Origin of the sequence: Clostridium moutaii, from assembly GCF_041205085.1 — a bacterium.
GTDB lineage: Bacteria > Bacillota > Clostridia > Clostridiales > Clostridiaceae > Clostridium_B > Clostridium_B moutaii.
The window spans coordinates 173015-288357 of sequence record NZ_JBGEWD010000002.1; the positions used below are offsets into that span (position 1 = coordinate 173015).

Consider the following 115343-nt stretch of genomic DNA (forward strand, 5'->3'; position numbering starts at 1 on the left):
TTTGAATCTGCGATATTTGAGTTTGAACTGCCGTTTGCTCAGCTGACTTTTTCTCTTCTGGACTTTTGAGCTCGTATACTTTGTTCTCAATAACTCCAGAAACTATTGTCTTGATATTGTCATCCACTTCTATGCCCAGCTTATTCAATACATTATACACATAATCCTCTGCACTCTTTTTTCTTTGACCTGCCGGAAGTTGTAAAGATGCACTGAGCTGTGCTGCTTGTCCCACTCCTATTCCTCCAAAGTGCTCTATGATACTTAATACATTCAAAAATTTATTTCCAGGCACCAGTGTCTTTGCTGCATCCGTATATTTCTTAGCCTCTTTTATGCCATCGTCTACTTTCTGTAAAACAGCCTCAGTGTCAACACCCTTTTTCTTCAAATAAGGCAAAATAACTAATACTGTCACTCCTACTCCTACAGCCAGTCCTATAATTACAAATAATATATTTAACTCTGACATTTTTATCTTACCTCCTTCAATTGTTTAGCTTTAAGAGAGAATTTCTCTCTAAACAATATATATGCACTTTATATGCATTTTATCAAATACAAGTTTACCCCTATTGTAAAAAATCTTATATTAAATGACTTTGTTTCCTTTAATTAATTATTGCTCTAGGGTTTTATCTCTGACTTTTTCTTTTATTATAAGTTGCAACTTAAAAATTACAACTATAAAAATATGATAGACTTTATAACAGTTTATGGTATAATAAACATATATAGTTAACTTCTTACAATATAAGTTGCCTTCTTGTTTTTAATACGGTAATGTTAAAATAAAGCCCTACCAATCCTAGGGCTTTATTTAATGTCTTAAATTAAAATAGATGCTTAATGAATTCGTATAAAATATAAGTAATCTTATATTTCTTTGATCTTTTACAATTTTCTTATTAGCTCCCATATAAACATCATAATCTCATGTGGAATAAATTTGGCTACTATTCGATGAATAAAACATATTGGCCCCGGAGTGGATACTGGAAGTCCTATTCTGCTGTCATTAAGCGCAATACTCACTACATTTTTTGCTTTACTCGCAAATATAAAATTCTTTATTTCTTTTCCATCTCCATTATGTTTTGCCTTGGAAATAAATTCAGTATCCTTAATCCAGTAAGGACAAACTGCTGTTACGTGTATACCTTTTGGTAGCAATTCTATCCTAAGAGCTCTACTATACCTATAAAGGAATGCCTTTGTAGCCGCATATACATTCAGGTATTGAAAAGGCTGAAAAGCAGACGTTGAACAAATTTGAAGAATACGACTTTTCTTTTTCATATATGGCAATACAGCTATAGTCATGTCCACAGCGGCACGACAATTTAAATCTATCATATTATCACTGTCCAAGCGGCTTATATCATTATAACTTCCTATTTTACCGAATCCCGCTGCATTTACCAAAATATTTATTAAAGGTTTTCGCGTTTTCAAATATTCTATAAAGTCATCAATATTTTCTTTTCTAGCAAGATCAAAAGGAAAAACTACAATTGGAACGTTAATCTTGCTAACCAATTCTTCAAGACGTTCTTTTCGCCTTGCAATCACCCAGATTTCACTAACATCATTCTCTTTAGAGGCAATTTGCCGAACAAACTCCCTGCCTAATCCACTTGAAGCTCCAGTTATTATAGCAATACCCATTTTCCCCTCCTTATAGTTTTAGCATACTTTTACAATCTTAAAATTTGTAATATACCCATGTTAAAATTATATAGGAATTAAATCACTTTTAAAAGTCCTGGATTTCTCGCCAGAGCCTATTCGTTTTGCTTTTGATGAAATAAGTCTTTATTCATCTATATATTCTTTTACAAATACTCATTAATTCCACTTCTGCTTTATATACTTTATAACCCAATAAATTTAATGTTGGATTCATATAGAACATTAAATTGTTTATAATCAGGTTCATAAATTAATTCATAAAAATCTTAGTATCATACTTTACTATATTGTAAATAATATTAATTAAATAGATGTCAAAGGAGGAATTGATAAATGAATTCACAAGCAAGGGACAGTATTCATAAGGTAAAAGAATCATTAAAAAGTGCTCAGCAAGGTTTGCGAATATCTGCAGGTGAAGTAGAAAATTCTAATATTAAAAAGCAAATAAATACTCAGTTAACTCAAGTTACTACTTGTCTTGGGGAATGTGAGAAAATAGCTTCTGGATTAAGCCAGCACAAAAATCACTAAATATAAAAATCATTGGATATACAAAATATTAAAGCCGCCAATTTATTAATAATTGGTGGTGCTTATATATTTTTCAATAAAAGTTAGAATTATTAGACTAAATCGTTACAAAAAAGCTTGAACCATTACAGAATAAGCAATAGCTTTAGCCAATGCTTGTCTTTGTTTTGCAATATATGGTATTGATTTTATTTATAGTTTCCTGCATTGGTGGCTGCACTTTTTATTAACATGTCCTGCAACCACAGACACAAAGTTAGAGAAAATTCAATTGCCACTATCTGAATCATAACCACTATATACAGTATATAATGATTCAGCCTATCTTTTGTCCTAAATTTGCCCTATTTTTGTCTCAAACTTGTCTCACGATTTTTTACAATTAAAAAGGCAATAGCATCCTTTTTCAGCTATTACCATACATACTTTCCCATTTAACAATATCATCAAGTATCTCCTCACGCCGCCTGTAAGCAGTGCTTCTCACACTATCTGCTGTCCAGTTGACACTCTTATTCAGCTGCCTTATCCTGTCCCTGTTCCTTCGGAGCTTTTGTTCCATCTCTTTTAACCTTTTATCCATAATCATCTTATCCTTTTAAAATCTTCATTATGCTTCTTCTAAGGTGCCAAAATATTTATTATATAGCTCAACTTCATCCAAACTTTTAAGCAATTTTTTCACTGTATCATCAGTTTCTTTATATGCTATTTTCTTGTCAAAATTTTTAGTAGCCATTGAAAACCAATTACCTTTTTTTGTCCTATATAAAATAGTATCGCGTCTAGGATATATTATTAAACCTAAAGGACCTTCTAATGGATATTGCTTTGTATATTTTATAATCTTTTCAGATTTTTCAGTATCATATACCTTGTTATCTATTATAAATTTCATTACTCTTCCCTCCATACAGCTAAGAATACACGCTATTTCAAATATTCCAACTAATATATATTTTAACATACTTGATGTCTTTTAAATTATGTGTTTTCTTATTTTACTAATAGAATTCAATAAAATTATATCTGTTATTATCACTTATTTATTATATTTATCTCATGCCATAAATGAAACTAAATATATAATTCTGCAACTTATATAATCACTCCTCAAATATACTAATCTGTCCTTTTAACACTAATTTTTTCTTTATGCTTTCTCTTTTGTTCTCTCTTAACCTTATTTATTCGGGACAGGTATAATACTAGACCTATCCCTATAGCTTTACTTTCTTTAGATTTTAGCTTTCTGCCACGTACAAGGCATTATTTAACTTCCCCTTCATATTTCTCTTTAAGTCTCAAATATTTTTTATATTCATTTTCCTCTTGTTCTTTTTTATACTTCTCAAAAGTTCTTTCTCTCTCTTTTTTCTGTTCTTCTTCATATACTTTAATTTCTTGTTCCGTTATAATCTCTTTTCTTTTCAATACGTTAACAAGATACTTATTATTCATTATATAACAACACGTCCGTGATGACCTTAGCACATAATAATTATCTTCATCACATTCAAACTCAATAATTCCACCGTCTTTCGTAGCAATTGTAATTCCTTCTCCAAATCTATTCAAATCAATAAAAGTAATTTCTTTTCCAATTAAATCTTCTTCATCTTTTATAAAATACATTTATTCAACCTCCATATCCATATTTACATTTCCTTTTATTTTCTATAGGGTATGGGATACTATATTCTTTAAGTATTCTAAATGTCTCACAATTCTTATTATTTTTATTACAATTTCTGCAACTTCTATCAATCAAAATTTCTATAATACTTCTAAAATCTTCATCAGCCATTACTTTGTATACAGCTTTGTCCCGATTCGGACTTCTTTGTCTCGGTATGTATACACTGTCACCACCTGCCTATTCGTTTTGTCTTAGGCTGAAAAAATAACTTTGCTAGGAATCAATGGACTTACAAAATGTCTTTAAATCGTTATAATACAACAAGAAGATATAGAACTTATCGTTCTATACCTTCACCAAATGTTAATTCCAAATATTTATCTAGTATATCGCTACTAAAATTTCCATATTTTTTGCTTTTACAAATATATTTATTTGCATTGTCATTATATTGTATACTTTCTTCTAAACTTATTATATCAAAAGGATTCTCCTGAGAATTAGAAATAATAATATTAATTTTATCACTCAATCTCACAAATGAAATTGAGTGAATTTTATTATTTAAATCAGCTATACTTAATTGAACTATTATATACCCTTCATCATCATATTCAAATTTTATTTTTCCTTCTGACAGCTTAATCTCTCTAGTTAATTTTTTTTCCATTGTTTTAAAAAAATTTTTAATTATATTTCGCACAATTTCCAAGGCATCCTCTTGTGTAATTTGGTCTTTATATTTTTCTTTAATTTTCTCTATTAATTCGTCTGAATAACTCATATATAACATCTCCCTGACTTCCTAAATATTGTATTTATTTATAATATTTAAGTAATTTCTCTGAGACATTCTAACTTTTTAATTATTTCATAATTACTTTATGATTCTTTTGACTTCATGGTTCCAAATTCAAGATATTAATATAAAAATAAGTATTTGAAGAACTTTCTCCAAAATCTTTTCATCTAAAATATTTGAAACTAGCTTATAAAAAGCATATCTGGTACGTATCTATTTCAAAATTTACCTTTAATGAATATTATCAACAGTTTTGGATATACTAAATATTATAGAAGCATAAAGGAGAAAAATAAATGAAGAAGTTTCTTTTTAAAATTTTTAAAAAGAGCTTAGTCATTCTATCTTGTTTATTAAAATTTATTATAAATAAGACACAATCGAAAAATATAAAATAAGAAAATATTATTACTATAATAATTTTAAATAGCAAGAGTTAAATACTAGGCTCCCAATAGAAAAGTAAAATTTTCTATTGGGAGCCTTATAGATAACTAATAAAAATAGTAAAAATTTAGCATATATATATAAACACTCAGATTGAATTCAGATGCTTTCTCCACGCAAAATAAGCACCCCGCCATTTAGGATGCCTACTTTACAATATATCTTTTAAGGAGTTCAATTTATATAGTACCTGTTGGTGGTTGCATTTAAGTTTAACGTGCCCTGCAACCACAGACACTAATAGAGTAATTAATACTATTATTATTTAAGAAGTATCGCCATTATGATTATATTATATTTATATTATTAAAATTACCTTAAAATCTTATAAAAAATTTACCTGCCAGTTTCGCATTGTTAAGAGGCTCGGCGGGTATATCAATGGAGGGTATTGTTATGTCTAATCTTCTTACAATACCTATTATATTGCATTTTGGCAATATTTTAATTCCACCTTAATTCATAAATAATTCCTAATATCTTTGCTATCTATACTTTGCACTAAAAAAATAATCACCATTATTCATTTATCTAATATCATATATTATAAGAATTCTGTGATAACTTACTAAATTAACCTGTTCTTAAAAAATTTATAGTGCTACTAAGTTGTATTATTAAAATTTTCAATATGGTAGGAGGAAATAATATATGAATTCAATATCAGAAGCTATTTTAAATAATGATCATAAACAAGGTCGTAAGAGCAGCGAACCACCCCTAGTTGTTTCAAAATGTGGAGAATCTAGTCAAATAGTACTACCTGATGCCACGCTAGGTGGAACTACTGTTACCACCGCTGTTATAACTATAGACACTTCTAAATTTTGCAACCCATGTACAAAACTTGAATTTACAAGTAATATAATTGGAACAGCTTTTGCTGGAGCTTTAAACTTCCAAGTATTTAAATCCTGCAACAATCAACAACCACTCCCTATTGGTGGACAATTTTCTTTTGTAGTACCAGTAGCATCTCTTTTTGCTAATATGTTCACATTTTTTGTATGCGATTGTAATCAATGCTTAAATGAATGCTGTACTTATACTGTAATGGTGACAGTTGGCGGAGTTAATATTACGGGTAATGTTGGTATTTTCGCCGCAAGGTTAATGGCAACCACCGCAGATAATCCAGATCTATGCTGTTAAATAATTTTCAAGAAGATGCTATAACTAAATTAACCATACAATCTCTCCTCAGTTGATACACAGTTTTTTCAATTTATGCATTAATCAACTATACCAATTAATTATATTTTCAATCAGCCTATGCCTTCTTTTAGTAACTGCACCCTGCGACATATTAAACTTCATCCCCACCTGCTAGTCTGCCTTTTTATATTTGTATTTCTCTTTAAGAAATTCCTGGTCCTTTATATTGACCTCAATAACCACATTGTTGGCTCCCATATTTCTAAGTGTTTCCTCTTATAAATGTATTAAAGTTATAAAGGCGGGATTTTTAAGTTCAAAATAAACGTGGCAGCCCTTAAAAGACTGCCACAGCGCACTGTTAAGTGCAATGTCAAACTAGTTGACCTGGTCTTTGACCCCACACTCGCCTGCTGGAATTTTCACTACCCGGAATTATCCTCTCATTACTAACCCTCTCGTATTTTTACGGCAGGACTTACTTCTAAGCCGCACCATGCTCATTAAACATTTTATTTAACTTACGTGGATCGTTTCGCCTGCGACTGGCATCGACTTTCAACCACAAACCTAGCTTGACTATTAAAATTATACCCTACTTTTTGCTCCAGTCAATATATTAATTTTTTTTGCTCCATTTTTCAAGAGCTCGTCGCTACAGCAAAAAGCCGTAGCACCAGTAGTTATAACATCATCTATCAATAAAATATCTTTATTTTTAATATAATAATTATCATGAACTTTAAAGCTTCCCTGTATATTGTTCCATCTATCTTACCTGCTCAATCCTATTTGATCTTTAGTATCCTTCGTTTTGGTCAAACAGCATATAACAGGTTTACCAACATATTTTCCCAGGGTTCTTGCCAGGTATTCACTTTGATTGTATCCCCTTTTTTTAAGAGATTTCTTTGTCATAGGAACATAAGTTAAAACATCAAAATCTATATTGCTATTGTATATAGTATCTTTCATATATGAAGCTATAATATCTCCAGATCTAAAAGAATTTTTATATTTCAATTTTATTATAAGTTCCATCATAGCACCTGAATAATATGCACTGCTGTAGCAGCTGAATTCATGATCATAATTTCCAATTTGAAAGCTGTCCCTGCAAATTTTTATATTGTCTTTACACATTTTACATATATTTTCATCATCATATATGTCTTTTTTACACAATACGCATTTTTCATCACCACAATATACCAATCCCAATACACAGTCCAACAAAAACTCTAACTTCTCAATAAACCCATATCCCATGCTTCTCTGTTAAAGTTTCTAGTTATACTTCTGGCCTTTTCCATATCTTCCGTTTCCAAATTGGCCACCAGTATAACCTCTCCCTTTAAATTTTTTTCACCTCTTCTCATATTTCCACATAAATAAACAAACTTTTTATAGTTGAGATTTGTATTATCAGCAAAATACACCATTATATCTGAATTCTTTCCATTAGATAAGATTTGTCGAAAGCTGTCAGTTATTAATATTGAATCCTTTACCTGTAAAAATTTATTTATAGATTTCTTATCGGATTCTTCCTCTGCAAAATATATAATACTTTTACAAAAATTTTTACAATAGTTATGAATATAAGAATAGACATTTTCCACTTTAAATCCGTCTGGCACATATATTATGGCCTTTCTTCCCTCATTTAAGGACCACTTTAAGTAATCATATACTACAAATGGTATGTCTTTATTCATATCAAATCTAGTAAGTATAGTTCTAGGTTCTACTATAGGGCCTTCCTTTGCAATAGGGAAAAACATTTCTCTTCTATTCTTAAGCATATTTTCTATTGAATATACAATTACCCTGCTCTGTTTATGGATTAATTTATCAATTACATGAATTATTTCATACCTGTTATACATGGAAAAACTGTTTATATCATCGTATATAAGCAGATGAAACTTTTCTTTTAATTTTAAAGCATTTTGGAAACTGCATATTTTAAATATACAATTCACATTATTTTCTACATTTCTTATGTAAGCATAATTTCTAAAACCTGTATATTTTTTTATGTTTTTAATTATATCAATGTTATCAGGATTTTCATCTGTAATATAAATTACATTCCTATTTTGTTTAATATATGTGATAATAATATCCATAAAAACTTTAGAGGAATTGTATGGAACGGAAATAACATTTAAAAATCTCTCTCCAGTGCTATCCCATCTAACTATTTCTTTTTCTATTTCCTTCATCTTATGAATAAAATTCATCTTATTCCACAATAGCATCTGTTTCACTCTCCATTATATCCATTATCCTGTGTTTTAATAATGAATATCTTTCAAAGCTTTTATTATTATTTATCATAAAATTCAAGGCTTTCAAATCTCCTACCAGTACTACCATCTGCTTTGCTCTGGTTATAGCTGTATACAATAAATTCCTGTTCATAAGCAAAGGTGGTCCCATAAATATAGGTAAAATAATTACTGGAAATTCACTGCCTTGACTTTTATGTATGGTTATTGCATAAGACAAATCCAGTTCATCTAAATGCATGTTATCATAAACAACCCTTCTGCCTTCATCAAATACAACAGTTACTGTATTTTTTTCTTCATCTATATGGTCAATGCATCCAAAATCACCATTAAAAATTCCCATGCCTTCTCCCGAATTTTCTTCTGAAACTTCAGTCCATTTTAGAGTATAATCATTTTTAATCTGCATCACCTTGTCACCTAATCTAAAAATAGTATTTCCAATCTTCTTCTCATTTTTTTCAAGGGTTTTAGGATTCAAAACCTCCTGAAGTTCTGCATTTAAATTAGACACTCCTAAAATACCCTTTCTCATTGGAGATAGTATTTGAATATGCTGCATTTTGTTCCAGCTTTTATTGAAGTTTGGCAATCTTCTGTTAATCAGACCTATCACTGTATCCAATATATCTGACGGTTCTTTACATCTTATAAAATAGAAATCTTTGAGTTTTCTATTTAAGATAGGCATTTCTCCTGAATTTATCTTATGGGCATTTACTATAATCATACTTTCCTTTGACTGTCTAAATATTTCCTTCAACCTAACTACCTTAATACACTTACTGTCTATAAAATCCCTGAGCACATTTCCCGGCCCTACTGAAGGAAGCTGCTGTGCATCTCCTACTATTATAAGTCTGGTCCCAATTGAAATAGCCCTTAATAAATTATTCATAAGCATTATATCTATCATGGAAGCTTCATCTATAATTACCACATCACATTGAAGGGGTGATTCCTCTCCTCTGGAGAAAAACATGGCTTCTTTATCATTTTCTACCCCCATCTCCAGTAACCTATGTATGGTTTTTGCTTCTCTTTCAGTAGCCTCTGACATTCTTTTCGCCGCCCTACCGGTAGGCGCCCCCATAAGTACCTTATAATTTGCCTTTTCAAATAATTGAATTATACAATTGATTATGGTAGTCTTGCCTGTGCCAGGCCCCCCTGTTATTATTTCTACACCATTTTTTACTGCTCCCCTAATAGCATCTTTCTGAGAAGGTGCAAATTCAATATGATTTTTATCCTCAAATTTTTTAATTTCTTCATTTACATCAAGACCTATATCCTTGTAATCACTGAAAGCAAGAGTTAAAATTTTTTTGGTTACACTTAATTCACAATAATAATATGTCATTGGAAATACACAGAGTTTATCACCATATTGCTCCAATTTTACCTTTCCATTTATAGAGTTTTCATATATATTTTCCTCTAGCTCCGCTTTAGTTACTCCAAGTATGCCTTCTCCTTCTTTAATAAGTTTATCTATGGGCATATAAGTATTCCCTAAACTGCAGAACTGATTTACTACATATCTTATTCCACTTTGTATTCTAAAGGGGGAGTTTCTTTCTATTCCAAGACTCCTTGCTATTCTGTCAGCTGTTTTGAATCCTATACCCCCTATTTCTTCCGTAAGGATATATGGGTTTTCTTTTACTTTGCGTATGGAATCAGATCCAAATTTTTTGTGTATTTTTACACATTGGTTTGGAGTTACCCCATAAGTTTGTAAAAATATCATTATATTTCTTATTTCATTTTGTCTGGAATAAGATTCTGCTATTAAAGCTATTTTTTTTTCTCCTATACCTTCTATTTCCCTCAATCTGTTTATGTTGTCATCCAGTACATGAAGAGTATTTTCTCCAAACTTTTTAACTATCTTCCTGGCAGTAACAGGTCCTATGCCGGATATAATTCCCGAAGATAAATACCTCTCTATACCAATAACAGTATTGGGTACTATTTCTTCACAAACCTGGACCTTAAACTGACGCCCAAACTGAGGATGTAATACCCATTCCCCCAAAACCTTCAAATTTTGTCCTTCCGTTATATAAGGTATGCATCCCACTATAGTTACTGTATCCTCTTTTTCCTTCAACTTAGCAACTACATATCCATTGTCTTTATTTTGAAATATTATATCTTCTATAATTCCCTGCAAATCCTGCATAAGATCTCTCCCACTTTAATAAACATGTAAAAACCTATATCTTTGAATATAATTATAACACATAAGTTTAATTTTAAAAAAGCTCTGTAAATTTGCATACAGAGCTTTTAAAATTCTAGATATATTTTTTTATATCATCAACTTTATTTAATTTTTCCCAAGGTAAATCTATATCGGTTCTTCCAAAATGCCCATAAGCTGCAACCTGTCTGTATATAGGTCTTCTCAAATCCAAATCCCTTATTATAACAGCTGGCCTTAGATCAAATACCTTCTCTACTATGCCCACTATTTCCTCTTCTGATATTTTCCCAGTGTTGAAAGTATCAACAGTTATAGATACAGGTTTTGCTACACCTATAGCATATGCAAGTTGTATTTCCAGCTTATCGGCAACACCAGCAGCTACCAAATTTTTTGCCACCCATCTTGCAGCATAAGCAGCGGATCTATCCACCTTGGTTGGATCCTTTCCTGAAAACGCTCCACCACCATGTCTTCCATATCCACCATAGGTGTCCACTATTATTTTTCTTCCTGTAAGACCAGAGTCTCCCTGAGGTCCACCAACCACAAACCTTCCTGTTGGATTTATGAAGTACTTAGTATTTTTATCCAAAAATTCCGGTGACACAACAGGCTTTATAACATGTTCAATTATATCACTTTCAATTTGTTCTTTAGTTACCAGTTCATCATGCTGGGCGGATACCACTATAGTATCAACTCTAATAGGTTTATTGTCATCATATTCTATAGTCACCTGGGTTTTTCCATCTGGCCTCAAATAACTTAAAGTCCCATCCTTTCTAACCTGTGCCAATCTTTTTGCCAGCTTATGAGCCAGACTTATAGGCATAGGCATATATTCTGGAGTCTCATTAGTGGCAAATCCAAACATCATACCTTGATCTCCTGCTCCTATGGCATCTGTTCCCTCCATCTGTCCTTTTTTAGCTTCCAGGGACTGGTTGACCCCCATAGCTATATCTGATGATTGTTCATCAATTGAGCTCATCACTGAGCAGGTATCACAGTCAAATCCATATTTAGCTCTGGTATATCCTATTTCCCTTACAGTCTTTCTAACTATTTTAGATATATCAACATAACATTTAGTTGATATTTCTCCCATAACCAAAATCATACCTGTAGTAGTAGCAGTTTCACATGCTACTCTTCCGTAAGGATCTTGTTTTAATATAGCGTCCAGAATTGCATCTGAAATTTGATCGCACATTTTATCTGGATGACCTTCTGTAACTGACTCAGACGTAAATAATTTTCTCATTTTCAATACCTCCATACTGTATAAAAAAATAAAAACCTCTTCAAATAAGAAGAGGTTAAATAATTAACTGCTCTCTTATCTTGCAAAATTAACTTGCAGGAATTGGCACCTTGGCAAAATTTCTACTGGTTGCCGGGTTTCATCGGGCCTTTTTCCCTCCGCCTCTCTGGATAAGAGTTTATATTATAGATTTACAATAATTATAAAGATTCTAATAAAACAAAAAACACCCTAACAGTGCTTTTTTATGGTGGAGGAAGATGGATTCGAACCATCGAAGTCACTGACAACAGATTTACAGTCTGCCCCCTTTGGCCGCTCGGGAATTCCTCCGCATTTGGTGCTGGCAGTAGGCTTCGAACCCACGACCTACTGATTACAAGTCAGTTGCTCTACCTGCTGAGCTATGCCAGCTTATTTTGTTATAATGTGGTGGGCACAACAGGGCTCGAACCTGTGACCCTCTGCTTGTAAGGCAGATGCTCTCCCAGCTGAGCTATGCGCCCATAATATTTGGTGGAGGAAGATGGATTCGAACCATCGAAGTCACTGACAACAGATTTACAGTCTGCCCCCTTTGGCCGCTCGGGAATTCCTCCACATTTGGTGCTGGCAGTAGGCTTCGAACCCACGACCTACTGATTACAAGTCAGTTGCTCTACCTGCTGAGCTATGCCAGCCTATTTATTTCATACAATTACGCCCACATAAAACATAAAGGCGTTTAACGTAGTTTAGTATACATTTTTGTGCAATTATTTTCAAATTTCATATTACATTAAAATCTAATGTTAAATGTTTATTCCTTCATGTATCTCATTATTCCTTTAGAAATCATATACCTGTGATTTAGACATAATATTTTACATAATTCCATCATATAAATTATATATAGTATTCTCTTTGGATATTATCCATAGATAGGTATTGCATACATAAAAGAAGGTGAATATATTGAATAAAGTAAAATCTAACTATAAAAATCCATTGGCATATTACGATTTAGCCTATTTTTTAAAGGATCACATCAACAAGGATACCATTATTGTATGTATCGGTACAGATAGATATATAGGGGACTGTCTTGGCCCCTTAGTAGGTACTCTGCTAAAGTGCAAGCACTTTCCTCTGCCAGTTTATGGCACAATTTCAGAACCCATACATGCTTTGAACATTGAGAGTAGACTAAATGAAATAAAGTTACTTCATCCTCATAACAACATTATAGGGATCGATGCCTGTTTAGGAGATTCCAAAACCATTGGAGAAATACAGGTAAGGGACTTTCCCGTTCATCCCGGCAAGGGAGTAGGAAAATCCCTTCCCAATGTAGGGGATTCCTCAATAATAGGCATAGTTGATTCAAATGGCAATGAAGATATATTTAATAATACCAGCAATATACGTTTGAATCTAATTTTAAATATGGCCGAAGTAATACTTTATTCATTAATTCATTCATATTATCTCTATTATAATAATATCTTATTGTAAATATATAGACAAATTTTTTAACACCAATAAAATATCCTCAATCTATTAAGGTTATATCATCACCGGTAAAAATAACTTCCATTTTGTCCAAATACTCAAGAACCTTTCCTGTGCCTAAAGCTACACAGGATATTGGATCTTCAGCTACATAAACAGGCACATGAGTTACTTCCTGTATTAAATCACTTAATCCATTTAGCAAGGCTCCTCCTCCAGTCATAACAATACCTTTCTCAGCTATATCAGCGGATAACTCTGGAGGAGTTTTTTCCAATACCGCCCTAGCTGTATCTGCTATAGAATTTACAGTTTCCTTCAAAGCTATTCTCATTTCTTTAGATGATACTTCCATATTTTTGGGGAGCCCTGTAATTAAATCTCTTCCCCTTATTTCCATACTTATCTCTTCATCTTTGTTAAATGCAGAACCTATATTTATCTTTAAGTCTTCTGAAGTCCTTTCTCCAATCATCAATTTATGTTCTTTTCTAATATATTTCATTATGGATTCATCAAACCTGTCTCCTGCTACCTTAATTGAAGATCTTACTACTATTCCCCCCAGCGAAATTATTGCCACATCGGTAGTTCCACCGCCTATATCTATTACCATACTTCCACTTGCCTTAGTTATATCGATTCCAGCTCCTATAGCTGCAGCTAAGGGTTCCTCAATTAAAAACACTTTCTTTGCCCCTGCATTTTTAGCCGCATCAATTACAGCTCTTTTTTCAACCTCAGTAGCCTCGCAGGGAATACAAATAACTATCCGCGGTGCTGACATTCTTTTTTTTCCACAAGCCTTTTCTATAAAATACTTTAACATCTTTTCTGTTACATCGTAGTCAGATATAACTCCATCTTTTAATGGACGAATGGCAACAATATTTCCTGGCGTTCTGCCTATCATTTGCCATGCCTCTTCTCCCACGGCTAGCACTCTATTTTTACTTTTATCTATGGCAACAACTGAAGGTTCTTTTAATATTACTCCTTTGCCCTTAATGTACACAAGCACTGTAGCCGTACCTAAATCTATTCCCATATCAGTTCCTATATTAAAAAACATCCCTTTTTTCACTCCTAATCTAACTTGCTTTTCATAATAAAACGTAAATTTATTTACTATTTATTATCATATCATATTCTAATTATAATGGGAATGTTTTTAACCTTCAATAGCTTTATATTTCATTTTAGTGGCCTTTCCACCTCTTATGTGTCTTTCTGCTTTATTATAATTCAATATACTCTTAGCCTCTTGTGCAACCTGTGGATTTATTTTAGGTAATCTTTCCGTCATATCTTTGTGTATGGTACTTTTGCTCACTCCAAAAACTTTGGCAGTTTTCCTTATTGTAGCTTTAGAACCTATTATATATTTGGCAACCTCTAAAACTCTCTCTTCAATATAATCTTTCAAATTCATTCAACTCCTTTATACAAATAACAGTTAATAATCAAAACTCTATATACGTAAATACTTACAAGTATTCTTCTATTTAATTTAGAAAATTTTTTAATGTCTAACTTGTCCCTCCATATATAAATATGCCCTTTTATATTTTTAAATTCATTATATATGAGCCATTTCTCTATATTATCCAGAGAAATGGCTAAATATTAGTATTTTATATATTTACCTGGATCAACAAATTCTTTTCCCTTCAAAACAGCAAAATGCAAATGATTCCCATATTTTTCATAGGCTGATCTCAAGGTACTCTTGCCAACTATTCCTATAACTGCTCCCTTTTTCACCATTTGGCCTACACTGACCTTAACATTTGGATCTAAATTAGAATAAACAGTTTTTAATCCATTTTGATGATCTAAAATAATCTCTACTCCATCTTGTGTTGCAGTATTTACTTCTTCTACCTTTCCATCCATTGCCGCAAATACTGGTTTTCCCAAATCAGTTTGTATATCATAACCTAAGTTTGGTCTATAAGTTGCCGTAGAATCCCAATATACCGGATCCTCTGAAAACCCTCTTGCAATAACCCCTTCTACTGGCTTTTGAAATGAAGTACTTACTGAACTTGATACTTCTTTTGAAGTTTTCTGTTGGGCATTTGTATTTGTATTACTGCTCTTTTTAACTTGAAGGGCATTATCATAACTTGAAGAAGACTTATTATCTGCTTTTGCAGTTTGTTTAACTTGTTTTTGTTCTGTAGCTTTACTGTTTTGTAATTCAGCACTTTGGTTCTTGTTATTTCTTGCAGTCAACAGTGCAACTGTTGCCACTATACATAAACAGATAAATAATATTATGTAGAAGCCCTCCTTTTTAAAAAAGTTAACTGCTTTATTTGAAAATTTTTTGTCCATATGAACACCTCCTTTTTGTAGTTTGTCCAGACAATAACAAAAAATACATATTTTATAAATTTTTTTCTAAAATTTTCATAAAAAAATAAGATGAAATTTTTTATCTCATCTTCGTCATATATTGATATATTTTGTTTACTTTAAAAATGAAGTTACATTCTTTAAACTTATACCACTATAATAATGGCTTAATATCTGTATGTAGGTTTTTCCATCCTTAGCCATGGCATTGGCCCCCCACTGACTCATTCCCACTCTATGACCATATCCTAAACATTGAATATAAATTTTGTCTTTAAAGTATATGGTAAAATCTGTAGAATTTAATCCCATAATAGATCTAAATCTGGTTCCGGATACAGTAACCGATCCCAGTTTAATTTCTCTGACGGCCCCCCCTTCTGTTCTTCCTTCTATAGTTACTTCTTTAGACAGATCTTCTGCATTCAATTTTGAACTAGGATAATAAATATTTACTTTATCTATAAAGTTCTTATAGGACATTTCCACGGAAGTTTTATATTTGCGTGCATCTTCTTCTCCTGGGCTTTCTACACTCTTTAAATACCCTTCTCCTTCTTTAAATACATCTTCTGCATTTTCCGTTCTTCCTCCACTTATAGCAAAATAATAAGGCTCCATAACTAATTTACCCTTATAGGCCAATACCTCCCCCGAAGTGGCTTGTACGGCCTGTTCCATCTTATTCCAGTATCCTTCTGCCTTTGCCTTGGGCCATGCATTCATTCTATCCTCTTTACTTTGAAAAACCTGACATGCAACAGTATCACATACATCTGCACCTGTAGTGCTTTTATATTTTTTTCCACCATATGCCTCCATATGGGCAACTCCAAAGGTTCTTGCCGCCACGGCTTGGGCTTTAAGTGCCTCTTCTGAAAATTCCGCCGGCATTTCCCCTGCAACTACTCCCAATACGTATTCCTCTAAATTCATTTCTTTTATTTTATGTTCCTTGGTTATATAGACCTTTATTTTTTCTGCATCACCATTACTGTTTTTAAATATTATATTTTTTGATTTAATTATAAATTTGGGCAAACTATCCTGACCAATTCCTTTTCCCGCCATGAATAGGGAAAGTACAATTATAAAAGCCATACCCATAAATACTAATATAACAAATTTTTTTAAAAAGTTCATAATATACCCCTCTGTTGTTCTCCTTCCATTTACCATCTTATAATATTTTTATTATTAATATGCTGCAAATATTCCATCCCTATTATGAACTGTAAAAAATATGTTTTAATATTATATAAAAAAAGAAGATCTCCTTCAATCTTCTCTTTTTATATAATATTAAATTATCAATTTATTCTCTCAATATCAGCACCCAAGCCCTTAAGTTTTTTTTCAATATCTACATATCCTCTGTCTACATGGTATATATCCATAACTTCTGTTTCCCCTTCTGCTGCCAGACCGCAAAGTATGAGAGCCGCACCAGCTCTAAGATCTGTTGCTCTTACTTCCGCTCCTGTGAGCTTATCAACACCCTCTATAACGGCACTTCTTCCATCTATCTTTATGTTTGCTCCCATTCTTTTCATCTCCACTGCGTGCATAAATCTATTTTCAAAAATAGTTTCAGTTATTATACTTGTTCCCTTAACTGTACATAAAAGTCCTGCCATCTGCGATTGCATATCAGTGGGGAATCCAGGATAGGGCATGGTTTTAATATCTATAGGGTTTAGATCTCTATCACCGTCTACAATTAAACCATTTCCCTCTGGTTTTATATATACTCCGGCTTCAGTTAATTTAGCAACTATAGGTTTTAAATGTTCCTCATTTATACCATTTATTTTAATCTTGCTTCTAGTTATTGAAGCAGCTACCATAAAAGTACCAGCTTCTATTCTATCGCATATGGGTTTATGAGTACTTCCCTTTAGATTTTTGACTCCTATTATATGAATAGTTCCAGAACCTGCCCCAACAATACTCGCACCCATGCTGTTTAAAAACTTTGCCAAATCTTTTATTTCCGGTTCTTCTGCTGCATTTTCTATTATGGTTTCTCCTTCAGCCATTACTGCTGCCATCATTATATTTTCTGTAGCTCCCACAGATGGAAAATCTAAATATATCTTATTGCCTATTAGCTTTTTAGCCCGGGCCTCTACATATCCATGCCCTATATTTACTTCTGCTCCAAGAGCACTAAATCCCTTCAGATGCAAGTCTATAGGTCTAGTTCCAATATTACAACCTCCCGGAAGAGATAATTTAAATCTGCCAAATCTAGATATCATAGGACCCATTATTAAAAATGAAGCCCTCATTTTTTTTACAAGCTCACTACAGGAATTACAATCCTTTATATTGGAAGTGTCTATTATAATTTTATTTGTACTTTTATCTATATTTATATCTGCAAATATACTCCTCAGTATATCACTTATTACAAAAACATCCTCAAGCATTGGAACTTCTTCTATTATGCATTTATCGCCGCTCAAAATACAAGCTGCTATAATAGGCAGCACAGAATTTTTAGCAGTACTGATATTCACTTCCCCATGTAGTTTATTTCCTCCCCTAACTACTATTTTGCTCATAATGTTCCTCCATTCTATAATTGTTGATATGTTAATTATTTTGTACTACTCTATTAGTATGTTGTCATTATTTCCGGAGTTCCCATAATTATATAGGTTCCTGTGGAATATTTTACAACAGAATAATTAAAATCTATAAAATCCCCGTCACTCTGCATTGGATCAAACATATGAGTATTTGCAGTAGAACTGTATCCTCCATTTAAGGGTATGGTTTTAATATTAGATGTACCTATGTTTTTCAAGATATTTTCTAATTTTTTGTTTACAGTCGCAACGTTTCCCTTTTGTGTTTTAGCCTTTACATATTGATAGTATTGGCACTTTTCTCCTATATTAGACAGGCTCTCTTCTATCATGCTTTTTAAATAAGGTAATTTATAATCACTATGTTTTTCTACAACATTAACAGTTATAATATTATGATTTTCATATTTAATACTTTCTATGTAGCCATTTATACAATTACCATCAAATTCTATGGAATAAACGTCATTATTTTTTAAAATATTGTTATTTAATTTTTTGTATTTAAGTAATTTGTCAAATATCTTATTTACAACTTTTTCCCCTGATTCATCAGTATTAAAAATTGCCATTACACCACATTCCTCAGCAGTACTATGAGTATCATCCAGTATATATTTAAATAAATCCATTTTTCTTTCATCTGAAATGGTTTCTTTTTGGGAACTTAAGTTATTCATAGTACTTCCATAAGCTTTCACATAATATTGAAAAGAAAATATACATAATAACAAGCAGAACAATACTTTTATGTTTTTCATATAAACCAGCTCTGTAAAAATGTTTCTCAGAGCCTCCCTCCCCTTTTTTTATTCCTTAAACATTATGGACAGCTTTTATATTAATATTCAAAAAAATAAAAATTCCGTAAGGAGGACTTTATAATAATATATAAATTTACGCAATAAAAGGTGCATATTTTTACACAAAAAAGGCACTGTCAAATTTCATTTATCCAATGATTTTGACAGTGCCTTTTTTTATGTTTCACAAAAGTATTCCGAATTTTATTGTTTCAGGTTAATTCTGGCCAATGCTCTAGCCAATGCCAATTCTGCCCTTTGTACATCAATTCCATCTTTATTACTGGCCAGTCTTTTTTCCGCCCTATTTTTAGCTTCTTCTGCTCTTCCTATATCTATTTCCTCTGGCCATTCACAAACATCACATAAAATCCTTAATTCATTTTCTTTTACTTCCAATATTCCAACAGATGTAAATGCCTTTAGTTTTTTATTATCTTTTTGAACAATTACTGTATCAGCAGGTTTTAAAGTAGTTATCAAAGGCATATGATCCGGAAGAATTGTTATGCCTCCTAAAGTACTTTCCGTTATCACTTCTATGACTTCTCCCTTGTAAAATTCTCTGTCGGGAGTAAGGATAGTTAATTTTAACACTTCTGACATATTAATCTCCTCTTAATCCTGTGCCATATTTTTAGCAGCTTCAACAACTGAGTCAATGGTTCCTTTAAACAGAAAAGCTGCCTCGGGCAAATCATCATATTTACCTTCAAGTATTTCCTTAAATCCTCTTATAGTTTCCTTTATAGGCACATATTCTCCCTTATAACCTGTAAATTGTTCTGCAACAGTAAATGGCTGGGATAAAAATCTCTGTATTCTTCTAGCTCTTATAACTACCAATCTGTCTTCTTCCGACAACTCATCTACACCAAGTATAGCTATGATATCTTGAAGTTCACTGTATCTTTCAAGTATATTTTTAACCTGTGAAGCTATCTTATAATGCTCTTCCCCCACAATTCTAGGATCCAGGATTCTAGATGTAGATCCCAGTGGATCAACTGCCGGGTAAATTCCAAGTTCCGATATGGATCTTGAAAGCACCGTAGTAGCATCAAGATGGGTAAATGTGGTTGCAGGTGCAGGATCGGTTAAATCATCTGCTGGAACATATACAGCCTGAACAGATGTAATAGACCCTTGTTTTGTAGATGTTATTCTTTCTTGAAGAGCACCCATCTCTGTGGCAAGTGTTGGCTGATATCCAACAGCACTAGGTATTCTTCCAAGCAATGCGGAAACTTCCGAACCTGCTTGGGTAAATCTAAATATATTGTCTATAAATAAGAGCACATCCTGGCCTTGATCTCTAAAGTACTCTGCCATGGTAAGTCCTGTAAGTGCAACTCTCATTCTTGCACCAGGCGGTTCATTCATTTGGCCAAATACCAATGCAGTCTTTTTTATAACTCCAGATTCCTGCATTTCATAATATAGATCATTTCCCTCTCTTGTTCTTTCTCCAACACCTGTAAAAACAGACAATCCACCATGCTCTTTAGCTATATTATTTATAAGTTCCTGAATAATTACTGTCTTACCAACACCAGCTCCACCAAATAGTCCTATCTTTCCACCTCTTTGATATGGTGCAATAAGATCTATAACCTTAATACCAGTCTCAAACATCTCAGGTTTGACAGATTGATCTTCAAAACTCGGAGCTTGCCTGTGAATAGGATAATACTTATCTGCTTTTACTTCTCCCTTTTCATCAATAGGCTGTCCTAACATATTAAAAAGTCTTCCTAAAACTGGCTGCCCTACAGGTACGGATATAGGTGAACCCGTATCCATGGCATCCATTCCTCTAACAAGCCCATCTGTACTTTCCATAGATATAGTTCTTACTATATCGTCTCCCAAATGCTGGGCAACTTCTGTAACAATTTTTTTATTTTCTGACTGTATATCTATGGCATTGTATATATTAGGGAGGCTTTCTGTATTAAATTTTATATCTACTACAGGTCCTATGACCTGAACAACTTTGCCTATATTTGGCATCAACGTCCCTCCTTACTTCAGAGCTTCCGCCCCTCCAACTATTTCAGTTATTTCTTGCGTTATGGCAGTTTGCCTTGCCCTATTGTATTTAAGATTCAAATTACTCAATAGATCATTTGCATTTTTAGTAGCCCCATCCATTGCTGTCATCCTAGAAGCTTGTTCACTGACTTTTGAATTTACCATACAATTAAGTATTTTTTGCTTTAAATGCAAAACCACCACATCATCTATCATCTCATCTACAGATGGTTCGAATTTTACAAGAAAATTTCTTTTTTCAGCTTTATTGCTCTCCAATGGGAGTAATTTTTCAACAATTACATTTTGTCTAACCGTGGAAATGAACCTGGTATACACTATGTTGACTTCTCCAACCTTACCGCTTCTGTAAAGATCCAAAGCTTTATATACTATGGTGTCTGCCTCTTTTATTGTAGGAACATCTGGAATATCCACATATTCTGCCTCTGTACTGTAATTGAGTCTTTTAAAATACATTCTGCCCTTTTGGCCTACAGCTATTAAAAGAGATTTTTCCTTGTCTTTTGACATTATGGCATCTGATTCATTAACCACATTGGCATTAAATCCTCCACACAACCCTGTATCTGAATTTAAAGTTATGTAAAGCTTATTCTTGGATCTATTACCATTTATATAAATATTATTTACTTCAGCTTCTAAAACAAATTCATTTACAATAGAACTAAAAAGTTCACAATATTTATTATTTACCTCAAGTTTTTTTCTAACTTTTCTAAGTTTAGAGGTGGCAATAAGTCCCATGGCCTTTGTTATCTTTTGGGTACTAGTTATTGATTTAATTCTTCTTTTAATTGTAACAAGTCCTGCCCCTGCCATACTTCACCTCCCGCAGAGAAAATTATTACTCTGCTAAAAATATTTTTTTGAATTCTTCTATAGCATCATGAAGTCTATCGCTCAATTCATCTGATAAGATTTTCTTTTCAAGAATTTCCTTTCCGATTTCACTATGGTGAGTATCCATATAGTCAAGAAATTCTTCTTCAAATTGAGAAATTTTTTCGACAGGTATATCCATTATATAATTTCTGGAAGCAGAAAATAATATCATTACCTGTTTTTCTACAGGCATTGGCTTATACTGCGGTTGTTTTAATATTTCCGTTAACCTTTTACCCTTTTCAAGTCTTCTCTTTGATTCTTTATCCAAATCAGATCCGAATTGAGCAAATGAAGCAAGCTCTCTGTATTGGGCTAAATCTATTCTAAGTGTTCCTGCAACCTGTTTCATAGCTTTAATCTGTGCATTACCACCAACTCTGGATACCGATATTCCTGCATTTATTGCCGGTCTCTGTCCTGCATAAAAAAGCTCTGATTCAAGAAATATCTGACCATCTGTTATTGAAATAACATTGGTTGGTATATATGCAGTAACATCACCTGCCATAGTTTCTATTATAGGAAGCGCGGTAAGTGAACCTCCCCCCAATTTATCAGAAAGTTTTGCAGCCCTTTCAAGTAATCTCGAATGCAAATAAAATACATCTCCAGGATAAGCTTCCCTTCCTGGCGGTCTGCGGAGTAATAACGACATTTCTCTATAAGCAACAGCATGTTTAGACAAATCATCATATATTATAAGTACATCTTTTCCCTTATTCATAAAATACTCACCCATAGAGCATCCTGCATAAGGAGCTATATATTGAAGCGGTGCCGATTCTGACGCAGATGCAGATACAACTATGGTATAATCCATGGCACCAGTTTCCACTAAATCATTCACTATATGAGCTACTGTAGATTGTTTTTGTCCTACAGCCACATAAATACATATTACATCTTTTCCCTTTTGGTTTATTATAGTATCCATGGCAATTGCAGTTTTTCCTGTTTGCCTGTCTCCTATTATTAATTCTCTCTGTCCTTTTCCAATTGGTATTATGGAATCTATTGCCTTTATTCCAGTCTGAAGTGGTTCTTTAACAGATTGCCTGGTTATAACTCCTGGTGCCACCAAATCTACAGGTCTGGTCTCATTTGTTTTAACGGGACCTTTTCCGTCAATAGGCTGACCAAGAGAGTTTACTACCCTTCCCATAAGCTCTTCACCCACAGGCACCTCTACAACTCTGCCAGTTCTTTTAACTGTATCTCCTTCTTTTATTCCCTCTTCAGAGCCTAAAAGAACACAACCTACATTGTCTTGTTCAAGATTTAAAGCCATACCATAAACATCCTTTGGAAACTCTAAAAGCTCTCCAGACATACACTGATTAAGACCATAAACCCTGGCAATACCATCACCAATTTGAATTATTGTACCTGAATCAACTGTCTCTATTTTCTTTTCATATTTTTGTATTTCATCTTTTATGATTGAAGTTATCTCTTCAGGTTTTACGTTCATAGGCTCACCTCTGTTCTCCCTTAAGCATTATTTTTTTCATTTCAGAAAGTTTTGATTTTACAGTACCGTCAATGACTTCATTGTCTACATCCACATAAACTCCACCTATTATACTTGGATCTATCTCTTCTTCAATCAAAACCTTTTTATTAAACTTTTTTTCCAATTTCTGTATAAGAGTTTTTCTCTCATTATCTTCTAGCGGAATAACTGTTTTCACTTTTGCGACAACAGTATTATGCTTTTCAAGATATATATTTTTCATCTCTTTAAGCTTTCCATCCAGTTGATTAATTCTTCCCTTTTCTATAATAACTAACAGGAATGAAAGTATGTCTTCACTTACCCTGTCCTTAAATATTTCTGTAAACATCCTTTTCTTTTCAGATGTACTGACTTCAGGATGTCGCATAATTTCTAAAAATTTAGTATCTTTATCAATAATATCTACAACCTGTTGTAATTCTTCCAGATACTCTTTTACTTTTCCCTTTCCCTCTGCTATTTCATAAAGTGCAAGGGCATATCTCCTATCTAAATATTCATACATAGTTAGATACCTACCTTAGCTATAAAGTCCTCAATAAGTTTCCTATGCTGTTTTTCATCAATAGAACCTTCTAAAGCTTTTGTAGACACCAATAGGGCTAAATCCACCACCTGATTTTTTATATCAGCCTGTGCTTTTTCTCTTTGCCTATCCACTTCAATTTTTGCTCTATTTAATATAAGCTGTGCCTCCTTACGGGCGTCACCTAATACATCTTCAGAAACTCTTTCAGCCTTATTTTTATAATCTTCAACAATAGATTTGCCCTCTTTTTTTGAATTTTTTAGCAATTCATTATGCTGAGCCACTAATTGTTTTGATTTTTTCTCATTTTCAGCAGCATTTCTGATCTTAGAATCAATTTCCTCCTGCCTGGTGGTAAGGGTATCGTTAACAGGTTTAAAAAAGAAATGCCTCAAAATAAAGTATAATATAACAAAGTTTATTATTGTTATAACAACCGTAATCCAATCAATTTGCATACCAGACTTCAATCCTCCCCTCTAAAATTATATGTAAACTGGTGAGGTATAGATATAATCAAACTTTAAATACTAAAATAAGAGCTATTAACAAGGAATAGATAGCTGTTACCTCTGACAAAGCAGCACTTACAAAGAATGTACTCAATATCTTACCACTTGCCTCTGGTTGCCTTGATACACCTTCAACTGCTTTTCCTGCAGCAGTACCAACTCCAATACCTCCTCCTAAACATCCTATAGCAGCTAAACCTGCGCCTATTGCTGCCATACCTGATATGAATGTATTTGCATCTAAATTCATAATAAAAAATCCTCCTTAAATAAATATTAAACATAAGCTATTAATCTTCAGCTATAACCTTTATATTCATTATTGTAAGCATAACGAACACTATCATCTGTATTGAACCGTCGAATAAATCAAAGAAAGCATGTAGGGGAATTGGTATCAACAATTGAGAGAACCATGCCATATGCCCTAATCCCTTGTATACCATTCCAATAATTACAGCACCTGCTGTTAAATTACCAAACAGTCGGAGACTTAGTGAAACCGGAAGAACTATTCTTTCTACAATATTAAGAGGCAACAATGGTATTGCCGGTTTAGCATAAGCACCGAAATAACGCCCAAGTCCATTTTTTTTAATAGCATTGTATTGGACTAAGACAAAAGTTATAAGTGCAAGCCCTACTGCCACACTCAAGTCTTCTGTTGGAGCTCTTACCCCTATAATAACAGGAGCAATATTCATTACTAGAATATATATTGCAAGGGTTCCCACATAAGGTATAAATGATACATACTCTTTTCCCATATTATCCGTTACAAGGTTTTGTACTGACTCTACAATAATTTCAATAACAGTTTGTCTTTTATCAGGTATCTTTTTCATACCCCTAGTAAAAATTTTTGCCAAGATGGCTAGAACTACAATAATAACCCACTGCACTATGACACTGGAGGTTATCGGAATCTTTAGCGACCCCAAGTGTATTAGAAACAATGGTGAAAAACTTTCCACTTCATCACATCCCTTCTTTATCTCATATTATTATCGATTACTTTCTATAACTGAATATATATATACTCCCAACAAGTGAGCAGTATAACCAAATAAATATGGAATAGTATTATTTTTATTGTGAATAAAAATAACATATCCTATTCCTGCCGCAATAACAATTCTTATGATAAAGCTTATAATATACAATGATCCAGATGAATTGGGGAGCTTTTGAAATACCAGCCCTCCTACTATGCTGTTCACAAAAAAATTAAAAATTGCTATCAACATTCCTATTAATATAAACAACCCATAACTTTTAAAAATCAATTGCACTAGACAAGCTATTGTGATACCAAATACTAAATTGATGACAGATACCTTTTTCACCATATCTAAAATATGTTTATCCATTAAGTTCCCCCGTGTAGAAATAAACTAATAAAATTATATACCTTAAAAATATAATCTAAAAGTTCTATTTTTTCGCTTAATTAACTGTTTTTACGCAATTTAAGTCAATCTGCATGATTTTAGCCCATGATTACTTATTAAATCTACACATCTTTCAATTTATAATTCAGCTATAATAAATACGCAATTATTATAAAAAAACACAAGGTTTGTGTCCTTTTACAAATCGATTTCTAAAAACACATCCCTTATGTCATCCAATTTTCCAAATAAATTATCTCTCCACTATTATGGCAGTTCCCATTCCACCACCTATGCATAATGTAGCGAGACCCTTTTTAACATCTCTTCTTTTCATCTCATAAAGCAGTGTAGTAAGTATTCTTGCACCTGAGCATCCGACTGGATGTCCAAGAGCCAGTGCTCCACCGTTTACATTTACTTTGCTCATATCAAATTTTAAATCTTTAGCTACAGCTAAACTTTGAGCTGCAAATGCTTCATTTGCTTCTATTAAATCCAAATCTTCAACCTTTAACTTAGCTTTTTCCAATGCCAATTTAGTTGCATAAAATGGCCCATATCCCATTATCTTAGGATCCAATCCTCTAGTACCATAGGAAACAATTTTTGCAAGTGGTTCTATTCCCATTTCCTTTGCCTTATCTGCACTCATTACAACTAATGCCGCTGCTGCATCATTTATTCCTGAAGCATTTCCGGCTGTAACAGTTCCATCCTTTTTAAATGCGGGTTTCAACTTTGATAAGGATTGAGCAGTTGTGCCAAATCTAGGGAATTCATCTGTATCAAAAACTATTTCTCCCTTTTTTCTGTCTTTTATAACAATTGGCACTATTTCATCTTTAAATTTTCCACCCTTTATAGCTGCTTCTGCTTTTTGTTGAGATGATGCCGCAAATTCATCCTGCATTTCTCTGGTTAAGTTCCATTTTTCTGCTATATTTTCAGCTGTAACTCCCATATGATAATTATTGAAGGCTTCCCACAAACCATCCTTTATCATGGAATCCACCAATTTTCCGTCTCCCATTCTCTGTCCCCATCTGGCATTTGGAAGCAAATATGGAGCAGCAGACATATTCTCCATTCCTCCAGTTACAATTATATCCTCATCCCCGGATTTTATAATTTGAGCTGCCAGGCTGACTGCCCTAAGTCCTGAGCCGCAGACTTTATTCAAGGTAAATGCTGGAATTTCCACAGGAATACCTGCTTTTACAGCAGCTTGTCTTGCTGGGCTTTGCCCAAGACCTGCTTGTATTACATTTCCCATTATGACCTCGTCTATAAGCTCCGATTTAATATTGGATCTTTTCACTGCTTCTTTTATAACTGCAGCACCTAAATCCACCGCAGGAATATTTTTTAACGTTCCCCCAAATTTTCCTATAGCAGTTCTTGCAGCACTTACAATAACTACATCCCTCATAACTAATCCTCCTTAATTAAATTATCTATTTTTAATTTACAAAGTTTTCTGTCATCCTCTTTATTATACTAGCTAATTAAATTTTTATCAATGTTTTTTGTTAAAAAAAACACAAAGTTTTTAATATAAATCAGTGCTGAATTTTTAGCTAATTTTCAATTCCACATAAAGAAATTTTATTGAAACTCTTTATACTCATTATTTTGTATATGAAAATACTGCAAAATAGCTGCTGTTATCCTTCTAGATGCCTTGCCGTCCCCATAGGGATTTATGGCTCTACTCATTATATTATATTCATTTGAATTCAATATAAGTTCATTTGCAAGTTTAACTATATTACTCTCATCAGTGCCAACCAATTTTACCGTCCCTGCTTCTACAGCTTCCGGTCTTTCAGTTACATTTCTCAGTACCAATACAGGTTTTCCAAGATGAGGTGCTTCTTCTTGAAGTCCTCCTGAATCAGTCATTACCATATAACATTTATTCATCAAATTGTGGGTTTCCTTGGTATCAAGAGGAGGCAGCAAATGTATTCTTGGAACTTCGCCCAATATTTTATATACCATGTCTTTTACTATAGGGTTCAAGTGTACAAGATAAATAACTTCTACTTCCTCATTATCCCTTGCAATCTTTTTAAGAGCATTACAAATGTTTTGAATTCCCTTTCCCCAATTTTCTCTTCTATGGGCAGTTACCATTATAACTTTCTTGTTATTATAATCTATCTGATTTAGTTCACTATTGTTAAATACATAACCATTTTCTACGGTAAAATTCATGGCATCTATAACCGTGTTTCCTGTAACAAATATTTTATTTTCAAGAACTCCCTCTCTGAGGAGGTTATTTTTAGAACCTGAAGTTGGGGCAAAGTGCAAGTCAGCTATAGCTCCAGTAAGTTTTCTGTTCATTTCTTCAGGAAAAGGAAAGTATTTATCATAAGTTCTAAGACCTGCCTCTACATGGCCTACTGTTATTTTTTTATAGAAGGCTGCCAGAGCTCCTGCAAAAGTAGTAGTTGTATCTCCGTGTACAATAACTAAATCCGGCTTTTCTTCTTCAAATATATTTTCAAGTCCTTGGAGAACCCTAGTGGTTATTCCCGTTAAAGTCTGCTTGCTTTTCATTATATTCAAATCAAAATCTGGATGAATTTTAAAAAGCTCCAAAACTTGATCAAGCATTTGCCTGTGCTGAGCCGTGACACAAACCTTATTTTCTATATTTTCTATCTTTTCAAATTCCTTAATTAAGGGAGCCATCTTTATTGCTTCAGGCCTTGTACCAAATATTGTAATACTTTTGATTTTCTTCATATAAAATCCTCCATTTTACTCTTTATGTTTAAAAAATCCAGCTTTCCAGGCTATCAAAACTAAAATAATCATAACCATAATCAATAGCAAATAAGACCTTTGTGCATTTATCTCCATAGCTATTATGGAAAAGCTGCCAAGAACTGCACTTATAACATACATTATTGCAACAGCCTGTTTCTGTGTAAGTCCCATATCAAGGAGCCTGTGATGTAGATGCCCTCTATCCGCTTGCATAATTGGTCTGCCGTTTATCTTTCTCCTTATCATGGCAAATAAGGTATCATATATAGGTATCCCAAGTGCAAGAATAGGCACTGCTATAGAAAAAGCCGCTGCTGATTTTACAGCTCCTTCAATGGATATGGCTGCCAGTAAAAATCCCAGCAATTGTGCTCCTGTGTCCCCCATAAATATAGATGCCGGATTAAAATTATAGGGCAGGAATCCAATTATGGCTCCTGACAATATAATTGTAAGTATAGCAGCCTCATTTCTGCCATTTAACAATGCTATAATAAAAATAGTTATAGAGGATATGAAAGCAATGCCTGCGGCCAATCCATCTAATCCATCTATTAAGTTCAGTGCATTGGTAATTCCAACTACCCAAATTAAAGTCAGTGGAATTGACATCATCCCTAAATTCACAAATTGATATAGTCCACTGAACGGATTAGTAATCAATACTATCTTAACCCCATAAATTATCAGAATCAAAGTTGCCGCCAACTGAAACAATAATTTACACCAAGGTTTTATATTGAATTTATCATCTAAAAACCCCCCTATTACTATTATAGTCGAACCTAATATAAGACCAGTTTCAGAATTTGTAAGTTTGCCTACCTTTAAAACCAAAGTGACTACAAAAGAAATATATATGGCAATTCCACCTAAAAGCGGTACAGGCTTAGTATGTACTCTTCTATTATCTTTAGGCACATCCATAATCCGTAATTTTATAGCGTATTTTCTAACAAGTGGTGTAATCACAGCTGAAAGTACTGCTGAAACTAATACAAATAGATATAAATTATTCATAACAACCTTCCTTAATCACATCTTTTGTTCTATCAGATATTATGTTATTCTGCTCTTTTTACACATATTAATTCAATTTGTGGTGCTTTTTCAAACCAATTAATTTCAGGTTTATAATCTTCAGAATATACCACTCTTTTAATGCCGCAGGTAATTATCAACTTTTGACACTCAGGACAGGGCATATGGGTGACATATAATGTAGATTCTTCTCTGTCCTCTGGCGGTACTTCAAGCAAACAATTTACTTCTGCATGAATTGTTCTTATACAATGATTGCTTTTAAGGTAACATCCAACATCATCGCAATGTTCTAATCCCTTGGGACTTCCATTATAACCGGTACCTTTTATTCTTCTGTTTTTAACAAGAACTGCACCTACATGCAATCTAGGGCACGTACTTCTTTCTGCAACCTTAAATGCTATATCTATAAAATAACTATCCCAGTCTTTTCTCATTTACAAATATCTCCTTGCTTTATAAGAATATACTATATATTATAAACTATTGAATCATATTTTAAAACAATCGCTATTACTTTTTAACATAATTCTCCTTCATTCACCTTATGGGAAATCCTAATTTGACCACTCTTTTTAACAAACAAAAGCCCACCTTACAGTGGGCCTTGCATGTAATAATTATCCAATAAGCCAAGGAGATTATTTATTTTGTTCCATATAACCTGTCTCCGGCATCTCCAAGGCCTGGTACTATATATCCATTTTCGTTCAATTTTTCATCTATAGCTGCTGTGTACACATCTACATCAGGATGAGCTTTGATAACGGCTTCTACTCCTTCTCTTGCAGTTATCAAACACATAAGTCTTATATTTTTAGCACCCTTTCGCTTTAACATAGTTATTGCATCTATAGCGGATCCGCCTGTTGCAAGCATAGGATCGGTGACAATTACTTCTCTTTCCCCTATATCCTGAGGTAATTTGCAAAAATACTCTACAGGTTTCAATGTGCTTTCATCTCTATAGAGTCCTATATGACCTACCTTTGCTGCAGGTATAAGTTTTAATATTCCACCTACCATACCAAGTCCTGCTCTCAATATAGGTATTATGGCAACTTTTTTTCCAGAAAGCATTTTGCAGGTGGTTTTAGCTATGGGTGTTTCTATTTCCACATCCTCTATTTGAAGATTTCTGGTTACTTCATAAGCCATAAGCATAGCTACTTCTTCTACAAGTTCTCTAAAATCCTTAGAACCTGTATTTTTATCCCTTATCAAAGCCAATTTATGCAATACAAGTGGATGATCTATTTGTGTTACTTTACTCATTATGATTCCTCCAATTTAATCAGTGAACAGTTGCAGTTCACAGTTATAATCTACTGTTATTTATTATATTTTTTTTCTATTCCAGTAATTTTATCTATTCTTTTTTGATGTCTATCTCCTTGAAATTTAGCTGATAAAAAAGTATCAACTATGTCAAGTGCAAGTCCCACACCTACTACTCTCTGACCCATTGCCAATATATTTGCATCATTATGTTCCCTACATGCATGAGCACTGAAAGTATCTCCACAAAGTGCCGCCCTTATTCCCGGTACTTTATTTGCAGCAATACTTATTCCAATTCCAGTGCCACATATCAGTATGCCAAAGTCATAATTTTTTTTTGAAACTTCTTCTGCAACTTTTAGTGCATAATCAGGGTAATCACAAGAATCTTCCGAGAAAGTACCAAAATCTTGAATTTTCATTCCTTTTTCCTGTAAATATTTGATCACTTCCTTTTTCAAGGGAAATCCTGCATGGTCACTGCCTAAAGCAATTTTCATAAAAACACCTCCAAAAATATATTATTATTTTATCCCAGTACCACCTGAGCATATGCCCGCAAAAAAGGAAGATAATAACATCTAATTAATGCCCGTATCTTCCTTTAATTTGTTTAATAACAACAAAATACTATTTTTCAGCTGACTATAAGTATGTTCATATTCGGCTATACTCTTTCCAAAAGGATCTTTTATGTCTTCCCCTAAAGAAACAAATTCACTTAAAGTATATATTTTATTTCTAAATTTAGGGAAACTCTTTTGCAGTCCATTTCTTATATATGAAGTCATTGTCAAAATAATCGTTGAATTTTCTACCATATATTCATTTACCTGGACAGCCCTTCTATTGCTTATGTCTACATTTATATTTTTCTTTATAACCAATGCAGAATTTTTAGAAGTTATACTGTTATCCAATACCGCCATACCGGCAGAAGAAGCTCTTATATGTATTATATCACACATAGAATTAAATATGGCCTCTGCCATGCAACTTCTACAGGTGTTACCCGTACAAACAAACAGTATATTTTTCATAAATCAATCCCCCCAAAGCTCAAGTGTCCAAATAAACTAATGTCTGCTAAATGATGAAATATTTTTTATACTCTTGTAATATCAAAACCAGCAGATTTATTTAACCTATTCATTACAGCCACTCCTATACCCTTTTCTTCAAATGCTTCGGCTAATATAACATCCACATTTTTGTCATCAAAACTTCTAAGAGTTTCAAATAGATTCCTAGATATGCTCAACATATTATTCCTACTGCCCAAAGATATTACCAATCCTTTGTTATAAAAATCCTTTGTTTCATCTGTAGCAATTATTCCAACTACCTTATTTTCATCTATATAATTTTGCACCATTTCGTTGATTTTTGCAATAGTTTTTTTCAAATCTCCATTAACTATTTTTACCGGTGCCTTTGGAGCATAGTGCCTGTATTTCATTCCAGGTGCTTTAGGTTTTATATTTTTATTTGGTTTTTTCATCACTGCCGGATCGATATAAACTTCTTTATCTATTTTTCTTAACATCTCAAGGGTTATACCCCCTGGCCTTAATACACAAGCTGGTGTCACTGTACAATCTATTACCGTAGATTCTACTCCTACCTGGCACATTTCTCCTCCCAATATAAAGTCCACCTTTCCATTTAGATCTTCTATACATCTTTCCATATCCGTGGGACTTGGACGCCCGGATATATTTGCAGAAGGTGCTGCTATTGGAACTTTTGATTTCTTAATAAGTTCTCTAGCTATTATATTGGATGGCATTCTGATTCCTACACTGGGAAGGGATGCACTGGTAACATCCGGAATAATAGATGATTTAGGAAGAATTAAAGTCATAGGCCCAGGCCAAAATTTTTCCATAAATTTATAGGCTATATCAGGTATATCGTGCACTAGGGTTTCTATCTGTTTCATATCCCATATATGTACGATTAAAGGATTATCCTGAGGCCTTCCCTTGGCCTCAAATATCTTCTTTACTGCTTTTGGGTCAAGAGCATTTGCTCCAAGTCCATAGACAGTTTCTGTTGGAAAGGCTACAAGTCCACCATCTCTTATCATTTTTCCAGCCTCTTCAATAATGCCTTCATCCAAATTTTTTTCATCTATCATCTTTATTTTTGTATTCATCTTACAAACCACCTTTTATATTTAAAACTATAAGTTTATTGTATCTTAAAATCGCTTAAATTTTATAATACCCGTATTATTACAAGCCCTAAAATAATACCGCAAAGGGTACCAAGTGTACTTGTTGCACCTTCCCACAATTTTGAAGATTCCGGTATCATCTCTCCACATACAACATACAGCATTATTCCTGATGCAACGGAAAGACATGCACCTAATACGTTTTGAGATATATTTGCTATGTATGTACCGGCAAAAGTTCCTAAAGCTGTTGGAAAAGCTGTAATAAATGCATAAAAAAGTATTTTGGGAACCCTTACCCTAGATGCCATAAGTGGTGCTGATACAGCAATTCCCTCTGGTATATCATGAATTGCAATTATAATGCTCATCTTTAAACCAAGAGTACTGCCTGCTGCAAATCCACATCCCATTATTATTCCCTCCGGGAAATTGTGAATCATAAGACCCAGTGAAGCCATAAATGCCATTTTCATATGCTTATTGTTACTGTTTATATTTACCTTCTCATCAATTATTGCAATGATTGCAATTCCCAAAACTGCAAATGCTATAGTTAAACCAAAACTCCATTTTTCAATAGACTGAGGAATCAAGTCAAACACTACTACCGATAACATTATACCCCCGGCAAATCCTATTATAAACCCCAGTAACTTATTAGACGGCTCTTTCACTGCAACTCCCAAAGAGGCTCCTATCATAGTGCCTGTAAGGGATACCAAACTCCCTATTGCCACTATGTCAATCAAATTTGCACTCAAAAAATCACCTTATATTTATTACTTATATTTCATGTTTATTTTAAAATTCTATAATATATGAATTATATTTTTATTTTTTACTCCTTATGATATAATTTTCTGAGTTCTGTCTATAACATTTTATCTTTTCTATAGTTGCTTGGGTAAACCAGGCATAAACACAGCTTTTATAAACTGTATCCAAAAATGGGTATTTACTCAGTTCACCTCTTTTTATTATAGTGTAGTAAAACTTGTCCTCAGGACGTAAAACTTTAAGTTTATTATATTCATGGGCAATATAAGCATGCTTTTTAAGAAATCCTCTATGTATGGGTATCATCCTATCGCTTCTAAATTTAGAGGTTGAAAGGAGTATAATTCTAAATCCATCTTGTTCTGTATTTCTTTGTGTATATTCTTCCACATGTACCAATACGATTTTATCACATATTATATTTAACCTTCCACTTTTTATTCCCATATTTATTTTTAATTTATACCCATCATAAGTAAAGTTCAGCAATGAATTATTGATTTTTATAATAACTGCTAAAAAAATAAGCACTTCCAATAATATAAGATAGGTTATATAAAATGTATAAAATTTACTTGTTAAGATAAGATATGCCGGGAGTATAAAAAAAATAAGACATATAGAAAGCATAAATATCTTATAAGATCTTTTTTGCTTTCTAATAGTTTTATCTATATTCATGCTTTCCCGTCAGATGGAATTTAACGGTTATTTCAGCTCCTTTCGTCTAATAATTTATATTGCACCACTATCTCATTTATTAGTTATTTCCGATGGCTTTCATCTTCTCAGCCTGATCTGAAGTTATAAGGGCATCTATTATTTCATCTATATCTCCATCTAAAAATGCATCCAGTTTATATAAAGTCATTCCTATCCTATGGTCCGTAACTCTCCCCTGAGGATAATTATAAGTCCTTATTCTTTCACTTCTATCACCTGTGCCAACCTGACTCTTTCTATCTTCTGCTATACTTGCACTCCTTTCAGCTTCCGCCTTTTCATAAAGCCTTGACTTAAGAACCTTCATGGCTTTTTCCTTATTCTTAAGCTGAGATTTTTCATCCTGACAGGACACTACAAGGCCTGTTGGTAAATGCGTAATTCTAACTGCTGAATCCGTAGTATTAACACACTGTCCACCATGACCTGATGCTCTAAAAACATCTATCCTTATATCATTGGGATTTACTACTATATCCACATCATCAACTTCTGGAAGTACTGCTACAGTTGCAGTAGAAGTATGAATCCTCCCGCTGGATTCTGTATCTGGAACCCTTTGAACTCTGTGAGTGCCGCTTTCATATTTTAATCTGCTATAAGCTCCTTTTCCTTTCACCATAAATACAATTTCCTTAAATCCACCTATGTCCGTGGCATTTAAACTTATGGTTTCTATTTTCCACCCTTTACGTTCTGCATATCTTGTATACATTCTTGTAAGGTTTGCCGCAAATAGAGCTGCCTCTTCTCCTCCTGCTCCACCTCTAATTTCCACAAATACATTTTTATCATCATTTGGATCCTTAGGAATAAGAAGGACTTTTAATTCATCTTCGATTTCATCTATATGCTCTGCAAGCTTTTTTATCTCTTCCTGTTCCATCTCTCTCATTTCTTTATCTGTTTCTTCTTTAAACATCTCTTTGTTGTCTTCTAAATCCTGAACAGTTTTTTTGTATTCCCTGTATTTTATAACTATCTCTTCCATTTCAGCATGTTCCTTACACAATTTTTGCCATTCTTTTTGATTTTCCATAACTGTAGGATCACTTATCTTAATGGATAATTCCTCGTATTTATTTTCTATGAAATTAAGTCTTTCTAACATAATTTTTATCACTCCGTATAAATATTTTCACAATATATTATTATATCATAACATTTTTATCTATAGCAATAAACCTGAAAAACAGTAAAATACTTGTTAAACCTTATTCTACAATGCCTTTCCCAATACTGCCCTAATTACTCTATTCTTTCCTGATAAGTCTTTTATGCAGGATATATTTTGGAAGCCATTTTTTTTCAATATACAGCTTACTTTCTCCTTTTGATCATATCCTATTTCAAGCATAAGTACTCCACCTTTATTTAAAACTTTCAGACTTTCCTCAGCTATTTTTCTATAAAACTCCAGCCCATCTTCCCCTCCGCAAAGTGCCTCATAGGGCTCATAGTTTTTTACATCATCCATTAATTTGTCTATCATATTTTTTTCTATATAAGGCGGGTTTGATACAATCATATTAAATTTTACCTTGTTTTTAATAAAATACTGAAGCAAATCACTTTCCACTACCTGTACTCTTTTTTGAAGAGAAAATCTTTTTATATTTTCAGCTGTAACCTTCAGGGCCATAGGAGATATATCACAACATTTTACATCTACATTATCTGTAAATTTGGCTATAGACAATCCAATTGCTCCAGTTCCGCAGCATAAATCACATATATTACAAATACCGCCGCCATTTATTTCCTGCAAGGCCTGTTCTACTAAAGTTTCAGTATCTGGTCTGGGTATTAGCACCCCAGGGGTTACCAGAAAGTTCATCCCCATAAATTCACACTCTCCCAATATGTATTTTACAGGCATTTTTTTCTCTCTTAATTTTAAATATCCATAATAATCTTCGGCCTCTTCTTTGGTAACTTCATAATTGCCATTTATAAATATAAATAGTCTATCTTTATTTATGGCTTTTCCCAAGAGCAGCTGTACATCTAAAACATAACTATCTATTTTTTTATCCTTTAAAATTTCATATCCATATTTTAAAAGTTCATTTATTCTATTTTCCATAAGAATTCTCTACTTTCACTGAATTCATTTTATTGTATTTACTGCATGTTTCCAGCTGTACTCCATCCTTATCCACGTTTATAATACTTTTTATTTGTCCATCTTCACAATACTTACTTTCTTCATTTTCTTCTTCTATTCCCTCTGCATACTTCAATGCCACAATTGCCACTTCCAACTGGCTGTAATCAGGTTCTTTTGTAGTAAGTTTTTGAAGCATAAGTCCAGGATATGATAAAACCCTGGATAAAAATCCATTACTTTTGCCCATCCACCTTATAAGTTCGTAAGTGATTCCAGATACTAAGGGCAATAAAATTATTCTGTACAAAATTCTCTGCCAGATACTCCCCCATCCGGTTAGTGAGAAAAGTATTATACTTACTATCATTACCAGAAACAAAAAATTTGTACCGCATCTTGGATGAAACCTACTAAATTTCTCGGCATTTTCCGGAGTCAATTCTCTTTCATTTTCATAGCAGAAAATAGTTTTATGCTCAGCCCCATGATATTGAAATACCCTGTTTATATCAGACATCTTGCCTATCAAAAATATATAAATCAAAAACATGGATACTCTGATTATACCTTCAACTATATTAAGTTTTACAGAGCCGTATACTCCAAATCTTTTAAATATATTTGCTGCAAAAGTTGGGAAAATAAAGAACAGCAGAATTGCTACCCCAAGGGATACAAGAAAAGTTATACTCATGAGTACGGCTTCACTTTTCTCTTTAAATATACTTTTAAACCAATCATCAAATTTCGTAGGCTCTTCTTCCTCTTGAAAAAAAGATGCTGAATAATTCAACGTGTTTATACCTATAATCAGTGATTCTATTAAAGATACAAATCCTCTTATAATGGGCAGTCCAAAAAATTTATTTTTTTTACTATAGGGTATGTTTTCCTCCCTATTGACTGCAATTTCACCATTGGACTTTCTCACAGCAGTAGCTATACCATGCATTCCTCTCATCATAACTCCTTCTATTACGGCTTGCCCTCCAACAGATGTTTTTCTTGACATTGTATTCACCTCTCATCATAATCCTCTTTAATCTTTAATATCAAGCGATTCTTAGATTCAGGTAGAGTTTGCTCATAAGGAATACTTTTCGTATCTGAACCTTAGAAGAACTTATCCAGGGGCGTAGTATCGCTTATCCCCAACTTTACGAAACTCAGGGTGTTAGCAATAACAGCCTTCGGATAAATTTTTTATATAACCAAATATATTCTAACAGAGGTAGAGTGCATATTAAAGTATAGATTTTATTTTTACAAAATAAATTAGCTTGCTTACCCGTTTTATTGACTTAGTTTCATGCCTATGTTATAATACAGAAGTTAAAATTAGAGTTTTGTCATTTAAACTTGAAAGAGGTGAACAATATGAAAAAAGGCATACATCCAGAATACTATCATGATGCGGTAGTCAAGTGTGCATGTGGAAACACTTTTACAACTGGTTCAACGGAAAAAGAGTTAAAAGTGGAAATATGCTCTAAATGCCATCCTTTCTTTACTGGTAAGCAAAAGATAATTGATGCTGGTGGAAGAGTTGATAGATTCTTAAAGAAATTTAATTTAAAAAATGAAGAATAATTATAATAAGATGTATCATTTTATTATAGAACCTGTCTTTTAATTTAAAAGGCAGGTTTTTGTTTTAACGTTTATCAAATGATTTATTCAATTCCATTTTACTGGCAATATTCATAAACTCTATATTATTCTTGGTCTTCGCCAACAAATTTATTAACTGTTCAGTAATATTTTGAGTATTATTATCATCATATAATACTTTTCTTATATTAAATGCAGTTTCCCTTTCCAGTTGATTTTCAAAAAGTAAATCCTCTCTCCTTGTACCAGATTTATACACATCTATGGCAGGGAATATTCTTCTTTCCTGAAGCTTTCTATTTAAATGTACTTCCATATTTCCAGTACCCTTAAATTCTTCAAATATCATATCATCCATTCTACTTCCAGTTTCAATTAATGCAGTGGCAAGTATAGTTAAACTTCCACCTTCTTCTATATTTCTAGCTGCACCAAAAAACTTTTTAGGCATTATAAGTGCTCCTGGATCTAATCCTCCTGAAAGAGTTCTGCCCGTTGGAGTTATAGTCAAGTTATATGCTCTGGAAAGTCTGGTGATACTATCCAGAAGTATTACTACATCCTGACCTTGCTCTACCATTCTTTTGGTCCTCTCAAGCACCATATAGGCAACCTTAGTATGATGTTCCGGTTCTTCATCAAAAGTAGAATAAATCACTTCACCATTTATGGATCTTTGCATATCAGTAACTTCCTCTGGTCGCTCGTCTATAAGTAAAACTATAAGCTTTATTCCTGGATGATTTTTTGAAATACTCTGGGCTATTTTTTTTAGAAGAGTAGTTTTACCTGCCTTAGGTGGAGCAACTATAATTCCTCTCTGCCCTTTACCTATAGGGGATATTATATCCATAAGCCTGGTAGACAAATTTGAACTTTGAGTTTCTAATCTTAATCTCTGATTAGGATATATAGGAGTGAGGGTTTCAAAAGGTTTTCTTCCAACTGCTCTTTCTGGATTCTCTCCATTTACTTCTTGAACATATAATAATGCCTTAAACTTTTCTCCCTCTTTTGGAATTCTGACTTTTCCACAGACCTCATCACCGGTTTTTAAATTAAATCTCCTTATTTGAGATGGTGATACATATATATCATCAGGACCTGTGAGATAATTTTTCCCTCTTAAAAATCCATAGTTATTATTTTCAATTATCTCAAGTACCCCTCTTGCACTATCTGATTCATTTATCATTTCTTTAAGTTTTTCTCTTTTTTCATCACAATTCGTTTTCTGTTCCTGCGATTTAGCTTCATGAGCTTTGTCATCTGATGTCTTTATACTATGCTCCTGCTCCCTGTGCTTGCTTACTTCCTCTTTTTTAGGACTTATTTTTTCTCTAAGCACAATACCACCTTTATTTATATAAGCAGGAGAAACCTTTTTTATCTCCTCAATTAATTCAGACTTTTTATATTTAGATATGTTCCTTATCTCCAAGGTTTTTGCAATATCTTTTAATTTTGCAACTGTCATATTGTCTATATCTTTATTGTTCAAAAAGTAACACCTCACAATTATTTAGTTTTATATTATAACATAATCTTGGGAAATTTTTAAAATAAAGTTGAAAATATAATATGAAAATATCATATTTATAAGTAAAGAATTCCTATATAGAAAGGTTACACTTCAGGATACATTATACCCCTTTTTTTCACTTTAATCCATATTATTTTATGACAATCACAAAAACAGTTAAAAATATCATATAAGTGCATATGTCTTTTCCACGATTTCATTATGCCTTGAAATTCTATTTTTTATAGTATTATAATTTCCTATATATAAAATTGGGAAACCCAACACTTCGCAGCCCCCAATTATAATATCTTTTTTAATCAAGTGATTGATATTATATTTATAGTAGTGAACATTCCCACAGAATTCACATTTAACTCCTATAAGTAATGTTTTGTTATTTATAAAGTTTATTTTTAAAGAGGTGAAACTCTTATTGATCTTATTCACATCAAATATGGAAAAATTTTTAATATCATACTTTTCTTCCAAATTTTTAACAGCAATACTTATATTTGTTTGAAATATCACAAAGCTCACCTCCCATGAATATTCATCAGCTTTTTAATATGATTTTAATTAAGAATAATTAAAATCATATTATTTATATTTCTATAAATATCTCCAAAATCCTTCATAAAAACTCATTATATTATTTTATTTTTACAATTATAATTGGTACATATCATAAGAATATATGTACCAAATATAATTATAAAATGGACTTTATTTAACAATTAGTCATTATTCTTATAGTTTAAAGATGCTTTTATAAATTCTCTAAATAGAGGATGTGGTCTATTTGGTCTGGATCTAAGTTCTGGATGAAACTGTACCCCTACAAACCAAGGATGATTTTTTATTTCTACAATTTCCACCAACTTGAAATCGGGACTTACCCCAGAAAGTACCAATCCTGCTTTCTCTAACTTATCTCTATAAAAATTATTAAATTCATACCTGTGTCTGTGTCTTTCATATATAACTTTTTCACCATAAGCTTTAAAAGAGTTGCTTTCATTTAAAAGTTTGCATGGATATACCCCCAGCCTCATGGTACCACCTTTTTCATCTATATTTTTTTGATCCGGCATCAAATCTATAACAGGATATTTAGTATCAGGATTTATCTCCGAACTATGCGCTCCCTCGTAACCAAGAATATTTCTTGCAAATTCTATTACGGCACACTGCATACCCAAACATATACCAAAGAAAGGTATCTTGTTTTTTCTAGCCCATCCTGCAGACAATATTTTTCCTTCTATTCCTCTATCGCCAAATCCTCCTGGAATTAATACACCATCTGCATCTTTCAGATAACCTTCTATATTTTCCTCAGTAACATCTTCAGAATTTATCCATTTTATATCCACATTTGCCCCATTGGCATATCCTCCATGATTCAACGCTTCAACTACAGATATATAGGCATCATGAAGTTCTACATATTTTCCAACTAAAGCTATAGTTACATTCTTTGATAATTTTTTTATTTTATCTACCATGTCAATCCATTCAGTATTATCTATCTTACTGGTTTTTAGCTTTAATTTTCTGCATACCAAATCATCCAATCCTTCTTTATGAAGCATCAGTGGGACCTCATATAAATTTTCTGCATCTAAGTTTTGAATTACAGAATCTCTCTCCACATTACAGAACAAACCTATCTTTTCTTTTAGATCATTGGAAATTACCTTTTCTGAACGGCATACTATTATGTCCGGCTGTATTCCGATACTCCTCAATTCCTTAACTGAATGTTGGGTAGGCTTGGTTTTTAATTCTCCTGATTTTTTTAAATAAGGAACCAGCGTAACATGTATAAAACACACATTCTCTATGCCCACGTCATATTTTATCTGCCTTATAGCTTCTAAAAAAGGCAATGACTCTATATCTCCTACTGTTCCTCCAATCTCTGTTATAACTACATCAATATCTTTTTCCTCTGCCACCCTATATACCCTGGACTTTATCTCATTGGTTATGTGTGGAATTACTTGGACTGTGCTTCCCAAGTATTCTCCCTTTCTTTCCTTTGATATAACTGACCAATATATTTTTCCTGTGGTTACATTGTTGCTTTTACTTAAATTTTCATCTATAAATCTTTCATAGTGACCCAAATCCAAATCCGTTTCTGCTCCATCATCTGTAACAAAAACCTCTCCGTGCTGATAGGGACTCATAGTACCTGGATCTACATTTATATATGGATCAAATTTTTGAATTGAAACTTTAAGCCCCCTATTTTTCAAAAGTCGTCCTAATGAAGCTGCCGTTATTCCCTTTCCTAGTGAAGATACTACTCCTCCAGTTACAAATATATATTTTGTATTCATAAGTTTCTGCTTTTAAAAGCAGTGTCACCCCCTGTTTTTTATCCTGGTAAAATCTAAATGATATGTTTTTTAATAAGTTATTTGGAAAAACATAAATAATATTAAAAAGTCTTCATCTGTCATTGACAAAATATTTAATTAGTTTTATAATAAAAATTACCTTTATAATATAAAATAGTATGTTTTGTCTAAAAACATACTTAATATAATATCACATTTTTTATTTATATTCTAGGTTTTTTATGCTTTTATAAAATATTTATTTTATTTCACCTTATCTATTACCTCTTCTGCTTCAAAGTACATATCTCTTATACGTTTGTTCAATAACAATTTTTCTTCTGCTCTTTTTATATTATTTTTCATATTATTTCCTTTTACAGAGGGAAAATCTCTTTTCAATATATCCAAATCACAACACTCATATTTATTGACAAGTAAAAAAAATAAATATCTACAGGATTCATCTTTTAGAATTTCAAACAGCTCTTCCTTAGTCAATCCTTTATATTTGCACAATATATCAATTATCTTAGAATACACTTTTTCTTTATCGTTAAAATATTTTCTCATATGTATCCTCCTCTTCGACACTTACCTATATATTTAATTAATTGCCACAATATGAAACTTTTAATCAAAAAATAATCAAAAAAATAAAACTTTAAACTAAAAATCAAGAGTGAAGAGTTAAAAGCTGGCAGCAAGGTCGAGAAAATTTCTCCTTTACTCTTAATTTTTCACTTTTAATTTTTGACTTCTGAGATATGCTTTGCTATCGTTAAATCTTTATTCCTGAGTTTTTATATTTACCTTTAACTGTGTATCTTGTGTAGCTTGTCCTGCTAGACTCATGCTATAATTAATAATAACGTCTCCCCCATCTTCATTTACATTTATATCTATTTCATTAGTCCTTATTTTCAACTCTATAATTCCGTAAGGTGTTTTATACATAGACATACTCTTTTGATTTTTATTAAAATCCATGTTGGCATTAGTACTTCCCATCCTTATAAGAGAAAATTTATTATTTTTTATTTTTAAGGTAGTAGTAGTCCCTTCCATTCCAGATAGTTGGGTTTCTTCATAAACCGCATAATAGGAATCATTTTTTTTATAAAAATCTCCGGGAGTTACCACTTCTATGACTTCATCATCACCAGATTGTTTACTGGATACAGATATAATTGCCCTTTTCTTCATAATTAAATTTTCACCTGCCTTCTTTCAATTTTATATTATAGAATATTTTCAGTATACCTATATATACTGAATTTAGTAATCATTATATATAAACCAAACCTTAAAACTTATTTTATTATATCAAATTGGTTTATATATTTAAATGTATAGTATCTTTATTTATTTTCAAACTTAGAAAGATTTATCCAAAGACATATCATTGCTTATCCCCAACTTCACGAAACCTAGGGGGATGGGGAATAGCAATGATAGCCATGGGTTAAACTATATGGTCAATTGACCATTAGGAGTATTAATTATTTGAATTATCCTTTCTTCATACCCAGTCTCAGCATTTATATAAACTTTAAAATTATCACCATTATAATTGCCTGAAAACTCATAACATAGTATTTCTGCATTTGTTTCTGAAGGAATTATGACAAGCCTCTTACTTGTTATATTTAATCTCTTCCCAACTCTTTCTTTAGCCTTTTCATAATTCACTTTAGGATTTGATATTTTTCTCTTCTCACTATGAGATATTAAATACTTGTCTGCCTCTATACCTATAATATCTCCATTGTCCAAAGCTATTTTTAATTTTATTTGATCTGGATATATCAATATGCCATCTTGATTATACACATAATTTATGACTGCTATATTATTATATTTAAGTGAATATGTAGGAATCATATTATCATATCCTAAGTTTTTTAGATATTTTGTTCCAATACTTACGGCTTTTTTTATATCCATAGAGCTATTATTTATGGCTCTATCATTTATTAGATAAGATATCTTCCCGCCTTTTTTGCTTATTTCGCATACCACCCTATCTTCTTTTCTAGTCCTATCTTTAAGGGCAGCAGTAAATCTATATACATCTATATCAGCTTTTCCCTTAATTGAAGATACATTTAAACTCTCTATCTTTTCTTTTCCTATTACTCGTCTGGCTATTATTTCTGCCTCACTTTGAGTAATCTGTTTTTGAGAGTTAATTTTAGGTTTTATCTGAAGTGCATTATCTGAAAATGGTCCATCATAAATCAATGCAGGATATTGAACTACCTGCTTCTGTATTCCTTGAAATTGTTCAGATATGGAATTATCATTGCCTTTAGCAAATGCACCAGTGATCTTTTTTCTTATTTCACCCCACTTTACCTCTCCCTGGTTTATATCGTCAGCAGTAGTCTTTAGTTGTCCTTCCAAAACAATAGATTGTTTTTTCAATCTTTCTATATTATTATAATCCCCATCAGTTAATTGTTTTCCGTTACTGGATGCCTTACCTAAACTATAGCAAAAATCTCCAGTTTGAGATAAGAACTTGCTGGTATCGGATATGGTGGGTTGGGATACTGGAAGGGAATGTAGCTTATCATTGGCTATGGCAGAATATCTAAATATCTCTTCAAAAACAACTATTGACTGTTCTCTTGATCCAACTATGGCTGCTTTTGTCAAGTTTACCCTAATATTTTGGACTGCATCTATTAATTCATACATACTCTTACCATATTCACCCTGCAAATAATTTCTGTAATCATTTCTTTCCAGAGTCATAAGAACTGCAAAAGTACTTGAAAAAACTACGATTAGAGTTACCAAGGCTGTATATATAATTCTTTTTTTTGCAATCTTCACGGAGCCGCACCTCTTTCTTACAGACAATTTTATATGTTAAATCCTCAATCTCTTACTTTGTTTATATTATTTGCATTTATCCAATTGTTATGTATTATTAGTTTAATAATAATTATAAAAGCTAATACTATTTTATGATTATTATTAATTTTTTCTTAAATGTTTGTTAAATGAGTTTATTATTTTCACTACATTTTATATAATAAGATTACATACTTAATCAGAAGGTGATTAGATGAAAGTTTTATTTTTTTCAATTTCTGCCGGGGGAGGGCATGGCAATGCTGCTGAAGGACTAAAAAGTTACATATCCCTAAGAGATCCGGCTTCAAAGATAAAAATTATTGATACTTTAAAATATATAAATCCAATAATAGATAAGGTAGTAATAGGGAGTTACTTAAAGTCCTTAAAGGTATCTCCTTCTTTATACGGAAAACTATACAGGTATTCAGAAGGTGATTATACAATTACAACTACCATAAGTTCAAAACTTATTGAAGCTCTGACCTATAAGCTTCTTCCCCTTATAGATGAGTTTGAGCCTGATATATTGATATCTACTCATTCATTTGCTACAGAAATGTTGTCTGTATTGAAATCAAAATACCATATAAATATACCTTGTTTGTGTATAATTACTGATTATTATTCTCATAGTTCCTGGCTTCACCCTTATATAGATGCCTACGTGATTTCTAATAAGGACATGATAAATAAAATGATATCCAAGGGAATACCTAAGGACACCATTTATAATTTGGGCATACCTGTTAGACCTGAATTTAATATAAGTTATGATAAATCTGATACACTGAGGAGTTTAAATTTATCCCAATTAAAATTTACCATTTTGGTTATGGGTGGAAGTTTAGGCCTGGGTAAAATAGCAGATATATACAAGCAACTCAATAGGGTCAATGAAGACATTCAAATAATAATTATAACCGGCAAAAACAAGAAACTTTATTCGGAGCTTTTAAAAATTAAAATGTCTTCCTCTAAGGAAACCCGTATTATAGGCTTTACTGACCAGGTAAACAAGTATATGCAGGCTAGTGATCTTCTTTTAACTAAGCCCGGTGGACTTACTATTTCCGAAGCTTTAATATGCAAGATACCTCTTGGATTGTTTTCTCCCATACCCGGTCAAGAAGAAAAAAATGCTCAATTTTTATTAAAAAATAATTTAGCCGTAAATTTAACTGATATAAGTAAATGTAAAGAAAATATTGAAAAACTCCTCGACTCTAAAGATGAGCTGAAAATTATAGGTGAAAATTGCAGTAAGTTTGCCAAACCATATGCTGTAAATGATATATTTGATTTAATTAATTGGCTTATACAAAATAATTTGGCTAAAACAACTTTAGTGAGAAGTAAAAAAAACTATACTAAAGATACCACTAAGACATTTTTAAAATCTGCGGAAGAATACTTTTTGAAAACTGCCCAAAAATTATTTGCAGGAAATTAATTAATATGAATTACAGTTTTAATTGCAATACAAGTGAGGGCTAATCAGAACATGATTCTACATATACTTAACCAATTAAAATTTAATATCTGTAGAGCCCACTTGTATATATTATATTTTTAAGGTTATTATTTGCCGTATATTATGTCATTCTACACTCCCATATTTTTCAGTACTTCTAATATCTTAAATTTTAATTTTATATCTTTTTTCTTATTTAATCCCGGTGAATTATTATCTACCATTTTATATTCTTCTGGTGTCAGGACTTTTTTCATCTCATTTTCCGTTTGTGTATAAGATACTTGTCCCTTTGTAATATCAACAAAGCATAGTGGTGGAAACATAACACACCACCAATTTTGCCCCTTTCCACTACCTATAACTATTCTATAGGCCTCGTATCTTCCCTGGGGAAGAGTTATATTTCCATAAGTTTTTATGGGAAAGTTCACCTTTGATAAAGTGCTCTTAACTTTATAGCTATAATCTTCTTCCTTTATTTCACTGCTGGCTATTTTCAATATTTTTTCATTATTTTCTTTTAAAATTTCTCTGGATTCCTCTATATTCTTTGAATTTTTTAACTTAGGAGCTATATATTTTAATACTTTATCTCTCACTTTTAATTTAAGAGCTTGGTCACTTTCTGAATCACTATTTGCTATAACATGAAATCTTATGATTCTGGCTGCCATATCATTTTGTATATCATTACTTTTTACTTCATCTAAAAAAGAATATGAAGCAAATACACTTAAAATACTTATAATAAATATCAATAAAACCTTTTTCATAATCTCATCCCCACTTTTTCTAATTATCTTCTAACTTACTAGTAATTATTGACATATATTTAAGTTATATTCACTCATATCATGTTATTTTGTTACACCAATTCTTCTTATCTTTGTATTGACATTTATATTTACAACTGCATTTTTATAAGTATCATCCCATTTATATTTTACTTGTCTCCATACACCAGGATGATATTTCTCTACATATTCCCTGAATCCTATAGGATCAACCTGCAGCTCTCTTTGAGTAGACCTTACTACACTTTTACATTCCTTCGTTATGGCTTCATTAAAATCATGTTCAATTTGATTCAACTTATCCACCGAAAAAGTTTCATTGTCGGTATAATAATTTTTTATCTGACCTTCTATATCTAAATCTATATTAAATATTAACTTTCCATTTTCCTGAAGCACCCTTATTTTTCTGCTGGTATTGTCGATTCTTATATCCAGAGGATGTTCATCTACATATATCATTTTTTTCCCGCCCCTTAAGGTACCTTTTAGCAATTCTATATTTGACGTCTGGGTTGAATTTAGAATTCCTTTCTGTGCAAAATTTTTTATGACGAAAGTACCTGATATTTTTATATTGTTGTTGTCCTTATCCACAACAATCCTGGGCACTATGCTATTCCCATCTTCACTCATTTCAATTAAAAAATCATTTAAGGTCACAGGAACAACCGTACTATTTTTAAGATCACTTTCAACCATACCCAATATATAATTTTCAACGCTGATTTCTGCAGGAGTATTAAATTTTACATATTTCTCTGCATCTCCATCTGACATAACTATGTATATATTTCTATTTAGAGAAGGCTCTCTTTGAAGATAATCAATAACTTCCTTTACCGAGTCAGGATATTTCATTAGATTTTCGCCTAATATCAATATCTTCACATGACTAAATCTTATGGATCTACTGCTTTCGGCTATGGCATTACTCACTGCATCTTGAATCGAATATCCATCCACATCTATATATTTATCCTGTGATACATCTCCCTTACCTGGTTCTAATTTACTTAAATCAGGAATACCAAAAGTCACATGAAATTTTTTCAAATCTATAGAAGTTATCGGATCTGTTGGTTTTATATTTTTCAGTTCCTTTGTTTTTCCTATATCCACTCCTGCATCTACTCCCATTATGGATACCAGATCTGTTCTTTCTATTTCAACTTTATCCCAGCATCCAGTTAATATAATACAAATTAATAGTAGAGATATGGCCTTGCCTCTGTTTCCCATATTCTTGATCTTTCCAGACAAAAGTATGATTATAGGCAATACAATCAAGCTATATATAAAAAGCGGAGGTATAAACTTATTGCTTATATTATAAAGCTCTGCTATGTCTTGGGGATATAAGGCTATTATATATATAACTGGGGCTATTAGGGCTGATGAAAGCTTTACATCTCCCAGCCTGAACACATCCTTTACTATATCAGATGATAAATAGTATATATTGGAAAAGGTAGTAAAATAAAATATAACCCATATGGCCATAACTACTCCTTCCCACCTTTCTATAAAGGCTCCGTTTATATTTATAGAATTTATCATAGTTATTGTTGGCCATAGTAAAATTTTAGTCTGTTCTTTAGAAAAAATAGCCAGTGAAAAGACAACAATTATAACATAAAACAACGTTATAAACACAATACTTTTTATGGCTGTTTTATTTACATGCAATTTATTTTTCGCAAATGGTCCAATCAAATATATTATCTCTATTCCTGCAAAACTATATATTGTACTTTTAAGTGCCATTAAATAGGTATCGGGCTTATTGGACAGTACAGGTAAAATGTTGGTAAAGTCTGTTTTATTTAAAGTGAACAGCAATATTAGACCTACAGATATAAACATTATCCAAAAAGAAACTTCGTTGAATTTTATTAGATTTTCCAATTCACTTCTTACAAGATAAATTCCAGAAAGTATGGTTACAATTATCAAAAACTCTGTAGGTGTTTTTTCAAGTAAATACATCTTTATAACTTCTACAAATATTCTCATACCAATTGATATAGTAAATACATTATATGCAACAAATATAACAGCTAAAATTCCTCCTAATATTTTCCCAAAATTATCTTCAAGTATTATATTAAACTTATTATATCCATTAGATTTAAGAGTTCTATAGGCTATATAAATCAAGAGATAAGTCTCAAATCCTGCCATTATAGTTACAATCCATCCATCAGTCCCCACAATACTTGCTAGTTCCCTTGGGTAGGAAAATATACCTACCCCTATAACAGTTACTATTATAGTGGTAAATATTCCAGACGCAGTTATAAAATCTTTATCTCTCATACAATCGCCTCCTCCCTTAGTTCAGCATTAAAAATACAGGTTAATTATCAATAACCGTTGTCTGATTTAACTATCTTTGTCTTATTTTATCTCCAGTATTCATATATTTTGGTCTCTTCCTTAAAAAGCTAATAGGAGCCCTAAAATACATGTCTTTAAAATCATTACTGTTTTCATTCACCATAGGTGATAAATAAGATACTCCAAAACTCTTCAGTCTCACTAAGTGCACTAAAGTAAATACGAGTCCAATCATAATTCCATAAAGTCCTGCTATAGCTGATGCAATTATTAGTAAAAATCTAATTAACCTAAATGCAGAAGTCATCTCATAGTTAGGGGTAGTAAAACTCGTTATAGCAGTAACAGATACTATTATTATCATTATGGGGCTTACTATACCAGCTTGAACTGCTGCTTGACCTATAATTAACCCTCCTACTATTCCAGTGGTTGCACCTATGGATTTGGGCAGCCTGGCTACAGACTCCAAAAGCAGTGCAAAGCTTAGTTCCATAATTATAGCTTCCATGAAGGCTGGGAAAGGCACTCCTTCTCTTGAAGCTGCAATAAAATACGCCAGCTTTGTAGGTATTATTCCCGTATGAAAAGAAGTAACAGCAACGTAAAATGCAGGCATTATTAGTGTAATAATTATAGACATAAATCTTATTATTCTTATTGTTGAACTATATATCCATCTTTGGTAGTAATCATCTGGTGACTGGAATAAATTTGCCATAGTAGTAGGAACTATAATTGCAAAAGGGGAATTATCCACTACTATTGCAATTCTTCCTTCATACAATGCGGATGCAACTACATCAGGCCTTTCAGTGCTCTGGACTTGTGGAAAGAATGACCATTTGTTGTCTTCTATAAGTTGCTCTACATACCCGCTGTCTAAAATGGCATCTATTTTTATGCCATCTAATCTTTCCATAAGTTCTTTCAGCGCTTCCTTATTCACTATGTCCTTTATGTACATTACTACTACATCAGTTTTAGATCTTACCCCCAGGGGCTTCGGTACAATTCTAAGCCTAGTATCCCTTATTCTCCTTCTTATCAAGGCCGTATTAAATCTTAAAGTTTCTGTAAAACCATCCCTGGCTCCTCTTAGAACCGTTTCTCCTGAAGGCTCAGATACTCCTCTTACGGGCCATGCTCTAGTTGCAAGTACATAAAAACTTTCCAGTCCCTCCACAAACATCAATGTTTCACCGGATAAAACCAAGTCCACTCCCTTTTTTAAATCAATCAATTCTTTCATATCGGATACGGTTATCAATCTATCTTTTATCCAGCTTACTTGCCTTATATACCTGCCCCTGGTCATAAGGCCCCTTAGTAAATCATCCAGGATCATTTTATCCCCCATGCCGTCTATATACACTATTGCAGATTTAACTTCCCCTATATAAAATTCTCTAAAAACTACATCTGAATTGTCCTCGAACAGTTCTTTCAAATATTTTATATTTTCATCAACCCTAGAGGATATAGAATTCTTCACCTCTTCCTTCATATACATCACTTCCTTCAAAAAGAATAAATTGAAAAGGCATATAGCAGGCTTGAAAATATTAAAAAGAATATACCCATTATTTTAGATTTTAGAGCAGTTTTTTTTAGTTTATCCCTCTCAAATTTTTTTGAGTCAATAAAAGTTAAAAAAACTCCCTGGATTGCCATAAGTATAAAAAAATATTTATTGAATAGGTGAACTACATTCACATATTTTCCCTCTTTCCATTTCTCACTTAATTTAGAATAACTCTAAATTATTTTCTACTTATTGTGATCTATTTATTCATAAAGCTATATATTTGAATTCCCTAACAAAATAAAATCCCCCATTTAATTAAATGGGGGATTTTATTTCATATAGTTCTAGTTATAAAGGTCTCTTTATATTTAATTTTCATCTTATCATAACATATTTGTGCTTTTAACATATCATCAAAAAAGGCAAATATGCTTGGACCGCTTCCACTCATCAGTGCTCCTAAAGCTCCAAAGTCAATTAATTCTCTTTTTACTTCCCTCAATATGAAGTGCTTCCTCAAAGTCACATTTTCAAGAACATTTTTCATGTTTTTACTTAACACTGACAATTTATTCCTACGGATAGCATCTATTAACAACTTCGTATTAGGATGTCTTACCACTTTATTTATATCCAAATTTTTATATACCTCTTTAGTACTAACTCCAAAAAATGGTTTAATCAATATCAATATATGATTTCTAAATGGGATAAGAGGAGTTACTATTTCCCCTATCCCCTCACATAGGGCAGTGCCCCCTATTATACAATAAGGAACATCTGCACCTATATCCAATCCCATTTTAATTAATTCACTGTTATGTATCTCAGGAACATACATATCTCTCATAGCTTTCAATACAGCTGCAGCATCTGCACTTCCTCCTGCAAGTCCTGCTGCTGCAGGTATATTCTTAACTATGTTTATGCTAATTCCGTCTTTTATATTGTATTTATGCATAAATAGCTCTGCTGCTTTATAAGCTAGATTTCTATTGTCACAAGGCAAATATTTTTTATTACAGTCTATATGTATTCCATTTTTAATTTTATGCATTTTTAAAACATCATATAAGTCTATAGTCTGCATTATCATTTTTAAAAGATGGTATCCATCTTCTCTTTTTCCCACTACATCTAAAGAAAGATTTATCTTGGCATAAGCTTTTACCAACATCTTAATTGTTACTACCTCCAAAACTGTTTAATTTATTAATTCTAAAACAGTATAATACTATTTTAGAATTAAAGCTATACTTTTAAAATTCCCTAATTGCCAATTTTACCTATTTAAAGTATAGCTTCACTTTTATTCGAAGGCTATCATTGCTAGGATAGGCACTGCTACGCCCCGGATAAGTTCTTCTAAAGTTCTCAGATACGAAAAGCCATTCCTTATAAACAAATTCCACCTGAACCCAAGAATTGCTTTATACCATGGCTACATGCCCCACGCTTCTGTTTTCATCTTTCAATTTTTTATTTATCAATTTTACCAAAGGATTCATTTTCTCAAAAAATATTATTATCAAGTCTCCCTGCTTTCCATTATTTATTGCTCTCTCCAGTGCAATTTCTTCATCAAATATAGTTTCTACTTTTTTTATATCAAAATTAGTTTTCATTATACCATCTTTAAGAATTGATGCTATTTCTCCAGGTTTTCTACCTCTTCTATCCTTATCCTCTTTTATATAGATATAATCAAAACTGTTTCCTGAAATTTGTCCTATCTTTTCAACACTATTGTCAGTTCTATCTCCAGGGACACCGATGATTCCCACCAATCTTTTATATTTTAATTTTTTAACACCTTTTATAACCGCTTTATACCCTTCTATATTGTGACCATAATCCAAAATAACATTTATCCCATTTAAATTATAAATATTAAATCGTCCAGGATTAAAAGACGCATCGCCATAAAAACTTTTCAGTCCGTCTTTTATAACGGAATAAGCTATATCAAGCCCAATTGCAGCTCCACAGGCAGCCATAGCATTTTCTATATTATAGGTCAGCTTTCCTTCTAAAGATATCCTTATATCCTCTATTTTTATTATGGGGACTATTGCACCTTGCTTTTCAAAATACATAATGTGATCATCAATATATATTCCACATCCTCCCCCGTTTATATTCTTTCTGAGAGCTTCATTGTCTTTATCTTTTGAGAACATAATTATAGAACCTTTCATTCTATTGACTATGCTTTGGCTTACTGAATCATCCGCATTTAAAACCACATATCCTTTTTCATTTACAGCTTCTCCAACCAGGGACTTCACGTAAGCCAGGTCTTTCATTGTATCTATTCCATCTATACCTAAATGATCCTCAGTTATATTGGTTATTACCGCCACATCTGCCAGATCATAAGCAAGACCCTTTTTTATTATTCCTCCTCTTGCAGTTTCCAGCACTGCCGCTTCTACATTCTTATTGCTTAAAATAGTTCTGGCACTATAATAACCTGTAGTGTCTCCTTTACATATACACTTATTGTCTATATATATTCCTCCTGTAACGGTCATGCCAACCTTATATCCAGATTTACTCAATATATGTGCGATAAGCCTGGTGGTGGTGGTTTTGCCATTTGTTCCAGTGACCGAAACTATAGGTATGGATTCAGACCTGTGAAACAACATATCTACTATGGCTCCAGCTACATTTCTTTTTTTGCCTTGATTGGTATGCTGGTGCATTCTAATACCCGGTGCCGCATTTACTTCTATTATGGCCCCTCCGGTTTCAAATATGGATTTACCTATGTCCATACAACATATATCTATTCCGCAGATATCCAATCCAATTGCAACCGCTGCCCTTTCACAGATATCTATATTTTCTTTACAGATTAGATCAGTACAATCTATGGCTGTTCCTCCTGTAGATAAATTCCCATTTTCTCTTATAACCAACTTTTTATCTTTAGCCAAAACACTATCCAATTTATAATTACCTTTAAGTATACAAGCTTTTAGCTCATCATCTATTTTTATTTTAGTTAAAGGCTTTTCATGACCTTCACCCCTCATACTATCCATATTCACATTTTCTATTAATTGAGCTATAGTTTTTATTCCGTCTCCTACAACATAAGGCGGTATTCTTTCGGCGGCAGCTACTACCTTGCCATTTACCACACACACTCTAAAATCTTTCCCAATTATATTCTTTTCCAACATTATGCTGCTGAATTTTTTCGACAATATTTTATAAGCGTTTACTGCTTCTGTCTGATTTTTTATATTCACAAATACACCTTTGCCCTGATTCCCAAAACATGGTTTTAAAACTATAGGGTATCCTATTTCATCAGTGAGGATGGATAATTCTTTTAGGCTTTCCACCTTGCCACCTTCTGCTACAGGTAAACATTGATTCTTCAACATTTCCTTAGTCAATATCTTATCACAGGCTATATCTACAGCTGTAGCTCGTGTATTACAGGATATAGTTGCCTCTATAATTTTACTGCATTTTCCGTATCCCAATTGAAATACACTATTACTTCCAATCCTAGTTACAGGTATCCCTCTTTTCTTGGCTTCTGATATTATGGATAAGGTACTGGGACCGATTTGTTCTGTCTTTAAAATCTCCCTTAGTTTTATCATAGCCTCATCAAATTTATAATTTACCCCTTTTATCAGCGAATTTACTAAATTCACGGCTATTCTACCAACTTCCAGTGCTGTATTTTTATATGAATATTCATATATTACATAATATTTGTCTCCTTCTACTTCTCTTGCCTTTCCATAACATACATCAATCCCCAGGTTATTTTGAATTGCAAGTATAATGTGTTCACAAACATGGGCCAGATAAGTTCCCTCTTCCAACCTCTTTTTAAATCCATGTTTTTCATCGATTCCACACCTATGCTCGTTTAATTCAGGTATGGTTGTTAACAACCTTTCATTAAATCCATCTATCTCCTTAGTTGGGATCTCACTGTATCCTTCCAAATCCACAGACATTTTTATACATTTTTTATGAGCAAATATATTTCTTCCTTCAAAAACTCTAAAATCATCTATCTTCATTTTTGTGTATACTGCCCGTTACGTAAACACTTCAATTCTACAGACATTGTGTTTACTTCCCCATTCATAGTATCTGATTTTGCTATACGCTACTTTCATTTGGCCTGGTACTCCAGGGGCTTAAAATCCCGTTTAACTAACGGTATATCAGCATCTATTTCTTATGCTATTCACTGATTTAACGGTTTTCTCCGACTCCTCCCTTATATCTATTTGACCCTTTTTTTGATTTTTAATTGTTTTTATATACGAATTACCAAATCAAACTTCTTCAATTGTTATAAGGCATTTTATTTATCAAATTAAATTTATCTCCATATTTAAGCACATGTAATCTCACATTAAATATGGACAGTATTTCCTCAGGGTACTGTTCTGATACATTGCTGTAAGTTATATTGGAACCATCTATTACATAAACTGCTCCTGAGCCCATTACTGTAAATTCATCACTGTCTTTAACCATAATGGCTGTATCTTCATCTATTCCAATGCCCAGACTCTGTGGATTTTCTGCTATTCCTACAAGAATTCTTCCTATTCTTCCCCTTTGTGCAAAATGTTGATCAATAATCACACCCTTTATAAGTCCCAGTCCCGGTGCCATTTTTAAAGTACACTTTTTAGGGGATTCCTCATCGGGACCTGTTATTATCATAGTATCGCTCATAACGGAAGCTCCTGCAGAGGTTCCAACAAAAGTGCATCCTTTTTTGTATAATTCTTGAATCTTTGAATACAGCGGAGTACCTCCTATAAGGCTTGTTATTCTGAGCTGATCTCCCCCTGTAAAAAACACCAGTGCACTATTTTCTATAATGGCTATATTATTTACATCAAAAGCATCTTTTCTATTTCGTATGGTCAATATTTTTATGTTTTTTATACCCAATTCCTGAAATATCTTTTTATATTCATCTCCAAGTTCCTCCGGCATTTCAGATGCAATAGTTGCGATAACAAGTGTATCCTCTTGTTTTTCCAGTCTACTGCAGACTTCTTTCAATATCTTTTTTTCACCGGTTTTGTCTTCCGCTCCTCCTATTATTATTAAATTTTTTTCTGATTTTTCTTTCAATACTATACACCCTCTCCTGCGGATATCTTATATTTTTTCCATATTCTCAATTATTATGCGCAAAACAAAAACTTCAGCAGTTTATTACTGAAGTTAATCTGAAGCTCCTCCTTCCGTCAAATGAGTGCTCAAAGAATAAGACACCATATCAAAACCATAGATTTTGTATGTCTGCTTAACCAATTCACGCCAAATCAAAGATTGGGGTTCTAATTTAGGTAGCTCCTTCTCCCTTTGGTCGAGTGAGTAAGCGATTCGCACCAAATCGAAGATTTGGGCTCTCTGCTTATATTAGAGCTCTTCCTGGTATGATAAGTTTTTCTCCCACTTTTATGACTTCCGGATCTTCTATATTATTCAATTTTACTAGATCATCTACGGTTGTATAATATTTCTTGGCTATTTTCCAGAGTGTATCGTCCTGTTGAATCACATATATGGTTAAGCTGGCCTTTTTAGCAGGGAATTCCCCTTCTGCGGAATCTATGTTTACCAGAAACTCCTTATGAGTAATATAATTTACTCTTGCATAGGCTTCTACTACCGCCTTTACAGCTATGGTATCTATCTCTATATCTCCCTGTATGCTTTCCAGGGCCACCTTTGCTATGCACTGCATGTCAATTTTAGTCTCAGGTACGTCTATACTGCAATTAAAAGGTATCTCATCGCTGGCCTTGTTTATTTCATCTGCCAAATTTTTATATAAGACCTTGACACTTAAAATTCCCTCCACAACAACTTTATCCTCTACTATTTTTTTATCTGTTATACAAACTTCTCCATAACACATAATCACTTCTTTAGGTTTAGAATTGCCCTCTAATTCTATATTGGATTTAATCATACTTTGAGTGGTATTTTGCCCATGCATTACGTTTAATTCATAATCTTTTTTGTCCATTTGCATAAGTGAAGAGGGAGAATAAGCATCTTCTATTATATCCATATCCTCTTTGTACATCACTTTAGTATTGGATTTTATCAATACTTCCATTTCGATTGTTCTGCTTTCACCTAGATCATCTTCCCTTATGCCTCTTTCCATTTCATCTACATAAAAATCAGTATAACTGTCCATGGATGGAATTACTCCATCTAACGGGACTTCCTTATTTACATAAACATCTTCCTCTATATATTCTATGTCTCTTGTATCTTTTCCCCTGTAAAGCACACCTATAAGCACATATGCCTCTATAGATATCTGTCCTTCCAATACCTTTACATTTTTTTTGTGAACATTTACGTTACATTCCAATATACTACCTATCTGCGGTTTATCCACAGGTATCTGAATTTCAGTTTTTGCAACTAAATCCCCGGATACTGTTCCCACTATTTTATCTATAGTATCAGGGTTTTTTAACATCTGTATGTCTCCAGAGTTTTCTACATCCTTTATAACTTCAAATTCATACTTTTTATATACTTCTGCCTTTAATTTTATGATCCCTTCAATAGATACCTTTCTTTCATTGGCTACCGCACAATTCATATGTTCCACATAACAGTCAGCATCACAAAGCATAATATGCTGTGCCCCTGGTATCTCAACATAATTTGAAAAATCACCAGCATAGCTCACACTATAAATGCCCATGTTTTCATCTTCCTTGGCCAAATAAAGTATGGTGTATTCCACCTTTCCCTCTACAAACACCTTATCCTGCATTACTTCCTTGTTGGTTATGCTTGGCTTTGCATTGAGAATTAAAATATGGTTAACGTCTGGATTAGTATCCGGTATTATATATTCTGCTTTTATTACGGTATCAGAAAAATTTTCAGCCATCAGCTGTTCACATTCTATATTTTCTTTAACAAAATCTATGCTCATATTTATTACCTCCCCCATAAAAACCTACTATTTATTTATACAAATTAAAGATAAAAAATATGCCAATGTTTTTGATAATTTTTATAATGTCTATTAATATTGACATTTGCAGAATTTTGACGTAATATTAAATTGGTTGTTAACCATATAACCTCTCATAAATTCTCAATACCCTTTTATACCATAGTTGAAAGATGGAAGCTTACCATCTTTCTTCTTACCCTATAAATTTGCAACAAAAAATAGTACATGAAATGATAATTATTTTAATTATTATTTGACATACTATTTTAAAATCATTATATTTTATAAAAACCAACTAATGAACTTATAGGATAATTAATAGATACTTAAAGAACTAAATATCAATTTATACTGAAAAAACTAATTGAACTGTCTTTGTTAAAACATCTGAATAGCTGTAAGTCACTTTCCTTTGGGTGTCACTTTCCAACCTAATTACAAATATGCTGGGATAAGCCTTTTCTATTATTCCTTTATTTACAAAAACTTTTCTCCTACCACCATTTGCCTTTAAAGTTACCTTATCTCCTACATGATTTTCAATATTCTTTCTTATAGAAGCTAATACATTTACTCCTTCCATTCTCTAAACACCCTCTCTCTACATCTTATATTATACATCATAAGGTTAATTATGTCAACCAAACTATCTAGTATATAGTTAATAATTTATTTTGTCAATATTAATTTTTTGTAAACAAGGCCCGCATAGTTTTATTTATACTATATATATTACTATTTCTTCAAGTCACTCATATATACAATAATATTTACAACTTTTATAGTTTTTATACATACGGTGACTTTGGGAATCCCTCCCTGTACTTTCCCCTGGTTTGTAATCCTCCAATTCCATTAGTCCTGGTTATAGTATTTCTTATGGCTTCCTGAATAGACACAACCTTTTCTATATTGGTATATGCTATTTTTTCGCATAAAAATACAGGATCTAAACAATGTATAAGTACTCTACTTGGCGAACTGGCATAATTAGCACCCGAATCCAAAATTCTTTCATAACAAGATTGACAGGCTCCTGCAAATATTACCAGATCATCATAATTAGATTCATAATTTCTAAGTTCTGATACTGTTTCAACAAAATATTTGGAATTTTTATAATTATCTAAGTTCATATAATCCGTGGCACCTTTTACTATGGAATCATGCCCTGTAATTACAATTATGTCCGGTTTTATTTTTTTTACCAATTCTACTACCTTTACTGGTTGATCCTTTTCAGATATATTTGCACCTACTACATCCAATAAAAGCTGCTTATATACTTTAAGACATACATCCAAATACTCTGGATCACCATCTACATGAAGTATCTTTCCTGGTCTTCCAAAGGCCAATTCATTTTTAGAATCATGGGATGCAAACTTCGTTATGTTATATTCTTGCACCGCTCCCCCTTCATGCCTGAAACCTCCCCTGCTAATTAAAATATTTCTAATTGATTTATTAACCTGTTTATTAAATATCTTTTCATCTCTCGTAAGAGACTGCCCCTCCACACTCTCCAAATCTTCCTCTGTGGAATCTGCAATTAATCTTAAATTTATTCCCTTTAAAATATAAATATTGCCGCTTCTTTCTTCCTTTATATCTATTATTTTAAAAGTTATATCTCTATCATATGATTTTCTTACTACCACATCACCTATTTTCATAATCTAACATCCCCATATATAAAAAGTCATGATATATATATATGACTTTGTTCTTTTTTAAGTGCAAAAAATAAGACCTATACTGGATTTAATTTAATAATCCACATAGGCCTGAACTTTTTAATTTAAATCTATTTTTGGTTATAAATATTTTTAAATTCTTCAATAAAATCAATATATTTTTTCTGCTCAGAAATCAATTCCTCCAACTTATTATTAAAGGTATTCAATTGCCAATTAACTTCATTATAATAATATCTATTTGCCAGTCTCCAAAATCGTTGAGGAAATAGCAAAAAGGCAAATATCACCCTATATTCTTCTTCTTTAAGCGGACTTACCTCATTATAAGAATCAAGTATAAGTTTAGCATTTTCTATATTCCAATCTGATCTTTTCAAAACCTTAATCATAAAAGATGATATATCGTAGCTTCTTACTTCCCTTTTACAATAATCAAAGTCTATTACATTTACATTATTGTCATTATCTATCACTATGTTGTGATATGTAAAATCATGATGACAAAATCCTTTTTCCTCTTTTGTTATATCACATAATTCATCATATTTGGAATCCCTTAGTACTTCAATAGCTTTTCTTCCAAAATCCTTATAAAATTGAATAACTTTCATATAATTCAAATCGAAACTTTCCTTATTGCTTTTTTTTCTGCCCATGTCTCTCATCTTATCCAGAGCCTTAACTCGCTTTTCCATAAGATGATGCCATCTCCCAAGATCCGTCTTAAGCTTGCTGTTTTCAGGCGGCTCATATCCTTTAGAAGCTATGTGCATGTTTGCCAAGCACTTAGAAGCACTTATAACATCCTCTTTGTTTTTAAAATCACACTCCCTACCGTTAATCCACTCTGAGAGGGTATAAATATCTTCATTCACAAGAGCATAAGGATTTCCATCTATATTAACATAATATTTATCTACATATGGGAATCCATTATTTATTAAATGTTCCTTAGCTCCATAAACAAATAAAAGTTTTTGGGTTCCGTAATTTACCTTCTTTAAACACTTCATTCCTTTATTAGTTTTCAAAAGATATACTCCCCTGTTTGGCCTTATATTTTCAATTTTTACATCAAATTGTCTTTCTATTTCAAATTCTCGCATCATGTTAATCACCCCTATATATCTATATGAACAGCTAAGTTATTTTAGAAGAATATTAACATTTTTAACTGGATTTTAATATAATAAAATATACCAATTTAGAGAGGAATAATTCTATGAAAATAGGAATTGATGGTCGTGCCGCAAAATTGTATAGAGGTACTGGCATAGGCACTTATACTTACCAGCTTATAAACTGTTTAAATAATATTGATAATATAAATAGTTATTTGCTTTTCATGCCGAAAAGCTTCAGAAATGATATATGTCTAAAAAAAAATTTTACTTTAAACACTATTTCTCCGCAAAATAAAACTAGCTTTTGGGAGGAAATAAATATACCTAACAAAATAAAATATAACAAAATAGAATTATATCACGTACCACAAAACGGTGTGGGACTTCCCATGGATAAAGATTGTAAATTTGTTATAACTCTTCATGATGTAATTCCCTATAAAATGCCTGGAACTGTAAGCAGCAGATATTTAAAAATTTTTTCAGAGTACATTCCTGAAATAATACCTAAATGTGATGGAATAATTACAGTTTCAGATTTCTCCAAAAAGGACATAATGAAAGCTTTTAATTTTCCTGAAGATAAAATATATGTTACTCATTTAGCCAGCGAAGAAATATATAAGCCTTTAGATAAAAACATAAGTAAATATATAGCTAAAAGATATTATTCTATAACTGGGGATTATATACTTTATGTTGGTGGATTTAGTCCCAGGAAAAATATATTGGGTTTAATTGAAAGCTTTAATAGATTGATATCATTGTACAAAAAACCTATAAAACTTGTAATAGCAGGTACAAAGGGGAAATCATACAGTACGTACAAGGAGCGCACTGAAACACTAAATATATCTGACAAAGTTATATTTCCTGGTTTTATATCCATGGAACACCTTCCATTTATATATAACGCTGCTAAATTATTCGTATATCCCTCTTTCTATGAGGGATTTGGTCTGCCTCCCATAGAAGCTATGGCCTGTGGAATTCCTGTAATAACTTCAGATACCACTTCTCTTCCTGAAGTTGTCGGTGACGGGGCTCTTCTCATAGATCCTGAAGATCAAAATAAATTATGCGAGGCCATGCTAAATGTACTATCAGATGATAATCTTAAAAAGAAACTTATATCCTCTGGCATTCAGAGAATCTCCCAATTAAGTTGGAAAAAAACAGCTAATGACACCATAACCATATATAATAAAATCATAGGGAAAAAATGATCCCATGAAATACACATGCCCTTGAAATAAATATACTGCTTATTTCAAGGGTATCATATTTTAATTATTTAAGATTGTATTCTTGAATTCTTCTAAAAACTCCATTCTATCCTCTTTATATCTTGTTTTTCTCTTTAATCTATCCAAAAACACTTCCTCTTCCCAATCCTTTCTTTTAGTATAATAATCTTTTGATATAGTATAAAAGTCATTGGGGAAATTTAGCATGGCATATAATACTTCAAGTTCCCTATCACTTAAAGTATTTTTATTACAGTACCCCTCTATTATTGATTTGGTTTTTTCCATGTCGAAGGCAAAATTTTTAATAACTTTATTTATAAAATTACACAAATCATGTACCTTAAGATCTATAATGGCATAATCAAAATCTAAAAAATAAGCTTTATTGTCATTTATCATTATATTATGATAAGCTAAATCATGATGACATACCACTATTTTGTCCTCTTCGCTGCAAAGCTTATAATAACAGGACTTTTCCAGCAACCTTTCACTTTTTTTTATCTCTTTTATATAATATCTTGAATTATCTATAAATATCTCATCAAATTCCGTCTTCTTCTCATGTATGTTTGCTATACTTCTAAAAAACTCCATTTCCTGAACTCTTCTTTTAAAAACATCAATAAGTCTTCCATTATTATATTTATTATTCATGCTGCTTTTAAATCCTTCCGAAGCAAGATGGAATTCTCCCAATCCTTCAGATGCAATATCCAAATCTACAGGATTACTAAAATTACATTCTTTTCCTTGAACCATATCCATTATGCAATACATATCACCTTTCCAAATTGTATATATGTCACCTTTCTTATTCTTTAGGAAATTAACTACCCTGGGAAATTTATTTCTTACATAAGTTAAAATTTCATAAATAAATTTTAGCTCATCTAAAGTGTACTCTACCTTCTTTAATATCTTTTCCCCTTTATTTGTAGAAACCATATATACATTTCTTATAGGTACAATATCATTTATTTCCAAATCGAATCTATCAAAAAGCTCTACGCATAGATCATATTTAGCTAAATATTTTTTTTCCCCATATCTATCTACCAATTGAAGACCTCCTTTATCACCTGATATAATTTAAATCAGACTATCTCCATCTTCATTCATAGCCTTATTTAACTTACTTAGGTATTCCTCCTCATCCCAATTTTTAGTATGATATTTATACCTGCTGTAACATTTCATAAATTCGTAGGGATAAGATAACATGGATAATATAAATTGTACGCTATTGTCATTTAAAGATTCACACTTACAAAAGTCAGCAGCGGTGTGAATAAAATCAATATCCACACCTTTTCTTTTTAACCTGTTTAAAAAATATACCGCATCCATTTCCACCATATTATAACAGCAGCCTTTTACATCCATTACTTCTATATTATTATCCTTTCTCAAGTTGTCAAAACAGGTATCTCTAAGACACATTTCAATTCTGTTCATACTTCTAACTATCAACTCTATATAATGGTTTTTATATAAATTGTCAACACACTTTTCTGATCTTGTCAAATATTTTCTTCCCACATGACTTATCTTTTCCTGAAAACCACTTTTACTTTTTAAATTTTCTATTACATCTAAATCCTTTTTAAACCTTCTATTATAAATCTTATACTGTTCTACTGTTCTACCTATGTTATTATCTAATCTCTTATTCATAACACCGGTATATCCTAAAGTTCTTTTATGAAATTCACTTATTATACATATTTGATCTTTTATTTTATTCAGAGTTAAATCTTTATATTTGACCTTGTCTTTAAATTCCTTTACTAAAAATATCCCTTTTGATTCTAAGTATCTTACAAAATATGACTCAATATTGTGGCAGTACACTCTCAAATCACCTCGTAATTTTACTTTTGTCCCGATTTTATTTGTGAACTTTTTTCATTTCCCTCAATATACGTCTTTTCTTTTTTTCAAGTTTCATAACTTCTTTTTTCCTCTTGTTCATTTTCTCCAATTGTTTAACAGTTTTTTTCAAACTTTCTGCCTTATTTTCATAGTAACCTAAATCAGTACTTTCAAGTTCTCCTGTCTTTTGAGAATGTGATCTTTTATGTGACATAGGTTTATTCCTCCTTCTTAATCAACTATATTTTTCATTCTTAAACTCATCTATAAACTCCAATTTTTTCTGTCTATCTTTGAGCATTTTATTTAATTTTTTTATAAAGAAATCCTCTCCCCATGGTTGTTTTTCCCAATAGTACTGTATTCCAATTTGCCAATAATTCTGTGGGAATTCCATAAAGGCAGCCATAATGGGTATATCTTCCTGACTTACCCTATTTATTGCACTGTAGGCATCTATAATAAAATTTGCATTGTCAATTCTCCATCTTCCATTTTTCATTCTTCTTATGAGCAAACTGGACAGATCATGGAGATGGGTATCCATCATACAGTAATCAAAATCTATAATATTTACTTCACCTTGAGTATCTATTAATACATTATGGTTTGCATAATCATGGTGGCAAAACCCACCATCCTTTATTTGTTTTTTCATACTGTCCATATAACCAGAGATTTTCAAATGTTCTATAGAACTTTCTGCAATATTAATTTCCTTTTCCATAGCCTTTAAATACAATATATCAAATTCTCCCTTATGTGATTTATTCAGTATTCTTTTTTTAAAATCCAGTATTTCATCTCTTCTGGTTAAAAAGTTATCTATCCACTTAAACCACCCTATTCTTGGATTCATTCTATCAGTAACTTGAAAATTGTGACTTTTTTTGTGCAGCTCTGCTAATTTTGAAGTAGCAACTAAAATATCCAAGGGATTGTCATAATTACATTGTCTGGAATTAACCCATTTACACAAATAGGCATAGGAATCGCCCATTTTTATAAATTTCTTTTTATTTTTAGTATTAATTATTTCAGGTATGTTTTTAAACTTTTTATTTTGGAGATGCTTTATAGCTGAAATTATAAATAGAAAATGTCCGAAGTCATAATTTATCACTTTCAAACAATATTCTTTATATTTTGTATGAATTTTATATATGCTTTTTATTTTTTCTATGAATTCAATATGGAGATCATAGGCATCTTCAACATATTTTCGTACTTCTAATATATCCAAAAGCTTCTTCCTCCAAAAATTATTATATACGTAGTATATGTCTGACCATACATGTATGTGATAGATAGAACTTCATTTAACTTTGGATTCAAAAGTTACGTTCACCTTTTTATACAAGTGCTAATAATATATATATTAGAACGCTTCAATCAGTTTAGTGTTACTAGAGTGTGGAGGTAGAGAACAATGAAAATTGCCGTTGATGCAAGGGGGATTAATTGGTATAAAGGTACTGGCATAGGCACTTATACAGAAAAAATATTAAAATTCATGATTAAAAACCACATGGAGAATTTTTATAATATATACTGGTCAGGTAATAATTATAAAAATTTCAGACAGGATAATACTAAAATAATAATGGCTTCTAAAAGACAACATAGATTTTTTGAGCAATATTACTTTCCAACAAATTTAAAAAAAGAAACTGTAGATATATATCATATTCCTCAAAACGGTATTGGCATATCTGAAAATATAAGTTGTAAAAAAATTGTCACTATACATGACTTAATACCTTATGTGCTTCCTGAAACCGTAGGGAAAGGATACCTGGGAAAATTTTTAAAAGAGATGCCTAATATTATCAATTTAGCTGATGGAATAATAACTGTATCCAATTGTTCAAAAAAGGATATTCTAAAATTTTTCCCTATAGATGAAAATAAAATATTCATAACTCCTTTAGCTGCTGATGACAAATACAAACCCCTGGAAAAGGACAAATGTAAACATGCAATAAAAATTAAATATAATATAGAGAATCCATTTATTCTCTATATAGGAGGTTTTAGTCCTAGAAAAAATGTATCCTCATTAATTACTGCCTTTTCTAAAGTTCACAAAAATTTAGATAGGAATTATGACTTAATTATAGTAGGTTCTAATAAAGATGATTTAGATATGCTAAAAAATTTAAGTACAGACTTAAATATAAAAGAAAATGTTAAATTCACAGGATTCGTGGAAGAAAAAATGCTGCCTGTTTTCTATAATGCCTGCGATACCTTCATATATCCATCCTTATATGAAGGATTTGGTCTTCCTCCACTAGAGGCCATGAGTTGTGGTACTCCTGTAATAACTTCAGATGTATCATCTATTCCAGAAGTAGTGGGTGATGGCGGCATTCTTATAAATCCATTTGATATAAAAAGCCTTATGTACTCCATAGAGGCCTTACTTAATGATGAAAGTATAAGAGAGGAATTGAGCTTGAAAGCTTTAAAACAAGCATCCAAATTTTCCTGGGAAAAAACTTCGGAAAATACTATTAATGCTTACAATAAAATTTTAAATATTTAATTATTCCATAAAAAACAAAACCTTTTAACTACTCCCATGCTTAGTTAAAAGGTTCTGTTTTTATGTTAAAAGATCCCTATGATTAATTCCCTATGATTTTATTATACCCTAATTTTTAAATTTTGTAAACGTTTCATTAACTCAAATTTAAAAATTTTATTTTTTAATCTCATTTTTCAAAGATGCTTCTATATTTTCTGATATAGTTTTAAAATCTTGATTTTCTACAATAGGTTCAGTTAAAATCTCCTTTACTTTTTCCCGTACCTTAGGAAAATCTTTAGTATAATTTATACTAAAACTTCCCTGCTCCACTCCAGCAAATAAATTCCATGCCTTACTATCAAAATACGGGACTTGTTTATTCAAATCCACAAGATTGTATATATCCATGTTTACCGGAAATCTGCCATAATCATTCAATAAATCCATTTGTAATTCATCATCTGTAAGTGCAAAATTTATAAAATCCTGTGTCAGGTTAACTTGTTTAGTATTTTTATTTATGATTAAATTTATTCCTCCCAGGGAAACATCCCTATTTCCCCCTGGTTCAAAAGAAGGAAGTTTTATTATTCCCCATTTATAACTATCTTTTGGATAATCATTCATTAATGCTTTAGCATAAGTTGGATCCCCGATAAATGACACTATTTTATCTCCCTTTAGTCTGTTTATGAGTTCGCTTTTGGAATTAAAATCTTCTATTAAGTTCTCCCCATAAAGAATTTTGGCCATTTCTATAATTCTGGACCATTTTTCAGATTGAAAACTTAATTTCCCGCTTTCATTAAAATAACTTGTTCCCAGTTCATTTGCAAGCAATAAAAAAATATCATTATTATCATCGGAAAGATTTCCCATGAGCACTTTCCCAGTGTCCTCCTTTATTTTTCTTCCCACTTCTATATAGTCGCTCCAGGTCTTTATATTATCTACATCTATGTTTTCTTTGGCAAATATATCCTTCCTATATATTAAAGCCTTGGGGCATGTATCCCATGGTAATGCATAAATTGACCCTTTCATAGTATCATTATTCATCTTATTATTTAACAAAGTATTTTTATATAAATTTCCTGAATCTGTTATTTTTAAAATTCTATCCGAATATACAGATAAAATATGCTTTACATAACTATCATCCAATGTTATTATATCTGCCGCATACTGAGAATTATCCAGTATGGACTTGATGTTATTATCTGTATCCTTTACTACTATAACATCCACATTGACCTTTTTATGTACTTCTCTAAATCTACTTGCTGCAAGCTTTAGTTGGGGACCATGCTCTACATCAGTTACAATTTCAATATTTCCTTGAAGTGATTCTTTACTGACCTCATTGTCCTGATGTCTATTACATGAAACTGCAAAAATTGAAGTTAAAGCTAATATCAAAAATAATACCGTCTTTATATATCTATTCATAAAAACTCTCCTATACATTTCTGTTAATTGCAATTTACCATATGTATTTTACACTAATATTAACAAATAAAAGTATATCTTTCAACTTCTCCTTATATCTATTTACAAATCCAAAAAATTAAAACATCCAAAGAATTTATTCTTCTTCGGATGTTTTAAAGATCTAACCCTTAGACATTTTGTAATTGCCCTCACAGTTAAAATCCTTTTTCCATGCCTTTTCCGCATAAGGTTTAAAATCCTTTGACAATTTATCCAGCTTCTTCTGAAATTCAGGATCTTCCAGCATCCTCCTTGCACCTTCGTCTGTAGGTCTTGCTCCCGTTTTCTTTGCAATTTCTCTAATTTGTTCCGTATTATCAATCATCATGCAAGGTAATAATAAATTATCATTGTATGGCTGTCTGTGTCTCAGCTCATTAAAAAAGTTTGATTTAAATACATCTACAAGTTTTTTGCCCTTTAAATTGTCAACTGCAAAATGAGCAAATATACAAGGTTCCACTTCCTCCTCCGAATTTATGTGGCAATAAAATTTTCCTGCAATGCACCCTCCAACGTAAGGAGCATCATTGAAAAAGTCAATTGCAAAATAAGGTTTTGTAGTTCTTATCTTTCTCACTCTTTCTCCCAAACGTATTCTTTGTTCTGGAGTAAGCATCAAGTCTACATCAGGTTCTTTACCTACGGGCATAAATATAAAATACCAGCTCATTTTAGCCCCTTTTTCTATTAACATATCTATAAATTCATCTGACGTCACCGTATCTATGTTATATCTGCTAGTTGCTGTAGAAACTCCAAATATGACTCCACGTTCTTTTAGGAGATCCATTGCATGCATAACCTGCTTGAATATTCCCTTGCCCCTTCTTTCATCCGTTTCTTTCTCAAATCCCTCCAAAGAAAACATGGGAATTACATTGCCGAGTTTTTTTATCCTATCTGCTAATTTTTCATTAAATAAAGTACCATTTGAGAACGGAGTAAACATACAGTCACTATATTTTTCATATATATCAAGCATATAGTCATTTATAAAAGGTTCTCCTCCAAGAATCACAAAATAATAAATTCCAAGATCTCTAGCCTCTCCAATAATTCTATCTACTTCTTCCTTTGGAATATCGTCTTCCTTGCTGTAACTTGAAGCATAGCATCCAGTACATCTCAAATTACATCTCATAGATGGACTCATAAGAATGGTAAATGGAGTTTTTATCCCTGTATCCTGAAAGAATTTTTCCCTCTTTGGTATTCCATACCAAGCTGCATTTGCAAAAAAATTAGTAAAAAATTTGTCCAGACACTTTTTATTTGAATCTTTGACAACATCAATAGCAAGTTTATGAATTGCAGAATTCGTTTTATATAATTCTTCAACTCTCTCTACCTTAGCTAGATTGTCCTTATCTTTTTTTACTGTTTTTTTAATTAATGCAAATATCTTATCAAGACTTTCCTCTGGATCCCTGTCAAGTAACTCCACTCCAGCTTTAACCAATGCATCCTTAGCTGCCTTTTCTAATATTCCAGTTACCTTCATATGACATTCCTCCTAAATAATAATAATAATAATATAAGAAACGAATGCTTAAAAACATCCATTTCTTTTTTCACTACATAGGATATAAACAATAATATAATAGGCAAATGAGCAAATACTATTATATAATACATGTTATTTATATACCATTATAATATAGCTTTTAACATCTATTTGTCAACATTCAGTTCAAACAGCTGCAATTTATATTTTATAGTTTTTATCCGAAGAATACCATTTGCTAACACCCCCACATAAAGTGGGGGGTAAGCACTACACCCCTGTATAAGTTCTTCTAAGACTCAGATACAGAAATCAATCCCTTATGAACAAACTTCACCTGAACCTAGATCACTTGATGGGGATCACAGTATTTTGTTAAATTAAGTTCTAAAACTTCACTGCTTTAATAATTGAATCATAGCCTCTTTATACACATCGTTGATACCTATTTTATTTTTCAATGCAAGTTTCTTGCAATCCTCATATTCAATTTTACTTTTTATCTTTTTTCCTTTATAATAAGCATTTTTTACACTGACCTCACCATATTTGGTAGCTACCTTTGTAAAATTTCTATTTAATATATTTCTCTGCATTCTATACTTTCTGAATCCCAATGTAGTAGTTTGAGTTAAGATAATATCCCTTATCTTTTCCTCTACCTTTGACTTATATAATACAGTCAGTTTTACTGCAGGTCTTTCCTTTTTCATAATTATAGGGGTCAAATATACATCTGATGCTCCATTTTGCAGTAACATATCCATTATACACTGATACATTTCAGGATTCATGTCATCTATGTTACATTCTATAACCTGTATATCTTCCACCTTATAATCTTTATCATTGAAATCATATTCGTCTAGCTTCTCCCCATTAACTGATATATATTCAATTCTATGATTTTTATTCTCATTAAAATTTTTGTATTTAATATATTTTTCTTCTGGAATAACCTCTCCTAAAAAGACTCTCAATACATTTGGAATGTCATCATTGTCCCTATGCCCTATACCATATCCTATTTTATCTATTTTAAAATTTTTATTTTCTGTATATCTTGAAGAAAAATAGGATAATATTGCTGCACCAGTTGGAGTAGTGGCCTCAAAGGGTACCTCAGCTTTTATAGGAACATTTTGAAGTATTTCCGCTGTAGCAGGTGCTGGCACCGGCAGTATTCCATGAGCACATTTTACAAATCCCTTGCCTACTTCTACCTTAGATGATTCCACCTTGTCTACACTTAAATAATCAAAACATATGGCAGCCCCCACAATATCAACTATAGAATCCACCGCTCCTACTTCATGAAAATGTATTTCATTCAAAGGTTTATTGTGCACTTTGGCTTCAGCCTGTGCCACCTTTTTAAAAATTTCTAAACTTATATTTTTAACTTTCGAATTTAAATTGCTGGAATTTATTATATTTTCTACATCCTTTAAATTTCTATTGAAATGGCAACTATGATCATAATTTTTTTTATGATTTTGTTCTTCTAAAATCACATCTACTTTAGTACCCGAAATTCCACTTTTTATATCCTTATTGATATGTATATCATAACCTTCAACATTTAATTTTGCCAGCTCGGAAATCAAATATTTCCCATCTACGCCCAAATCCAACAGTGCTGCCAGATTCATATCTCCACTTATTCCAGAAAAGCAATCATAATAGAGTATCCTCATAATTTTTAATCTCCTGTATCATCTTTTACTAATTTATGATCTAATCTTATCATAAATATGGATATTTTGTATAATAGTTTCTTAAAATTAATTTTAATTCTATATGCAGCTCAATAATATGAAAACTAAATGCTTTATGCCAAAACAACCTCATCCGAAATATAGAATGTCAGCATCAAATTTGACAAAATAACTGCCTAGTATATAATTTATTATATATTTCTTGTATAATGTAAAAAAAGGTTGTGTTATTTTGAAAAAATTACAATGGGATTTCTATAGTAAGGATACCCTGTCAGTTGCACAAAACCTCCTTGGTAAAATACTGGTTCACGAAATAAATGGCAAAAGACTATCCGGAAGAATAGTGGAAACGGAAGCCTACAGAGGCATTACGGATAAAGCTGCCCATTCCTATGGCGGCAGACGAACTAACCGCACGGAAATCATGTATGGCACTCCTGGTTTTTCATATGTATATATGATATATGGTATGTATTATTGCTTTAACATAGTAACTGAAAAAGAGGACATACCTGAAGCAGTGTTAATAAGAGCTCTTGAACCATTGGAAAGTCTGGATAAAATATCTTTAAATAGATATAATAAATCATTTTCTTCTTTAAACAAAGCCCAGATAAAAAATTTAGCTAATGGTCCCGGCAAATTATGTAATGCGCTGGCTATAGGTAAAAGTGAAAATAAGGTGGATCTCTGCAACGGCAGCTTATACGTTGCAAAAGACGATATTAATGATTTTAATATAAAAAGCGCAAAGCGAATAGGTATCAGTTATGCCCAGGAGGCGGCCAATTATCCCTGGAGATTTTACATTGAAAACAATATTTATGTATCTGCTAAATAATTTTATGAAAGTGATTATAAAATGAATTATGTCTACATGTTAAAATGCAAGGATGGAACGTTTTATACAGGATATACCAATAATCTGGAAAAGAGGCTGCAAACCCATAACAATGGAAAGGGTGCCAAATATACCAGAGGTAGAACCCCTGTAAAGCTTGTTTACTTTGAAGAATTTATTTCAAAAAAAGAGGCCATGCATAGAGAATATATGATAAAAAGAATGGATCGAGAACATAAATTAAGATTAATTAGGTCACTAACTCACGGGGGTATGAATTATGAAAAAAATGAGAAGAAAAGATAGAATAATGGACCAATCTAAAATTCCCATAATACTTGAAAAATCAGAGTATGGCATATTATCCACTTGTGATGAGAACAATCAACCTTATGCAGTTCCCATAAATTATGTTTATTATAATAATAATTTATATTTTCATTGTGCCAATGAGGGAGCTAAATTAGATAATATATCAATTAACAATACTGTCTGTTTTAATATAGTATCTTCTTCAAAAATTATACCAGGGGAATTCACTTCAAAATATGAAAGTCTTTTAATTTTTGGTAAGGCATCTAAGGTTTATGACAAGGAAAAGGAGGATGCCTTAATTCAGCTAGTTAAAAAATACAGCCCTGAATTTATTGAAAATGGCAAAGAATATATAGGCAAAAGTCAGCATGTTGTAACTGTAATTAAAATAGCAATCAATTATATAAGTGGGAAGGAGAACCTGTAAATATATAAAATATTTTTTACTTCAATGATAAAATAAAGGATTTATTATTAAAATCAATTAAGTTTTTAATAATAAATCCTTATTGTATAATTCATAGATATTTCTTGAAATTACTTTTATTCTTTAAAATATCTACTAAATACTTCAATTCCTGATCTTTATTTTTATCCATAATCAAAAGCACATCCTTGCAATCTATTACAATTAAGTCCTTGACTCCAAACATTATTATAAGTTTGTCGTTTCCAAATACAGTACAATTTTCGCTGGATTGCAATACCGCATTTCCTTTTACATTATTTCCATCAAAATTTTTAAAAAGTCTTCCCAGTGCAGTAAAAGTTCCTATATCATCCCAGAAAAAATTACATTTAATTACGTAGGCCTTTCTTGTTTTTTGCATTATTCCAAAATCTACGGATATGCCATCTATAATCTTATACTGTTCTTTTATAATTTCTTCTTCTTGTTCTGTATTCAAACTTTGATACACGGATAGCATGCATTTATACATTTTAGGAAGATATTTTTGCATCTCCCTTAAAAAAACATCTGCTCTCCATACAAATATTCCACTATTCCAAAGGTATGTGCCCTTCAATAGTAGATCTTTAGTTACTTCTATATTCGGTTTTTCTAAAAATCTCTCTACTTTAAAAGTAGCACTGTTTATATTGATTCTTTCTCCCATTTCTATATAACCATATCCAGTTTCGGGTCTAGTAGGTTTAATTCCCATGGTAACAAGACCCTTTCTCTTTTCTGCAATCTGTACAGCCTGAGAAATAGTATCTAAAAATACTTTTTTATTTTCTATATAATGATCTGAGGGTAAAATTATCATGGTAGCATCGGGATCCTTTTTTAATAATTTTACCGCTGAAAATCCAATACATGTGGCGGTTTCTTTATTTTCCGGTTCTGCAAATATATTTTCTGTACTTATATCTGGAAGCTCTTCTTGTACTTTATCTATATATTCTTCATTTGTAACTACATATATATTTTTTTTATCCACCAAAGGTATAATTCTATCTACGGTATTTTGTAAAAAACTCTTATCATTTATAATTTTTAAAAATTGTTTTGGATTTTTAGCTCTGGATAATGGAAATAACCTTGTTCCTTTGCCTCCTGCAAGAATTAGTGCATATAACAATAATTTCACTCCAAATAATGCTTGCTATGTTTTATAATATGTGTAAATCATTCTAAGTGTGAAACAGAATAACCTGATATTTTAAACCATATCGGTTTTTCCTCTATGCAACTTATTTTTTGCAGATTTAAACATAATTATAGAAGTATAAACTATAATCCCTATAACTACCCATTTCAATATAGAAAGTGGTAATGACTTAACCACATATGCAGCTATTAAAACTCCTATTGAGCCAAATATTATAACTGGTAAAGGTATTCTTATATCATAAGCCCCTTCTTTTACAAATTTTACAGAAGCTGCTACTTCCAAGAAAGCACAAGAACCCATCATCACTGGAAATGCTACCTTAGGGCTCATTCCCAAAGTAAATATTAAAGCCATGCAAGGTGCATAAATTCCTATGCCAAGGGTCATAAACGCTCCAAATATAAAATTTCCAATTAAACCTATGATCAATCTTATACCTGTCAGTCCAGTTGAATTTCCTCCTGAAGGCATAATGTTTACCTGTCCAGCAAACATTATAAAAGCTACCACTAAAAGGGCAGTACCCATTCCTATTTCTATCTTTCTTTCATCTAATCTGGCTACAAATCCTGCGCCCAGTACAGCTCCAAGAGTAGCAGCTACAATCATAGCTATTAAGGTAATAGGCTCCACTTTAATTACATTTATAAATACCATGGCTTCTACTATTACAGGAATTGCACATGAAACGTTTAATGTACCTGGTATAGTTCTATCTTCAGTAAGTTTAAAATTTTTCAATATAGCAGTAAATATAGCAAAACTTCCTATTCCCAAAGTATCAAAAAAATTAACTACAAATCCACTTGCTGCAAAGGTTGAAAACTTACTATTATCAAGAGATTTGTTTTTTACCTTACTAATATAATCTTTAAAAAATACGACTAAAAAATATAGTGCACAAATAATAAGTAAGGCCATCAAGATTTTAATCATCCAACACCATTCCTTTCCTTAATTAATTATTCGTTTACAATGCTGCCAACTTAATATTAATTTGCATAAAACCAATATTTAACTTGCAATATACCAAAAAAAACCTCGTATCCCACACATAGGGGAGCGAGGTCATATAGGAACATCACCCTGATTTGCATTTGTATAAATACTAGCATATCATCTAATATTGGCGTGATATTTTGCATAATTTTATTATTTTGTTAATCTTTTAACTGTAAATTTTATGCTTCCACACTTTCTCTTTTATGCTTTGCTGCAGATTTAAACATAGTTACGGAAGTATAAATTATAACAACAATTACAAGCCAGGTCAGAATATTCAATGGCAGTGATTTAACTATATATGCTGCTATTAGCACGCCTATACTACCAAATATAGTTATAGACATAGAGGCCTTTCTGTCATAAGAATCTTCTTTTATAAATTTAACAGATGCAGCTGGCATTAAAAATGCACAGGAGCCCATCATTATAGGAAAAGCCACCTTAGGGCTCATTCCAAGTGCAAATACCAGTGCCATGCATGGTGCATAAAGTCCTATTCCAAGTGTCATAAGTGCTCCTAATATAAAATTAGCTACTACTGCAACTATAAGCTTTCCTCCTGTAAGTCCTATTGCGGCCCCGCCTACCGGCATAAACTTTAACTGACCTGCCAGCATTATAAATGCTACTATGATTAATGCAGCACCCATTCCTATTTCTATTTTTCTTTCATCCAGCTTGGAAACTATACCTGCACCCAGTACCGCACCTATGGTTGATGAAATCAGCATGGCAAACAAAGTTACAGGTTCTACTTTTATAACTGTTATGAATATAAGAGCTTCGATAGTTACAGGTATTGTACAAGATACATTCAAGGTACCAGGTAAAGTCCTGTCTTTTGTAAGTTTAAAAAATTTTAATAATGCTGTGCTGGTTGCAAAACTTCCTATTCCCAGAGTATCAAAAAAATTAGCTACAAATCCAACTCCACCTAATCCAAAAAAATTTGCTTTTTCTAATTTCTTTTCTTTTGCTGCTTTTGCATAATCTGTAAAAAATACAAATGAAAAATATAATACTAGAACAAGTAATATTCCAAAAACTATTTTTATCACCGAAAGACCCCCTTTATTTTTTCTTCTAATTATAGATATTTTATAAAAATCAATATAATGCTAAATTTTGATATTTTTTTAAGTTATTTTAATATAAATCCATATTTAACTGGATCCTCAGGATCTATAAAAAACTGATTATGCCCTGTTATATAAGCTGAACCCGTTATCTGAGGAATAACAGCATCATAATCCCCTACTTTGGTCAATCCCAGTATTTTACCCTTAAATTTTGTATTTATTATACTTTCATACACAAAATCTTCGTTTACTTTAAGTTCACCTCTTGCATGGAGAGTAGCCATTTTAGCACTAGTACCTGTACCACAAGGTGATCTATCCAACTGTCCTTGTCCAAATACAACTGCATTTTGATAAGTGGCATCTTTACTTTTTGCTGGTCCCCAAATTTCACATAAATCCACTGTCTTTATATGAGAAAGAGTTGGATGCTGTATTTCTACTTGTTCATTTACTGCTTTTATTACTTTCATGCCTATTTCTATTAATTTTTGTGCATTTTTGGTTTCTATCTCTATTCCCAGATTTTCAGCCTTGACTATGGCAAAGAAGCTTCCTCCAAAAGATATATCCATTACAACTTTTCCTATATCAGGTACTTCTATTTCTACATCTTTTTTATATAAAAATGCTGGTACATTGGTTATTGAGACTTCCTTCGCACTTCCATTTTCCACTTTTACAGAAGCTTGTATAAGTCCTGCTGGAGCTTCTAAAGTAAGTTTTGTAACTGGTTCTACAGCTTTTACAATTCCTGTCTCCACTGCCACTGTGGATGCTCCTATGGATCCATGTCCGCACATATTCAAGTATCCACCACCATCCATAAATATTATTCCTATATCAGCTTTATCTGTAGTTGGCTGTGTCAATATAGAACCAAACATATCATTATGTCCTCTTGGTTCAAGCATTATAGCTGTCCTTAAATAATCTAAGTGCTCTTCAAGATAGGCCTTTTTTTCTGGCATTGTATTTCCTGGAATGTTAGGTACTCCACCAACAACTATTCTTGTAGGTTCACCCATTGTATGTGAGTCTATTGCAAATATGGTTCTTTCAATATTCATAATTAGCTCTCCTTATTTCTCATTTTTAATTTTAAAAAAGCTAATGCTTTTTTAGCATCCAATTCTGTTGCATTGTTTTCTCCTACTACTTCAGTCTCAATACCTTCTGATGACTTGTTAAAATCTACTATGGTATCCATATACTCATTGGTAACTACAAATTGAGCTTGAGTTCCCACAAAACTCATTCCTACCACAGGTATATTCCTTTTCCCTATCTCTTCTATAGCTGTAGCAAAATCTATATTGCTGTTTCCCCATCCATCAATAGATACTATGGCTCCATCTGCCCTCATGGCTTCCACCCAGGCTGCTATTCTTTGAGCAACAAAAACTTTATCTTGATTTTCCTGGGGTGTTCCTGCAACAATAACTCCTAAAATATCCACATCATTATCATTTGACACCACATCTAAAAGAGGATCTCTGAAATGATGCAATGTAGTTTCTTTTGTAGACGGCCCGATTCCCATTTTTATCACCTCTAATTCATGGCTCTTAACGCACCATCTCTGTATTCATTAGGGCTTAATATTATAGGTACATTTCCCATATCTATTATAGATCTGCATCCTATGAATCCACCTGGATTTTTACCAAGAATTCCTGTATCATACATAGCTCCCTGTCCTGCTACTTGCTTTACTATAACAACCTTCTTTTTACCTGGCCTTATTTTATCAAAGTATTCATGTTTTTCACTGCAGTCTCTACCATGCATTTTTTTCAAATACTCTCTTATTTCCTGAATTATTTTATCACAGGCCTCGTGAGCTGCCATGGGTCCTGATCTGCTGCTGCCTTTTTTAGATCTTAATACAACGTCTACATTTATAATAGTATCATTTTTATCAGGTGTTCCAGCCTTTCCAAATACTACTTTATTCTCAAGTATTCCTTCGGAAGAACCAAATTCAGCAACTTGAATCCCATCTTCATCTACACCTGTAAGCATTACAGATACACCTGTCAAGGCATGGGTTATGCCTTCTCCTAGTCTGCCTAATACTTTAACAGCTATAGGTGAAAAATCCATTATTGAATTTACAAACATGTCATGACAATCAGGTTTAATGATATTCACTTTTACCTCTTTTATAAGGTCTTTTTTTATGTCTATAGTTTTAACTATGTCATTTTTGATATATAAAGTTTCATCTTCTATATATGTCTTATCAGAAAACCCTACCTTATTTATAAAAAAAGTTTTTATAACAAGCCTTCTCATTTCCCTTTCTTTGTCCATATATCTCACCCTATTTTAAATTGTTTTATAGCAATTACAAGCTTTTCAGTCTGTAATTGCTATAAACTTCTATTTAATAACAAGCTTTATTATACAGCTTACATCTGAAAATCATCAAACCTTTGCTACATACTCATAAGGGAGTGATACTATTGTCCCTGGAGTAGTTATCTTGGTAAGCTGTATAAGCGCATCCTTTACTATTCCCGTTTGCATCTCTATATTATTAGGTTCACCTGCGTTGGCACCCATAGGGACTCTTGGAGCAACTGCTCTCGGAGTACCTGTTTGTTTAACTACCGGAGGTAATGCCGCTATAATTATAGTAGGTATACCTATTTGTTCTATTGCTCTCTGCACCAATACTGCAGAGCGGTGGCAAGTTCCTCATCCTGCAGTCATTAAAACTGCATCTACATTTTCATCTTTTAATATTTTAGCTATAGCGGGACCTGTTTCCTCTCTAAATTTCTGCTGGTTTCCACCCCCACCCATAAAGCCTATATGAGTTGGTGCTACTGAACCAATGAAGCCCTCTTTTGCCAATTCCTTTAGTCTATCCAATGGGAACATGCAGTTTACATCTTTATTTACATCCCCATTATCATATCCACCATGTGATACCATCAGGTCATCAGTATTAGTATCTCCTGGCACTTTTCTAAATGTAAAATCTCCTGCCAAATTAAATCTTTTATCTGATTTTAAATGTACTCCTGCTGCCGAAGCAATGGCAATTTTCATATCCTTAAGTTCTTTTGTTACTGGAGCCCATACTGGAGGAGGAGTTATAGGTACATATATTTCTGATTGCAGCCCTTTAACAACCGTTAAATCCATTATAGATTACCTTCCTTTCTCTTCTTTTTATCAATATTACTTACATATTTTTCATTGGTCTGTAATGAAAGTACTTCAGGGAAACTCATTCTGAACCCAACTTCCTGCCCTAACTGTAATGGGTAGTCTGTTATCAGCATCCTGAGAGGTATTTTCAAATATCCCAATCTTCCTTTTAAGTCTATTCCAACGGCACCATCTTCAACCTGAACAATTATTCCCTGCATTTCGATGATTTTGTCACCGTATTTTAATTTCATCTAATTTACCCTCTTTATTTTAAGAATATTTCTCTTTTCTCTTCTTGCTCATTGGAAGTGACTGTTCATTTTTAGCTCTTTCTATCTTTTCACCAGTGGTTTCTTCTATAAGATCTAAATTGTTTTCAAGTACATTTCTATTGTATTTTCTCTCTGCTTTTTTTACTTCTTCTCCTGCCATAGCTGCTTTTAACATGTTGATGCCTCTGACTGCATCTTGTGGACAAAGTGTATTACAACCAAGAACTTCATTTTCTATTCCTGCTTCTGATTTATTATTGTCCACCATATAATTCATGTACTTATTTCCAACAACCAGTGCTCCCTGAACTGCACAAAATGAGAAAGCTACACATGGTATTCCCCTCATGCCTATTTGTTCAACATGGCTTGCAAAATCAATATGGTTATTTCCAAAGCCTTCTGTTGTCACAAAAGCTCCATCTACATCCAATGCTTCTACAATCATTCCCATTCTCTCTGATACGTAGAACTTCTCACTATTTATCTGAGGACTTCCTACAAATAATACTCCACAAAGATCCAGATCTTCATCAGCTAAAGCCTGGTGTACCAGAGGCTCTCTCCAATAATGCCTTGAACACTCTTTTGATGCAGGTCCTATGCAAGTCAATGCATGAATACCTCCATCAGCTACTTCAAGTGGTGATAACATTATAGGAACATTTCCCAAGTCAACATTTGGCTTTCCACCAAGGAATCCTACAGGCTCTACTGGCAATATCAAATTATCATGCATAGCACCCTGACCCATTATCTCTTTTACTATTACAACCTTTTTCTTGCCGGGTCTTCTAACATGTTTAAATTCTTCTACATTTACCACTAAAGATTCATCATCAACCTTTTTAAGTGCTTCTCTTATTTCTTGTGTTAATACATCTGTAGCCTTATGCGCAGCTAGAGGTCCTCTTCTCTCCATATTTGTCTTAGCTTGAATAGTCATTTGAGTTTTAATAAATATTTCTCCCTTGTCCGGGCAGCTTGGTCTTCCCCACTGGATATTTTCATCTAAATATCCTTCTGAAGAACCGAATTCTCCAATTTGAACTCCATTTTCATCAGTACCTGTGAGCATCATTACAACGCCATCCAATACCCTTGTAACTCCTGTTCCAAGTTTGGATTCTCCCTCTTTTGTAGCAATTGGCTGTACATCCATTATGGTCTCACTATAAGTGTGGTATTTATCAGGTGTTATTATATCAATCTTCATATCCTTAACTAATTTGCTTTCTGTTACAGCATCTTTGCATACAGCTTCCCTTATATAAAGAGTTGTTCCTTCTATTTTAGTTTCTGGTCCAAATTCTACCTTGTCAATCTTGTAATGTTTTCTTGTAAGTGTTCTCATTACCTTTTCTTCTAATGGAGCTTCTTTTTTGCCATTGTTCTCCACACTAGCATTGACTCCAGATATAGATTTTCCTGTTGGTGCTGACACTCCATTCATAGAAGATACTGCATTTAAACCTCCCAAAGGCAATTCTATATTAATTCCCTTACCTTCAGCTATTTTAATTTTAAGGATTCCACCAGAAATACTGCTTAACTTACCAACTTTATCTTTTTCAATATAACCTTCCAATATATCCCCAGTCACAGCTGTTAAAGCTGGCGTATCAGCTTTAAGTTTTTTCCCAACAACTTCTTCTCTTGAAAGAACATTTTCATCTAACTTAATTAGTAATGAATCTTCAAGTTTTGCAAAGTTCATTGGATTTTCCAAGTCAGCAATTTCTATGGTGTCTCCTGCTTTTTTGTTGTACTTTAAAACTGCCTTCTTTTCTCCACAAGTTAACTTTTCTGAACATTCAGTGTTCATCATAATACCTCCTTATTCATTTACCAAGGTTCTCTAGTCCTCAATTTCTATTGAACTTATCAAGTTTCAATTTATATTCAATCCTTAAATGCAATTATTGTCCTGCATAAAAAGGAAGTTCAATATCTATTCCTTTACCTTCTTCTATCTGTATTTTTAAAATTCCGCCAACTACTGAAACAGATGTTTTCCCTTCATTTACCATATCTTCTATCTGAGAGGTTTTAGCTTCTGTTAAATCCTCTTTAGTTTCTTCCTTAACTTCCTTTTCATCTTCCGCAATTTTAATTCCCTCTAAAATATCAGGAGTAAGTGGAGTAAGAGAATCTATGGTTTTAGTAAGTTTTGCCCCTATTACTTCTTTTACTTTCAGACAATTGTCAGGTATAGTTAGCAATCCTGAATCTACCATATCAGGAAATATATCTGGATCCTCTAAATTTTCAGCTGCAATAATAGTTCCTTCTTCCGTTCTACAACATACAACAGCTACTTCATCTTTTACTTGTTCTGCATGTTCAGCACTCATTGACATATTAAATCATCCTCCTCAATTTTTACATTTCAAGATTCTTGTTCCATTGGAAGTCTTCTTGTTAACGGATAGTTTACTGTTCTAAATACATGATCCGTATGATGATATACTGGCAGTCCCATTTTAGGCGCACAGCACATTACCGTATTTGAACAATCACTACAGTTGGATATCAATACTCTCTTTGCACCTTGTTTCTTTAGGTACATAATTGCCTGAGCCTGACCTGGACAATGTCCTGGTGTTTTGCATTTGTTGCTTCCCTTAATTTCCTCTACATTTTTACATTTGGTTACACCAACTACCTGGGAGTGCATTTTAGAAGCCACATCTCTAAGTCTTGCTTCATTTGCTCCACAGGCACATACTAATAATCCTATAGGTCCCTTGTATTCAGGTAAAGGTATTGTAACAATTGCTCCTCCTGAAGTTTTCGTTACTATCGAAGTATCAATATCTTGTGAAGCACCGGTATATGGTCCTCCTATTATCAATTCACCGTATTCACCATCTATACCACCACATTTTTCAATAAGGCTCTTTATAGTAGTTCCTACAGGTACCTGAAAAAATACATTTGGCTCTTTTCCTGATTTTAATTTTCCTACAATTGTTATATCTTTATCTATTACTGGTTTTCCATAATCTACTGCCATGGTTATATTGAAAAGGCTTTCAGCATTTAAAACTACACAATCTGCATCTACTGGCAGCTGAGTAGGCTCAAGCCATTTATCAAATATTGCATGAATAATAGCTCTTTCCTCTCCCATAGGATACATATCCGGTAATCCCTTCACTTCTATGGAAGTATCGCCCTTTAGATAATCTTTTAAAACTTTTACAGCTCTTAAATGTTTGGATTTAATTGCTATATACGCTTTTTTTGCACCAGTAGAACTCATGGCATATTTTATACCCTTTATTATTTCTTCAGGTTTTTCTTCTATTCTTTTTATATTGTGATGAAGTACTGGCTCACACTCTACACAATTAGCAATTATATATCCATTTGGAAGTTTGGTTTTTAATTTTATATGGGTTGGAAATCCTGCCCCTCCAGCACCCACAACTCCTGCCTCAAATACTGATTCTGCTATACTGCTGCATTTTTTAATTTTTACATACTTTTCTGATTGTTTATCATCTGACCTGATTACAATTTCTGAATCAGTTATTTTGACTACTTTTCCTGAAACGCTACTGTGTATTTTAGCTCCAAGTCCCTTTGGCTCTGCTATACATTCTCCCCTTTTTACCTCCTGATTTTCCTTTACAATAGGTACATCAGGGCCTCCTACATGCATTTTAAGGGGAAAATTGTAAACTTGTTCCATATTATCCCTCCTAAGTATTTAGGCTAACATACTCTGCCTATTACTATTCAAAGCATACTTCATGCCAATTTGATCTATTATATTTTATTGCACTATAATGCATACTAATGCTAACTTTAAAGGCTATAAGTTTTTGTTATAGCATCTATAATTATAGGCGAGATGTCTTATTTTTTGACACTTTTTTTATTATATACAAGCATTGATTTCTAAAAAGCATTTAAACACCACACAAATACGATCTTTTTATTTTGTCAGTAAACTGACATACATGTTAAATTATTGACATCACAGTTTGAATTTGTTTAACTTATAATAAAGAGTACTCCTTTTTATATTTAATATTTTTGCCGCCCGGTTTTTATTTCCATTTACCATTTTCATTACGCTCTCTATAGTTTTTCGCTCTGCATTTTCTATTATTTTTTCGAGATCATACTCATTTTCATCATTATAATTATAATCTTTCACATTTTCACTTCTTATATACTCCGGTATTGATTCTATAGTTATCCTGCCATTATTGGATAATACCACCATCCTCTGAATAACATTTTTTAATTCTCTAATATTGCCATCCCATTTATAATTAATTAAATTTTTATATATTCTCTCATCAATATTATTTATTTCTATACCTTCTTCTTTTGATACCTGCCTAAAAAACAAATTGGCTAAATCCTTTACATCTTCCTTCCTGTCTTTTAACGGCGGTAGCTTTATCTGCACTACTGCTAATCTATAAAACAAATCTTCTCTAAATTTATTCTCTGCTATCAATTCGGTCAAGTTCTTATTAGTAGCAGAAATTATTCTAGTATCTGTAACAATAGGCTTTTCACTTCCCAATCTTGATATAACACCATCTTGTAGTACTCTCAATAATTTTGCCTGCATTTCCATGGGCATATCACCGATTTCATCCAAAAATAAGGTTCCCTTATTCGCAAGCTCAAACTTACCTATTTTACCTTTTCTTATTGCTCCTGTAAAAGCCCCTTCTACATATCCAAATAATTCACTTTCAAATAGGTTTACAGGTATAGCACTACAATTTATGGCCACAAAATTACCTATCCTTTTACTAGCTCTATGTATTGCCTTCGCAAATACCTCTTTCCCAGTTCCACTTTTTCCTGTAATTAGAACACTAGTAGAGGTAGGGGCTACCTTCTGGGCGATGGAAATTGCATCTATTATTTTTTTATTTTTACCTATTATAGATGAAAAATTATACTTGGAAGAAAGTTCACTTTTATAAGCTGACTCCAGAAATTCCACTTTTTTCCTTTCATCTTCCAATTGTTTCGTCAAATTTACTGCATCTGTCATATCCCTGTCTGTAGATACTACTGCTATTAGTTCTTTTTTTGAATTGTATATGGGAAAAGCACTTAATACAACAAACTTTCCCCTTACGGGTTCATGAAATACATTGTCAATTCTCTTTTCTGTCTTCAGCACTTGTAAAAGCATGGCATTAGGGAAAAAATCTCCTATATATCTATTCAATATGTCCTTCACCTTAACACCATATACTCTCTCAGAAGCTTTATTCCAATACTTCACTATTCCTCTTTCATTGCACATACACACTCCTTCATGTAAATTGTCAAATATGTCATTTTGAAGTTTAAATAGTTCATCCATTTTCAAATAAAATGTATCCCTAAAATTGTTATTGGTTATAATTCCCTTAATCTCACCATTTTCTATAACCGGCAATCGACCTATATGTTTTTCAATCATCATATCTCTGGCAAATCTGGCAGATGAATCACAATCTATAGTAAGTACATTTTTGACAGCATATTTCATTACGGAATCTTCTAATGATATTTTCTTATTTTTAATTTCAGCCGCATCTTTCATGGTAAATATACCAATCATTTTTCCGTCATCATCTACTATTATGACTTCATCTCTATAGAATCCAATCATCTTATTTAAAGCACTTTTTATAGTTTCATTTTTATTTATTTTTATAAATCCATTTGTCATTATATCCTTAACTTTATAAATCAGTTCGAAAATACTCATTGGTTCACCTACTTTTATTTTTTTAATATACATTTCATATTTATTTTATCATTAATTTTGTACATTAAGTAAGCATTCAAATCATTTTCAAGGATAATTAAATTTTCATAAAAAAAATAGTGCTTCAAAAAAATTTCTGAAGCACAGCTTTTTTACTGCAATAAATCGATTATGTTAAATTATATATTTCTAAATCTAAATTACAAAATTATACTACCTTAAGATCCTTGGTATTAACTGTTTCCATTTTATGCCGTTCAATTCCTATATTATTTAATTTCTTCCACAATCTTCTCATTGTCTTTTCAGAATTATAATAGAACTCACTTCCCCTTATTCTATAAAATATCCATCCTACTCTTTCTAAATCCAATTGTCTCTCTATGGCCTCCTTCCAATTATATTCCTCTGATGATACATCACCATCACATATTATGGCCACTCTATTTCTTACACCTTCCACAATAAAATCTATTTTATACTTGCCTATTTTTACTTCCGGTGTGACCCTGTATCCTTTGCTCTTTATAAGATTATAGACATCTTTTTGAAATTCAGATTGAAATACATATTCTACATTTCTGTTATTTCCATTATATCTATCATAATTCAAACAATAATTTAAAAGATGGTATCGTGCACATTCCTCATTCAAGTCTTTTAAATCTACAGAATGAAATAACCACATTTGATTTCTGGCCCTGCTTGCCGCCACATTAAATCTTCTGATATCGCTTTCCTTTATAAGAGGTGCAAACTTTACACTTTTTGAAATTACCATGGATAAAAACATTATATCTCTTTCATCACCCTGAAAAGAATAAGCATCTCCACATATAAGTTTTCTCTTTATAATTTCCTTTACACCTATTTTTTCCTTGAGCATATTTTCAATAAGTCGTGCCTGGGCCTCCCCAAGTAAAGATATGACCCCCATAGACATATTAGAATATTTACTATCCTTACAGCAGGCTACAATTTTATCTACCAGACACTCAGCCTCTTTAACATTTATAGGCTTGGTTGAATCCCTACTTCCATCCTCCACTTTAATTGCACTTATTGGAGGATAAAATCTTTCATTAATTTTAGGATATCTCAAAGTCAGCATTTCTCCGGAATAGCTCAGATCATTACTGAAATTTATTATTTCAGGTACACATCTAAAATGTTCTTTTAACATCAATCTACTCGGGAATACCCGTAATGCTGTATCATAGAGACTTGTCTGCAAGTCAAACCACTGTTTCTGAGGTATATCTTTCAAATACTTATCTATTAAATTTTGTACAGTTCTTTGATCAATACCTACGATCTCTGGGCTTATCTGATTATCATCTCCTACTATAACCGCCCTTTTAGCCCTCATAAGTGCACATAAGGAGAATAAATCACTTTGACTGCTTTCATCAAATATTATTACATCAAACATATTTTGAGAAAGCTTTATATTTTCTATAACTCTGTTTAACGGCATAATCCATACTGGAATAACCTTTTTACACTTCTCCATTTCTCTTTGGGCTATTTTTCTGTACTCAGGTACCATCTTTCCCCTGCCTTTTCCAATTCTCTTCACTGCTTGCATCCATGAAAACAAACTTCTTTTTTCACCTTCCGTAGTTCTAAGTATTTGATTATACCAGGTTTTTTTTGAAACTATATCTTTTATAATCTCTTTTTCCCTGTTCTTTTCTTTTCCTATAGCCTCTTCTATTTCCTCTGGATTCAAACCATACATATGACTTAACAGGCTATTCCACTGTGCCCATTTCCATGCCTGTGTCCAATCGTTAAATTTCTCTCTCCCATACTCCCAATTATCTATTATACTCTTAGCGGTCTTAGGACATACTTTGCTTAATTTACCTATTAGTTCATCTATCTTAAGACATTTATTCTTTACTAACTTAGTTTTTCTTAATTCTTGTAATACTCCCTTAACTTCATCTACATCCAGATTATCTACAGCTTCATAGAGTTTTTTTAATTTGCTTGTACCATTTATCATCTTTTTAAACACTTCTATGTAAGCCTTATCTTCATTATATATATTGATATTTCTTATGGATTTTACACATTTGATTAAATAGTCATAGGATTCTTCCTTATGCCAATCTACAGTTTGTGGAATTGATATTCTTCCCAGACCTTCCACTATATACTTTTTGTACTTTATGTCCCAATTCACAATTTCATTTAAATAGTTCAAGTTTTTTTCAATGTCAATTATATCAGAAGCTTTCATATGAAGAGTTATTGTCTTCAGCCCATAATCTCTCATTGTATTATTCCATATGTTCCTCAGTTCATTGAGAACTTGTTTTTGTTGAACATACAGTTTAACTATTATTGCTTGTCCCATACTTTTTAGAGGTATTCCATCTATTTTACAATTTTTCAATATATAACTGCATTCAGGATGTACCATTATAAATAATTTTCCCACTTTACCTTTCTTATCAAAGGAATCATACAACATATCAAAATTTTCCAGGAATTTATCCATATTAATGTTATTGGGAATTTCTATTTTGTGATTTCTAATTTGATTTTTAATTTTACTGAATATCAATATACAATTATTGCTTTTATACAATAAATCCCTCAAAGTCTGTCTTGCCAAATTGCTGTTGTAGTAGCTGTTAAATATATTTCCCCAGATATCTTTTCCCAATACTGACATCTTACTCTTACATTCATTTAGCAGCTTTAATAATTCATCATAATTGCACCTGTCATTGCAAGGCACATGCCATCCCTCTAAAGTTTCAATATATTCGGGGTATTTCAATTTTATCTTTTCATACTCTGATATTCTATGACAAATTTCCTCGTCTTCAGGTAACTTCCCTATTACATCCTTAATATTATCAAATTTGCATTTTTCATTTTTACTCATCATGCCTCTTAAATATATTAATAAACTAAATTCTTTTTCCGATAAAGGCATTACATCATCCATATGAATTTTATCCTCTAACCAGCAATATTTTTCATTATTATCTTTTACCCATCTTGCCATATACGTGGTATCATATTCTTCACCATTGTAGTTTATATTTTTATTTTCAACCTGCTGTATCTCTCTAAATTTTTCATATAACTTCTGCTGGTTTTTTTCGCAGAAATTTAATTTCTTTTCTAATAATTCAACCTCTTTACGCATAACTTCAGCATCCAGGGATAAATTATCTGTTATTTTCCGCACTGATTCATTGAGTTTATTTAGAGAATTGGTATCATTGCCTAAAACACTAATGCACAGTGGTTTTATCTCCTCGGGTATCTTTTCTGTCAGAACTTTAAGCGCCCTGCTAGTTTGACTTGTTATCAATACTCTTTTACCATGGGCAAGAAGATGACATACTAAATTAACTATGGTATGGCTTTTACCTGTACCTGGAGGTCCTTGAACAACTACTCCATAATTTTGAGTTATTTTTTTTATTATCTCCTTCTGTTCTAAATTTGCAGGCAGTGGGAAAAGCAGATCCTTCCCTATATTATCCCACTGGCAGCTCTCTTTCTCATCACATTCTATACTTTTTTCATTTACTAGAGCTTTTATAGTTTCAGGTATTTCACATCCATTGTTTATTTCTCTAATTATGTTATCTATTTCAATCTGCCATAACTTAGCATTACTTTTTCTTACAAAAATAATAGATGTATTATAGATAATAGGATATTGCTGAAAGTTAATTTTCTTTCTTGAGAAATTATCCTTTTTAAACTTTCCCTGAGCATTTATGTGAGAGAATAGTTTTAGAAAAACATCTTCAGTCTGAATTATATTTCTTGGATCCAAGTTAACCCTGTTTACCCTATCTCCCAGTGCAAATATACCCTTCATATTGCATTCCTTAAATCCCTCAAACAATGAAGTTTCCAATATAGTCTTACTTGACGGAGTTAAAATAAATACCTCCCTTAGTTTATCAAATTCTATTTTCATTCTAGTAGTTAAAACAGGATGAATGATCTTTTCATTTTCTCTTTTCCATACAATTAGGCCATGTCCAAAAACTATTTCAAAGCTTTCTCCATTTTTCTCACTTTCCTGATATAGATGAAAAAATTCTTCATATAATCTACTGCATTTTGTATTTATTTCAACCCAAGGTTCATTTACAGATAATTTATTTATAATACATCCAGGTACATGAAAAAATTCTTCTTCCCAGTATAACTTTTCATAGTCATAAACATTCCTTACAAATTTTTGATTTAGTTTCTTTAGGCTCAATAAATAAGAAAATACATTTTTTATCTTATCCCTATAATCCATAATTCCCCTCCTAATAATGGCAAACTAAATATTATATTTACTTTTATGTTAAATTATACCATCAAATGATGAAGATTTCAAAATTTTCGTTAAACAAAATTCAGACATTCATGACAATATTTTTCTACAATTTAAATAAAGGAAGTAAGTTTTTAAAATAAAAACTTACTTCCTCACTTTCTTTATTATTAATTTGTATAACACAAATCCTATTATTATAATCACCAGGGTTATGTCAGCAAAATGAAACCATTCACGTATAATTACCCATTTTTCTCCCATTTTATAACCTGCATATCCTAGAAATATACTCCATATGGAAGAACCTAATAGTGTATAAATAATAAACTTCTTAGTTTCCATTTTGCTTATACCTGCAGGAAGAGAAATAAAAGTTCTGATTATGGGTAAAAGCCTGGAAAAAAACACTATTTTTTCTCCATATTTATTAAAGTAATAATCGCTTTTTTCAATATGAGCCTTGGAAAGTTTAAGACTATGTGCATATTTTTCAACTAAAGGTCTTCCACCTATTTTTCCTATAAAATAAGCTCCTATGGATCCTGCTGTTCCGCCTAATGTGCCAAATACTATAACAAGTATTAGATTTAACCTTCCAGTAAAGCTCAAATATCCTCCAAAAGGCAATATGGCTTCACTTGGAATAGGTATACAAGCACTTTCCAATGCCATTGATATAAATATGCCCACATATCCGGTTTTGTCTAAAATAAAAATAACTGCTTCTATTATTCTTTCTATCATTATTATTTCCTCTTTCACATAAGATGTATACGCTCCTTATATTCTACCATATATGATGTATGATACTAATAATCTATAGAAAAATTAGTCATTTCAGATAAAACTATTTTTTACAGGAATCTCTTTCAATTAATTCATGCAGCAATACATAATTTCTTTCTTCCAACTCCTGTTTATTTATCAACTTTATAAGCATTCTCATACCCACAGATCCCATATCATAAATAGGTTGAGCTACAGTAGTTAATTTAGGATAAAATATAGATGACAGATATATGTTATTAAAACCCATTACATCTATGTCTTCAGGTACTTTTATTCCTTTATCCCTAAGTGCATTTATGGCTCCTATTGCAATTTCATCACTAGTGCAAAATATTGAATCTATTTTTGTTTTATTCAATATTTCATTTATGCCTTTATATCCATCTTTTGCTTTAGGACTGCTAAAATAAACCCTATCTTTATTAAGTTCTAAGTTATTTTCCTGAAGAGCTCTTCTATATCCCTTATACCTCATAGCACTAGCATTAACTGTATCTTCCCCAGCACCTATATACGCTATGTTTCTATTTCCCTTTTTTATCAAATAAGTAATTCCATCATATGCTGCCTTTTCATTATCAATAGTTACACTGGGAATATCATCCTCTTTACTTGTAGTTTCTACTAGAACCATAGGTAATTGAAGCTGTTTTATAAGCTCTAAAATTTTTGGTTCCAGGGAATTGCTCATGTATAGAACTCCATCTGACATTTTTTCTTTTAATACTTTTAAATACTCCATTTCCTTTTCTATGTTTAAATCAGTATTACACAGCATTATATTGTAATCATATATATTCGCCACATCTTCAGCTCCCCTTACTATTTCAGGGTAAAACTGATTGGATATATCTGGGACTATTATTCCTATAGTTCTTGTCTTTTGTGTTTTAAGACTTCTTGCCACTATGTTGGGCCTATATCCCAGTTTTTTAATAGCTGACAACACTCTTTTTTTAGTTTCTTCATTTACAACGTCTACATCATTAAGTACTCTGGATACCGTAGCAATTGAAACTCCTGCTTCTCTAGCCACGTCTTTAATTGATGCCGCCACTTTATATCACCTACCAATTTGCGTTTTTTATAATTATACTTATAAAATTATTTTATTACAAGACAATTTGAATCTTTTTATTAATTATCTACATTTTAGCCTATGAAAGTTCATTTTAACAACTTCCCAGTTCCAGATGAAGTAAAAAACTCCCTGGAACTAAGAAATATGTTTATTTAGAATTTCAACAATTAATCTAATGAATTTACTTTATTTTACTACTTCTACTGCTATATCAAGTTCTTCTCCATTAATATTACATTTATTATATTTTTTATCAGCATTATAAGTAATATTTACAGAAAGGGTTTCCTTTTGAATTTGGCTTTCAAATTTTTTTACCACAGCCTCAAGCTTTTTATTTCCTGAAACATATAAGTTTATCTTGTCTGCTACTTCAAAGCCACTTTCTTTTCTCATATTCTGTATTTTACTTAAAATTTCTCTTAGATTTCCCTCTTCTTTAAGTTGTTCTGTAATAGTAGTTTCTAAAACTACCCCTATATCTCCCTCTCCGGCAAAGGCAAATCCTTTTAATCCTTCCATTGTAATAAGTAAATTTCGAGAATTTAATTCTATTTCCATTTCTCCTATTTTCGCTTTTACTATTTCATCATTATTTATTTTTCTGGCAAGTTCCATCTGATCCATAGAGGATATTTTTTCTCTTATTTTAGGTATTAACCTTCCATATTTTTTCCCCAGCTCCGGCAAATTCGGTTTTATATTAAATTTTACATATTTTGATAAATCTGCATTAAATGTTATGTTTTTAATATTTAATTCACTTTTGATTATATCTTCATAGTACTCAGGAAGTTCCTTTACACTCATGAGCATTTCCGAAAGAGGCTGCCTGTTTTTTATATTGGCTGCATTTCTAGCACTCCTGCCCAATCTAACTATTTTATAAGCTTCTTCCATATCCTTTTCCAGATCGCCATTAATTACACTATCGTCATATTTCGGCCATTTACACAAATGTATACTTTCAACTGCATCCTTATGGAGATTTACTACAAGATTTTGATAGATTTCCTCTGTCATAAATGGTACAAATGGTGCAGCAACTAGAATCAGTGTGTTTAATACTTTATATAAAGTTACATAGGCGCTTATTTTATCTTCTGTTAAATCTTCACTCCAAAATCTCGTTCTATTTCTTCTAACATACCAGTTTGAAAGTTCATCTACAAAATCTCCAATGTTATTAGCTGCCTGAGTAATCCCATAATTATCCAGATGAGCTTCAGTTTCCTTTATGAGTGAATTTAATCTTGAAACTATCCACTTATCCATTATATTTTTACTTACAAAATCCTTATAATCCAGAGGATTAAAATTATCCAAATCTGCATAAAGCACATAAAAAGAATACACATTCCACAGAGTACCCAAGAATTTTCTCTGACTATCCTGAACTGCTTCTTCATAAAATCTAGATGGAAGCCATGGTGCACTTTCAGTATAAAAATACCATCTTGTTGCATCTGCACCTTCATTTTCTAAAGCCACTTCTGGGCTCAATACATTTCCTTTATGTTTTGACATCTTTAAACCATGCTTATCCAAAACATGACCCAGAACCAAACAATTCTCAAAAGGACTCCTGTCAAATAATACTGTAGATATTGCCATAAGGGTATAAAACCACCCTCTTGTCTGATCTACTGCTTCAGATATAAATTGAGCTGGAAAATTTTCTTTAAAAAGCTCTTTGTTTTCAAATGGATAATGATGCTGTGCAAAAGGCATGGAACCCGAATCAAACCAGCAGTCAATTACATCCGGAGATCTTTTCATTTCCCCGCCGCATTTATCGCACCTCAATTTAACTCTATCAATATATGGTTTATGAAGTTCTATATTATCTGGAACATTTATCCCTTTTTCTTTTAACTCTTTAATACTTCCTATACATTCCTTGTGTCCACATTCACATTCCCATATTGGTAGAGGTGTACCCCAATATCTTTCTCTGCTGAGGCCCCAATCTATTACCCCTTCAACAAATTTTCCGAATCTGCCTGTTCTTATATTGTCAGGATACCAATTTGTGTCATTGGTATTTTTAACGAGTTTATCTCTCATCGAGGACATCCTAATGAACCAGGTATCTCTTGGATAATACAAAAGAGGAGTATCACATCTCCAGCAAAATGGATAAGAGTGGGTAAACTTTTCTGTTTTATAAAGTATTCCCTTCTCCTTTAAATATTCTATTATTTTAGGTTCGGCATCTTTTACAAATATTCCCTTCCATGGAATAACCTCTTCTTTAAATTTTCCCTGGGTATCTACTGAATTAGTCATAGGTATATTATACCGCTTACAGCTATTACTGTCATCTTCACCAAAGGCAGGAGCAGTATGAACTATTCCGGTACCTTCTGTTAACGTTACATAATCCGCATGAACAATATAATGTGCTTTACCCTCAAAAGATGCAAAATTAAACATTGGTTCATAATCCAGACCCACTAATTCCTTTCCCTTGAATTTCCTTAACACTTCATATTCATCTTCCAGGGTTTTTAAAAGAGCTTCTGCTAATATTAAATGCTCTCCTTTATTAAGTACTTCCACATAATCATAATTTTCATTTACTGCCAATGCCATATTATTAGGTAGTGTCCATGGTGTTGTTGTCCATGCAAGTATATATTTGTCTTTATCTTTGAGTTTAAATTTAACATATATTGACGTCTCTTTTACATCTTTATATCCTTGTGAAACTTCATGAGAGGAAAGTGCAGTACCACACCTTGGGCAATAAGGCACTACCTTATGCCCCTTATACAAAAGACCTTTTTCCCAAATTTCTTTTAACGCCCACCACTCAGATTCTATATAGTTATTATGATAAGTTACATATGGGTTATCCATATCTACCCAGAACCCTATTCTGTCGGACATTTTTCTCCACTGGCTCACATATGTAAATACACTGTCTTTACACTTTTTTATGAAATTCTCCACCCCATAATCTTCAATCTGAGGTTTTCCTGAAATTCCAAGGTTTTTTTCAACTTCAAGTTCAACTGGAAGTCCATGTGTATCCCAGCCGGCCTTTCTTAAAACCTTATATCCCTTCATAACTTTATACCTTGGTATAAGATCTTTTACAACCCTAGTTAGGACATGACCTATATGAGGTTTTCCATTGGCAGTTGGCGGTCCGTCATAGAAGGTAAAATATTCTCCGTCCTCATTTTCCCTTAAACTCTTCTTCTCTATTTCTTTGTCTTTCCATAGCTTTAGAATATCTTTTTCCATTTGTACAAAACTTTTGCTATTATCAATCTTTTTATACATGGATTCGACCCCTTTCTATTTATACTGTTAAGTTTTTACTATTGTGCATGTTTTATACACAAAGTAGGATTTTAAAATCTAAAAAAATTAATTATTTACAATAAAAAAACTTCATCCAAATAGGACGAAGTTTTATTCGTTTATACCACCTATGGTAATACTTTTTTACTGTTACAACCCTTTCTTTAACGCAGAATTACGTAAGGGTTTACTCAAATAATTAAAATATTTTTCAACCCTTCAACTCCAAGGTGATTTTCTCCAAGTTATTCTATGAGTTCTCAACATCCTCACTCTCTGTAAGCAATACAAACTTAGATACTCTCCCCGTTCAATGTTTTTAGACTAATCATTGTATAATTTCTCTTTATTATATTATATGCATTTTTTATTGTCAATTTATTTTATAATATTTGTTATTTAATTTTTCTATTTATACCCAAGTGTTTGTAGTATTCCGTCAGCTATAGCTTGTGCAAATTTTTGCCTATATTCATCACTACTCAACTTCGCCGCATCATCGGGACTACTTACAAATCCCAATTCTACAAGGGCTGATGTTGCATTAGTATTTTTAGCAATATAGAGCCAGCTTCCATCTTTTAATCCCCTGTCATACATCCCGACTTCTTTTACAATACTATTTTGTATATTTAAAGCCAGCTTTTCACCTTCCGAATTCCCTGTATAATATAAAGTTTCCGTACCATGGGCAGAGGACTCAGTAAAATAATTAGCATGAATACATACAAAATACTTGGCATTGGCATCATTTGATATATCACATCGTTTTTGAAGACTTTCATTAACACTCATTGGAACAGAACGCATATCTGTAGTTCTGGTATAAACCACATTTATACCCTTTGATTGAAGTATTGCACCTGTTTTTAATCCTACCGCTAGAGTAATATCATCTTCCTGGAGCCCATTTATTCCGGTTGCACCAATATCATTTCCCATTCCATGCCCCGGATCTATCACTATTACAGGTGTCCCGGGTGTCCCGCTTGACGGTGGTGTTTCAGTGGGCTTTGAAACTATAGTCAATGTAAAAAGTACTTGTTTACTATAGCCGGGTACGGTTCCATTATAAGTAAATACGCCGGTTTTAGAAGAATCAATTGAGTCAGCTGACCATATTACCGGTACTTTTTTACTTGTGCCATCACTCATAGTAGCTTGTACACTAGTAGGAAGGGAATATTGACTTCCTACAGTTATATTATCAGACAGATTTGATATGGAACTTATAGTTATTCCTTTATTCCCATCCATAGATCCCAAGGATTTCAAAACTCCATTTGCAATAGCCGCTGCACTTTTATTTTGATAATCATCACTTCCAAGCAGTGCACTTTCTTCAGTACTAGTCATAAATCCCAGCTCAACCATAACTGCCGGCGCCACAGTTCCTCTAAGTATAGTATGTTTATATACTCCTGCCTTAATCCCTCTGTCTGTACGTCCGGTATAACTTATCATTTCATTCTGAATTTTCTCCGCAGCATTTTTGGCAGAATCACTACAATCAGTATAATAAGTCTCTATTCCACTTACCTGCGAATTTTCCGCATAAGAATTGCAACGCAAAGCTACAAACAAATCTGAGTTTGCCTTATTTGCTATATCAAAACGGGTCTGTAAATCAGAACTGCTATCCCACGTTACATTATCGTCTTTTCTGGTATAAACTACATTAACTCCATTTTGCTCTAGTATTTTCCCTGCCTTTAATGCCACAGACAAATTTACATCTTTTTCTTTTATACCTGACTTACTCACATTCCCAAAATCTGTACCTCCATGACCTGCATCAATGGTAACGGTGTACTTTGCATTTCCAGAAGAAGTTGGATTGGATTTCACTGTGAACTGCATTTTAGGCTGATCCTTTAAACTTTTACCATATGCAGATTTCAAACCATTTTTTACAGTTAAGTTGTATGTCTTTCCATATGTATACTGTGTTTTAGGGGTAACTACTATATTTGTTCCATCTTGTCCCACTTGCAAAGAAACTGGAACCACATTACCATCGCTGTCTGTTACAACTATATTGGAGCCATTTACTGTATTCGTGTCCAATTTTATATTGAATTTTATATTCCATGATTTATTAACTTCTACATCTTTTCCTACAGTCATTCCATCATATCCAGCTGCTTGTACATCATTAACCCTTGCAAATACTATAAGCATAAATATAAAACTCATTAACAGTACCATATAAATTCTCGTATTTTTCAAATAATCACCTCCATATATACCTCGTATTATTATAATATAAAAAGTATTAATTTTATACATAAAAATAGATATATTTACATATTAATCTAAGATAGCTATATTTTTAATAAAATATTTAAGGTAATGGTATAATATTATCAAGTGATTCTTAGATACGGTGGAGCTTTTTCATAAGAAATGCCTTCCTTCCACCGAACCTTATTAACAGTATTCTTAGTGTCTTTAGCACTTAGAATACGTTATCCTTTAGGGGAAGAACTTATCCAGGGACGTAGCATTGCTAGCCATCGGACAAAATCAAAAAAATTTTATTATAAGGAGATGTTTTTTATGAAAATAACATGGTTNTTATCCAGGGACGTAGCATTGCTAGCCATCGGACAAAATCAAAAAAATTTTATTATAAGGAGATGTTTTTTATGAAAATAACATGGTTAGGCCATTCCTCTTTTTTATTGGAAGATTCAAAATGTCATAAGCTTTTGACAGATCCTTTTGATGAAACTGTAGGATATAAGGTTTTCCAGGGAGAAGTGGATTTGATTACAATAAGCCATAATCATTTTGATCACAATTATACACAAAATATAAAATGCAGCCACATTATAAATAAACCAGGTTCTTTTAATTTATGTGACATACCCATTATGGGAATACCCTCTTATCATGATAAAGTCAAAGGAGCAAAAAGAGGAAAAAACATAATATTTATAATAGAAATGGATGGTTATCGAATATGTCATCTTGGAGACCTTGGATATATATTATCTAAAGATGAGATAGAAAAATTAGGCAGCATAGATGTGCTGTTGATTCCGGTAGGTGGTAATTTTACCATAGATGGTAAAGAGGCTGCAGAACTGTCCAGATCCATTAACAGTCATATAGTAATTCCAATACATTATAAAACTTCCTCTTTAACTTTTGAATTGGATGGTCTGGAAAGGTTCCTTAAATATATGAAAAGTGCAGAAAGAGTTAAGAGCAATTCTCTAGTTATAGAAAATAAATTACAAGAATACAATTCAGTTAAAATACTTGATTATAAATAATTTTTAAATAAAATCACCTTTTAAATATTTTAAGAAAATACTAATTGTGTTCTACGTGCTCTAACCCTGCGTTAAAAAGCCTGTTTATATGTTCATCATCTAGTGAGTAATATACTGATTTTCCCTCTCTTCTAAACTTAACCAATCGAGATGTTTTCAAAATTCTAAGTTGGTGTGATATAGCAGATTGACTCATTTGAAGTATCTCTGCTATGTCACATACACACAATTCCTTTTTAAATAGTGCATATATTATTTTAATCCTAGTAAAATCACCCAATACTTTAAAAAGCTCCGAAAGATTTCTGAAGACTTTTTCATCCAGCATACTTTTTTTAACACACTCTATACAATCTTCATGAAGTTCAGTACAAGAACATACTTCGATTCCCAAATTTTCTTTCACATTATCAACTCCCTACTACGAAGTATTATAATATATTTAATTGGAGTCTTTCAACTAAAATCAACAATACCTGCTTAAAAACAAATTTTCAATTATAGGATATTTCTATAATCCTGTGAGATATCAGACTGACCTTTACATCAATAATCCTCTGGTTACTTGAACCCTTGAATCTCAGTTTGCTATCTTTTTTACTTTCTTCAAACTTTCCATCCACCAATACATCTATGTTATTTATCAAACCTTGCCAATGTGTATTTTGTGTATTATACAGAATATGCTCAAAAGTATATCCTGTATAACACCATATATTTAGACCCAATTTTTTAATTTTATCTGCCATATAAGCAAATTCTTCTGCCTGTTCAAAAGGATCGCCACCTGAAAATGTAACTCCAGTTATCAGTGGATTAATTTTAATTTGCTCAATCAAATCATCTGTATCCTTTAACTCTCCTCCATTGAAATCGTGTGTGGAGGGGTTGAAACATCCTTTACAATTATGCTTGCATCCCTGAGCAAAAAACACCCTCCTCATCCCCGGCCCATTAACCAGACTTTCATAGGCGATACCTGCCAATCTGACTTTTTTTGTTGCCACTAAACTTCACCTCTATAAGATAACTTAAGAATACACATGTTTTCCCTTTCCCTGGGATATCCTGTCTGCCCTTTCCGCCATCTTTCCCTCTCCAAATCTTTCATCCAGTGATAAATATCCCGTCACTCTGGATATGCCCTGGATATTATTGCTTCCACATTTAGGGCATGTATCTTCACCATGCAAATAAGTACCGCATTCTTTACAATACCTTATATGAAAGTTTATTCCTATATAACTTATATTGGTATTGTCATAAGCATAGTTGATTATATTTCTAACAACTTCTTCCGATGGATAATCATCTATTTCAACATAACTTATATGTCCTCCATTGCATAATTTATGATAAGGAGCTTCAATATCAATTTTGTCCTTTATAGATATTGGAAAGCCTACCGGGATATGATAGGAGTTAGTATAATACTCCTTATCTGTCACATCAGGTATTTCTCCGAATATTCTTTTATCCTGAACTATGAACTTTCCACTCAGTCCTTCTGCAGGAGTTGCATAACAGCTCCAATTCAAATGAGTTTCTTCTGTAAGCTTATCCGTATAATTTCTAATATGAGCAATTATTTTTATCCCAAGCCTTCTTGAATTTTCATCTTGGCCATGATGTTTTCCGGTTAATGCAACCAATGTTTCTGCAAGTCCAATAAATCCTATTGCCCATGTGCCTTGTTTTAATATTGGCTCTATGGAATCATCCTGCTCTAAATTTTCAGCTCCTCTCATAAGTTTTTGTCCAGCTACAAAAGGCAAGTCTTTAACCTTTAATCTTTTCAAAATATCATATCTGTGCATAATAGATTGTCTTGAAAGCTCAAGCCTTTTATCAAGCAGTTCAAAAAACTTATCTTTACTTCCCTTGGAGATAATACCAATTCGAGGTAAATTAATAGTAACAGGTGCTATATTTCCCCTGCCCTTTACACCTGCCTCCCCATTTACATTAGAACAGACATAAGTGCGGCATCCCATTGTTGCGGGTATTATGCCTTTATCGTAATACACCTTGTTAAAATCCGCATCCAAATTCATGAATGTGGGATTCATCCTCTTTGAAGCCACTTGGCAGGCTATCTTAAATAGATAATAATATGGATCCTCTTCATTTTTATTTACACCCTTTTTAACTCTGAATATTATATTGGGGAATATTGGCTGTTCACCTTTACCCAAGCCTTTTTCATACTCCAGTAAAAATATTTCACATACTAAAGCTGCATCCTCTGATCTTGGCACACCTATATTTATGGAGCTAAAAGGTACCTGTGAACCTGCCCTGGAATGCATGGTATTTAAATTATAGATCATACCCTGCATGGCTTGCTCTATACTTCTTCTCAACTTTTTATCTAAAATTTTCTCTATTTTATATTCTTCCACTCCCACTGCTTTTAAATCACGGGCTATTTCCTTTCTTGTAGGTTCAACAAAAACAGCCATATCATTATCAAAATCCGGATGAGACTGTCCCCCAAACATGTCGTTTTGTGAGGACTGCAAAAGTATACAGGAAAGTTCTGCAGCAGATTCTATTCTCCTAGGACTTCTTATATTTCCATACCCAGTATTAAATCCACCTAGAAGCATTTCCTTAGTTGGTATATGAAGACAATTTATAGTCAAATTATAGGAATCTAAATCATGATAATATATATCTCCATTTTCGTGTGCTTTAGCCAAATACTTTGGCATGGTAGCCAGATTATGCCATTTGTTGGATTCACTTGCTATTCTTAACAGTTTTGCGCTAAAGTTATTACCAACATTGGCATTGTCCCTGTCTGTCTGAACTCCTATTTTGTCAATGGCTTTCATAAGATCAGATTTTATCTCTCTTATATTATTTCTCTCTTTTCTATAATTTGAGTAAGATAATCCTATTTTCAAATATCCTCTTTTTATAAGTACCTCTTCAACTATATTTTGTATATCCTCTACATTTATTTCTTCTAAATCCAACTTCTCTATATGCTGGGCAACTTTCTGCGTCAAGTCAATAAATTCACTTTCCTTTAATTCACGACCTATTTCATCAGAAGCTCCTTTTATGGCATTAGTGATTTTAATAGAATCAAAATCAACTTTTCTTCCATCTCTTTTTACAACATGTAGCATATATTATTCCTCCCACCTACTATATCTTGTATATCCACGTTGATTATTATACTATGTCGCATATAGAAAATCAATCTTAAAATTAAATTTTAGGAATAATAATCTAAATAATGATAAAACTAATAAAAATTTAAACTTTAGGAGGAAATTTTTATGATTGGCAAAATAATAGATTTAAATATTACAGAGGCTCTTATAAGTTTTCAGGATGGCTCCACTGTTGATGTAGGTACTTCTCATTTGCCTTCTAACATTAAAATAGGGGATGCTGTAAACATAGATCCTCATCCCAAATCTATGTCAAATGATAAGTTCAAAAATACTTCTCCCTTTAATATATTCTAATTTTATTTTCAAACAATAAATTTTACCGTAATAACTTTATATTTAAAATATATGATCTTTCCCCAATGAGTTTTTCCTATAACATTTTTAAGGTTCAGAATAAATCTCTATTTATTCTGAACCTTAAAAATCTGTTTATCCGAAGGCTACCATTGAGTGGTTGATAAGCTCTTCTAAGATTCAGGTACGAAAAGTATTCCTTATGAACAAACTTAACCCGAACATAAGAAGAGCCTGATATACTCTTTTTTATTCTACAGTAATGGCAGAAACCGGACAACCTTCCTCTGCTTCCTTTGCAGAGTCCTCCAATTCTTCTGGTACTTTACCTGTAATTGCAACTGCTTTCCCGTCATCATCCATGCTAAAAACATCAGGACATGTACTTGGACATAATCCACAACTTACGCAAACATCTTTATCAACTACTGCTTTCATAATATTCTCCTGTTACAAATAACAGGACTTTCACCTCTTTCGTTATAATTTAATAATATAAATAAAATTATCTTTGATTTATATTATTCCCCAAAAACTGGATTATTATATGCAAATTAAAATTATTTTAATTTTGTTGCAAAATTATCCAATAAATCATTGTACTCAAAAGAATTGCTTATATAACTCTCTACCTTTCCATCTTCCATGCTTTCTAGCAATTCAGAATTTACAGGCATTTCCTCCAGTAGTTTTAAACCCAGATATTGAGCTTGTTCTTTTGCAGACTTTTTACTAAATAGCCTTATTTTTTCTCCGCAGCTATTACATTTAACATAAGACATGTTTTCCACTACACCTATAATATTTACGTTCATTTTTTCTGCCATTATAACCACTTTTTTTACTATCATGGATACCATGTCCTGGGGAGTAGAAACTATAACCACCCCTTCTAGTGGAAATTCCTGCATTATAGTAAGGGCTATATCCCCTGTTCCCGGCGGCATATCTATAAGAAGATAATCCAATTCCCCCCAGTTTGTATCAGAATACATTTGTTTTAACACTCCTGCTATCATAGGGCCTCTCCAAATAACCGGCTGTTCTTCTTCCTCGGTTAAAAGATTTAAGGATATTACCTTTATTCCCAAAGAGGTTTCTACAGGTAAAAATTTTATCTCCTGGTTTTTATCAACTTGAATTATATCTGCCCTTTTATTGTTTATTCCAAAAAATCTAGGCATAGATGGACCTGTTATATCTCCATCAAGTACTCCTACTTTATAACCTGCAGCCTTCAATTTTACTGCTAATATTCCCGTAACCGTTGATTTCCCAACTCCGCCCTTTCCGCTCATAATACCTATTATATGCTTTATATTGCCGTATTTTGGGAATATAAAATCACACCCATTTTCACTTCTGCTATTGCATTTAGATTTACTTGAACAATTATCACAACTACCCATATTTCTCCTCCTCTTTTATAAATCCATTTATTCACTGGCTATCTTATCTCAAATATTACTCTAAAAATCTTTTGGCTGATTCTGGGATACATTTATAGTCCATCCACCACCACTATAGGTATCATATATATAATAAATTTTTTCACTTTCATTTTTCTTATCCCAGAATGTGATAGTTGCCTTATACAACGTAGATTTATACCCTTCAGTCTTTACTGTAACCCATATATCATATTTATCCTTATCATTGTTACCTATGCCAGCATTTTTAAACTTGCCATTGAGATCTGACTTAAATTCTTCTACTTCAGTGGATAATATAAACCTTTCACCATCTATATCATCTTTAAAATTTATTCCTATTTTTTTATTTCTGTCTTTATCTTTAAAGTACTCATTTAAAGTATTCATTATTGAGCCATAATAAACTTGTTTAAAATTATTGGGAGGCATTCTTATATTCCAAAAATTATTAATTATATCACTATCTATTCTTTTTGATATAATATATGTCTGATCCTTACTATAAAGATTTCCTAAATCTTTTTTATCAAGACCCGCTATATAACTAAACTTATGAATTTTATTATTGCCTTCATCTATTTCAAATATATAATCCGGTTGTAAGGAGGACTTTTTTGATACTTTTTTACCCGAAGACAGTATATCATACAAATCTTTAATTGCATTTTGATCAGTAACTACAAATTTAAATCCCTGATCTCTTATATTTTGAATAACTATCTTATCAACTTTTCCCTGTCTTATGTACTCAAAATCCGAATTTTTTAAGCCAGCTTTAACTTCCAATTCATCTATTTTATTACAGCCACATAATAAAACAGCTACTACAAGTGTACTTAATATTAAAAATATGCTCAATCTTTCTTTAGTGAATTTTTTCAATTTTCTCACCTGCTGCTAAAATATTATCAATTTTTTAATATGTAAATTTCTATCTATCACTTCATTTGCAGCATGGGATTTCAACCCCTTTCTATGCTAAAAAATCTATGAATATTATAACATACTTATAGCAAAAAAATCCCCTTTCATGCAATTAAACCTGAAAGGGATAAAATATAATACTTTACTATTTATACTCTAAAGTTTTTACAATAGTTTCAAATATAGTAGGCATATTCTCCTTGAAATCCGTGTCCTTTACAAAAAAAGAAAATCTGCAAAATTGCTTCCCCTTTTCTAAAAAATATTCTATACCTCTGTAGCTATCTCCAATTTCTTTTGTAATAGTATATTCAACCAAATACCCATCACTGCCATTTATATTAATTCTTCTTATATTATAATCTTTATATAAATTCTGTTCTTCAGATATACTTTTGCTGTTTTGCAAAAATACTTTTAAATCCCCCTTTAAATTCCAAACTTGAACAAAACCATTTATTTTACTGTCTGCACTTTTGAAGTCACTGTGGTATACTATTTCATCTCCAAATATATCCTGATTTCTACAAATCCAATTAGATGGCAATTTATATTTTAATCTATTTTTTAATCCGCTGTACTGAGTTAAAGATTTTATATCATTTTGCATTAAAGCTGTGAACTTTAATTTCATATCAAAGTTTTTTTCAAGTCCGAATAAAATTATCATAAGCCCTATTATAATTATTGTAACTCCAAGTTTTCTTTTATTTATCAATATCACTTTCATAAAAGGCGCCATAATATTATTTTCTTACAGGTATTATTACTGTGTTTGTTTTAAAATCATAAAACATCAGCCAATACCCTGTTTTATTTTTATCTTTTAAAGATATCCATGTGACAAACCCAGATTTACCTCCATAAGGCTGATCTCTTTTATCCTTAGTGCCCAAAATCCCATATATTAAATACTTTACTCTACCCTTTTTATCACATTTATATCCCATTAAATACTGGCAATGTTTTTTTATATATGGATAGTACCCTATCATAGGATAATATATTAAAGCATACTTATTATAATCGTTCATATTATACATATCTTCCATGGAACTTACCGGTACCTTATACCACTTACATCTTTTCAATTCTTTACTTATGTTTTTGGTCTCCTTAAATCCATTCGTAAGATTGTTGAAAAAGTCTCCCTCAGGACCCTTGGGGTAATTTACCGATTCACTCATGCCTTCTTTATTTTCATATTTATGTCTATTTAACTCCGCCTTTTCATACGCCTCAGTGCTGGAATCATCTACATATATAGAACTATCCTCTTTTGGTATCTCATATTCTATATCTTCCATTTCAAGATCCTTTTTAATTTTTGATTCAAAAACATCTTCAATAACTTCCTTATTATTTTTCTCTACTTCATCGTTATCTTTCTCATAATTAGGGATTTCTTTATTCATATCTTTTTCATCTTCTGATTTTTTACATACTTTCTTTTCTTCTGAATCTTCAACCTGTACTACATTATCTAATTTTTCTTCCTTCTCACCTAAATGTGCTTCTTTTATATCTTTTATATCTTTTTCATCTTCTTTTATATTTTCTTTATTGGTCTTAGCTCTTTCTATGCTTTCTTCATATTTATCAAATATACTCTTGTCCTCAACCTTTTCTGGCTTAACGGTCTTTAATTCTTCAACATCCTTATTTTCTTTTTCTTTTAAGTTCTTACTTCTGTCCTCTAATATCCTAAAGGTTTTCCATTCAGGTATTTCTGTACTTGCAAATCCGCTCATTACAGATACTATGTTATTATCCAGCATTCTGACTATAGCGGCTCCTGACACCTTATCCATGGATACACCGCTACCAGCCACATTACTCATAGGATATTCATAGCATATATCCGCTCTTCCATAATCATCTATGTTCATTTCACCTATTTTAATTATATTTTTCATATCCTTTTTATTACATATAAGTATCATATAATACGGTGTTTTTTCCTTTTTTAAATTTTGTACGTAATACGATATTTTGCACTTTTCATTCTTCATCTCCAATTTTGCATATCCTGAAGCAATCTTATCAGAAGCTAAAGAGTACCCTTTTTCGTCTTCTTGTAATATTATAAAGTATCTACTATAACTCTTTTTTTGTGCCAACTTCCTATACCTCCATATATTATATTCATTATAATATATGAAGTAACTTCCAAAAAGTGAACAAATAGTTTTAACTTCTATATAAAAATCGTACTACACTGATTATAAATTAGCGGATACTTCATGTATACAGTCGGATAATTTACCAAATTCCTCAACAGACAATGTCTCTCCTCTTCTTTTAGGATCAATTTCAGCCATATTAAAGGTTTCTTCCATATGCTCTTTAGGAATCTTTAATACCTTTAGGGCATTCCACAAAGTCTTTCTCCTCATATTAAAAGCACATCTTACAATTTTAAAAAACAACTTTTCATCTTTAACTCCAACTCTTGGTTTACTCAATTTAATCAATTTTATAACTATGGAATCCACCTTAGGCCTTGGGATAAATGAAGAAGCTCCTACTCTTCTTATCAATTCAACATCACAATAATATTGAACAAGTATAGATAGTGCACCATATTCCTTACAATCAGGTTTGGCTGCAATTCTTTCTCCCACCTCTTTTTGTATCATTATGGTTAAGGTTTTAAAATTATAATGATCATTTAATAATTTTGCAATAATAGGTGTGGTTACATAATACGGTAGATTTGCTACAATCTTTACACTACTCTCATCATTTATTATTTGGGAAAAGTCCATCTTTAGTACATCTTTATGTATTAACTGAAGATTGGTAAACTCTTTTAACTCCTCTTTTAAAATAGGAATCAAATTCACGTCCACCTCAATTGCGCATACCATTTTTGCGGCCTTTAAAAGTTCCCTTGTTAAGTTCCCAACTCCCGGACCTATTTCTACAACCAAATCTTCTTTATCTATTTCCGCACTATTTACTATATCCTCTAATACTGAAGTATCTATTAAAAAGTTTTGCCCCAAACCTTTTGAAAACCTAAAGCCATATTTTTTCACTATATCTTCCGTAGACAACTCACTCATATTATTTCACCCTATTCATCCTTTTATTTATTTTATTAACAGCTATTTTAAATTCCTCTTTTGTTACTCCATAATTGTTCAGCCTAAATAAAAATTGGGAAGTATTACAATACCCTATGCCAAGCTCTTTTCCTAAAAGATCTCTTTTTTCCTTGGAATTTAATTTTCCTGTAAGTCCAAAAAATATCATATCATTTATGTTAAATTCATATCTTTTTTCTTTCAGCTGGCATTTTGCACTCTTTAAAGCATTTATTATAGTTTCCGGAAGAGCATTTTCCACTCCTATATCTCCATTTTTTATTCCATCCTTTTGAGATATATATGCATGTTTTATTCCTTCAACTCGCTTTGATATAATTTTTCTTATTTTATCTCCTGCAAAATCCGGATCAGTCAACACTATAACTCCCTGTCTTTTCTGAGCTTCCCTTATTCTATCTATAATCTTTTTATTTATTCCAAATCCCCCTACGGCTATAAGCTCAGCATCTACAGCTCTTTTAACAGCTGTTATATCATCTCTTCCTTCCACTACTATTACTTCTTTTATCATAAAGTTCCTCCTCGTAATAAATTGATCCAGTGAACATACATCAACAGATCTAAATCACTTATTTAAAGAAAAAATAGGAGCACATGCTCCTACCCAATTACGTAGACATCAACCCATTTTACGCCCCAGTTAACAGCTTCTGATCCTGAATTGAAAAATAAATCTACTCTATTACCCTTAATAGCTCCACCTGTATCTTCAGCTATAGCATAGCCATAACCTTCTACATAAAGTTTTGTACCAAGCGGTATTACTCTAGGATCAACTGCTATAGAGCTGTAATTTCCGCTGCTTCTCTTTGCAACAGTTCCTGAAGCGGTTATGCCAAATCCTGAATCCCCAGGTCTCTTACCTGTACTTTGATAATCTGCAGTATATGCAGTTGCTTTCATTTTAATGGATTGGGCATAATTAAGGCTTCCACCCCTAGAAGGAGTACTATCAGCTAACGTCCCCACAGCTACAACCTTTTGTACAGGTTCCCTCTTTACAATTTCGCTTATTATTTTTCTGGAAACCTCTTTACCATCTTCATATATTATTCTGGTTGTAGTTTCCTTTTCGCCATTTTGTCCTTCTTGTAAAAGCTTTCTAGTCCCATCTTCAATCTTTGAATCATTTTTTAAAACTGTTTCATATTCTATAGGTCTACTTTCCTTCATGTTTTTAATTTGAACCCTAGTCACTACTATTTTCATTCCTTTTTCAACAGCATGGTCTCTAGATGGATACACTTTATCCAATCTTGAAGTCTTAATATTTTCTTTTTTTAAGAAATCTCCAACATTATCTTCTGCTGACTTTATATTTAGTTTTTTACCATCAACTGCTACTTCAACTTCTACTGCTCTTTTAACTATTAATCTACCTTTATCTTCTACTTTCTTGTCTAGACTAGGTGTTACTTTGTCCCTTGGTCCTATTTTAATTCCATTGCTTGCTAGAACCTTCCCATAAGTATGGCTGAATGTAACGGCCTTTGTCTCTCTACCATCTACCGAAATTATCACCGTTTTTTTTACACTAAACATTATTAAAGTCAAAATTACTAAACTTATAGATACAATAAACTCTATCTTAGGACCACGGGGAAAATATTTCTTTAAGCAAGTTTCAAACCTCTCCACCATAAAAATACCTCCTCTGGGCAAAAGCGACATATCCCATTATAAATGGGATCTAAATTTATGTCAAACATCGCCCTGTATAAAACTGTTTCTCAAAATATCAATGCATCCCTATGCATAAAACTTATAAATAAAATAATTATTTATGATTGCGATATTATAAAAATATTTCATGTTTCAAAACCAGTCATTCAGCTTTCTATTTGAAATACAGTTTTTATTATTTTTAGGTGGTTTTAATATAAATTATGTTGCAAATATAAATTTGATTACTAGAATAATCAAGTTAAAATAAATATGTTGACATCTCTTTCCTATTTTACACTATTATTACAATTTGAGCAAGCGATTTATATTAGAAATTGTTATTTTGCTTATTTTACTTATATCCAATTCTTTTATTTCCGCTATTTTACCCATAATAGATTGAATATACTCAGATCTGTTTCTCTTACCTCTAAAGGGAACTGGTGCCATATAAGGACAGTCAGTTTCAACTAAAATCCTATCAACAGGCACTTCTCTTGCCACATTTATCAGCCTCTTTACATTTTTAAAAGTCACTACTCCTGTAAATCCTATATAATATCCTAGTTTCAAACATTCTCTTGCAAATTCAACACTTCCTGAAAAACAGTGAATCTCACCAATAACATCCTTAAATTGCTTTATTATATTTAAAGTATCCTCATGAGCTGATCTATCATGTATAATCACAGGCAAATTAAGCTCTTGTGCCAATTTCATCTGTCTTATAAATACAGCTTTTTGTATATCTCTAGAAGGATTTTCCTCATAATAATAATCAAGTCCTATTTCTCCTATGGCTCTCACTTTTTTATTTTGTGCCAGATTTCTCAATTCATTTAATGTATTGTTGTCAAATTTATCTGAATATTCCGGATGTATTCCCACGGCTGCATAGAATATATCATGCTTTTCTGCCAATTTAACAGAAGTTCTGGATCCTTCTATGGAAGAACCACAATTTAGTACTCCTACTACATTGTTTTTTTTCAAATCTTCTATTACCTCCTCTCTATCTTTATCAAACTGTTCATCATCATAATGTGCATGTGCATCAAAAATACTTATATCCATATTTATCATTCTCTCCCTTATTGTCTATAAATCCATATTAATTACAGCAAAATACTATCAAAATTTATATAACTTTTGATAGCATTTTACCCTCTGATTTTAATATATAATTGTATTTTAACTTATTGTACTGCCTGTAGGAAGCTCTCCTGATACTGATACTGTAAATAATTTGCTGTTGTCCTCTGAAGCCGCAGACAATATCATCCCCTGTGAAATTTCGCCTTTTAATTTTATAGGCTTTAAATTCGCCACTATTACCACATATTTGCCAACAAGCTCTTCTGGCTTGTAGTATTTAGCTATTCCTGAAATTACCTGCCTTTTTTCCTCTCCTAAATCCAGCTGAAATTTAAGTAATTTATTTGAACCCTTTATAGGCTCACATTGCAATACTTTTGCCACTTTTAAATCCAGTTTTTCAAAATCATCTATGGTTATTTCTCCCTTGGAGGGTTTTACTTTAGATCCCTTTGATGCCTTTTGCTGTTCCTTTAATTTATTTAGTTCTTCTATTTTTTTATCTACATCTATTCTAGGAAACAAAACTTCTCCTTTATTTATTTTAGTCCCTGCTTTAGTTCCGTCGAAAGAAGCTATACTATCCCAGGAGGTGAGATCTGCATTAAGCTGTCTATACATTTTTTCACTGGTTTCAGGAAGATATGATGAAATACATACTGCTATTATTCTTAAAGATTCCGAAAGATTATAAAGCACTGTTCCAAGCCTTTTCTTTTTATTTGTATCCTTGGCTAATATCCAAGGTGTGGTTTTATCTATATACTTATTTGACGTGCCTATAAGCTCCCATATATTATCCAATGCCTCCGGTATCCTCAAACCATCCATATTCTTCTCCACCTTTTTAGGTGTTTCTATAGCTGTATTTATAAATTCATTATCTACATCTTCTCTTTCCGATGGTGCTGGCATTATTCCATCAAAATATTTTTCAATCATAGTACAGGTTCTCGATAATAAATTCCCCAGATCATTAGCTAAATCCGAATTTATTTTTTTTATAAATATTTCATTGTTAAATAATCCATCAGCACCAAATGGGATTTCCCTTAACAGATAATACCTGACAGCATCTGCACCAAAATTATTTACCAGAACTACAGGATCTACAACATTTCCTTTGGACTTAGACATTTTCCCGCCATTTACCAAAAGCCATCCATGTCCAAATACCTTTTTAGGAATAGGTTCTCCCAAAGCCATAAGCATTATAGGCCAATAAATAGTATGGAACCTCAATATATCCTTGCCTACTAAATGTACATCTGCCGGCCAATATTTCTTATATAATTCCTGATTTTCACTGCCGTAACCCAATGCAGTTATATAATTTGCCAGTGCATCTATCCAAACATATATTACATGTTTTTTGTCAAAGGTTACAGGTATTCCCCAATCAAAAGACGTTCTTGAAACACAGAGATCTTGAAGACCTGGTCTTAAAAAATTATTCAACATTTCATTTTTTCTGGATTCAGGCTGTATAAAATCCGGATGAGTTTCAATATAATCTATAAGTTTAGGTGCATATTTTGACATTTTAAAAAAATAAGCTTCTTCACTTGCCTTTTCTACAGGTCTTCCACAATCAGGGCACTTTCCATCCACCAATTGAGTTTCAGTCCAAAACGATTCACAGGGAGTACAGTACCATCCTTCATAATTTCCCTTGTATATGTCTCCCTGATCATACAATTTTTTAAATATTTTTTGAACTGCTTTTACATGATAATCCTCTGTAGTTCTTATAAACTTATCATAACTTATATTCATGATTTTCCACAGTTCTTTAATTCCAGCCACTATTTCATCTACATACTCTTTAGGACTAACTCCTTTGGCTTCCGCCAATCTTTGAATCTTCTGTCCGTGTTCATCAGTGCCTGTTAAAAGCATGACATCGTATCCGGTAAGTCTTTTAAACCTGGCAAGGGTATCTGCTGCTACAGTAGTATAGGTGTTTCCTATATGAAGATTCGCAGATGGATAATAAATAGGTGTAGTAATATAATAAGTTTTTTTAGTCATAATTTTCTCTCCCTTTTCTCTTAATTTTATATAAATACAAAATATTATATAATGAAATAAAATGTAGTTGCAGCAAATATGTAGTTAAAAAAAGCCTCTATATGAAGAAAACATCTCCATATAGAGGCGAAAAATACGCTTTGCCACTCTATTTCATCTTTATTTCACAATAAAAACATCACTAGGTAACTCAATTTATATATCTAAAATTATTCATCACCTTGCAATATAACGGCTGCTGCCGTGTCATTCTATTATTATTTCAAATGACCTGCTCTGGAGCCATCTTCATAAGTTGCTTCATCTTCGACTTTCACCAAATTGTCCTGTCGACTCTCTTTGCACAAATCAACTTACTACTCTTTCCCTCACGGCATTTAACAATATAATATGCCATATACTTTTAACTGTCAACATTTTTTGTTTCAAAATTCCCCATACTTTTTCTTTATGTCTTTTAAGTCTTCCCAAAACATAGGTTTTTTATTCTCGTCTCTAAGCACTGCAGAGGGATGAAAAGTAGCAGTCATATAAAATCCTTTTCTCTCAACCCATTTTCCCCTATCTCTTGTAATTCTCCAATCTTTTCCCAATATACAGTTCATTGCAGTAGCTCCAAGGCAGACTATTATTTTAGGTCTTACCAGTGCTACCTGATTTCTCAAATATGGAAGACAGGCCTCTTCCTCATGTTCATGAGGAGTCCTATTATTTTCCGGTCTGCACTTACAAATATTACATATGTAATAATCCTTTTCCCTGTGCAGTTCCAGAGATTCAAGAACTCTTGTCAAAAGTTTACCGGCCCTTCCTACAAAAGGCAGGCCTGTTCTATCCTCGTCCGCCCCAGGTGCTTCTCCTATAAACATGATCTTTCCTTTAGGATTGCCATCTCCAAAAACCATATTTGTTCTATTATCACCTAAAGCACATTTATGACAATTTACACATTCTTCATATAGTTCTTTCCACTTCAGCAACTTAATTCTCACTCCAAACTGTACCTAATAATTATATTATATATTATACAACTAATATGATCTCATAGAAATACTTCATTAAAACATAATTCTAGTTATTATAACTGCTGCTATTATAGACGCTATATCTGCCATTATAGCAGCCCAAAGTGTATGTCTTATTTTTTTTATGCCCACAGCTCCAAAATAAACTGTTAGAGTATAAAATATGGTTTCTGTAGAGCCCATAATTATAGAAGATACCCTGCCTATATAATTGTCAGGTCCAAATTTATTTAAGGTTTCAGCAAATATGCCAAGGGCTCCGCTTCCGGATAATGGTTTTATAAGAACAAGGGGTACTACTTCCGGAGGAAGTCCTATAATCTTAACTATGGGCTTTATAAGAGATATGAAATAATCCAAAGCTTTAGATTCCCTGAATACTCCCACTGCTATTATCATAGCCAGCAAATATGGAAATATCCTAATGCATATGCCAATACCCTCTTTAGCCCCTTCTACAAAACATTCATAAACTTTAACTTTTTTGAATACTCCATATGTAATTATTGTAAATATAATTATAGGTATTATGGCTTTTATTATGTAATCCAAGTCATTCTCTCCTTTCTTCTTCTAAAACCTCAGTTAAAAATACTTCTCCATTATTTTGCAGCATATTATTCCAACTATTGCTGCCACAGTAGTTGCTATTACACCGGGTATTATTGTTTCCGCCGGATTCTTTGAACCCACAGCTGCCCTTATAGAAATAACCGTAGTAGGTATAAACTGTATGCAAGCTGCATTTAGCACTAAAAATAGAGCCATGTCATCACTGGCCTCACCTTTTTTTTCATTCAATCTGTCAAGTTCCTCCATGGCTTTTATACCAAATGGTGTAGCCGCATTAGATAACCCCATCATATTAGCAGTTATATTCATGACTATTGCACCCATGGCCTTTTCATCTTTAGCCGCTTTTTTAAACAATATCTTTAAAATCGGCTTCATAATTTTAGCTATTTTATTTGTAAGTCCGCTTTTTTCTGCTATTTTCATAACCCCACACCAAAGACACATTATTCCCACCAAGCTTATGGCAAGTTTTACTGTTGAGTCAGAAGATGCAATAATAGCTTTAGATATTTCTTCACCTCTTCCTCCAAGTATTCCAAAACATATTCCAAAGGCTAAAATAAAAAACCATATAATATTAATCACAATAATTCACCCCTAATTTACAAATCAATACCATATTTTAATACTTTCTATATAGTTAATATATGATAGATACCCTGTATATAAGCCTATTTATTAGGACAAGTTTGTATCTCTGTATCTGCCATTTAAAGGTCTTTTTCTGCTATTGAAAATACCTTTTAGGAGTGTTACCATTTATACTATGATAATTTTTTATTGGAGGTTAATTAATGACCATTAAAGATATGATGAAATATATAGAAAGTGAATATTCAGTTATAAATGATACTCCCTGTGAAATATGCGGTGGAGACTACATAGCTAAAGATTCAGATATAGCTATAGTTAATGGAATTCCCTATGACATATGTGACTGCATTTGTTCAGAATGCGGCCATGAAAAGACATTTCAGTTTTGTGCTCCTTTCATAGAAGACAAAGATATAAAAAATATAAAAAACATATTAAATTAATTTAGAATATTTTACCTAAATTTTCTTGTATCTGATTTATGAATTCAGGTTATTTTCTAGAAATAAAAGAACAGTCTTGAAATAAAAAATATTTTCTATTTCAAGACTGTTCCACTTGTTTTATATCCCAATACTATTTTTTAAACCTAGGTATTTCAAACTCCAAATTCAAGCTATTATCTGATGCCATATTTTGAATTCCTTTAATTATATCTGATATTTGTTTAAAAGCCCAAGATACATCTGTAGCATATTGATGTTGTCCAGGTTCTTCAGGATTCCACCTCATGTTGTAAAGAGTATCTTGTCCAGCTTCAATGCCATTTATATAATTACTTGATATCCACTTTGCCCCTCCTGAAATAGCTGCTTCTGGAGTTGTCCATCC

Annotated in this window: 111 protein-coding genes, 5 tRNA genes, 1 riboswitch and 1 other annotated feature (2 of these 118 running past the window's edge); of the genes, 13 read left to right on the forward strand and 103 right to left on the reverse strand. The window is 32.2% G+C overall.

Going from position 1 to position 115343, the window contains the following annotated elements; translation table 11 throughout:
- Together AB8U03_RS03535 and AB8U03_RS03540 are read right to left on the reverse strand one after the other, a co-directional pair.
- A protein-coding gene (locus AB8U03_RS03535; protein ID WP_369703170.1) for a hypothetical protein crosses the window boundary here: on the reverse strand, window positions 1-472 show its 5' portion. The gene continues 128 nt to the left of window position 1, outside the view; only the first 472 of its 600 coding nucleotides appear in the window; its start codon is at window positions 470-472; its stop codon lies beyond the left edge, outside the window.
- Between the two features lie 422 nt (window positions 473-894).
- On the reverse strand, window positions 895-1668 hold the full coding sequence (locus tag AB8U03_RS03540) for an SDR family NAD(P)-dependent oxidoreductase (RefSeq protein WP_369703171.1): 774 nt from the start codon (window positions 1666-1668) through the stop codon (window positions 895-897).
- A gap of 357 nt (window positions 1669-2025) precedes the next feature.
- On the opposite strand from AB8U03_RS03540, the gene AB8U03_RS03545 reads away from it, so the two are divergent.
- Window positions 2026-2226, forward strand: coding sequence for a hypothetical protein (locus AB8U03_RS03545; protein WP_369703172.1), 201 nt, complete (start codon window positions 2026-2028; stop codon window positions 2224-2226).
- 406 nt (window positions 2227-2632) lie between these two features.
- Here the strand turns inward: AB8U03_RS03545 and AB8U03_RS03550 are convergent, their stop codons facing one another.
- The 6 genes from AB8U03_RS03550 to AB8U03_RS03575 form a co-directional block, all read right to left on the reverse strand.
- Complete coding sequence (locus tag AB8U03_RS03550; RefSeq protein ID WP_369703173.1) at window positions 2633-2788, reverse strand: hypothetical protein; 156 nt, start codon at window positions 2786-2788, stop codon at window positions 2633-2635.
- Between the two features lie 48 nt (window positions 2789-2836).
- Entirely contained in the window at window positions 2837-3124 is a 288-nt protein-coding gene (locus AB8U03_RS03555; RefSeq protein WP_369703174.1) for a hypothetical protein, read from the reverse strand.
- A gap of 371 nt (window positions 3125-3495) precedes the next feature.
- Window positions 3496-3861: a hypothetical protein gene (locus AB8U03_RS03560; protein ID WP_369703175.1), complete on the reverse strand. Its 366-nt coding sequence runs from the start codon at window positions 3859-3861 to the stop codon at window positions 3496-3498.
- Between the two features lie 4 nt (window positions 3862-3865).
- A complete protein-coding gene (locus AB8U03_RS03565) occupies window positions 3866-4033 on the reverse strand; it encodes a DUF5651 domain-containing protein (protein ID WP_369703176.1) in 168 nt (55 codons plus the stop codon).
- A gap of 169 nt (window positions 4034-4202) precedes the next feature.
- Complete coding sequence (locus tag AB8U03_RS03570) at window positions 4203-4658, reverse strand: hypothetical protein (protein ID WP_369703177.1); 456 nt, start codon at window positions 4656-4658, stop codon at window positions 4203-4205.
- A gap of 773 nt (window positions 4659-5431) precedes the next feature.
- The gene (locus AB8U03_RS03575; RefSeq protein ID WP_369703178.1) at window positions 5432-5554 is read right to left on the reverse strand and encodes a hypothetical protein; all 123 of its coding nucleotides are present in this window, start codon (window positions 5552-5554) and stop codon (window positions 5432-5434) included.
- Between the two features lie 211 nt (window positions 5555-5765).
- Between AB8U03_RS03575 and AB8U03_RS03580 the strand changes: the two genes are divergently transcribed.
- Window positions 5766-6266, forward strand: a complete 501-nt coding sequence (locus tag AB8U03_RS03580) for a DUF4489 domain-containing protein (protein WP_369703179.1) — start codon at window positions 5766-5768, stop codon at window positions 6264-6266.
- Between the two features lie 777 nt (window positions 6267-7043).
- On the opposite strand, the gene AB8U03_RS03585 is transcribed toward AB8U03_RS03580, so the two are convergent.
- From AB8U03_RS03585 to AB8U03_RS03625, 9 genes are all read right to left on the reverse strand, one after another.
- Window positions 7044-7505 carry a ComF family protein gene (locus AB8U03_RS03585; protein ID WP_369703180.1) on the reverse strand — a complete coding sequence of 154 codons (462 nt, stop codon included), beginning with the start codon at window positions 7503-7505 and terminating at the stop codon, window positions 7044-7046.
- A 5-nt stretch (window positions 7506-7510) separates the two neighbouring features.
- Entirely contained in the window at window positions 7511-8533 is a 1023-nt protein-coding gene (locus tag AB8U03_RS03590) for a hypothetical protein (protein ID WP_369703181.1), read from the reverse strand.
- The gene (gene recD2 / locus AB8U03_RS03595; protein WP_369703182.1) at window positions 8517-10754 is read right to left on the reverse strand and encodes an SF1B family DNA helicase RecD2; all 2238 of its coding nucleotides are present in this window, start codon (window positions 10752-10754) and stop codon (window positions 8517-8519) included. Before recD2 ends, AB8U03_RS03590 begins: the two co-directional genes overlap by 17 nt.
- 115 nt (window positions 10755-10869) lie before the next feature.
- The gene (gene metK, locus AB8U03_RS03600; protein WP_369703183.1) at window positions 10870-12045 is read right to left on the reverse strand and encodes a methionine adenosyltransferase; all 1176 of its coding nucleotides are present in this window, start codon (window positions 12043-12045) and stop codon (window positions 10870-10872) included.
- A gap of 72 nt (window positions 12046-12117) precedes the next feature.
- Window positions 12118-12222: riboswitch (SAM riboswitch) on the reverse strand.
- Window positions 12223-12293: 71 nt separating this feature from the next.
- A tRNA-Tyr gene (locus tag AB8U03_RS03605) sits at window positions 12294-12378 on the reverse strand.
- A gap of 5 nt (window positions 12379-12383) precedes the next feature.
- Window positions 12384-12459: transfer RNA gene (locus tag AB8U03_RS03610), tRNA-Thr, on the reverse strand.
- Window positions 12460-12475: 16 nt separating this feature from the next.
- Window positions 12476-12551, reverse strand: a tRNA-Val gene (locus AB8U03_RS03615).
- A gap of 8 nt (window positions 12552-12559) precedes the next feature.
- Window positions 12560-12644: transfer RNA gene (locus AB8U03_RS03620), tRNA-Tyr, on the reverse strand.
- 5 nt (window positions 12645-12649) lie between these two features.
- A tRNA-Thr gene (locus AB8U03_RS03625) sits at window positions 12650-12725 on the reverse strand.
- 274 nt (window positions 12726-12999) lie between these two features.
- Here AB8U03_RS03625 and yyaC point away from each other — a divergent pair.
- Window positions 13000-13539 carry a spore protease YyaC gene (gene yyaC, locus AB8U03_RS03630; RefSeq protein ID WP_369703184.1) on the forward strand — a complete coding sequence of 180 codons (540 nt, stop codon included), beginning with the start codon at window positions 13000-13002 and terminating at the stop codon, window positions 13537-13539.
- Window positions 13540-13576: 37 nt separating this feature from the next.
- Here the strand turns inward: yyaC and mreB are convergent, their stop codons facing one another.
- The 28 genes from mreB to AB8U03_RS03770 all read right to left on the reverse strand — a co-directional run bounded on the left by mreB (window position 13577) and on the right by AB8U03_RS03770 (window position 38095).
- Window positions 13577-14608: a rod shape-determining protein gene (gene mreB / locus AB8U03_RS03635; RefSeq protein ID WP_369703185.1), complete on the reverse strand. Its 1032-nt coding sequence runs from the start codon at window positions 14606-14608 to the stop codon at window positions 13577-13579.
- Window positions 14609-14707: 99 nt separating this feature from the next.
- Window positions 14708-14962 carry a sporulation transcriptional regulator SpoIIID gene (gene spoIIID / locus AB8U03_RS03640; RefSeq protein WP_369703186.1) on the reverse strand — a complete coding sequence of 85 codons (255 nt, stop codon included), beginning with the start codon at window positions 14960-14962 and terminating at the stop codon, window positions 14708-14710.
- A gap of 200 nt (window positions 14963-15162) precedes the next feature.
- The gene (locus AB8U03_RS03645) at window positions 15163-15876 is read right to left on the reverse strand and encodes a peptidoglycan DD-metalloendopeptidase family protein (RefSeq protein ID WP_369703187.1); all 714 of its coding nucleotides are present in this window, start codon (window positions 15874-15876) and stop codon (window positions 15163-15165) included.
- A 135-nt stretch (window positions 15877-16011) separates the two neighbouring features.
- Complete coding sequence (spoIID, locus tag AB8U03_RS03650; protein ID WP_369703188.1) at window positions 16012-17040, reverse strand: stage II sporulation protein D; 1029 nt, start codon at window positions 17038-17040, stop codon at window positions 16012-16014.
- A 167-nt stretch (window positions 17041-17207) separates the two neighbouring features.
- On the reverse strand, window positions 17208-18464 hold the full coding sequence (gene murA / locus AB8U03_RS03655; protein ID WP_369703189.1) for a UDP-N-acetylglucosamine 1-carboxyvinyltransferase: 1257 nt from the start codon (window positions 18462-18464) through the stop codon (window positions 17208-17210).
- A 53-nt stretch (window positions 18465-18517) separates the two neighbouring features.
- A complete protein-coding gene (locus AB8U03_RS03660; protein ID WP_369703190.1) occupies window positions 18518-19252 on the reverse strand; it encodes a hypothetical protein in 735 nt (244 codons plus the stop codon).
- A 246-nt stretch (window positions 19253-19498) separates the two neighbouring features.
- Window positions 19499-19900, reverse strand: a complete 402-nt coding sequence (locus AB8U03_RS03665) for a F0F1 ATP synthase subunit epsilon (protein ID WP_369703191.1) — start codon at window positions 19898-19900, stop codon at window positions 19499-19501.
- 12 nt (window positions 19901-19912) lie between these two features.
- Window positions 19913-21307 carry a F0F1 ATP synthase subunit beta gene (gene atpD / locus AB8U03_RS03670; protein WP_369703192.1) on the reverse strand — a complete coding sequence of 465 codons (1395 nt, stop codon included), beginning with the start codon at window positions 21305-21307 and terminating at the stop codon, window positions 19913-19915.
- Window positions 21308-21319: 12 nt separating this feature from the next.
- Entirely contained in the window at window positions 21320-22171 is an 852-nt protein-coding gene (gene atpG / locus AB8U03_RS03675; RefSeq protein ID WP_369703193.1) for an ATP synthase F1 subunit gamma, read from the reverse strand.
- A 25-nt stretch (window positions 22172-22196) separates the two neighbouring features.
- A complete protein-coding gene (atpA, locus tag AB8U03_RS03680; RefSeq protein ID WP_369703194.1) occupies window positions 22197-23708 on the reverse strand; it encodes a F0F1 ATP synthase subunit alpha in 1512 nt (503 codons plus the stop codon).
- 4 nt (window positions 23709-23712) lie between these two features.
- The gene (locus AB8U03_RS03685) at window positions 23713-24258 is read right to left on the reverse strand and encodes a F0F1 ATP synthase subunit delta (protein ID WP_369703195.1); all 546 of its coding nucleotides are present in this window, start codon (window positions 24256-24258) and stop codon (window positions 23713-23715) included.
- Between the two features lie 2 nt (window positions 24259-24260).
- Window positions 24261-24740, reverse strand: a complete 480-nt coding sequence (locus AB8U03_RS03690; RefSeq protein WP_369703196.1) for a F0F1 ATP synthase subunit B — start codon at window positions 24738-24740, stop codon at window positions 24261-24263.
- Window positions 24741-24798: 58 nt separating this feature from the next.
- Window positions 24799-25044 (reverse strand): ATP synthase F0 subunit C, encoded by a 246-nt coding sequence (gene atpE, locus AB8U03_RS03695; protein WP_369703197.1) that lies wholly within the window; start codon window positions 25042-25044, stop codon window positions 24799-24801.
- Window positions 25045-25084: 40 nt separating this feature from the next.
- On the reverse strand, window positions 25085-25768 hold the full coding sequence (locus AB8U03_RS03700) for a F0F1 ATP synthase subunit A (protein ID WP_369703198.1): 684 nt from the start codon (window positions 25766-25768) through the stop codon (window positions 25085-25087).
- A gap of 30 nt (window positions 25769-25798) precedes the next feature.
- Window positions 25799-26164: an ATP synthase subunit I gene (locus tag AB8U03_RS03705; protein ID WP_369703199.1), complete on the reverse strand. Its 366-nt coding sequence runs from the start codon at window positions 26162-26164 to the stop codon at window positions 25799-25801.
- Between the two features lie 274 nt (window positions 26165-26438).
- Complete coding sequence (locus tag AB8U03_RS03710) at window positions 26439-27617, reverse strand: acetyl-CoA C-acetyltransferase (protein ID WP_369703200.1); 1179 nt, start codon at window positions 27615-27617, stop codon at window positions 26439-26441.
- 176 nt (window positions 27618-27793) lie between these two features.
- Complete coding sequence (wecB, locus tag AB8U03_RS03715; RefSeq protein WP_369703201.1) at window positions 27794-28942, reverse strand: non-hydrolyzing UDP-N-acetylglucosamine 2-epimerase; 1149 nt, start codon at window positions 28940-28942, stop codon at window positions 27794-27796.
- A gap of 15 nt (window positions 28943-28957) precedes the next feature.
- Complete coding sequence (locus tag AB8U03_RS03720) at window positions 28958-29986, reverse strand: MraY family glycosyltransferase (RefSeq protein WP_369703202.1); 1029 nt, start codon at window positions 29984-29986, stop codon at window positions 28958-28960.
- 44 nt (window positions 29987-30030) lie between these two features.
- Entirely contained in the window at window positions 30031-30447 is a 417-nt protein-coding gene (locus tag AB8U03_RS03725; RefSeq protein WP_369703203.1) for a deoxycytidylate deaminase, read from the reverse strand.
- A 208-nt stretch (window positions 30448-30655) separates the two neighbouring features.
- Window positions 30656-31285: a uracil phosphoribosyltransferase gene (upp, locus tag AB8U03_RS03730; protein WP_369703204.1), complete on the reverse strand. Its 630-nt coding sequence runs from the start codon at window positions 31283-31285 to the stop codon at window positions 30656-30658.
- A gap of 56 nt (window positions 31286-31341) precedes the next feature.
- Window positions 31342-31791 carry a ribose 5-phosphate isomerase B gene (rpiB, locus tag AB8U03_RS03735; RefSeq protein WP_369703205.1) on the reverse strand — a complete coding sequence of 150 codons (450 nt, stop codon included), beginning with the start codon at window positions 31789-31791 and terminating at the stop codon, window positions 31342-31344.
- 81 nt (window positions 31792-31872) lie between these two features.
- Window positions 31873-32331 (reverse strand): low molecular weight protein arginine phosphatase, encoded by a 459-nt coding sequence (locus AB8U03_RS03740; protein WP_369703206.1) that lies wholly within the window; start codon window positions 32329-32331, stop codon window positions 31873-31875.
- A 65-nt stretch (window positions 32332-32396) separates the two neighbouring features.
- The gene (locus AB8U03_RS03745; protein ID WP_369703207.1) at window positions 32397-33449 is read right to left on the reverse strand and encodes an L-threonylcarbamoyladenylate synthase; all 1053 of its coding nucleotides are present in this window, start codon (window positions 33447-33449) and stop codon (window positions 32397-32399) included.
- Between the two features lie 62 nt (window positions 33450-33511).
- Window positions 33512-34234: a ZIP family metal transporter gene (locus tag AB8U03_RS03750; RefSeq protein WP_369703208.1), complete on the reverse strand. Its 723-nt coding sequence runs from the start codon at window positions 34232-34234 to the stop codon at window positions 33512-33514.
- Window positions 34235-34304: 70 nt separating this feature from the next.
- Entirely contained in the window at window positions 34305-34931 is a 627-nt protein-coding gene (locus AB8U03_RS03755; protein ID WP_369703209.1) for a hypothetical protein, read from the reverse strand.
- A 79-nt stretch (window positions 34932-35010) separates the two neighbouring features.
- Entirely contained in the window at window positions 35011-36084 is a 1074-nt protein-coding gene (gene prfA / locus AB8U03_RS03760; protein WP_369703210.1) for a peptide chain release factor 1, read from the reverse strand.
- A gap of 108 nt (window positions 36085-36192) precedes the next feature.
- Window positions 36193-37059: a peptide chain release factor N(5)-glutamine methyltransferase gene (prmC, locus tag AB8U03_RS03765; RefSeq protein WP_369703211.1), complete on the reverse strand. Its 867-nt coding sequence runs from the start codon at window positions 37057-37059 to the stop codon at window positions 36193-36195.
- Window positions 37049-38095: a DUF1385 domain-containing protein gene (locus AB8U03_RS03770; protein WP_369703212.1), complete on the reverse strand. Its 1047-nt coding sequence runs from the start codon at window positions 38093-38095 to the stop codon at window positions 37049-37051. The genes prmC and AB8U03_RS03770 overlap by 11 nt, the downstream gene beginning before the upstream one ends.
- A gap of 365 nt (window positions 38096-38460) precedes the next feature.
- Between AB8U03_RS03770 and rpmE the strand changes: the two genes are divergently transcribed.
- On the forward strand, window positions 38461-38673 hold the full coding sequence (gene rpmE / locus AB8U03_RS03775; protein ID WP_369703213.1) for a 50S ribosomal protein L31: 213 nt from the start codon (window positions 38461-38463) through the stop codon (window positions 38671-38673).
- 64 nt (window positions 38674-38737) lie between these two features.
- Here rpmE and rho read toward each other — a convergent pair whose 3' ends face one another.
- From rho to ypeB, 6 genes are all read right to left on the reverse strand, one after another.
- The gene (rho, locus tag AB8U03_RS03780) at window positions 38738-40195 is read right to left on the reverse strand and encodes a transcription termination factor Rho (protein ID WP_369703214.1); all 1458 of its coding nucleotides are present in this window, start codon (window positions 40193-40195) and stop codon (window positions 38738-38740) included.
- Window positions 40196-40402: 207 nt separating this feature from the next.
- Window positions 40403-40747 carry a hypothetical protein gene (locus AB8U03_RS03785; RefSeq protein ID WP_369703215.1) on the reverse strand — a complete coding sequence of 115 codons (345 nt, stop codon included), beginning with the start codon at window positions 40745-40747 and terminating at the stop codon, window positions 40403-40405.
- A gap of 206 nt (window positions 40748-40953) precedes the next feature.
- On the reverse strand, window positions 40954-42564 hold the full coding sequence (locus tag AB8U03_RS03790; protein WP_369703216.1) for a CTP synthase: 1611 nt from the start codon (window positions 42562-42564) through the stop codon (window positions 40954-40956).
- A 264-nt stretch (window positions 42565-42828) separates the two neighbouring features.
- Window positions 42829-43137 (reverse strand): ribose-5-phosphate isomerase, encoded by a 309-nt coding sequence (locus tag AB8U03_RS03795; protein WP_369703217.1) that lies wholly within the window; start codon window positions 43135-43137, stop codon window positions 42829-42831.
- A 216-nt stretch (window positions 43138-43353) separates the two neighbouring features.
- Window positions 43354-43770, reverse strand: a complete 417-nt coding sequence (locus tag AB8U03_RS03800) for a DUF1934 domain-containing protein (RefSeq protein ID WP_369703218.1) — start codon at window positions 43768-43770, stop codon at window positions 43354-43356.
- A gap of 264 nt (window positions 43771-44034) precedes the next feature.
- On the reverse strand, window positions 44035-45405 hold the full coding sequence (ypeB, locus tag AB8U03_RS03805; protein WP_369703219.1) for a germination protein YpeB: 1371 nt from the start codon (window positions 45403-45405) through the stop codon (window positions 44035-44037).
- 235 nt (window positions 45406-45640) lie between these two features.
- Between ypeB and AB8U03_RS03810 the strand changes: the two genes are divergently transcribed.
- Window positions 45641-46882 carry an MGDG synthase family glycosyltransferase gene (locus AB8U03_RS03810; RefSeq protein WP_369703220.1) on the forward strand — a complete coding sequence of 414 codons (1242 nt, stop codon included), beginning with the start codon at window positions 45641-45643 and terminating at the stop codon, window positions 46880-46882.
- Window positions 46883-47034: 152 nt separating this feature from the next.
- On the opposite strand, the gene spoIIR is transcribed toward AB8U03_RS03810, so the two are convergent.
- The 11 genes from spoIIR to AB8U03_RS03865 form a co-directional block, all read right to left on the reverse strand.
- Window positions 47035-47679, reverse strand: a complete 645-nt coding sequence (spoIIR, locus tag AB8U03_RS03815) for a stage II sporulation protein R (protein ID WP_369703221.1) — start codon at window positions 47677-47679, stop codon at window positions 47035-47037.
- Window positions 47680-47763: 84 nt separating this feature from the next.
- Window positions 47764-50019 carry a Ger(x)C family spore germination protein gene (locus AB8U03_RS03820; RefSeq protein WP_369703222.1) on the reverse strand — a complete coding sequence of 752 codons (2256 nt, stop codon included), beginning with the start codon at window positions 50017-50019 and terminating at the stop codon, window positions 47764-47766.
- Window positions 50020-50089: 70 nt separating this feature from the next.
- Window positions 50090-51547 (reverse strand): spore germination protein, encoded by a 1458-nt coding sequence (locus tag AB8U03_RS03825; protein ID WP_369703223.1) that lies wholly within the window; start codon window positions 51545-51547, stop codon window positions 50090-50092.
- Between the two features lie 14 nt (window positions 51548-51561).
- On the reverse strand, window positions 51562-51756 hold the full coding sequence (locus tag AB8U03_RS03830) for a CLC_0170 family protein (RefSeq protein WP_369703224.1): 195 nt from the start codon (window positions 51754-51756) through the stop codon (window positions 51562-51564).
- A 146-nt stretch (window positions 51757-51902) separates the two neighbouring features.
- Window positions 51903-52745, reverse strand: coding sequence for a 4-(cytidine 5'-diphospho)-2-C-methyl-D-erythritol kinase (gene ispE, locus AB8U03_RS03835; protein ID WP_369703225.1), 843 nt, complete (start codon window positions 52743-52745; stop codon window positions 51903-51905).
- 253 nt (window positions 52746-52998) lie between these two features.
- Window positions 52999-55623: a cyanophycin synthetase gene (gene cphA / locus AB8U03_RS03840; protein ID WP_369703226.1), complete on the reverse strand. Its 2625-nt coding sequence runs from the start codon at window positions 55621-55623 to the stop codon at window positions 52999-53001.
- 271 nt (window positions 55624-55894) lie between these two features.
- On the reverse strand, window positions 55895-56701 hold the full coding sequence (locus AB8U03_RS03845; RefSeq protein WP_369703227.1) for a cyanophycinase: 807 nt from the start codon (window positions 56699-56701) through the stop codon (window positions 55895-55897).
- A gap of 286 nt (window positions 56702-56987) precedes the next feature.
- Window positions 56988-58541, reverse strand: a complete 1554-nt coding sequence (locus AB8U03_RS03850) for a DUF3794 and LysM peptidoglycan-binding domain-containing protein (protein WP_369703228.1) — start codon at window positions 58539-58541, stop codon at window positions 56988-56990.
- Between the two features lie 370 nt (window positions 58542-58911).
- Window positions 58912-59148, reverse strand: a complete 237-nt coding sequence (locus AB8U03_RS03855; protein WP_369703229.1) for a Veg family protein — start codon at window positions 59146-59148, stop codon at window positions 58912-58914.
- 205 nt (window positions 59149-59353) lie between these two features.
- Window positions 59354-60241, reverse strand: coding sequence for a sporulation peptidase YabG (yabG, locus tag AB8U03_RS03860; protein WP_369703230.1), 888 nt, complete (start codon window positions 60239-60241; stop codon window positions 59354-59356).
- Between the two features lie 131 nt (window positions 60242-60372).
- Complete coding sequence (locus AB8U03_RS03865; RefSeq protein WP_369703231.1) at window positions 60373-61374, reverse strand: CotS family spore coat protein; 1002 nt, start codon at window positions 61372-61374, stop codon at window positions 60373-60375.
- Window positions 61375-61487: 113 nt separating this feature from the next.
- On the opposite strand from AB8U03_RS03865, the gene AB8U03_RS03870 reads away from it, so the two are divergent.
- Window positions 61488-62615 (forward strand): glycosyltransferase family 4 protein, encoded by a 1128-nt coding sequence (locus AB8U03_RS03870; RefSeq protein WP_369703232.1) that lies wholly within the window; start codon window positions 61488-61490, stop codon window positions 62613-62615.
- 60 nt (window positions 62616-62675) lie between these two features.
- On the opposite strand, the gene AB8U03_RS03875 is transcribed toward AB8U03_RS03870, so the two are convergent.
- From AB8U03_RS03875 to AB8U03_RS03890, 4 genes are read right to left on the reverse strand one after another with little or no spacing between them, the layout of a single operon-like run.
- Window positions 62676-63701 carry a CotS family spore coat protein gene (locus AB8U03_RS03875; RefSeq protein WP_369703233.1) on the reverse strand — a complete coding sequence of 342 codons (1026 nt, stop codon included), beginning with the start codon at window positions 63699-63701 and terminating at the stop codon, window positions 62676-62678.
- A gap of 30 nt (window positions 63702-63731) precedes the next feature.
- Window positions 63732-64493 carry a spore coat protein gene (locus AB8U03_RS03880; protein ID WP_369703234.1) on the reverse strand — a complete coding sequence of 254 codons (762 nt, stop codon included), beginning with the start codon at window positions 64491-64493 and terminating at the stop codon, window positions 63732-63734.
- Window positions 64494-64530: 37 nt separating this feature from the next.
- Complete coding sequence (locus AB8U03_RS03885) at window positions 64531-64728, reverse strand: hypothetical protein (protein ID WP_369703235.1); 198 nt, start codon at window positions 64726-64728, stop codon at window positions 64531-64533.
- 21 nt (window positions 64729-64749) lie between these two features.
- Entirely contained in the window at window positions 64750-65757 is a 1008-nt protein-coding gene (locus AB8U03_RS03890; RefSeq protein ID WP_369703236.1) for a CotS family spore coat protein, read from the reverse strand.
- Between the two features lie 186 nt (window positions 65758-65943).
- On the opposite strand from AB8U03_RS03890, the gene AB8U03_RS03895 reads away from it, so the two are divergent.
- Window positions 65944-67062: a glycosyltransferase family 4 protein gene (locus AB8U03_RS03895; RefSeq protein ID WP_369703237.1), complete on the forward strand. Its 1119-nt coding sequence runs from the start codon at window positions 65944-65946 to the stop codon at window positions 67060-67062.
- A gap of 156 nt (window positions 67063-67218) precedes the next feature.
- On the opposite strand, the gene AB8U03_RS03900 is transcribed toward AB8U03_RS03895, so the two are convergent.
- From AB8U03_RS03900 to larC, 3 genes are all read right to left on the reverse strand, one after another.
- A complete protein-coding gene (locus AB8U03_RS03900) occupies window positions 67219-68496 on the reverse strand; it encodes an ABC transporter substrate-binding protein (RefSeq protein ID WP_369703238.1) in 1278 nt (425 codons plus the stop codon).
- 163 nt (window positions 68497-68659) lie between these two features.
- The gene (locus AB8U03_RS03905) at window positions 68660-70042 is read right to left on the reverse strand and encodes a radical SAM protein (protein WP_369703239.1); all 1383 of its coding nucleotides are present in this window, start codon (window positions 70040-70042) and stop codon (window positions 68660-68662) included.
- A 398-nt stretch (window positions 70043-70440) separates the two neighbouring features.
- Entirely contained in the window at window positions 70441-71742 is a 1302-nt protein-coding gene (gene larC / locus AB8U03_RS03910; protein ID WP_369703240.1) for a nickel pincer cofactor biosynthesis protein LarC, read from the reverse strand.
- Window positions 71743-71995: 253 nt separating this feature from the next.
- Here larC and AB8U03_RS03915 point away from each other — a divergent pair, with 253 nt between their 5' ends.
- From AB8U03_RS03915 to AB8U03_RS03925, 3 genes are read left to right on the forward strand one after another with little or no spacing between them, the layout of a single operon-like run.
- Entirely contained in the window at window positions 71996-72607 is a 612-nt protein-coding gene (locus tag AB8U03_RS03915; protein ID WP_369703241.1) for a DNA-3-methyladenine glycosylase, read from the forward strand.
- Window positions 72608-72628: 21 nt separating this feature from the next.
- Window positions 72629-72913 carry a GIY-YIG nuclease family protein gene (locus AB8U03_RS03920; protein WP_369703242.1) on the forward strand — a complete coding sequence of 95 codons (285 nt, stop codon included), beginning with the start codon at window positions 72629-72631 and terminating at the stop codon, window positions 72911-72913.
- Window positions 72888-73349: a pyridoxamine 5'-phosphate oxidase family protein gene (locus tag AB8U03_RS03925; RefSeq protein WP_369703243.1), complete on the forward strand. Its 462-nt coding sequence runs from the start codon at window positions 72888-72890 to the stop codon at window positions 73347-73349. The genes AB8U03_RS03920 and AB8U03_RS03925 overlap by 26 nt, the downstream gene beginning before the upstream one ends.
- Before the next feature lie 91 nt (window positions 73350-73440).
- Here the strand turns inward: AB8U03_RS03925 and AB8U03_RS03930 are convergent, their stop codons facing one another.
- The 17 genes from AB8U03_RS03930 to AB8U03_RS04010 form a co-directional block, all read right to left on the reverse strand.
- Complete coding sequence (locus AB8U03_RS03930; RefSeq protein ID WP_369703244.1) at window positions 73441-74508, reverse strand: mannose-1-phosphate guanylyltransferase; 1068 nt, start codon at window positions 74506-74508, stop codon at window positions 73441-73443.
- Window positions 74509-74589: 81 nt separating this feature from the next.
- The gene (locus AB8U03_RS03935) at window positions 74590-75477 is read right to left on the reverse strand and encodes a sulfite exporter TauE/SafE family protein (RefSeq protein ID WP_369703245.1); all 888 of its coding nucleotides are present in this window, start codon (window positions 75475-75477) and stop codon (window positions 74590-74592) included.
- Between the two features lie 245 nt (window positions 75478-75722).
- A complete protein-coding gene (locus tag AB8U03_RS03940; protein ID WP_369703246.1) occupies window positions 75723-76604 on the reverse strand; it encodes a TSUP family transporter in 882 nt (293 codons plus the stop codon).
- A gap of 83 nt (window positions 76605-76687) precedes the next feature.
- Window positions 76688-77695, reverse strand: coding sequence for a proline racemase (locus AB8U03_RS03945; RefSeq protein ID WP_369703247.1), 1008 nt, complete (start codon window positions 77693-77695; stop codon window positions 76688-76690).
- A gap of 2 nt (window positions 77696-77697) precedes the next feature.
- Entirely contained in the window at window positions 77698-78168 is a 471-nt protein-coding gene (locus AB8U03_RS03950) for a glycine/sarcosine/betaine reductase component B subunit (RefSeq protein ID WP_369703248.1), read from the reverse strand.
- Between the two features lie 11 nt (window positions 78169-78179).
- A complete protein-coding gene (gene prdD, locus AB8U03_RS03955; RefSeq protein WP_369703249.1) occupies window positions 78180-78941 on the reverse strand; it encodes a proline reductase cluster protein PrdD in 762 nt (253 codons plus the stop codon).
- Between the two features lie 114 nt (window positions 78942-79055).
- On the reverse strand, window positions 79056-79781 hold the full coding sequence (prdB, locus tag AB8U03_RS03960) for a D-proline reductase (dithiol) protein PrdB (protein ID WP_369703250.1): 726 nt from the start codon (window positions 79779-79781) through the stop codon (window positions 79056-79058).
- Window positions 79781-80041: a CBO2463/CBO2479 domain-containing protein gene (locus AB8U03_RS03965; RefSeq protein WP_369703251.1), complete on the reverse strand. Its 261-nt coding sequence runs from the start codon at window positions 80039-80041 to the stop codon at window positions 79781-79783. Before AB8U03_RS03965 ends, prdB begins: the two co-directional genes overlap by 1 nt.
- Before the next feature lie 19 nt (window positions 80042-80060).
- Window positions 80061-81887, reverse strand: a complete 1827-nt coding sequence (gene prdA / locus AB8U03_RS03970; RefSeq protein WP_369703252.1) for a D-proline reductase (dithiol) proprotein PrdA — start codon at window positions 81885-81887, stop codon at window positions 80061-80063.
- Between the two features lie 94 nt (window positions 81888-81981).
- Complete coding sequence (locus AB8U03_RS03975) at window positions 81982-82422, reverse strand: sugar transporter (RefSeq protein ID WP_369703253.1); 441 nt, start codon at window positions 82420-82422, stop codon at window positions 81982-81984.
- A gap of 29 nt (window positions 82423-82451) precedes the next feature.
- The gene (prdC, locus tag AB8U03_RS03980) at window positions 82452-83759 is read right to left on the reverse strand and encodes a proline reductase-associated electron transfer protein PrdC (protein ID WP_369703254.1); all 1308 of its coding nucleotides are present in this window, start codon (window positions 83757-83759) and stop codon (window positions 82452-82454) included.
- Window positions 83760-84047: 288 nt separating this feature from the next.
- Window positions 84048-85799, reverse strand: a complete 1752-nt coding sequence (gene prdR, locus AB8U03_RS03985; protein ID WP_369703255.1) for a sigma-54 dependent transcriptional regulator PrdR — start codon at window positions 85797-85799, stop codon at window positions 84048-84050.
- Window positions 85800-86007: 208 nt separating this feature from the next.
- A complete protein-coding gene (locus tag AB8U03_RS03990) occupies window positions 86008-90090 on the reverse strand; it encodes an AAA domain-containing protein (RefSeq protein ID WP_369703256.1) in 4083 nt (1360 codons plus the stop codon).
- Window positions 90091-90255: 165 nt separating this feature from the next.
- Window positions 90256-90855: a DedA family protein gene (locus AB8U03_RS03995; protein WP_369703257.1), complete on the reverse strand. Its 600-nt coding sequence runs from the start codon at window positions 90853-90855 to the stop codon at window positions 90256-90258.
- Between the two features lie 103 nt (window positions 90856-90958).
- The gene (locus AB8U03_RS04000; protein ID WP_369703258.1) at window positions 90959-91957 is read right to left on the reverse strand and encodes a LacI family DNA-binding transcriptional regulator; all 999 of its coding nucleotides are present in this window, start codon (window positions 91955-91957) and stop codon (window positions 90959-90961) included.
- Window positions 91958-92167: 210 nt separating this feature from the next.
- Window positions 92168-95272, reverse strand: a complete 3105-nt coding sequence (ileS, locus tag AB8U03_RS04005) for an isoleucine--tRNA ligase (RefSeq protein ID WP_369703259.1) — start codon at window positions 95270-95272, stop codon at window positions 92168-92170.
- 117 nt (window positions 95273-95389) lie between these two features.
- Window positions 95390-95616, reverse strand: a binding site (T-box leader).
- Between the two features lie 85 nt (window positions 95617-95701).
- Entirely contained in the window at window positions 95702-97522 is a 1821-nt protein-coding gene (locus AB8U03_RS04010; protein ID WP_369703260.1) for an N-acetylmuramoyl-L-alanine amidase, read from the reverse strand.
- Between the two features lie 419 nt (window positions 97523-97941).
- Here AB8U03_RS04010 and AB8U03_RS04015 point away from each other — a divergent pair, with 419 nt between their 5' ends.
- Window positions 97942-98574, forward strand: a complete 633-nt coding sequence (locus tag AB8U03_RS04015; RefSeq protein ID WP_369703261.1) for an MBL fold metallo-hydrolase — start codon at window positions 97942-97944, stop codon at window positions 98572-98574.
- Between the two features lie 40 nt (window positions 98575-98614).
- Here AB8U03_RS04015 and AB8U03_RS04020 read toward each other — a convergent pair whose 3' ends face one another.
- From AB8U03_RS04020 to AB8U03_RS04030, 3 genes are all read right to left on the reverse strand, one after another.
- Window positions 98615-98980 carry an ArsR/SmtB family transcription factor gene (locus AB8U03_RS04020; RefSeq protein ID WP_369703262.1) on the reverse strand — a complete coding sequence of 122 codons (366 nt, stop codon included), beginning with the start codon at window positions 98978-98980 and terminating at the stop codon, window positions 98615-98617.
- Window positions 98981-99068: 88 nt separating this feature from the next.
- Window positions 99069-99581 (reverse strand): anaerobic ribonucleoside-triphosphate reductase activating protein, encoded by a 513-nt coding sequence (gene nrdG / locus AB8U03_RS04025; RefSeq protein ID WP_369703263.1) that lies wholly within the window; start codon window positions 99579-99581, stop codon window positions 99069-99071.
- A gap of 24 nt (window positions 99582-99605) precedes the next feature.
- On the reverse strand, window positions 99606-101711 hold the full coding sequence (locus AB8U03_RS04030) for an anaerobic ribonucleoside triphosphate reductase (protein ID WP_369703264.1): 2106 nt from the start codon (window positions 101709-101711) through the stop codon (window positions 99606-99608).
- A 153-nt stretch (window positions 101712-101864) separates the two neighbouring features.
- Between AB8U03_RS04030 and AB8U03_RS04035 the strand changes: the two genes are divergently transcribed.
- Window positions 101865-102056 carry a hypothetical protein gene (locus AB8U03_RS04035; protein ID WP_369703265.1) on the forward strand — a complete coding sequence of 64 codons (192 nt, stop codon included), beginning with the start codon at window positions 101865-101867 and terminating at the stop codon, window positions 102054-102056.
- Window positions 102057-102305: 249 nt separating this feature from the next.
- On the opposite strand, the gene AB8U03_RS04040 is transcribed toward AB8U03_RS04035, so the two are convergent.
- The 13 genes from AB8U03_RS04040 to AB8U03_RS04100 all read right to left on the reverse strand — a co-directional run bounded on the left by AB8U03_RS04040 (window position 102306) and on the right by AB8U03_RS04100 (window position 114503).
- Window positions 102306-102494, reverse strand: a complete 189-nt coding sequence (locus tag AB8U03_RS04040) for a ferredoxin (protein ID WP_369703266.1) — start codon at window positions 102492-102494, stop codon at window positions 102306-102308.
- 122 nt (window positions 102495-102616) lie between these two features.
- A complete protein-coding gene (locus AB8U03_RS04045) occupies window positions 102617-103465 on the reverse strand; it encodes an Mrp/NBP35 family ATP-binding protein (protein ID WP_369703267.1) in 849 nt (282 codons plus the stop codon).
- Window positions 103466-103525: 60 nt separating this feature from the next.
- Window positions 103526-104371 carry a hypothetical protein gene (locus AB8U03_RS04050; protein WP_369703268.1) on the reverse strand — a complete coding sequence of 282 codons (846 nt, stop codon included), beginning with the start codon at window positions 104369-104371 and terminating at the stop codon, window positions 103526-103528.
- Window positions 104372-104558: 187 nt separating this feature from the next.
- A complete protein-coding gene (locus AB8U03_RS04055; protein ID WP_369703269.1) occupies window positions 104559-105143 on the reverse strand; it encodes a PsbP-related protein in 585 nt (194 codons plus the stop codon).
- 16 nt (window positions 105144-105159) lie between these two features.
- Window positions 105160-106533: a DUF7922 domain-containing protein gene (locus AB8U03_RS04060; protein ID WP_369703270.1), complete on the reverse strand. Its 1374-nt coding sequence runs from the start codon at window positions 106531-106533 to the stop codon at window positions 105160-105162.
- 102 nt (window positions 106534-106635) lie between these two features.
- Window positions 106636-107481, reverse strand: a complete 846-nt coding sequence (gene rsmA / locus AB8U03_RS04065; protein WP_369703271.1) for a 16S rRNA (adenine(1518)-N(6)/adenine(1519)-N(6))-dimethyltransferase RsmA — start codon at window positions 107479-107481, stop codon at window positions 106636-106638.
- 1 nt (window position 107482) lies between these two features.
- Complete coding sequence (rnmV, locus tag AB8U03_RS04070; protein ID WP_369703272.1) at window positions 107483-108037, reverse strand: ribonuclease M5; 555 nt, start codon at window positions 108035-108037, stop codon at window positions 107483-107485.
- A gap of 89 nt (window positions 108038-108126) precedes the next feature.
- Window positions 108127-109167: a 3D domain-containing protein gene (locus AB8U03_RS04075; protein ID WP_369703273.1), complete on the reverse strand. Its 1041-nt coding sequence runs from the start codon at window positions 109165-109167 to the stop codon at window positions 108127-108129.
- A gap of 327 nt (window positions 109168-109494) precedes the next feature.
- The gene (locus tag AB8U03_RS04080) at window positions 109495-110265 is read right to left on the reverse strand and encodes a TatD family hydrolase (protein WP_369703274.1); all 771 of its coding nucleotides are present in this window, start codon (window positions 110263-110265) and stop codon (window positions 109495-109497) included.
- 117 nt (window positions 110266-110382) lie between these two features.
- Window positions 110383-112317: a methionine--tRNA ligase gene (metG, locus tag AB8U03_RS04085; RefSeq protein ID WP_369703275.1), complete on the reverse strand. Its 1935-nt coding sequence runs from the start codon at window positions 112315-112317 to the stop codon at window positions 110383-110385.
- Between the two features lie 425 nt (window positions 112318-112742).
- Window positions 112743-113297, reverse strand: a complete 555-nt coding sequence (locus AB8U03_RS04090) for a uracil-DNA glycosylase (RefSeq protein ID WP_369703276.1) — start codon at window positions 113295-113297, stop codon at window positions 112743-112745.
- A 78-nt stretch (window positions 113298-113375) separates the two neighbouring features.
- Window positions 113376-113894, reverse strand: a complete 519-nt coding sequence (locus AB8U03_RS04095; protein WP_369703277.1) for a spore maturation protein — start codon at window positions 113892-113894, stop codon at window positions 113376-113378.
- Between the two features lie 33 nt (window positions 113895-113927).
- A complete protein-coding gene (locus tag AB8U03_RS04100; protein ID WP_369703278.1) occupies window positions 113928-114503 on the reverse strand; it encodes a nucleoside recognition domain-containing protein in 576 nt (191 codons plus the stop codon).
- 209 nt (window positions 114504-114712) lie between these two features.
- On the opposite strand from AB8U03_RS04100, the gene AB8U03_RS04105 reads away from it, so the two are divergent.
- Window positions 114713-114955 carry a metal-binding protein gene (locus AB8U03_RS04105; RefSeq protein WP_369703279.1) on the forward strand — a complete coding sequence of 81 codons (243 nt, stop codon included), beginning with the start codon at window positions 114713-114715 and terminating at the stop codon, window positions 114953-114955.
- A gap of 133 nt (window positions 114956-115088) precedes the next feature.
- On the opposite strand, the gene AB8U03_RS04110 is transcribed toward AB8U03_RS04105, so the two are convergent.
- Window positions 115089-115343, reverse strand: partial view of an Ig-like domain-containing protein gene (locus AB8U03_RS04110; RefSeq protein WP_369703280.1) — the final stretch only. It continues 1248 nt past the right edge of the window; the window shows 255 of its 1503 coding nt (coding positions 1249-1503); its start codon lies beyond the right edge, outside the window; its stop codon occupies window positions 115089-115091.

Bases quoted from the DNA above. Each gene is read 5' to 3' on its own strand.
- AB8U03_RS03540 (WP_369703171.1), bottom strand. From the start codon at position 1,668: ATGGGTATTGCTATAATAACTGGAGCTTCAAGTGGATTAGGCAGGGAG.
- AB8U03_RS03545 (WP_369703172.1), top strand. From the start codon at position 2,026: ATGAATTCACAAGCAAGGGACAGTATTCATAAGGTAAAAGAATCATTA.
- AB8U03_RS03550 (WP_369703173.1), bottom strand. From the start codon at position 2,788: ATGGAACAAAAGCTCCGAAGGAACAGGGACAGGATAAGGCAGCTGAAT.
- AB8U03_RS03555 (WP_369703174.1), bottom strand. From the start codon at position 3,124: ATGAAATTTATAATAGATAACAAGGTATATGATACTGAAAAATCTGAA.
- AB8U03_RS03560 (WP_369703175.1), bottom strand. From the start codon at position 3,861: ATGTATTTTATAAAAGATGAAGAAGATTTAATTGGAAAAGAAATTACT.
- AB8U03_RS03565 (WP_369703176.1), bottom strand. From the start codon at position 4,033: ATGGCTGATGAAGATTTTAGAAGTATTATAGAAATTTTGATTGATAGA.
- AB8U03_RS03570 (WP_369703177.1), bottom strand. From the start codon at position 4,658: ATGTTATATATGAGTTATTCAGACGAATTAATAGAGAAAATTAAAGAA.
- AB8U03_RS03580 (WP_369703179.1), top strand. From the start codon at position 5,766: ATGAATTCAATATCAGAAGCTATTTTAAATAATGATCATAAACAAGGT.
- AB8U03_RS03590 (WP_369703181.1), bottom strand. From the start codon at position 8,533: ATGCTATTGTGGAATAAGATGAATTTTATTCATAAGATGAAGGAAATA.
- recD2 (WP_369703182.1), bottom strand. From the start codon at position 10,754: ATGCAGGATTTGCAGGGAATTATAGAAGATATAATATTTCAAAATAAA.
- metK (WP_369703183.1), bottom strand. From the start codon at position 12,045: ATGAGAAAATTATTTACGTCTGAGTCAGTTACAGAAGGTCATCCAGAT.
- mreB (WP_369703185.1), bottom strand. From the start codon at position 14,608: ATGTTTTTTAATATAGGAACTGATATGGGAATAGATTTAGGTACGGCT.
- AB8U03_RS03645 (WP_369703187.1), bottom strand. From the start codon at position 15,876: ATGGACAAAAAATTTTCAAATAAAGCAGTTAACTTTTTTAAAAAGGAG.
- spoIID (WP_369703188.1), bottom strand. From the start codon at position 17,040: ATGAACTTTTTAAAAAAATTTGTTATATTAGTATTTATGGGTATGGCT.
- murA (WP_369703189.1), bottom strand. From the start codon at position 18,464: ATGAGCAAAATAGTAGTTAGGGGAGGAAATAAACTACATGGGGAAGTG.
- AB8U03_RS03660 (WP_369703190.1), bottom strand. From the start codon at position 19,252: ATGAAAAACATAAAAGTATTGTTCTGCTTGTTATTATGTATATTTTCT.
- AB8U03_RS03665 (WP_369703191.1), bottom strand. From the start codon at position 19,900: ATGTCAGAAGTGTTAAAATTAACTATCCTTACTCCCGACAGAGAATTT.
- atpD (WP_369703192.1), bottom strand. From the start codon at position 21,307: ATGCCAAATATAGGCAAAGTTGTTCAGGTCATAGGACCTGTAGTAGAT.
- atpG (WP_369703193.1), bottom strand. From the start codon at position 22,171: ATGGCAGGGGCAGGACTTGTTACAATTAAAAGAAGAATTAAATCAATA.
- atpA (WP_369703194.1), bottom strand. From the start codon at position 23,708: ATGAACGTAAAACCTGAAGAGATAACTTCAATCATAAAAGATGAAATA.
- AB8U03_RS03685 (WP_369703195.1), bottom strand. From the start codon at position 24,258: ATGTATGAATATTTAGATAGGAGATATGCCCTTGCACTTTATGAAATA.
- AB8U03_RS03690 (WP_369703196.1), bottom strand. From the start codon at position 24,740: ATGCAAATTGATTGGATTACGGTTGTTATAACAATAATAAACTTTGTT.
- atpE (WP_369703197.1), bottom strand. From the start codon at position 25,044: ATGAATTTAGATGCAAATACATTCATATCAGGTATGGCAGCAATAGGC.
- AB8U03_RS03705 (WP_369703199.1), bottom strand. From the start codon at position 26,164: ATGGATAAACATATTTTAGATATGGTGAAAAAGGTATCTGTCATCAAT.
- AB8U03_RS03710 (WP_369703200.1), bottom strand. From the start codon at position 27,617: ATGAGGGATGTAGTTATTGTAAGTGCTGCAAGAACTGCTATAGGAAAA.
- wecB (WP_369703201.1), bottom strand. From the start codon at position 28,942: ATGAAGAAAATCAAAAGTATTACAATATTTGGTACAAGGCCTGAAGCA.
- AB8U03_RS03720 (WP_369703202.1), bottom strand. From the start codon at position 29,986: ATGAATAATTTATATCTATTTGTATTAGTTTCAGCAGTACTTTCAGCT.
- AB8U03_RS03725 (WP_369703203.1), bottom strand. From the start codon at position 30,447: ATGAGAAAAGACTGGGATAGTTATTTTATAGATATAGCATTTAAGGTT.
- upp (WP_369703204.1), bottom strand. From the start codon at position 31,285: ATGAGTAAAGTAACACAAATAGATCATCCACTTGTATTGCATAAATTG.
- rpiB (WP_369703205.1), bottom strand. From the start codon at position 31,791: ATGAAAATTGCTTTAGGCAGTGACCATGCAGGATTTCCCTTGAAAAAG.
- AB8U03_RS03740 (WP_369703206.1), bottom strand. From the start codon at position 32,331: ATGAAAAATATACTGTTTGTTTGTACGGGTAACACCTGTAGAAGTTGC.
- AB8U03_RS03745 (WP_369703207.1), bottom strand. From the start codon at position 33,449: ATGAATACAAAAATAAAGATGATAGATGAAAAAAATTTGGATGAAGGC.
- AB8U03_RS03755 (WP_369703209.1), bottom strand. From the start codon at position 34,931: ATGAATATAGATAAAACTATTAGAAAGCAAAAAAGATCTTATAAGATA.
- prfA (WP_369703210.1), bottom strand. From the start codon at position 36,084: ATGTTAGAAAGACTTAATTTCATAGAAAATAAATACGAGGAATTATCC.
- prmC (WP_369703211.1), bottom strand. From the start codon at position 37,059: ATGGAAAATAGAATAAATGAACTTTTAAAATATGGATATGAAATTTTA.
- AB8U03_RS03770 (WP_369703212.1), bottom strand. From the start codon at position 38,095: ATGTCAAGAAAAACATCTGTTGGAGGGCAAGCCGTAATAGAAGGAGTT.
- rpmE (WP_369703213.1), top strand. From the start codon at position 38,461: ATGAAAAAAGGCATACATCCAGAATACTATCATGATGCGGTAGTCAAG.
- AB8U03_RS03790 (WP_369703216.1), bottom strand. From the start codon at position 42,564: ATGAATACAAAATATATATTTGTAACTGGAGGAGTAGTATCTTCACTA.
- AB8U03_RS03795 (WP_369703217.1), bottom strand. From the start codon at position 43,137: ATGAGAAAATATTTTAACGATAAAGAAAAAGTGTATTCTAAGATAATT.
- AB8U03_RS03800 (WP_369703218.1), bottom strand. From the start codon at position 43,770: ATGAAGAAAAGGGCAATTATATCTGTATCCAGTAAACAATCTGGTGAT.
- AB8U03_RS03810 (WP_369703220.1), top strand. From the start codon at position 45,641: ATGAAAGTTTTATTTTTTTCAATTTCTGCCGGGGGAGGGCATGGCAAT.
- spoIIR (WP_369703221.1), bottom strand. From the start codon at position 47,679: ATGAAAAAGGTTTTATTGATATTTATTATAAGTATTTTAAGTGTATTT.
- AB8U03_RS03820 (WP_369703222.1), bottom strand. From the start codon at position 50,019: ATGAGAGATAAAGATTTTATAACTGCGTCTGGAATATTTACCACTATA.
- AB8U03_RS03825 (WP_369703223.1), bottom strand. From the start codon at position 51,547: ATGAAGGAAGAGGTGAAGAATTCTATATCCTCTAGGGTTGATGAAAAT.
- ispE (WP_369703225.1), bottom strand. From the start codon at position 52,745: ATGTTGGTAAAAGCTTATGCCAAGATAAATCTTTCTTTAGATGTAGTG.
- cphA (WP_369703226.1), bottom strand. From the start codon at position 55,623: ATGAAGATAGATGATTTTAGAGTTTTTGAAGGAAGAAATATATTTGCT.
- AB8U03_RS03850 (WP_369703228.1), bottom strand. From the start codon at position 58,541: ATGAGCATAGATTTTGTTAAAGAAAATATAGAATGTGAACAGCTGATG.
- AB8U03_RS03855 (WP_369703229.1), bottom strand. From the start codon at position 59,148: ATGGAAGGAGTAAATGTATTAGCTTCTATAAGAAAGAATATTGAAAAT.
- yabG (WP_369703230.1), bottom strand. From the start codon at position 60,241: ATGAAAATAGGTGATGTGGTAGTAAGAAAATCATATGATAGAGATATA.
- AB8U03_RS03865 (WP_369703231.1), bottom strand. From the start codon at position 61,374: ATGATGCGAGAATTTGAAATAGAAAGACAATTTGATGTAAAAATTGAA.
- AB8U03_RS03870 (WP_369703232.1), top strand. From the start codon at position 61,488: ATGAAAATAGGAATTGATGGTCGTGCCGCAAAATTGTATAGAGGTACT.
- AB8U03_RS03885 (WP_369703235.1), bottom strand. From the start codon at position 64,728: ATGTCACATAAAAGATCACATTCTCAAAAGACAGGAGAACTTGAAAGT.
- AB8U03_RS03895 (WP_369703237.1), top strand. From the start codon at position 65,944: ATGAAAATTGCCGTTGATGCAAGGGGGATTAATTGGTATAAAGGTACT.
- AB8U03_RS03900 (WP_369703238.1), bottom strand. From the start codon at position 68,496: ATGAATAGATATATAAAGACGGTATTATTTTTGATATTAGCTTTAACT.
- AB8U03_RS03905 (WP_369703239.1), bottom strand. From the start codon at position 70,042: ATGAAGGTAACTGGAATATTAGAAAAGGCAGCTAAGGATGCATTGGTT.
- larC (WP_369703240.1), bottom strand. From the start codon at position 71,742: ATGAGGATACTCTATTATGATTGCTTTTCTGGAATAAGTGGAGATATG.
- AB8U03_RS03920 (WP_369703242.1), top strand. From the start codon at position 72,629: ATGAATTATGTCTACATGTTAAAATGCAAGGATGGAACGTTTTATACA.
- AB8U03_RS03925 (WP_369703243.1), top strand. From the start codon at position 72,888: ATGAAAAAAATGAGAAGAAAAGATAGAATAATGGACCAATCTAAAATT.
- AB8U03_RS03935 (WP_369703245.1), bottom strand. From the start codon at position 75,477: ATGATTAAAATCTTGATGGCCTTACTTATTATTTGTGCACTATATTTT.
- AB8U03_RS03945 (WP_369703247.1), bottom strand. From the start codon at position 77,695: ATGAATATTGAAAGAACCATATTTGCAATAGACTCACATACAATGGGT.
- AB8U03_RS03950 (WP_369703248.1), bottom strand. From the start codon at position 78,168: ATGGGAATCGGGCCGTCTACAAAAGAAACTACATTGCATCATTTCAGA.
- prdD (WP_369703249.1), bottom strand. From the start codon at position 78,941: ATGGACAAAGAAAGGGAAATGAGAAGGCTTGTTATAAAAACTTTTTTT.
- AB8U03_RS03965 (WP_369703251.1), bottom strand. From the start codon at position 80,041: ATGAAATTAAAATACGGTGACAAAATCATCGAAATGCAGGGAATAATT.
- prdA (WP_369703252.1), bottom strand. From the start codon at position 81,887: ATGAACACTGAATGTTCAGAAAAGTTAACTTGTGGAGAAAAGAAGGCA.
- AB8U03_RS03975 (WP_369703253.1), bottom strand. From the start codon at position 82,422: ATGTCAATGAGTGCTGAACATGCAGAACAAGTAAAAGATGAAGTAGCT.
- prdC (WP_369703254.1), bottom strand. From the start codon at position 83,759: ATGGAACAAGTTTACAATTTTCCCCTTAAAATGCATGTAGGAGGCCCT.
- prdR (WP_369703255.1), bottom strand. From the start codon at position 85,799: ATGAGTATTTTCGAACTGATTTATAAAGTTAAGGATATAATGACAAAT.
- AB8U03_RS03990 (WP_369703256.1), bottom strand. From the start codon at position 90,090: ATGGATTATAGGGATAAGATAAAAAATGTATTTTCTTATTTATTGAGC.
- AB8U03_RS03995 (WP_369703257.1), bottom strand. From the start codon at position 90,855: ATGATAGAAAGAATAATAGAAGCAGTTATTTTTATTTTAGACAAAACC.
- ileS (WP_369703259.1), bottom strand. From the start codon at position 95,272: ATGTATAAAAAGATTGATAATAGCAAAAGTTTTGTACAAATGGAAAAA.
- AB8U03_RS04015 (WP_369703261.1), top strand. From the start codon at position 97,942: ATGAAAATAACATGGTTAGGCCATTCCTCTTTTTTATTGGAAGATTCA.
- AB8U03_RS04030 (WP_369703264.1), bottom strand. From the start codon at position 101,711: ATGCTACATGTTGTAAAAAGAGATGGAAGAAAAGTTGATTTTGATTCT.
- AB8U03_RS04035 (WP_369703265.1), top strand. From the start codon at position 101,865: ATGATTGGCAAAATAATAGATTTAAATATTACAGAGGCTCTTATAAGT.
- AB8U03_RS04040 (WP_369703266.1), bottom strand. From the start codon at position 102,494: ATGAAAGCAGTAGTTGATAAAGATGTTTGCGTAAGTTGTGGATTATGT.
- AB8U03_RS04045 (WP_369703267.1), bottom strand. From the start codon at position 103,465: ATGGGTAGTTGTGATAATTGTTCAAGTAAATCTAAATGCAATAGCAGA.
- AB8U03_RS04055 (WP_369703269.1), bottom strand. From the start codon at position 105,143: ATGAAAGTGATATTGATAAATAAAAGAAAACTTGGAGTTACAATAATT.
- rsmA (WP_369703271.1), bottom strand. From the start codon at position 107,481: ATGAGTGAGTTGTCTACGGAAGATATAGTGAAAAAATATGGCTTTAGG.
- rnmV (WP_369703272.1), bottom strand. From the start codon at position 108,037: ATGATAAAAGAAGTAATAGTAGTGGAAGGAAGAGATGATATAACAGCT.
- AB8U03_RS04075 (WP_369703273.1), bottom strand. From the start codon at position 109,167: ATGGTGGAGAGGTTTGAAACTTGCTTAAAGAAATATTTTCCCCGTGGT.
- AB8U03_RS04080 (WP_369703274.1), bottom strand. From the start codon at position 110,265: ATGGATATAAGTATTTTTGATGCACATGCACATTATGATGATGAACAG.
- metG (WP_369703275.1), bottom strand. From the start codon at position 112,317: ATGACTAAAAAAACTTATTATATTACTACACCTATTTATTATCCATCT.
- AB8U03_RS04105 (WP_369703279.1), top strand. From the start codon at position 114,713: ATGACCATTAAAGATATGATGAAATATATAGAAAGTGAATATTCAGTT.